Origin of the sequence: Muricoccus harenae, assembly GCF_009848505.1 — a bacterium.
Taxonomy (GTDB): Bacteria; Pseudomonadota; Alphaproteobacteria; order Acetobacterales; family Acetobacteraceae; genus Roseomonas; species Roseomonas harenae.
Map to the genome: position 1 here is coordinate 1 of NZ_WWDL01000002.1, position 110,888 is coordinate 110,888.

Sequence of the window (110,888 nt, forward strand, 5' to 3'; positions counted from 1 at the left end):
CAGGCTCGATCCGGGCCGCCATGGGCTCCACGCTCTTGCGGGCGCCCGGCAGCAGCAGCCCCGTACAGTACGCACGCGCCGCCGCAGCCCGGCTGGCATGACGCAACACCGCCGAGATCTCACCCAAGTAGGCTGCAAACCGCGCCTCGCCGCGCCGAAGGCCCGCAGCCCCTTCCATCTCTCTCGTCATGACCCATATATAGGAAGGACCGAGTAAAATGACACAGTAAGACTAGGCGCCGATCACTTGCTCCATCAGGCGCAGCACGTTGCCGCCGAGGATTCCCCTTACCTCAGTATCCGAAAAGCCGTGGTCCCGCAGGGCCTGGGTGACAACGGCAAATTTTGAGCAGTTCTCGAAGCCCGGCACGTCGTAGCGCACTGCCCCATGGTCGCTGCCGAGGCACACCCGGTCCGCCCCGATCAGCTCGGCCACATGCGCGACATGGGCGATGATGGTATCCACGTCCGGCATGGGCAGGTCGCCTGTCATCAGCACGTTGTACTTGGCATGCATGTCTGACCCGCAGCTGCGCATCAATGTGGCTATGGCCGGCATGCTGTCGCTGCCAGGATCTAACCCCATGGCGCGTAGGTCGATCGCCCGCGCCTTCTCCTCGAGCGCGGCCTGGAAGGGGGCGGAGACGTATTCCGGGAACCAGGTGATCCCCACCACGCCATTGTCCTGGCCTATCTCGCGGATCATGTCGTCCGTTAGGTTCCGCGGGTGGTCGTGCAGCGCCCGCGCAGCCGAGTGGGAGGCAAAGATCGGTGCCGTGGAAGCCTGCGCCACCTGCCAGAAGGCGTCGTCCGATAGGTGTGACACATCTACGATCATGCCAAGCCGATTCAACTCGGCGACACCTTGGCGGCCGAGATCGGAGAGGCCGCCATGGCGCGCGACATCCGCGGAGGAATCGGCCCAGCCATTTGAGGTGAAATGCGCCGGTGCCATGGAACGCACTCCGGCGTCCCACAGCGTCTGCAGCATTTCGAGGCGATCCTCCACCGCCTGGGCACCCTCCACGGAGAGGATGGCTGACAGCTTACCCTCGGCAGCAAGGCGGCGCACTTCGGAAGCTGAGCGTGCGAGCCCGATCCGGTCCGCATTGTCGCGGCAGAAGTCCAGCACGGCCTGCAGCAGCCGATCCTGCCGCTGCAGGCCCGTTCCGCGGCGGATATTGTTGTAGTCCACGCAGACCGCGAAGAAGGCTGCGGTCATGTTCCCCTGCTTCATCCGCTCCAGGTCCATGAACCCGTCCGGATTGGCATGGACCAGGTCCTGGCCAAGATCGACCTGCCGCTGGATCGTGTCCACATGCGTGTCGATGATGATGGAGGCGTGGTGCAGCGCCAGCGTCTCCGCGGTAGGCTGTTTCACGTTTGTGGCCATGCCATGCTTCCCCTCAGCTTACGGATCTTGGCTGTGACGAGCCGCCCAAAATGCGGCGATAGCGCAGGCATTGCCGAAGGAAGCCTTGTCTGCGGGCGGATTCCGGACGGTGATCTTGACCGCATGCCCGTCCCGCAGCAGCGGAAGGTGCGGTTTAGCCCCACGATGCCGGCACCAACCGTAGTGATCCGTACAGCCCGTCAGTCCAGCTTCGCGCCGGATTGTTGGACCAGGTCGGCCCAGAAGGAGACCTGGCGCGTCACGAAGGCGTCGCCCTCCACTGCTGTCATGGGTGGAACGGGATCGAAGCCGGCGGCGGAGAGACGGTCCCGCAGCGTCGGGGCGGTGACGATGGCCTGCAGCGCCTCTCGCAGGGTCGTGCGCACGGTCTCGGGAATGCCCTTAGGGGCGGCGATGCCGTACCAGACGTCCGTATCCGCGAAGCTGCCATAGCCAAGCGCGACGAGCGTCGGCACACCCGGCAGCGCCGAGGGGCGTGGCCCGGTCGTACCCAGTGCGCGGAGCCGGCCATCACGCACCAGCCCGACGACGGAAGGCACGGAGGCGAAGCCGAAAGCCGTTTCCCCGGCCATCATGCCGGTTATGGCCTCGCCAGGTCCGCGATAGGGGATGTGCTCCATCTCCGCGCCGACCAGCTTCTGGAACTGCACGCAGGACAGGTGCTGGGACGTGCCGTTGCCCGGGGAGAAGTAGCGCAGGGGCGGCGCGCCCGGCTGCTTCGCCAGGGCTACGAGGTCGGCCAGGCTCTTCGCGGGATGGTCAGCCGAGACAATGAGTGCGTTGGGCGTTGAGTTGGTGATGCTGACCAGCGCCAGGTCTCGCGCCGGATCGAAAGGGATGGAGCGGTAGAGCGCGCGATTGATAGGGATGGAGCTGGCCGAGACGAGGGCGAGGGTGTGCCCGTCCGGCTGGCTACGTACGACTTGGCCGATTCCCAGCGTGCCACCGGCGCCGACGCGGTTGTCCACCACGACCGGCTGGCCGAGCTTCGCGCCCAGGTTGGTGGCCAGTAGACGCGCCAAGATGTCATTGGTGGAGCCGGCTCCGTAGGGCACCACGATGGTCAGGGGATGGGCTGGGAAGCTGCCCTGGGCAAGTGCCATGCCCGGCAGCAGGGCCGCCACGCCCAACCCGAGTAGGGGCCGGCGAGTGACCCGCAGGGGACGGTGAGGTCGATCCATTCGCATCTCCAAAGCCGATGTTCGTGTGTTTGCCAAGGTGCAGGTCGGGCCCCCACGCTCCCAATTGCGATCCTAGTGGCCTCCAGCAGGGAAGGCTGCGGCATGATGGGCTTGCCAGGACAGGCGAACGGCGTCTCCAGGGTGCAGCCCGCTTTCTTCGGCGGCATCGGCCTGCATCAGGGCAGTCCACTCCTCCCCACCGGCCAGGCGCAGGACGAAGCGGCGCGCATTGCCGAGGTAGATTAAGTCCACCAGCTCCGCAGGGACGCCTTCGCCATCCCGGCGGAGCTGTATCCGCTCGGGCCGCACGGCGATCATGGCGGTGGAGCCCGGCGCAGTCACGAAGCGGGCGGACACTGCCATCGGCGCCCCGGCCACCGAAACTCGGTAAGTGTTATCCTCCTGTCCCAGCACCACCGCGGACACAAAGTTCGTCTCCCCCACGAAGCCCGCGACGAAGCGTGTGGCTGGCCGCTCATAGAGGTCGGAGGGCGTGCCGATCTGCTCAATCCGTCCCTCGTTGAACACGGCGATCCGGTCGCTCATCGTCAATGCTTCGGACTGGTCATGCGTGACGTATAGCACCGACATACGCTGCTCCCGGTGCAGCCGTTTGATCTCCATCTGGAGCTGCTCCCGGAGCGATTTGTCCAGCGCGCCCAGGGGCTCGTCCATCAGCAGCAGTGCCGGGCGGTAGACCATGGCGCGGGCCAGCGCCACCCGTTGCTGCTGCCCGCCGGAGAGCTGCCGCGGCATCCGGTCCCCGTGGTCCGGTAGCCCCACCATGGCGAGTGCGGCGCTCACCAGTCGCTCGGCCTCTGCCTTCGGAGTGCTGCGCATCTCCAGCGGGAAGGCGACGTTTCGTCGCACTGTCATATGCGGGAATAGCGCGTAGTGCTGAAACACCATGCCGATGTCGCGGCGGTAGGGCGGCACCCGGTCCACCGACCTGCCAGCCAGAATGATGGCGCCATCATCTGGTTGCTGCAGTCCGGCCACCATCATCAGCGTCGTCGTTTTGCCCGAGCCGGAAGGCCCGAGGAAGGTGAGGAACTCCCCCTGCCGTAACTCGAGGCTCACATCATCCACCGCGGCGTGGCGGCCGTATTGCTTGCGGATGCCGCGCAGCTCCAGCAGCGTGCCCGGATTGGGCGTGGTCATTCACGGTCTCCATTGCGGCGACGCAGCAGCGCCTCCAGGGCGAGGGCGGTCAGGGCGACCAAGAAGCAGAGGGAGGCAATGGCCGCGACCGTCGGGTCGAAGTCGCCGCGGATGTTGGACCAAATCTGCACAGGTACGGTGCGCAATCGCGCGGAGCCGACGAAAAGCGAGATGATCAACTCGTCGAAGGAGAGCACCATCGCGAAGAGCAGGGAGGAGAGCACGGCTGGTGCCAGGAGCGGTAGGGTGATCCTTCGGAAGGCCGTCACCGGGCTGGCACCAAGGGTTGCCGCCGCTGCCTCTAGCCGGGGATCGAGCGAGCGCAGGGCGGAGGCGACGGTCGCGAACACGTAGGGGAGAGTGATGATGATATGGCCGATCACCATTCCCGTCAGCGTGCCGTTGAGGCCGAGGCCGCGATAGATGATATAGAGCCCCGCGGCAGTAATGATGCTAGGCACCACCATCGGCGCCATCAGGAAGGCACCGATCACGCCTGCGCCCAGCATACGGCCGCGAACCAGGGCGACCGCCGACGCCGTCCCGAGAGCGGTGGACGCGAGGGCTGCCGGCACCAGCACGCGCAGGCTGACGCCGACGGCATCCATCCAGGCCGGATCATTCAAGAGATTGGCGTACCAGCGCCAGGAATAGCCAGGCGGCGGGAAGCGCAGGAAGGCAGCGGAGCTGAAGGAGATGATCAGCACAACCACGAGCGGCGCCAGGAGGTAGATGGCGACCAGCGTGCAGACAAGGACGCGGAGGGCACGCCAGGGCCTCATCCCGTCGCCCCTCACCGCGCCACCGCCTTCAATCCAACCAACTTGTTGAGCACGCTAAGCAGGATCGCCGTGATAGCGAGAAGGATAAAGGAGAGTGCCCCCGCAACGCCCCAGCTGCCGAGCTGCGAGATCTGGTCCTGGATGAGCTGACCCACCATGGTCTGGCGTGGCCCGCCCAGAAGCGCGGGGATGACGAAGTAGCCCAGCATGCTGATGAAGACGAAGGTCGCGCCGGCCATCAATCCGGGCAGGCTGAGTGGCAGGTAGACACGCAGGAAGGCTCGTACCGGTCCTGCTCCCATGGTCAGGGCTGCCGGCACCAGGCTCGGATCGATCCGCTTCATGGAGCTGTAGAGCGGGAAGATCACGAAGGGCAGCAACGTCTGCACCGCGCCAAGCAGCACGCCGGTGAGATTGTAGATCAGCGGCAGCGGTGCATCGATCAACCCGATATTCATCAGCAGCGTATTCAGCGGCCCACGCCGCTGCAGCAGGATGACTGTCGCGAAGCTGCGCACCAGGAGGCTGGTCCAGAAGGGCACCAGCACCAGGAAAGTCAACAGCCGGCGCGTCCGCGCCGAGCCATGCGCCATGGCGTGGGCCACCGGATAGCCGAGGAGCAGTGCGACAGGCGTGGCTGCCGCACTGATCAGTACAGTGTTCCACAGCACCTGGAGGTAGACCGGCCTCTCCCAAAGCAAGACGAAGTTCTGCCAGCCCGGTTCCGGCTGTGTGAAGGCGCGTGCCAGCAACATGCCCACAGGCAGGACGAAGGCGACGAGCATTACCAACAGGGATGGAAGCAGCAGCGCCCAGGGTGCCCAATCTGGCGCCCTGCTGTGGGAGGGGCGCGCCTCCATCAGGCGAGCTTCCAGGCGGCCCAGCGCTCCATCATCCGCCGCTCATTCTGGCGCCACCATTCGGCGTTGATGACGAAGCCGCGGCTGGAATTCTCAGGGGAGGTTGAGAGCCAGGGGGCCAGCGCCGGGTCGATGTTTGCGAAGGCGGCCGGATTGGTCGGCGCATAGGCGATCATGTTCGCCAGCTTCGATTGGTTCTCGGCCTTGGTCATCGTGTTGATCAGCTGCATGGCCGCGTTCTTGTGGCGGCTGCCGCGCGGCACGACAAGGTAGTCCACCGACTGGATGTTCCCATCCCAGGCAATGCCGATATCGGCACCCTTCTTAGAGGCGTCATAGGCGCGGCCGTTCAGTATGATGCCGACGCTCACCTCCTCATCCACGAAGAGCTGCTGGGACTGCGAGTTCGTGGTCCAGAAGATCGTCTGGGGCTTGATGCTGTCGATCTTCTTCAGCGCGCGCTCGACATCCAGCGGGTAGAGGTCGGCGGGCTTGACCCCATCGGCCATCAGCGCGGCCTCCAGGTTCGCCACCGGCTGATTCAGCATGGTGCGCTTGCCCGGGAACTTGCGCGTATCGAACAGATCCGCCCAGCCTGTGGGGCGGCGACCAGCCGGGAAGGTCTTCGTGTTGAAGGCCAGGTTGTAGGACCAGGCGATGCAGCCGATTCCGTATTCATGCACGAATTGCGGCGCGATGCGGCTGGTATCAACGATGGAGGTATCGATCTTCTCGAACATGTTCTCCTGCGCCCCGGAGAACAGGGTATTGATGGTAATGTCGGCCACGTCCCAATCCGGCGTGCCGCTTTCGATCATGGTGCGGAAGCGCGCCGTGTTCATCGGGCCGTCCTGCACCACCCGCGCGCCGGTCTCGGCGGAGAAGGGGTCGCAGTAGCAGATCTTCTGCGCCTCCTGGTAGGCGCCGCCCCAGCTGGCGAAGACCAGGGTCGTGCCGCGCAAGCTCTGGGTCCGGGAAGGTTGGGCCAAGGAAGGTTGGGGTAGCGTCGCGGCGCCCAGCGCAGCCGCGGTGCCTAGAAGCCTGCGGCGCGTCGGGCGGGTAAGGGAACCGGTCATGGTAGCGCTCTCCTTCTTGCTGTCGGGGGCATGCTGTCGGTGGGGTCAGGCGGCGCGCAGGTTCTCGCGCAGCGTACGGCCGTCATATTGCGTGCGGAACAGTCCCCGGCGCTGCAATTCCGGTACTACGGCGCGGCAGAATTGCTCGAACATGCCCGGGAACATGGTGGGGGCAAGGACGAAGCCGTCGCAGGCATCGGCGGTGAACATGGCCTCCAGCCGGTCTGCGACCATCTCGGGCGTGCCGACGATCTCGCGGCCCTTGCCACGCTTGGTCGCGGCCTCCTTCAGAGACAGGCCCTCGGCCTTCATCGCCTGGGCGAGCAGGTCCGCGGTGCCCTGCATACCCTGGTTGCCCTGCGGCAGCTCCGCCAACGTCTTGCTCTCGCTGAGCTTGGACAGATCTGCCCCCAGCCCGGAGGAGGAGGCGGCGAGGCTCAACTCGGGGTCGATCAGGCTGTTCAGGTACTCCGCGCGCTCCCGCGCGATGCTCTCCGTCTCGCCGATCACCACGGAGATGCCGGGTAGAATGGCGCAATCCTCCGGTGCACGGCCATGCGCAGCCATGCGGGCGTGGATATCCTCGCGGAAGGTGCGCATGTCCTCCACGCCGCGCTGTGTGGTGAAGATTGCTTCCGCCCAGCGCGCCGCGAACTCCCTCCCCCGATCGGAGCTGCCAGCCTGCATGATGACGGGCCGCCCTTGCGGGCTGCGGGGAATGGAAAGCGGCCCGCGGGACTTGATCCAGCGCCCCTCATAATTGGCGTAGCGGACCTTAGACGGGTCGGCGAGCACGCCAGCCTTCTTGTCCAAAACCATCGCGTCCGGATCCCAGCCTTCCCAAAGGGCGAAACAGGCTTCCAGCACCTCATCTGCGCGGTCATAGCGCAGGTCCTTGGGCGGCAGCTCGTCCATCCCCGCATTCTGCGCCTCCAGATCCGTGGCAGAGGTGACGACGTTCCAGGCCACCCGCCCGCCGCTCATCGCATCCAGCGAGCCCAACCAGCGTGCCAGATGGTAAGCGGTATGGAAGGAGGTGGAGAGGGTGGCGCCGAGGCCTAGGTGCCGCGTGGCGGCCGCCATCACCGGCAGCACGACCGTCGGGTCCAGGAAGCTGATCTGCCCGCCGCGGCGAAGATAGGCGTCGTAGCTGCCGCCATGCACGTCATAGAGGCCGAAGAGGTCGGCAAAGAAGCAGGCGTCGAAGCAGGCATCCTCCAGCACCCGCGCGATGTGTTCATAGCGGGAGGGGCGGAGGATATCGTCCAGGGTGGATTCCGGGTGGCGCCAGCCGCCCACATGCATGGCCGTGGGGCCGGTCTTCAAATAGGCGACGAGGTGCATCCGGCGTTGCTGCATGGCTGTATCCTCTTCAGGCCTCGCCGGCCGCGGACTTCCGATAGCACGAAGGGCCGGGCGGAACCTGTTGCATGGATGAAGCCTGCCATGGGCCCGAAGTGCGCCGCATCATCGCTTTGATAGGAGGGAATGGCGTGTCCCTCCTAGGATTCAGCGGAAGGCTGTGGCGACCCGATCGCCGTCAGTCGGGTGGCGAGGGAGAGGCGGAACCGGGTTTCCGCATCATTCAGGTCCAGCCCGAACAACTCTTCCAGACGCCGCAGCCGATAGCGCAGGGTGGAGACATGGATGCCCAGCCGCTCGGCCGTGGCCTGGTAACGGCAGGCCTCGTCGATGAAGGCGGTTGCCGTCTCCAACAGCCCGCCGGCCGCCTCCGCGTCATGTTGCCGCAGCGGGCCCAGCGTTCCTTCCACGAAGGCGCGCACCAGCGCTCCGTCCAAGGCGGAGAGCAGCAAGGCGGAGGGGCCGAAATCATCCTGTCGGACTATCCCATCCCGACCGAAAATCCGGGCTAGGTCGAGCACCCGAGCGCATTCTGTCCAGGCCGGTCCGTAATGTACGGGCCTCGTACAGGCTGGCCCGCAGGCGATCACCGGCCGGAGCCCCCAGCGCGCTCGCACGGGCTGCACTACCAAGCGGTCCAACAGTGCATCTGAAAGGGGTTGGATCGAATCCGGCACCGGGAGCAGGATCGCCACCGCCTCCCGTTGCTCGATCGCCGCAGCGCCGGGCGCCGCGCGGGCCAAGCTCGAGGCCAGCAGCCGTCGCAACTCGGCAAGTGTGGCCGCCGGCTGTGGAAGGGAGACGGAAAGCAGCCGCATCGGCTTCCCAAGATCGAGGCCCAGCCTCGCCGCCCGCACCTGAGCCCTCGCGGGATCGGTCGCCCCGGTTCGGCAGAGCTGGTCCAGGAATTCGGAGAGGTCGCGCGCCTCCCGCTTCGCCTCGGCGTGGTGGCGCATGATCTGGGCGCCGAGGGCGAAGCGCACCTCCTGCGTCACCACCCGGTCCAGGCTGTCCAGCGCCCGGTCTCGCGGGAAGACGAGGAGAACGCCGGCTGTTTCGCCCTCGACCCGCAGCGGCTCCACCAGCACGGGAAGATCCGACAATCCATGAGCCGAGAGGTCCAGCCGCGCCGTCTCGCCTCCGCCAGGGCGATCAGCCAGGGCGGCCAGAAGGGGTGCCGCCGTGCCCTGCACCAACTCCCGCCAGGCCCGCTCCGCGATCCGTTCGGGCAGTGGCGTTCCGCGGGCGAGAGTGGTGGCCGTGACGAAATCCAGCACCACGAAAGGATGCGGTAGAATGGCACCGATGACACCGGCCGTCAGCGCCAGAGGCGCGCCTTCCAGAACCAACTCCATGAGGTTGGCGCCGGCCTCCAGCACGCGCCGCAGACGCTCACTCTGCCGCTGCTCACGCTGCAGGTGCTTTACCTTTTCCACGGCGATGGCAACGAGGTGCGCGACGGTCGTGAGGAAATCCAGTTCCTCCTCCGTAACTTCGATCCGCTCGCGGGTATGAAGGGAAAGCACCATCTCGTGCTCTTCGGAATTGCTGCATCCCAAGGGCAGCAGGACCACCGTCCGGTAGCCCCGTGCCCGCGCGTCCTCCTGGTACCCTGGGAACTCGGAGGATCTCTGCGCATCGGCGATGACCAGCGGCCGCCTTGTCTCCGACACTCGTGGCACTGGGCTGGTGGCCAGGTCCCAGCGCCGCGGCCGTCCGGGCAGCGGGCCGCCCGGGTCATAGCCCGTGACCATCTCTGAATACCCGCTCTGTCGGTTGATGGCCATGATCCCGCCCCGAGGCCAAGGCTCCCCGCGGCAGACCGCCAACAGCACCCGATCCAGGATGGTCTCGATGTCGCCGCCCGCATTGATGGCGCTCGCGATGGCGCGCAATCGGGCCAGTCGATGCGCAGCGGTCACACGATAGATAGGCGCGCGAGCATCGCTTGAGTCTAGGCCGCCGGTCGCCAAGGGGACAATGCTCGTTGGTGTGTTCGCCCCGGCTGTCACTCGAACAGGTTCGCTGGACCACCGAGTTGCCGCGTCAACTCGATGGCAGCCTCCCGCACTCGCTCTCCATAATCCGGGCGGCAGCGGGCCACCGGCATGATCAGCGTAACGGCACCGGCGAGGTGCCCCCCGGCTTCGAAGACCGGCGCGGAGGCACCGGCCAGATCCGGCACGCGATCGGCCGCCAGCACGACGAGTTTGTCCCGCCGGATACGCTCGTAGATTTCGCCCTCCGCGCCACTGAAGGCCAGCAGGACACGTCCGCCTGAGCCCCGGTCCAGCGGGAACAGGTCGCCGGCTCGCCCGTGGTCACGCAAGGGCTGGGGAGAGTCAACGCGGTATAGGCACAGGCGCTGGTCACCTTGCCGGACATAGAAGGTGGCACTTTCCTGCGTTGTGGCGGATAGCCTGCGCAGCACCGGCATCACGATCTCACCGATGGTGAAGGAGGCTGCGTGTACGCTCTGGAGTCGGCTGATCTCCGGGCCGAGCGCGTAGCGATCCCCGCGTCGTTGCACGAAGCCGAAATGCTGGAGGGAGGTCAGGAGACGGATGGCGGTGCTCTTCACCAGCCCGGCGCGCTCGGCCAGTTCCGTGAGGGAGAGCGGCCCGTCACCCTCCTGAAAGGACGTAAGCAGCAGCAGCGCCCGATCTACCGCGGCAACACCACCATCTGCCGTTGAGGATTGCGGCAGAGGCCGCGGTTGATAGCGAGCCATCTTGGTCTCCGGAATTCGTTTGACAGCGTCCTGGCCCTACATCTACCACTAAATGGAAACTTGGTTCTATCTGATAAAAATATGGGAGGGGGCATGCGTATCCTGGTGAGCGAGGTGGGCCCGCGGGACGGCCTGCAGAGCATCCGCGAGACCATGGCGACCGACGCGAAGGGCCGTTGGATCCGTGCGCTGGCGGATGCCGGGCTGCGCGAGATCGAGGTCGGCTCCTTTGTGCATCCCAGGCTCCTGCCGCAGATGGCCGATGCGGAGCAGGTGGTGCGGGATGCCCTGACCATTCCCGGTCTCTCAGTGGCGGCCTTGGCGCCAAATCTGAAAGGTGCGCGGCGGGCGATTGAGGCAGGCACCCACAAGATCACCATGCCTGTCTCGGCCTCTCGCCTGCACAGCCTCGCGAATATCCGCATGACCTGTGAGCAGGCCATCGAGGAGGTCGGCAGGGTCTGCGCATTGCGTGACGGTCTGCCTGCGGGGCAGCGCCCCGAAATCGAGGTGGGCATCTCCACCGCCTTCGGTTGCACCATCCAGGGCGAGGTGGCGGAGGATTGGGTCATCGAGATGGCGGAGCGCCTGGCGCGGGCTGGTGCCGATTCCATCGGCCTGTCGGATGGGGTAGGCTATGCCAATCCGGCGCAGGTGAAACGGATGTTCACGCGCCTGCGCTCTCTGCTGGGTGACCGCGCGGGCGCCGCGCATTTCCACAACACCCGGGGGCAGGGCCTGGCCAATGTCGTGGCAGCGTTGGAGGCTGGGGTGACCACCTTCGATGCATCCCAGGGCGGCATCGGCGGCTGCCCCTACTCCCCGGGCGCCACCGGCAACATCGTCACCGAGGACTTGGTCTGGATGCTGGAGGCCATGGGCCTCGATACTGGCGTTGACCTCAATGGGCTGGCCGAGGCCCGGCGCGTGCTGACAGAAAGCCTGCCGGGTGAGATGGTCTATGGCTACCTGCCCGAAGTGGGGGTGGAAAAAGGCTTCCGCTACGCTGCTCGCGGCACGGCACCGGAAGGCACCGGCAAGGCCCGGCCTGGGGCGCCGTCCTGCCAGCCGGCGAGGGAGGCGGCGGAGTAGGAGGCGCTGCCATCCGCTTCCAGAACGTCCGGGTGTCGCCGGCACGGGGCGGCAAAGCCGAATCATAAAGAACGGGAGGACGTCCGATGAGGCTTCGGATTGCTTACGCCGTGCGGTGCCTGGGCGTGCTTGCGTCGCTCAGCGCCGCGCCGGCCGCATGGGCGCAGACGGCGGAATGGCCAACGCGGCCCGTGCGCGTGCTGGTGATCGCCTCGGCCGGCGGCCCTACCGACCTCGTGGCGCGGCTGATCAGCGACGGTCTTTCCAAGCGCATGCCGCAGCGCTTCGTGGTGGAGAACCGCACGGGCGCCGGAGGTAATATCGCTGCCTCGGCCGTTGCCCATGCCACTGACGGGCATACGCTGCTCTTTACCAACACCAGCCATTCGGTGAACCGCGCCCTCTACGCTCGGCTCGACTATGACCCGGTGAAGGACCTCGTTCCCGTCACCGTGGTGGCGGAAAGCCCGATGGTACTTCTGGTGCCGCCGAACTCGCCGGACCGCACAGTGCAGGATCTCGTGGCCCGGGCCCGCCAGGCCCCGGGGCGCCTGCGCTATGCCACCGCCGGCAATGGCGGCGCACTGCAACTGGTCAGCCTGCTCTTCATCCATGCCGCCGGGCTGAAGATGGAGGAGGTGGCCTATCGCGGCAGCGCCCCCGCCGTGCTCGACATCGCGGCAGGGCGGCTCGACATGCTGTATGATGCCGGCATCACGGGCTTCGCCACGGCGCAAGGCGGCCAAGCTCGTGCCCTGGCGGTGTCGGCTGCACAGCGCAGCCCCGTCATGCCCGATGTGCCAACCATTGGAGAGGCAGGATTTCCGGGCGCTACCTTCAGCGTCTGGCAGGTGATGATGGCGCCTTCCGCCACGCCGGATGCCGTGCTGCGGAAGTTGCATGCCGAAACCGCGGCCGTTCTCGGTGAGGAGGCAACGCGCGCGCAGCTGCGGACGCTCGGTGTGGACCGCATCCTCGCCAACCCGCCCGATGAGGCGAGGAACTACGTCGCGGCCGAGGTAACCCGCTGGGGAAGCATCCTGCGAGACGCCGGGATCAACCCGCAATGAGTGCCTGGGCCTTCATCTCACCCGCCAGGAGAAGTGCGTGAGCCTCTTCCCGCCGCCACGGATCATTGAAACCACCGTATTGACGGAGATGCCGGCGGAGCTTCGGCGCCCGGTTGTCTCGGAGTGGTCGCGCGCCAATAAGCGCGGTCAGGTGGTGGACAGCTTCATCGAAGGGCCGTGCTTTGATGCCCAGGGCAACCTCTTCGTTACGGACATCCCGCATGGACGCATCTTCCGCATCGCGTCTAACGGCGACTGGACGATGGTGGCCGACTATGATGGCGAGCCCAACGGGCTGGCGTTGCATGCCGACGGGCGGCTCTTCATCACGGACTACAAGAACGGCATCCTGGCATTGGACCCGGCGACGGGCCGCATCGAACCGGTGCTGACACGCTGCAACAGTGAGCGCTTCAAGGGCGTCAACGACCTGACCTTCGCGCGGAATGGCGATCTCTACTTTACCGACCAGGGGCAGACTGGTCTGCACGACCCCACTGGCCGGGTGTACCGTCTGCGCACGAATGGCCAACTGGACTGCCTGATCCAGAATGGGCCCAGTCCCAATGGCTTGGCGCTGACGCCCGAGGAGGACGTGCTCTTCGTTGCCATGACGCGGGACAATGCCATCTGGCGCGTGCCGCTATTGCCGCAGGGGGGCACGGCGAAGGTTCACCGCTTCGCTTCCTTCCACGGCGCCACCGGCCCGGACGGAATGGCCGTCGATGCAGAGGGCAATGCCTTGGTCGCCCATGCGGGGCTCGGTCATGTGATCATTCTTGGCCATCAGGGGCAGATGATCGCCGCCCTGAAATCATGCTGTGGCAGCTTTACCACCAACGTCGCCTTTTGCCCGGACGGCAGTGGCGTCGTCATCACGGACTCCACGACGGGCACGCTGCTGCAGGCTCCCTGGGACATCCCTGGCTCCCATGCCAGCCATCCCGAAACCACACAGGACACCGCACCATGAGTGATCTGCCGAAAGCCGTCGACATCGCGGAGGAGGGGCCGCGCGAGGCCTTTCAGATCGAGCCGGGCCCCATCCCGACGGCACGCAAGATTGCGCTGATCGACGCACTCTCCGCCACCGGTTTGAAGCGCATCCAGGTGGCGTCCTTCGTCAACCCGAAGATGGTGCCGGGCTGGGCGGATGCGGAGGAGGTTGTCGCCGGCTTCACGCCGCGTGCGGGGGTCGATTACAACGCCCTCTGGTTCAATCCGGCGGGTCTGCAACGCGCGCTGGCCTTCCGCGACCGGCTGAGCATCATGGGCTCGATCACCGTCACCGGGTCCGAGGCCTTCGCTCGGAAGAACCTCAACCGCGATCACGCGGGGCAACTGGAAGCCATGCGCAAGCATGTTGCCGCCCATCGCGCGGCTGGTGTTCCTGTCACCCGCGTCAGCCTGCAGGCAGCCTTCGGCTGCAACTTCTCGGGCGATGTACCTGCCTCCCAGGCTCTGGCCGCGCTGGATGACGCAATGGCGCTTGCCAAGGAACTGGGCCTGACGATCGAGAAGATCTCGCTCGCCGACTCCATGGGCTGGGCCACGCCGCCAAGGGTGGAGCGCCTGGTCGGGGAGGTTCTTGCCCGTTACCCGGAACCACGCCTCAGCCTGCATCTGCATGACACGCGCGGTATGGCCGTCTCCTGCGCCCATGCCGGGCTGCGCATGGGCGTCAGCGCTTTCGACGCCGCGGTCGGCGGCCTCGGCGGCTGTCCCTTTGCGGCCCATCCCGGCGCGGCAGGCAACATCGCCACCGAGGAACTGGTCTTCCTCTGCGAAGAGATCGGCATCAGCACCGGCGTGGATCTGGAGGCGCTGCTGGAGGCGGCGGCACTTGCCCAGGACATCGTGGGCCATCCACTACCCAGCGCCATGATCCGCGGCGGCGGTCTCTCCTCATACCGGATGGGCGCGAAGGCAGCATGAGCATGGACCCCACAACCCTGCCGCTGGCCGGCATTCGCGTCGTTGAGTTCTCCCACATGGTCATGGGGCCGACCTGCGGCCTCGTCCTGGCTGATCTCGGCGCCGAGGTCATCAAGATCGAGCCGCCGGGAGAGGGGGACCGCACGCGACTCCTGACCAATTCCGGCACCGGCTTCTTCGCGGCCTTCTCGCGCAACAAGAAGAGCGTCCAGGTCGATACGGCGGATCCCGCGGAACTCGATGCGCTGATTCGTCTGATCGACACGGCCGATGTCGTCATCGAGAATTTCCGCCCCGGCGGGCTAGAGGGGAAAGGCCTTGGCTATGAGGCGCTCTCGGCGCGCAATGCACGCCTGATCTATTGCTCGCTGAAGGGCTTCCTCTCCGGCCCTTACGAGAAGCGCACAGCGCTGGATGAAGTCGTGCAAATGATGACCGGCCTCGCCTACATGACTGGGCCGCCGGGCCGGCCGCTCCGCGCTGGTGCACCGGTGAACGATATGATGGGCGGTATGTTCGGCGCGATCGCCGTGCTCGGCGCCCTCCGCCAGCGGGAGCTCACCGGCAAGGGCCAGCATGTGCAGTCCGGCCTCTTCGAGAATTCAGCCTTCCTGGTCTCCACGCACATGCTGCAACAGTCCATCTCGGGCAAGGAGCCGCCTCCCATGCCGGCCGGAAAGCGGGCCTGGGGCGTCTATGACGTGTTTGAATCCTCCGATGGCGTTCAGATCTTCATCGGTGTCGTCACGGACCGGCAGTGGCAGATCTTCACCGACAGGCTGCAGGAGCCTGAACTGCTGGATCCTGCATGGGCGACGAACACTCTGCGGGCGCAGGGTCGCGAGACTTTGATTCCGCTGGTCGCTCGCTTGGTGAAGAAACACAGCATCGCCGAGCTGGAAGTGCTGTGTGAGCGGGCCGGGCTGCCCTTCGCGCGCATCACCAAGCCTTGGGATTTGTTTGAAGACCCGCATCTGAACCATGCTGGCGGCATGCTGCCACTGACGCTGACGGATGGCCGGGAGACCGCGGTTCCTGCACTGCCAATCCAATTCGGCGCCGAGCGCTTCGGCCTTCGCAGCGGACTTCCGATGCCAGGGCAGCACACGGCGGAGATTTTGGACCCATTCCGCGCCGCGCTGCCCGACGCAGCTGAATAGGCTTGGGGGAGGCCGGATCAACCGGCCCGCAAGCCATGTGAACGATATGGAGGACGTCATGGATAGTATTATCGGCAGGCGTAGACTGCTCGGGGCAGGGCTGGCGGCGACCGCCCTGCCTCGGCTTGCCGCTGCTCAAGGGGCGGTGGATTGGCCGACCCGGCCTATCCGGTTGATCGTGCCCTATCCGCCGGCCGGCGGCACGGATGTCATTTCGCGGGAAGTGGGGCACCGCATCGCGAGCGCCACGGGCTGGACCATCGTTATCGAGAACCGGCCGGGTGCGGGGGGTAACATCGGACTGGACGTCGTCGCCAAGTCGGATCCAGACGGCCACACGATCGGCATGGGGCAGGCGGCCAACCTCGCCATCAATCCCTCCCTCTATCGACGGATGCCCTTCGATCCGCTGACGGATCTGGCACCGGTTTCCACCGTCGCGCAGCAGCCCAACGTCCTCGTCGTGCGCAAGGATGCGCCGTGGGCGGACCTGAACGCCTTGGTGGAAGATGCCAAGCGCCGCCCGGGGGCGCTGACTGTTGGCCATTCCGGCGCCGGCACCACCGGCCATCTCTCCGGTGAGATGTTCGCGCTGCGGGCCAGCATAAATCTGGTCGTGGTTCCCTATGTCGGCGCGGCGCCGGTGCTGACGGACATGCTGGGCGGCCGGATCGACATGTTCTTCGCCAATCCGTTGGCTGCTCGGGGCACGCTGGAATCCGGTGCCGTCCGGCCCCTTGCTGTGACCTCCCCTGCAAGGATGCGTGCCATGCCGGATGTGCCGACCGTCGCCGAATTGGGTTATCCCGGCTATGAGGCCGTCAACTGGACCGGGCTGGTGGTGCCTGCGCGCACGCCCATGCCCGTGATCATGCGCATCAACCAGGTGGTTCGAGGCGTGCTGGAGCACCCGGCAGTCGTGGCGCGGTTGGCTGCCGAGGGGAGCGAGCCAATGGGATCCTCGCCGGAGGAGTTCCACGCCTTCCTGCGCACGGAGCACAAGAAATGGGGTGATGTGGTCCGGGAGTCCAAGATCCAACTCGGCTGAGGGTTTCCTTCCTTTCACGTCGCGGTAGCGGGACCGGCTGCGCGCCGATAAGGCGCGTGGTCACCGCCCGTGCGTCTGCTCCTCAGGCAGTGGGAGGCGAGTGCCGGTGTTGTGCCGGCAACCCCGCTCGGCTTTCCTTTCGCGATCAGCCGGCGCTAACGTGATAGTGCCGATTCGAAGTCGCCGCCAGTCGGAGGCCTGATCGAACGGGAGAGGCCGCCAAGATGACACATCGCCGGGGTCTTTTGCTGGCTGGAGCCGCTACGGCGCTTCCTCTACCCGCTCTCGCCCAGGTATGGCCCTCGCGGCCGATCAGCATCATCGTTCCCTTCCCGCCGGGTGGATCGAACGACCTTTTGGCGCGACCCTTGGCGCAGAAGCTGCAACAGGCGCTCGGCGGCCACCCAGTGGTGGTGGATAATCGCGGCGGTGCAGGCGGCACGGTGGGCGCCGCACAGGTGGCGCGCGCCACCCCGGACGGACATACGCTGATGTGGGGCCATGTCGGCACCCTCGCCGTGAACCCCTGGATTTATCCGAACATTCCCTATGATCCACTGAAGGATTTTGCGCCGGTAGCGCTGGTTGCCACTTTGCCATCGGTGCTGGTGGTGCATCCTTCGGTGCCGGCGCGCTCCGCAGAAGAGTTCGTGGCGCTGGCGAAGGCGAAACCCGGCACGATCGATTACGGCAGCGCCGGAAATGGCGCGGCGTCGCATATCACCATGGCCGCATTCTGCGACGCGGCAGGGATTGAACTTGTGCACGTGCCTTATCGCGGCAACGGGCAGATGTTAGCCGACCTGCTGGCTGGCCGCGTGAAGTGCAGCTTTGCCGGCGCGCCGGTGGTGCTGCCTGCGGCACGGGAGGGTCGGCTGCTGGCACTCGGCATGAGTGCGCGCGAGCCCTCACCGGTAATTCCGCATGTGATGCCGATGGCTGCGCGCGCAGTGCCCGGGTTCGAGGTGCTGCAGTGGCATGGGCTCGTCGCGCCGGCCGCGACGCCGCCGGAGGTGGTGGCGCGGATCAACACAGCGGTGAACAGTGTACTCGGCGGCTCTGAGATGAAGGAGCGACTGGAAATTGAGGGCGCCGATGCGGCACCACGGACGCCGGACGCCTTCCGGCAGCTCATCGCTGCCGATCTGGAGCGCTTCCGGGTGCTTGTGCAGCGCGCCGGCCTCCGGGCTGATTGATGCTGACCCTCACTGTCGCCTGTGGCCCCTATGATCGCGTGCGTCCTCTCTTCGATGGGCGCGTACAGGTCGATGGCGTACGAGTGGTGCCGGTGCCCCTGGCTTCGGAGCAGAGCTTCCCGCGTGCGGTGACGCGCGCGGAATTCGACGTGACGGAGCTCTCGCTTTCCTCGCAGCTTGTGCAGCTCTCTCGCGGGGAGGCAGCCTATGTGGCACTGCCCGTGCCGGTGGCGCGCGCCTTTCGGCATGGTTGCATCTATCTGCGGCGCGATGCGGGCATCTCGTCGCCAAAGGATCTCGAGGGGCGCCGCGTCGGAGTGCCGGAGTACGGCATGACGCTCGCACTCTGGTTGCGCGGCATCCTTACCGAAGAGCATGGCGTGGTGGTCGACAGGGTGGCGTGGCGAACGGCGGGGACCAATGTGGCCGGACGCAAGGAAAGATTGGCGCTGGAGTTACCGCCTGGAATGGATGTGCGACCGCTGCCGGAGGGCGCGACACTGGACGGGGCGCTGCTGGCGGCGGAACTGGATGCAGTGCTCTCGCCGACGCCGCCTTCGGCCTTCACGGCGGGCGATCCGCGTGTGCTGCGCCTCTTCCCCAATCCGCGCGCGGCGGCAGAAGCATATCACCGGCACACCGGATTTTTCCCGACGATGCACCTGATCGGCGTGCGGCGCGATGTGCTGGCACGCGCGCCGGGGGTCGGACGCGCGCTGTACGACGCCTTCTGTGCGGCGAAATCCGCGGCGGAGACCGAATGGGAGGCAACTCTGGCGTCGAGCTCGCCGGCCACGATGTTCCCCTTCCTTGCGGAAGAATGGGCGGCGATGCGTGCCGTTCTTGGGCAAGATCCGTGGCGCTACGGCGTGGCGGCTAACCGCACGGAGTTCGAGGCGCTGTGTCGTTGGTCGCATGCCCAACATCTCGCACGGCGCGTCCTGCAGGTGGAGGAGCTGTTCGATCCGGCGACCTTGGACACCTGACGGTGTTATCCCCGCGTCGGTGGCTGTTGCTCTGGTGGCGCATCTGGTCGAGCGTGCCTGTCTTACTTGCGCCGTGAACGAGGCCATTCCGGGGCCGGCGCGAGCAGACGCGTTGCATACTTGCCTCCGCTGCGGACTAGGAAGCCGACCGCCTCTGGGCGCTACGGGCGACTGCCCGGGCGCGGAAGTGGGGGAGTTGTATGAGCGGAGCCGGAGGAACATGTCATGACCAAGCGACTTGAAGGAAAGCGCGCCTTCATCACTGCGGCGGGGCAGGGAATTGGCCAGGCAATCGCGCTGGCCTTTGTCCGCGAGGGCGCGCGGGTGGTGGCTACCGATCGGGAAGCGGCCAAGCTCGCCGCTCTAGACGGCTGCGAGACCCAGATCCTGGACGTGCTCGACGACACCGCCTTCGCAGGGGCGGTTGCCGCGGCGGGGCCGCTTGATGTGATGGTGAACTGCGCCGGCGTAGTTCACCAGAACACCGCGCTGACCTGCACGGATGCCGAATGGGACGCCGCCTTCGCCCTGAACTGCCGGGCAACATGGAAGGGGATGGCTGCGGCATTGCCGGCGATGCTTGAGCGCGGCCGTGGCACGGTGGTGAATATTGCCAGCGCTGCGGGCTATGCCAAGGCACCACCGAACCGCTTCGCCTATGCGGCCACCAAGGCTGCCGTGGTGGGCATGACGAAGGCGACGGCCTTGGACGTCGTGACGCGGGGGGTGCGCGTGAACTGCATCTGTCCTGGCACGGTGGACACGCCTTCGCTTGGCGAGCGCATCGCCGCCAATGCTGCGGCCGCCGGCGGAACGGAGGCGGCGCGTGCCGCATTCGTGGCTCGCCAGGCAATGGGCCGTTTGGGCAACGCGGAGGAGATTGCAATGCTTGCCGTGTATCTTGCCTCCGATGAGAGTGCCTTCATCACGGGCCAGGCAGTCGTGATCGACGGCGGTTGGACCTTGTAGGCCGACCACCTGAAGCGCCTCGACTCCGGGGGCAGGATCGTGTGCAGGATCCGCTCGCTGACGTTGCGCGTACGCGTGCGGTTATCCTCCACGGAGCCCCGGCGGTGTCTCACCGCACCGACGGGCCGTTCTACTGGAGGCAGGTCAATCCGCAGGGACGAAGTCGCCCCAAGCTAGCATTCAGTGGCTCAGGATAGGCGGTCTTCAACCTCCTCCAATAGTTGCTCGAGCTTTCGCAGACGCACCGGTCCAATTGGGCGGCCAGCATCGTGCTCCTGCGGCGTCGCCCGTTGCTGGGAGCCATGCTCGTCCTGGCGCTCGCTGTTCGGCAAGCGGCTGAGTGGCCGAATCGGCCGCTGCGGATAATTGCCGCCTTCGCGGCGAGTTTCTCGCCGACGTGACCGGACGTGACCGGGCGGCGCGTGGCGGAGCATTACTGCTCGACTGGATTCGCCGCGCGAGTCGGCATCCGCGGACGCGGCGCGTGCGCGGCCGCGTGGTGGTGACGGAGGCGGATCTGCGCGGCGGTCACCGCTTTGAGGACACAATTGCGATCGGCGCCTTTCCGATCGATGTGCACGAGAGACGTGGCACAGCCACACGCCTGGAGCGCATGGGTGGGCCGGACCATCACCACGCCATTCCTCTCGGCTCCCTGATCCCGGTGGCGCTGGATAACGTCCTAGTCGCCGGCCGCGGCATTTCCGCGACACATACGGACTTCGGCGCCCTTCGGATCATGCCTCAGGCCATGGCCATGGGGCAGTCAGCAGGCGTCGCTGCCGCCCTGCCTGCGACGCGGAATAGCCCGGTCCATGAGTTGCGCTTTTCAGATGTGGAAGATGGCCTGTTGAGGCAGGGTGCCGTCTTGCAGGCGGCCTGAGCCGCCACCGGAGGAAACGATGATCTGTGTTGTTCTCCAGCGGGTAGCAGTGACCCTGCTGCTCGCCGTCCTCGCCGCTGCAGGGACCGCAAGCGCCCAGGAGCCCCGAAGCATTGCGGAGCTGTTCAGCCGCGGGCACACGCAGGCCCTGCTGATGCGGATCGAGGTCGGGCTGGCCCGGGTACAGGCACGGCGCGGGATCATCCCCAACGAGGCGGCGGAGGAGATCGCGCGGACCGCGACCATTGAGGCCGTGCCGCCAGCGACTGTCGCGGAGGAGCAGCGTCGGGTAGGGCACCCGCTTGTCGCCCTGCTGAACGCCTGGGCACGTGTGACGCGGAACGGGGCGGTTGAGTGGATCCACTACGGCGCCACCACGCAAGACATCTACGACACCGCGCAGGTCATCCAGACACGGGAGGCCATGCGTCGGATGATTGCGGCCATGGAGCGGGCCGAGAATGCCATGCTGCGGCTGGCTGAGGAGCATCGGGCAACGCTAATGATCGGCCGTACCGTCGGGCGGCATGCTCTGCCCATCACATTCGGCCTCAAGGTTGCGAGCTGGATGGCTGAGAACCGGCGCAACATAGACCGGATGAATGGATGGCTGGCGCGCACGAATACGGGGATGCTCTCCGGTGCGGTGGGCAGCTACGCGGCGCTTGGACCCGACGCGCTGGCCCTGGAGGCGGAGCTGATGCAGGAGATCGGCCTGGGCGAGCCCTGGCCGGTCGATTGGAAAGGCGCCAAGGACATGTTCGCCGAATACGGGGCGCTGCTCGGCATCGCCGCCCGCAGCTGGGCCCGCGTGGCGCAGGAGATCTTCCTGATGCAGGGGGATGACCTGCGCGAGGTCGGCGATCCAGGCTCGGAAGTCGGTTCCTCGACGATGCCGCACAAGGTGAACCCGGGGCGGTCCCGCACCGTTGTCGCGCTGGCTCGCGTGGTGCCGCACCAGGCGGAGGTGCTGCAGGAATGGCAGGTGTCCATCAGGGAGCGCGACCAGATCAGCAATGCCGACACCCTAGGCGAGGTGAGCACCACGATGGACCGGCTTCTGACTGCCGCTGCCGGCATGATGGAGGGGCTTCAGGTCTATCCGGAGAACATGTGCCGCAATCTTGGCCGGACGAACGGCCTGATCATGGCTGAACATGCCATGTTCCTGCTTGGAGAACGCATCGGAGAGCACACCGCGCATGAGGAGGTGCGCCTCGCCGCCCGTGCCGCCTGGGAGCGTGGGACATCGCTGGTCGAGAAGATCGCCGCGAGACCTGGGCTTGCTTCGCTGGTGGTCGAGCTCGACCTTGCTAACCAGCTCAATGCCACGCGCTACATCGGGCTGGCACCTGCAGCCGTGGATCGGACCATCGCGGCCGTTCGCACCGCGCGTGGGGCTGCGCGCCACTGACTAAGTGAGAGCGCCCCAACCTGTGGCCGGAGCTGATCGCGTGGAGTCGCGCGGGATCGTCTTCGGCTGGACCTGCCACGAAAAGGCGGTGAAGGTTGCGGTGTGTGATGCATCCGGAGTCACCTCGGGCGACAGCTTGCGCCGGGGAGCCGGGATTCTCCACCGATGAGGGAAGGCAGAATGCACCAGCTCAATTTGAACGACCGTGTCGCAGTCATCACGGGCGGCGCCCGCGGCATTGGCCTTGCAATTGCCGAACGCTGCGCTGCCAGCGGCGCCAAGGTGGCGATCTGGGACGTCGACCTCGACGAGGCGCTGCGCGTAGCAGGGCGGCTGGACGGCTTCGCCGCTCGCGTGGACGTGACGGATTACGATGCAATCGACGCTGCGGCCATCGAAGTGGAAAGGGCCCTCGGCCCGGTGGACATTCTGGTGAACAATGCTGGCATCACCGGGCCGAACATGCCGGTCGATGAATACGGCATAGCCGATTGGCGGAGGGTGATCGATGTCGACCTGAACGGTGTCTTCCTGTGCTCCCGGGCCCTGGTGCCCCGTATGCGGGTGCGGAACTACGGTCGCATCGTCAACATTGCTTCGATCGCCGGTAAGGAGGGCAATCCGAATGCCGCAGCCTATTCCGCAGCCAAGGCCGGCGTCATTGGCCTCACCAAGTCCTTGGGTAAGGAACTGGCGGCTACCGGCATTCGGGTGAACTGCATCACCCCGTCCGCGGCAGAGACCGACATTTTCAAGCAGATGACTGAACAGCAGATTAGCTACATGCTGAGCAAGATCCCAATGGGCCGCTTTGTTCAGGTGGAGGAGATCGCTGCCCTGGCTTGCTGGCTTGCTTCCGAAGAATGCAGCTTCTCCACAGGTGCCGTGTTCGACATCAGCGGCGGCCGTGCCACTTACTGAAGCGACATGCGCGGCGTGCCAAGACATGGAATATCGTGGAGAGGCGGCTAGCTGTGCTGCGTTGGCGCCGTTCCTCCTAGGCGCAGATATTGTCCCGAGGATGCAGCACTTGCTTGCCTATGTGCTTATTGTACCCAACGGCCAGTTGCTTCGCCCGCGTTGATATGGCGCGGTTGCCACGCTGCTTCCGATCTGCATTCCTGGCCTTCGCCCGCCCCTCCGGGCGAGGGTTCGGGATCAGCCTTTGTCATCAGGTTCCAGAATGCGGAGCCAGCCTGAAGCTGTGCGGCCGACAGAGGCCGCCTACCAATGCCGATCTGACATTCATTGCGGCCCAACTTCCCCTGGCGGATACCGCTACCAATCCGATACGAGTTGGGTGACCCGACTTGCCCCTCAGGTTGGATAAAAGCCGTCAGCGCCCTGGAGGATCCCCTCGAGAGGTGTTGGCGGTTTTTGCGTGCCAGTGCCTCCACCCGCTCTCGCAGATGCCCGTGGCGGCCTTCCCCGGCGAGGGGTGCGGCCACAGAAAGCCCAGGGCTGGCCCTCGCCGGAACAAGGCCGCGGCGTTCCCTATGGCAACCGCTCCGACATCCGCGGCAGGCGGACTGCTTACACTGCGGTCACCATGGCCTGGGCTAGGAACTCCGAGGTGCCCCGAAGAAGAGCGCGGAGGTCGAGCGGCAGCTGCTCAATCTACGAGGCTGCCGCCCACGTCGTATGGCCGTTACTCTGCTGCGCGGAGTTGCGTGAAGCGGTTGGCGGGGCGGGGTAGCCCAAGGTGGTCGCGCAGTGTCGTCCCCTCATAGCGTTCACGGAAAAGGCCGCGCCGGCGCAGGATGGGGACGACCAGATCGACGAAATCATCGAACTGGCCAGGGAAGAACGGTGGCATGATGTTGAAGCCATCCGCAGCGCCCCCGACGAACCACTCCTCCAACGCGTCGGCGATTTGCTCCGGAGTTCCCCAGACGATCCGGTGCCCGCGGGCGCCGGCCACCAGGTAGTAGAGGTCTCGCAACGTCAGGTTCTCGCGCCGTGCCAGATCCGTGAGCAGCTTCGCACGCGAGCGGAGCTGATCGGATTCGGGCAACTCCGGCAGCGGCTCATCCAGCGGGTAGCCCGACACATCATGCCCGAGACGGTCGGAAAGGAGGGCAATGGCCTTGGCCGGATCGATCCAACCCTGCAACTGCCCATAAAGTGCCCGCGCCTCATCTTCCGTGCGACCGATCACTGGGCAGACACCGGGCATGATATGCAGGTGGCGCGGATCACGCCCATGCCGCGCCATGCGCCCCTTCAAGCTCTGGTAAAAGGCGCGCCCTTCCTCGACTGTCTGCTGAGCGGTGAAGACGACGTCGGCCGTACGCGCAGCCAAGTCTTGTCCCGGCTCTGACGACCCGGCTTGGATGATCACTGGATGACCTTGTGGCGGGCGGGACACGTTCAGCGGGCCCTTCACGGAGAAGTAGCGGCCCTTGTGGTCCAGGGTGTGGAGGCGTGCGGGATCGACATAGACATTGGCAGCCTTGTCCTTGAGCACCGCACCGTCCTCAAAGCTGTCCCAGAGGCCGCGCACCACATCGAGATATTCCTCCGCGATGGCATAGCGCTCGTCGTGGCTGGGGTGCTCGCCACGAGTGAAGTTCGAGGCGGAACGGGCGTAAGAGGTCGTCACCGCATTCCAGGCGGCCCGCCCGCCGCTGACGTGGTCCAGGGAAGCGAAGACCCGCGCCGTGTGAAAGGGTTCGCCATAAGTGGTTGAGGCGGTGGCGGCGAGCCCGACGTGGGAAGTCACCATTGCCACGGCCGCGAGTAGCGTCAGGGGCTCCAACCGCGCCACAGTGGATGGATGGGCGTCCGCCCCGCTGGTCAGGCCGTCGGCGAGGAAGAAAAGGTCAAAGGTGCCGCGTTCAGCGGTGCGGGCGACATGCTGGATCAGCGGGAGGTTTTCACCGCCCGCCTGGGCATCCGGATGCCGCCAGCCAGCGACGTGATGCCCTGCCATCTGGGCGAAGAGGCCGAGGCTCATCCGGCGGCCCCCTGAAGTGCGATCCGCTTCAGCGCTCCGGTCGATCACCATGGCCGCCCATCCCTTCATTAGCCCTGTCGGGCGCTTGCGGAAAACACGATGAAAGATCGGGCGTCAAGCCGCGATGCGAGATACGCGATGATCCGCCGACCACCCGATCTGCCTACCAACCGGCAGCCAATTCCGGTATCGATCCGTGCCCCAGACTTCGACAGGTAAGACATTCTATATCCCGCTTTGCCTTTGGAATGTTGTGCCATTTCAAATCGCGGAAACCAGCAATATACGGGCTGTCCGTGTTGAATAGGGTTCTGGCCAGGCCAGGGACGGGGGAGCGAATGGCGCAGGCGCTTATGCCCAACATCGGCCGGCGTGGTCTGACATCTTCACTTCTGGCCGGGCTGGCGGTCGGGGGCAGAGCAAATGCGGAGGAGGTTTGGCCGCAACGTCCCCTGCGCGTCGTTATTCCCTGGCCGCCGGGTGGCCAGGTGGACAAATATGGACGTCCGTTGTTGGACGCGATGAGCCGTATCCTGGGACAGCCCATCGTCATCGAGAACAAGGGCGGAGCAGGGGGGCTGATCGGCGCCGAACATGTGAGCCGGGCACGCCCTGACGGCTACACGCTGCTGCTGACCAACAACACCGCCATCATCGGTAGCGTCGCCAGCAACCCGACCAACGCGCGCTTCGACACAACCGAGGATTTCACCCCGATCGGCATTGTCCAGGAGAGTGCCGGGCTCTTCGTCGCGCATCCCTCTCTCGGCGCCGCGAATTTTGACGAATTCGTCAAGGTCGCCCGGAAGAGCCCGAACCCAATCCCCTTTGCGTCCTCCGGCCCGGGCGCGGCGGCTTCGATGGCGGCGGAGGCGATGCGGCGACACTATGGGCTGGAGTTCCTGGAGGTCGTCTACCAAGGTGGCGGGCCGCGCCTGGCGGCAGTTCTTTCGGGCGAAGTGAAGTTCACCATGTTTGACGTCACCCTCGTGCGCGAACATCTTCAGGCCGGCGCGTTACGGGCCCTGATCGGAACAGGCCCCACCCCCTTCCGCGAGCTTCCGAACGTGCCGAGCTTCGGCGACATCGGCCTCACCGAGTTCGATTTCCGGAATTGGCAGGGCCTGTTAGCTCCCTCCGGTGTGCCGCAGCCCATTCTCACTCGCCTCCAAGAAGCCCTGGGCGAGGCCGCGCGGTCGCCAGCCTTCCTTCAAGCGGCGGAGGACGGTGGCACCGTGATCTTCCAGACGGGGGCGGAAGCCCAGGCGCGGATCGAGCGTGGCTTCCGCGACATACGCCAGTTGCAAGGACGGGGCTGAAGGCCGCACGTACTTCCCTGCGCGCTCAGCGACGGATTGGGTCGAGCCCTGTCTCCGCGATAACCGTTGATGCCTCGGGCGAGCCCAGGAACGCGATGAGCTGGCGGGCTGCCGCCGGCTGACGCGCCTGTGTGGCCACCGCGGCCGAGGCGAAGGAGACGCGCTGCACCTCCTCCGGGATGCGGATGATCTCAATACCCTGGATCGGCAGCAACTCCGAGACCTGCTGCAACCCTAACTCCGCATCACCACGGGCCACCACCGTTCCAATCCGGTCGGGGAACCAGCGCCGGGACTTCGGCAGCACCTGATTCGCGATGCCCAGCCGTTGCACCAGCTCCCGCTCGAAGTAGAGGCCTGATCCGCTCGGCGAATAGGCGATGCTCGGCGCCGCGAGCAGGGCGGCGCGGAGTGCGTCCACGTTGGACATGCCCGGCCGTGGCGTACTGGATCGGACGGCGAAGGCCACGCGGGTTTCAGCGAGGTTTGTGCGACTGGTGGGATCCACGTGGCCAGCCTGCGCCAGTGCCTCAAGAGCCTCACTGAGCGCGAGCACGACATCAGCGGGTTCACCGCGCCCGAGGCGCTGCGGCAGCGCGTCCGCGGCCGGGCCGAAGGAGGCGCCGAAGGCGCTGACCAGCCGGTGACCGGTCCGTCGCTCGAATTCCGGGCGGAGGCGCTGATAGGCCGCTGTGAAGCTGCCGGAGGACAGGACGTGGATCTCCACCCCCTCGGCGCGCGCCACTGGGAGGATGGTCGGCGCGGCCAGTGCACTCAGCAACAGGCGGCGGGAAAGCGGCGTCATTGGTTAGGTCATCCAGTTGGAAGGGATGAAGCGGTATCCCGTGCCGCCGTTCCGGGCGATGAAGCCATGCGCCGGGAAAGGGAAATGATAGCCGGTCACGCGAACGCGGTCTGCGGCGGCACGGTCCAGCATGCGACGCCGGGTGGCCTCGGCCACGGCTGGGTCGAAATCGAACATGACGTGATAATCCGGGCGGCGGACGAACAATTCTGGCCGGTGGGCTACGTCGCCCAGGATCAAAAGCTGGTCCGCGCCGTCAGCCACCAGCCAGCTCACATGCGCTGGCGTATGCCCTGGTGTCGCCACGGACCGGATGCCCGGAGCGACCTCCTGCCCCTCGGCCACTTGGCGGGTGCGTGCCGCATAGGGCCCGAAGCGGCGCGCAACGACGCCGACATGCGTGCGTTGCCGGGCTGGCGCGCCATTCTCGTTGCTGCGGTCAGTCCAGTACCGCCACTCCCCCTCCGGCACGATCAGCTCGGCATTCGGGAAGGCAGCGACGTCCTGAGCCGTGGTCAGACCGACGATGTGATCGGCATGGCAATGCGTCAGCACGACCGCATCGATCTCCTGCGGATCGATCCCCGCAGCCCGCATGTTTGCCATCAGGCTGCCGGCTGTCGGCGCGAGCTGCCCGCCCGTTCCCGCGTCAAAGAGCAGCTTCCGCCGGCCGGTATCGACGAGCACGGCCGTGTAAGTACCAAGGAAGTGGTCCGTGGGCATGAAGCTCTCGGAGAGCAGGCCGCGGACCTCCTCGATCGGCTGGTTCGCGACCACGCCCTCGAGCGGGGCGCGCGCGATGCCATCGAACAGGAAGGTCACCGTGTAGCCACCCACCTGGATGCGATGGAACCCCGGGTTGGAGAGCGCCGGACCGTCAGGTGGAACCCGGGCGGCTGCTACTGCCGGGAGGAATGGGATGGCGGCGGTACCGGTCAGAACAGCACGACGCCGGACGGACAAAGCCATGGAACGCGCTCCTCTCGCCGATTTTGATGGGTCGGCCAGCGCAGGAGGATAGGGACGGGGAGAGCGGACGTCCTATCCCTATCTCACCGAAGCTATAACCCGGCGGCATGGGAAGTCGGAGGCGGGATGCAGGGCCGGTGTCCTCCGGTGGCGTACTGCGATTGGCCACGCCCGGGATACAGGGGCGGTATAATCGGGGCTCATACCTCAGCCAGGGATTTTCATAAGACCGACGCCCCCGCCGCGCATAGCTTGCTCGACCGCCGCGGCGGATCGGGAGGAAACAATGCAGGCGCATGAGCCGGTCATGGACATCGCGCATCTCGGCCATGTCGAGTTGCTTACGCCGAAGCCGGACGAAAGCCTCCGCTTCTTCACCGACGTCATGGGCATGACGATCAGCGGCAGGAAGGGTGACAGCGTCTTCCTTCGCGGCTGGGACGACTACGAACGTTACTCGCTCCAACTGACGGCGTCCCACACCTCCGGCCTAGGACATGCCGCCTTCCGGACCCGCAGCGCGGCCGCGCTCGAGCGGCGTATCGCTGCGCTCCGCGCTGACGGCGTGGAACTGACACCCCACGAGGACAATCTGGGTCACGGCACGGGCTGGCGGTTCCGCGATCCTGACGAGCACATCTTCGAACTCTACTGGGACACGGAATGGTATGAGGGCCCGCCGGACCGTCGCCCCTCCCTCAAGAATCAGGCCGAACGCTACCCCGCCCGTGGTGTGAACGTCCGCCGGATCGATCACTTCAACTGCCTCGCTGTCGACGTTCGTAGCTGCCGCACCTTCTTCGAGCGGAATCTCGGTTTCCGCTGCACGGAGCGGATCGAGTTGGATACCGGCCAGGAAGCGGGGATGTGGCTGACGGCGACCAACAAATCGTATGATTTCGCCTTCACCAAGGAGGCTCATGGCGTCCCCGGCCGCTTCCACCATGTGACCTTCGCTCTCGACAGTCGCGAGGCGGTGCTGCAGGCCGCGGATACCTTTCTCGAGGCTGGCGTCCATATCGAAACCGGTCCCCACAAGCACGCTGTCCAGCAGACCTTCTTCCTCTACGTGTGGGAGCCCGGCGGCAACCGGGTGGAAGTGGCCCATGCCGGGGCACGGCTCATCCTGGCGCCAGACTGGCGGACAATCACCTGGACGGAGGGCGACCGGAGGAAGGGGCAGGCCTGGGGCCTGCAGACTATTGCAAGCTTCCATACCCATGGCACGCCGCCGCTTCCGGAAGGGACATGATGCGCGTGTCCGCGACGTGGATGTACCGTGATGCCGCCGATGCTGCTTCGGCTGAAGCGGGAAGCTACCATCGCCGTAGGCACGGTGCCGACGTGTCGAGGCTTCGCGAACTTCCCTAGCTTCCCTTCCGGCCGTTCGTCCTATCGCTTTTCCCGCGGCTCCTATCAGTGCTGGAGACAGCGGTGAGGCCGCGCTCCTCGAACTCAGCCAGGTGAGCGCGCAGGCAGGCTACGAAGGCGTGGCCTGCAGGCGGCAACGGCCTGTCCCGCGGCAGGATCAGCCCCGCCGGGCGGGGTGGCGCCGGGATGGGAAGTGGCACCACCTTCAGCGTGCCCCGCAGCAGGTCGCCCGCCATCATCAGCCGGGGCATCACCGAGATCAGGTCGGTCGCGTGCAGCATCTCCCGGATGAAACCGTAGGAACTGGAGCGCAGGGAGGCGGCGGGCTGGAGCGCCAGCATCTCGAGCAGGATCTCGATTTCCTGCCCCACGCGCTGACTGACCGTCGGCAGAATCAGGTCGTAGCAGCGCAATTTGTCCAAGGTTGGCGAAGGGTTGGCGAAGACCGGATGCTCGGCGCGGGCGAGAATGGAAATCGGTTCTTCCCAAAGCGGCTCACGCGAGAAGCCGTCGGGGATGGCCGGTTCGTAGAGGCGGCCCACGATCAGGTCGATTTCGCCTGCCGCCAGCTTGGGCAGCAACTCCTCCGTGCGCCCCTGGTCCAGCCGAACCGCGATGCCTGGATGCGCTGCTTTCAACCGGGTGAGCGCGCCGGGCAAGACCCCCGTGGCTGCCACGGGCAGGGTGCCCAGCGCCACCGTGCCGCCTTCGGGATCGGCAACATGGTCAAGCGCCTCGTCCAGCCGGCGCAGCTCGGCGAGGATGCGCCGCGCTGATTGCGCCAGCAGGGTCCCGGCCTCGGTCGGCCGTACGCCGCGGGGCAGGCGGTCGAACAGGCGCTGCTGCAGCATGTCCTCGAGCTCGCGCAACGTCTTGGTCAGGGCTGGCTGGCTGACGCCGATCACCGCCGCGGCCTTCAGGATGCTGCGCTGGGCGACGATCGCCTCCACCGCCCGGAGGTGATGCAGCTTCAAGCGCTGGTCGAGGTAACGGCGGACCGACATGGGCGCTCCCGGCGCAGCTATTCCGGTACCTTATAGCTCGGACGGAAGAAGGAATGGGATGCCCGACCTCCTTCGCGCTTAGGTTGGCGACGGCCCGGCCAAGAACGGGCGGGAGGAAGCGCTATGCACGGGCCCAAGTCCCCAATGGTGCGGGGATGACCGCATCCTTGTCGCGCCGCATCACCCTGGCCTGCCTGCTCGCCACGCCCGGGCTGGTCTCCAGACCTCATCTGGCGCGGGCGCAGCGCGCCTGGCCGGACCGCCCGGTCCGCATCGTCGTGCCCTTCACCCCGGGCGGGTCCAGCGACATTCTTGCCCGCGCCCTGGCGGCGGAGCTGCAGACCGAGTTTGCCCAGCCCTTCGTGATCGAGAACCGCGGCGGCGCCGGCGGCACGATCGGGACGGAAGTCGCGGCCCATGCGGCGCCAGATGGCTACACACTCTTCTTCGGGCATATCGGTACGCTTGCCGTGAACCCCGCCCTCTACCGCAAGCTGTCCTTCGATACGGTGGAGTCCTTCGCACCCATCACCCTGGTCGCCGTCGTGCCGAATGTGATGGTGTTGAATCCGCGAAGGGTGGCCGCCGGTAGCATCGCGGAGCTGATCGCCCTGGCCAAGCAGCGGCCCCGTTCGCTCACTTACGGCACGGGCGGCAACGGCTCGGCGGCACATATCGCGATGGCGGCCTTCAACCTGGCCACCGGCACGGTGATGGAGCACGTGCCCTATCGCGGCACAGCGCCGATGATGAATGACCTGATCGGCGGTACCATCGACCTGACCTTCACCGGCGGCCCGCCCGCCCTGCCGCCGGTGCGTGCCGGCATGCTGCGCGCCCTCGGCGTATCCTCGCTGAAACGTCTCCCCGCGGCGCGGGATATTCCGACAATCGCGGAGCAGGGTGTCGCCGATTTCGAGGCGACCCAGTGGTACGGCCTGCTGGCGACTGCGGGAACGCCAACGGACATTGTCGACCGCCTGAACGCCGCCTCTGCCCGTGCCCTTCGCGGCGAAACGTTGCGGACCCGCCTGGAAGCCGAAGGGGCGGAGGCGGCGCCCGGCACGCCGGAAGAGTTCCGCGGCTTTATTCTCGCGGAGCGCACGCGCTGGGCCGATGTGGTCCGCCGTGCCGAGTTACGCCTCGAATAGGTAGGAAGACGGTTGATGATCATGGCTGATGGCGCCCTGACGACGCATCGGAACACTATCGCTGGCGGCCGCAGCCCAGAATTCGGGCGCCGCGCCGCGCCGCGCTTGGCTTGCTGGGCGCAGTCGCGCTGCCCTCTGTCGCACGGGCGGCATTCCCGGATCACGACGTCCGGCTGCTGGTCGGTTTTTCCGCCGGCGGCGCAGTGGATCTGGTGGCGCGGCTGATCGCTGACTCGCTGCGCCCTGTCCTCGGGCAGAACGTCGTGGTGGAGAACCGTTCCGGGGCGTCCGGACTTATCGCGGCCGAGGCGGCCGCGAAATCAGCGCCTGATGGCCACACGCTCTATGTGGCGGCGATGAGTGCCGTTGCAGTGCTGCCGCAGCTCCCCGGACAGCCCATGCCGCTCAACATGGAGCGGGACCTGACGCCGGTGACCAATGTCGCGGGCGTGCTAAACGCCCTGGTGGTCTCGCCACGCGCGACTTTCCGGACGGTGCCGGAACTGATCGCCTGTGCGAGGGCCAATCCCGACAAGCTGACCTATGCCTCCACCGGCAATGGCACCAGCCAACACTTGGCAGGCGAGCTTTTCACCCGCCAAGCGGGCATCCGCATGATCCACGTGCCCTATCGCGGCGGATCCAACGCCATCGTGGATACCGCAGCCGGCCGCGTGGACATGATGTTCGGCAATTTCCCCGAGTTCATCGGCCAGATCCGCGACGGAGGGCTTCGACTTCTCGCCTTCGGCAGCCGGCAGGCCTCCCCGCTCTTTCCCGGCACGCCCCTGATCCGGGAAACCCTGCCTGAGTTCGAGGTGACTAGCTGGATCGGCCTGGCTGGCCCCGCGGGCTTGCCCGATGCCGCGGTCGCGGCCTGGAACGCGGCTCTTGCGCGCGCCACTGCGTCGCCCGAGTTCCAGCGGCGCATCACGGAGAACGGGATGGAGGTTCTGGGCCAGGAGCAGCCGACCTTCCGCGCCACCATCGCGGCCGACAGCAAGCGCTGGGGTGATGTGATCCGAAGCGCCGCCATCCGCGCCGAGTGAGACTGAAGGGCGGCCATGGCTGGAGCCTTGGTGAAGCCACTGCTCCTGGAAACCTCGCTTCGACCTGCGGGAGGCCTGGACCTGATCCGCTTGCGGCCGCGCTACTCGGGCCGCACGCCAGTGGCAGCGACAACGTCGCGCCATTTCTTCAGCTCCCCCGCCACATAGGCACCGAAGGCTTGCGGCGTTTCCTGCCCCGGCTTTGCGCCAAGCTCGCGGAAGCGCCTGACCACGGATTCCGAGCGAAGCGCGGCATTCAGTATGCCATTCACCTGCGTGACGATCTCGGGCGGCAGGTTCTTGGGGCCGAAGACGCCGAACCAGGCGGTCGCCTCGTAGCCGCGCACGGCCTCGCCCACCGTCGGCACCTGCGGCAGGATTTCGTCACGCCCCCGCGTCGTCACGGCGAGGGCCTTGATGCGGCCATCCTTGACATGCGGAAACGAAGTGGTCGTGGCGTCCACCATGACCGGGATGTGCCCCGCCAACAGGTCGTTCATCGCCGGGCCGCCGCCTCGATAGGGGACGTGGATCAGATTGGCGCCGGTCATCATCTTCAGCAGCTCGGCACTCATGTGCGTGGTGGTGCCGACGCCCGCCGTGCCATAGGTCAGCGGTCCCTTCCTGGCCTGTTCCAGCAGTCCGGCGATATCGTTCACGGGGAAGCTGGGATGGGCGACGAAGATGTTCGCCGTGGTGCAGGCCAGGGCCAGCGGCGTGAAGTCGTTGGCCGCGTCATAGCCGGGGTTCGGATAGAGGGCTGCGTGGATGCCGTTCGTGCCGCCCGAGCCAAAGAACCAGGTGTAGCCATCGGAGGCCGCGCGGGCCGCCGCGGCAGTGCCCACCGTGCCGCCACCACCGGTCAGGTTCTCGATCACAATGGTCCAGCCGGCCGTGGAGCGGATCTCCGCCGCCAGGATTCGAGCCAGCACGTCGGTGGGGCCACCGGCGGCGAAGGGGATGATCAGCCGGATGGGCCTGCCAGGATAGCTGCCCTGGGCCCATCCCCGCCCGGGGATGGATAGCAACGGCGCCACAAGCGTTCTGCGCAGCAGGCTACGACGCGGCATGGTCAGCATGATCGCTTCCTTCCCTTCGGGCACTTCAGCAATTCGCGCCGGCCTGGCCCTGGGCCTGCGCTTCGGGTCAGGCGGTGGTGCCGCCATCCACCGGCAGGGCGGCGCCGGTTATGAAGGAGGCTTCGTCCGAGAGCAGGAAGAGCGCGGCGTTGGCGATCTCCTCCGGACGTGCTGGGCGGCCCATCGGATTGACGGCGCCGCGCTTCTTCACCAGTTCCTCGACGTCCAGCCCTGCGGTGGCCGCCTGGTCGGGACGGGCGACGAAGACACGCAGCATCGGCGTGTCCACGCTGCCCGGGCAGATCGCGTTGCAGCGGATCCCCTCCGGCGCCAGCCTCTTCGCGAGTGCCCGCGTGAAGCCCACCACGCCGAACTTCATCGCCGAATAGACTGGGCTGAACACCGAGCCCTGCAGGCCCGAGGTGGAGGCGGTGAAAAGCAGGCTGCCGGCGCCCCGCGCGCGCAGATGCGGGATGGCCGCATCCGTCGTTGCCATCACCGTGCGCAGGTTGAGGTCGATGGCGAGGTCCAGGTCGTCCCGCTGCAGCCCCTCCACTACGGATGGGCCGGGATGGCCGACATGATTCCATACGAAATCCAGCCCGCCGAAGGCCTTCACCGTCTCGGACACGAGCCATCGGGAGAAGCCTTCATCCCGCAGGTCGCCGGGCAGGCCGAGGGCACGGCCACCCTCAGCCTCGATCTCCGCGACGGCCGAGGCCACGCCCTCGGCATCCCGGTCCACGATCGCCACCGCAGCACCTTCGCGCGCAAAGCGCAGCACACCCGCGCGCCCCATGCCGGAAGCGGCGGCCGTCACCAGCCCGACCTTTCCTTGAAGTCTCATTCTCTCTGTTTCTCTCCCTGGCGCTCTTACGGCACCACCTCGTGTCAGCCGCCGCTACGTATGCGTTCCAGCACCGGGCGCAGGAATTCGGCGAAATGCGCGTAGTTCTCGCTCATTGGGAAATGCCCGAGACGCGTCATGATTGACGCCTCGCTGCCGGGGATGGCCCGCGCCGTCTCGAGAGTGGCCTCGGGCGAGCAGGAGTAGTCGTATTCACCGGTCAGCAGCCACACGGGGCACTGCGCGGTGTCGATCATCGCCAGCCGGTCGCGCAGGTCGCCCTCGGCCTTGTAGAAATGCAGGTCTCCGCGGAAGACGCCTGGGCCGCCCTGCATATAGTGCCACAGCGTTTCCCAGCGTTCCGCTTCCGGGGATTGCGGCGCCATGAGGCCGGAGACGATGCCGGCGCAGACCTCGCCGCCATGTACATCAGGGCGGTGCGTCCATGTGGTGTCGTAATAGGGTTCCACATGGGCGGAAGATTGCAGCCCGATCACCCCACCCAGCTTCGCGCCATGCGCCGCCGCCAGCTCAAGCACCACGCGCCCGCCGATGGAGCAGCCCATCACCAGCGGTTTCTCCAATCCCAGCGCATCGGAGACGCCAAGGATCGCCTCCACATAGGCGGCGGTGGTGAGCTGGTATTCCTCTTTCCACCAGCCATCGGGCGGAGAGGACTTGCCGTGCCAGGGCAGGTCGAAGGTGATGCAGCGGAAATGCTTGGTCACGCTCTCGTCGTTCAGCAGCCCGCGCCACTGGCGCGTATCGGATCCGGCCGTGTGCAGGCAGAGCAAGGGGATGCCCTCTCCAGCCTCCTCTACGTAGACGCGATGCGGGGCGCCGCCGAGGGCTACGTGCAGGTAGCCGCCGCGGATCGGCTCCATCATGGCATGGCCTCCACAGGGGTCGCGCGCAGCGTGGCGAGCGCGGCCTTGAACCAAAGCAGATGGCTCATGAAGGGGTGCAGGTTCCCCTCGATCCGCAGCTTGCCGTGCCGCAGCAGGGCCAACAGGTCGTGGCGGCCCGGCGGCGGCTCCGGTTGGAGGAAATCACGCCAGGCTTCGGGATCGACACGCAACGCCAGCGTCCAGGACGGCATCAGGAACGGCCCGCGCCGCACCCATTCCACCGCGCCGTCATGCAGGCGCAGCAGCCATTCGTCCGGGCCAATCGCCAGCAGCACATCGGCCTCAAGAAAGCGGCCCCAGCGCCGAAGCACGGGATCGCCGTTCACCTTTGCGGGAAGCGCTTCCGGGGTCATGCCGGCACCAGCGCGCAGCCGCCGCCCTCCATCGGACGGAAGGCCTGCTCCGGCGGGATGGTGCGGACCGGTGCGTAATAGTCCCAGGGATGCTTGCTCTCATCCGGAGACTTCACGCGGAAGAGATACATGTCATGCACTTTTCTTCCATCGGCGCGCACGGTGCCGCGGCCGAACAGCGGGTCCTCCGTGCCGTTCGCCTTCATCCAGTTCACTGCCGCGAGGCCGCTGGCATTGTCTCCCAGGGCGGCCCGCGCCTTTAGGTAGTGCAGCACGGCGGAATAGCCGCCCGCATGGATCATGCCGGGTTTGAAGCCGTTCATCTGCGGCGCGAAGCGTGCGGAGAAGGCGCGGGTGCCCTCGTTCATATCCCAATAGAAGGCTTCGGTCAGCGCCAGTCCCTGTGCTGCCTGCAGGCCCAGCGCGTGAACATCGGTGATCTGGAACAGTAACCCGGCCAGTCGCGTGCCGCGCCGTGTGATCCCGAACTCGGCAGCCTGCTTCAGGCAAGTGACGGTGTCGCTGCCGGCATTCGCCAGGCCGATCACCTTCGCCCGGCTCGCCTGCGCCTGCACAAGATAGGAGGAGAAATCCGTCGTGCCCGGGAAGGGCGTGCGGACGCTACCGAGCACGCGGCCGCCGGCTTCCTTCACAAAGCCTGCCGTATCGTTCTCCAGCGCATGGCCGAAAGCGTAATCAGCGGTGATGAAGAACCAGGTATCGGCGCCATCCGCCACCAGGGCGCGTCCGGTACCGGCCGCAAGGGACCAGGTGTCATAAGTCCAGTGCACATGGTTCGGACCGCAATTCGCGCCTGTCAGTGCGGCCGTGGCTGGACCGGTGAAAAGAGCGACCTTGTCCTTTTCCTTTGTGAGCCCGCCTATGGCGAGAGCGACGGACGAGACAGGAACGTCCAGGATGGCGTCCACGCCCTGCCGATCCAGCCATTCGCGTGCGGTGGCGAGACCAATGTCGGGCTTGTTCTGGAAGTCGGCCTGGATGACCTCGACCCTGAAGCCAGGATTGGCAGCCATGAAGTCCTCGGCGGCTAACTTCGCGCCGACCACCGAGCCCATGCCCGTATTGCCAGCATAAGGGCCGGCCATGTCGGTCAGCACGCCGATGCGCACGGTCCGCACCGGCTGTGCGACCACGGTTGGCGCAGCGAGCGCCGAAACGGCGATGGCGCCGCCGCCAATCAGCAGGCCACGCCGGTTAGTATGGATGAGCATATTGGTTCTTCCCTCCCGTTTTCCGCGCCTTGTCAGGCCGGTGGCGCGCGTTTTACCGATCGGATCTCGCCGGAACCCTCTGCCCTGCGACATGGCACGGTTGTCCCCGGGCGCCGGTCACGTAATGTCTCCGGCCAGACGGATGACCGCATCCACGGCCATGACGCCGCGCCCCTCGTTCAGGACCATGAGCGGGTTGATTTCGCATTCCGCGACATCACCCCGCTCCGCCAGGCAGGAGACGGCAACGATGGCTGCGGCCAGCGCCTCCATGTCTCCGCGCGGTTTGCCACGGTACCCTTCCAGCGCGCGCAGGGCGCGCACTTCGGCGATCATCTCCCGCGCCGCGTCGTGACTGATTGGGGCGAGGCGGACGCTACGGTCACGGTAGATCTCGGTCATGACGCCGCCAGCGGCGAGCAGGATGATGGGGCCGACCTGGGGGTCACGGCGATAGCCGACCAGCACCTCTCCTAGCGACCGCGTCATCGCCTGCACGAGCACGCGGTCGGCACCGAGTGCCGGGCGATGCTTCGCGACGCTCGCGACGATCCGCGTTGCCGCTTCTCGCAGCGCCGCGTCGGATTCGACGCCCAGCGCCACGCCGCCCAGGTCCGTCTTGTGCAGGATGTCGCGGTGCAGAACCTTCACCGCGACAGGATAGGGAAAGGGCAGTCGTTCCTGTCCCGCCTGGGCCGCCGACAGCGCCACGCAGGGGGCATGCGGCACGCCAAGATCGGCGAGCAGCGCGTAAGCCTCTGCTTCGTCCAGCATCCGCTCGTCCCCGCAGGCCAGGACACGGTTGGAAACCGCGGCGCGCGGCTCGCGGCGAGCGAAGGCGGCGGCCACGGCATCGGCGCAGGCCTCAGGCGTGCGGAAGGCGGGGACACCGGCTGCGGCGAGCATGGCGAGGGCCTGCGGTGCCTCGGGCACGCAGAAGGCGGCCAGATGTGCGCCACTCGCGGCGGCCTCCACCACCGGCTGCACCGCCAGTTCCGGCTGAAAGCGCGCGGAGGATCCGGCCACCGCGATCACGAGGTCGAATTCCGGTGCCTGGAGCAGCGCATCGAGTGCCGGTCCCATGACCTCGGGACGCGTGCCGGCAAGCGTCAAATCCAGGATGCGGCCATGGCCGGGGTCGATCCCAGCTTCCGTCAGGCGCTGCCGCGTCGCCTCGCCCGGCGCTTCCACGGTAACACCGCGGATGCCCAGCTGGTCCACCACCATGGCCGCGCCGCCACCAGTTGTGGTGACCACGCCGATGACAGGCTTGCGCGCACTGCGCGGGCGGATGGGGAGGCGGTGCAGCAGGGCAGGGGCCTCGAACAGCCCTTCCAGCGTATCCACGCGCGCAATGCCGCAATCCCGCAGGAAGGCATCGGCCACGTCGTCTTCGCCAGCCAGTGCTCCCGTATGGGATACGGCCAGTTCCGCCGCCGCCTGCGAACGGCCGAGCTTGTAGGCAATGACAGGTTTGCCACGCACCGCGGCACCGGCCGCGAATTCACGTAGCGCGCCGGCACCGCGCAGCGTCTCGAGAAAGAGCAGATAGGAAGTCACCTGCGGATCATCGAGGGTGGAGGCGCAGATTGAGCCGACATCAAGGTCGACCTCCGCGCCAACCGAGACGAGTCCAGCGAAGCCAAGGCCGCGTTGCCGCCCGCGCGAGAGGATAGCGCCGATCATGCTGCCGCTCTGGGACGCGACGAAGACGCCGCCGCGCGGCAGGTCCGGCTCCGCGAAGGCGGCATTGGCCGTCAGCACCATGCGGTGGTGCAGGTTCGCCAGCCCGATGCTGTTGGGCCCCAGTAGCCGCGTGTCGCTGCCGCGAAGGGAATGCCGCAGTGCTGCCTCCCGCGCCACCCCATCAGGTCCGGCTTCTGAGAAGCCGCCTGCCAGCACGGTGACGGCCGGAATGCCGAGCTTCCCGCATTCCGCCACGGCCGCCATGGCGCCTTCGGTGGGCAGAAGGACGAAGGCATGGTCGGGCCGCTCAGGCAGGGCCGCTAGCGAGGGCCAAGCGCGCTCCCCCAGTACCGCCTCGCGCCGGGCGATCGGGTAGACAGTACCCTCATATCCACCGCCGCGCAGGAAGCGAAGCGGGCGCGACGCGGTCTTCGACAGATCGTCGGAGGCACCGATGATGGCGATGCTTCGCGGCGACAGCAGGGCGCTCGGCGCTGGGCGCATGGGGCTACTCCGCCGCCGGCGGTGCGGCACGCGGCGGGCGCTGGGGAAAGCGGCGGCCGAACACCTCCTCCGCCAGCCGGTTCTTCATCATCTCGATCGAGCCGCCCGCTATCATCCAGCCACGACAACGGCGCATGCAGTATTCCACCAGGGATTCCTCGGAGAAGCCGGTCCCGCCCATGATCTGGATCGCCTCGTTCGCTGCGTCGAAACCCGCTTGGTTACAGGCAAGCTTCGCGAGCGTCGTCTCATAGGCCGAGGGCAGCCCCCGATCGGCATTCACCGCCGCGCGATAAAGCAGCAGCTGCGCCGCCTCCAGCTTCAGCGTGATGTCGGCGAACTTCCACTGGAGCCCCTGGAATTCGTTCAGCGTGCGCCCGAACTGCTTACGCGTCGCCGCATGCTCCTTCGCTCGCTCGAAGGCATAGCGACCTACCGCGAGCGACCGCGCGGTGTTGCCCACCCGCTCGGCATTGAAGGCGGCGATCTGCTTTTTGAAGCCGCCCGGGCCGAGCAGAAGGTTCTCCTTCGGCACGCGGCATTCCTCGAAATACAGCGCGCTCCATTCCTCACCGTTCAGGAAGCGGGAGGGTTGACCGATGATGAAGCCGGGGGTGCCGCGCTCGATCAGAATGGAGCCGATCCCGTCGATGCCCGGCCCGAAACGGCAATAGATGAGATAGAGCGAGGCCTCGGCGCTATGCGTGCCAAAGACCTTTGAACCGTTGACAATGTAGTGGCCGCCATCAAGGCGCGCCGTCGTCTTCAGCTCCGTCGCGGCCGACCCAGCCTCTGGCTCGCTCATGCCGAGAGAGATCGCATTCTTGCCTGCCAGCAGATCTGGCAGCCAGCGCTCCTTCTGGTAGGGCGTGGCGTATTCGGCAAAGGTGCGGATGGGGCCGAAATTGCCGGCCTGAATCACATCGGCGCTGCGTGGGCAGACCAGCGCCACCTGCTCGATAGCGAGTACCGCATCCATCAGCGTGCCGCCCTGTCCGCCATCGGCCTCGGGGATGGTGATGCCGAGCAGACCCTGCGCTGCCGCCAACTGCGCCACATCATAAGGGAAGCCGGGCGTATGGGCGCGCTTCAACGCGCCGGCCGCCAAGTTCTCCTCGGCGAAGCGACGCACGGAGTCGGCAAAGATCCGCTGATCCTCGGTGAGGCTGAAATCCATCGACCCTGCGTTTCCTCATGCATTCTTCGGTGGAACGGGCGCAGTCTGCCTTGCTGCAATGGGCGCGGGGACCCGACCGCTCTTTATGCTAACACAAGTTTTTGTTATGCCTCTTCCTGATAACTCAAGGAGAAGCGCTGCTTGAACGCACCGGTGCCGCCGTTTAACCCACTGCACGTGTTCACCGTCGCCGCGCGGCTTGGCAGCTTCACCCGCGCCGCCGAGCTGCTGGGCGTGTCGCAGGCGGCGGTCAGCCGGCAGGTCGCGGTGCTCGAAGGCTATGTGGGGACGCGGCTTTTCCACCGTGAGCGTTACGGCGCCACGCTCACGCCGGAGGGGGAAGCGCTCCGCGACGAGGTCGGGCCGGCCTTCGAGCGTATCACGGCTGCGACAGAGCGGCTGCGCAAGGAATCTCGCACAGCGCCGCTGCGCCTGCGTGTCTACAGCACCTTCGCTGCAAAATGGCTCCTGCCACGGCTGCATCGCTTCGAGGCGGCCAATCCAGGCATCGCTGTGCGACTGAGCCACAGCGTCGCCCCGGTGGATTTCCGCCGTGAGCCGGTGGATCTCGCCATCCAGCTCGGGCGCGGCAGCACGCCCGGACTCGAGGTATTGCGGCTGATGCCGGACATCCTGCAGCCCGTCTGTAGTTCTCGCCTGTTGGAAGCAGGGCCGCCGCTGCGGACGCCTGATGACTTGCGGCGGCACCGCATGCTCGTCTCCCGGTACCGGCGCAATGATTGGTGCGACTGGCTGGCAGGAATCGGCCGGCTGGACCTGCTGCAGGAAGGCATGGAGTTCACCAGCTCCGTGCTTACCTACCAGGCGGCCATGGAGGGGCTGGGGGTTGCCATCGGTCAGATGCGGCTGATGGAGCATGACTTCCAGGAAGGGCGGCTTGTGCCGCTCTTCAACCTGCCGGTGGAACGGCCCGTGGGCTACCATGTGGTCTGGCCTACTGACCGACCGCCGGACCGCAAGGCGAGAGCTTTTCTGGACTGGTTGCAGGTGGAGGCGGCTGGTTAGGCGATGTCGACGAGGGTGGAGCCTGAATGCACCTGAGGCCGGAGAGACTCAGGCAACCCAGAACGTCCGGGATGCCGCGATCGAAGATTACAGCTCCTGTCAAGGACTGAGCCTCGCGATCGGACCGCATCTCCCATCCCAGCATCGATTCGGCAAAGGCAAGACGGTTCCCCCATGGCAGCGCATCGCCGCCAATGGCGACCTGATCTTGGATAATCGCTCTACCAGCTTCGGGCATGGTCTGGACGTCTTGCGCGCGCAAGACATCGATCAGCGTGCTTTTGCCGGAGCCGGGGCCTCCCGTGACGACGAAGAATCTGTCCAACTTGTACGGTCCTGCTGATCCCTGATCGGCCAGTTCGTCCGGCCTCGATGGCGGGCTGCTTACAGAGCCGCCGAGCGGCCAGTCTGAGAAGCAATGCATGAGGCAATTAGGCCAAGGCTATCGGTCTCTTGGCCGGCGGCTTATCAGGACTGCGCCGGATTCGAGGCGTCCCGGCCGGACGTAAATGGTGGCAACATGCATCTCATACCGAGCCGGGCGCCAGCAAGGTGCACCTGCGCAAGCCCGAAACCTGGCCAGCTGCAAGCGGAGTATTGCGTCTCGGTTGTAATCGATCCAGCTGATATTGCTTGACGCGTGTCCGAGAAGCGCAATGCGCGCAGAAGTTGTTAATATCGGTAAGCAAAGCTGCACAAATCAGAGTTGTGGTATATGAAGTCTGCCGTTTCGGACGCAGTTGTGCTAGCGGTCCGATCTGCGAATGCGCACCATGACTCCAGGTGGTGCGGACGGCGTCAGCCGGTAAGCTCACATCATGGAGACGCGCCAAGAGCAAAAGCCGAACCCCATCAGGGAAGCTGGACCCCGGGGCTCTAACGGCAACAGTGAAACGGCGCTTCCATTTGCACCACCCATCCACCCTGCTGGCATGCCCGCCGCTTCTTCCGGGGCGGCGCACTCCAACTCTCTCGGCTCTCTCTGTTGCTCTGTTCAATCTAACCGCTGTTGTGCAAACCGCGGGGCCGGTGGCCAAGCGCCATCTGCAGACAATGGCTGAAAACTCGCTCATGCCTGTCTGCGCATCGCTCCCTCACATGCTGGAGCAACTGTTCAGACTGGAAATGGTGCAGGGCGCCGGGCAGCATACCGCCGCATCCTGTGTGGAGGACGCTGTCATGTTCTACGTCTTCAGCGATCATTGGTCCTGCGGTAAAGCAGTTGGGGCCGGACGCGGATCGGAACACCATCGTATGGCCAAAAAACCCGCATCAGCAGCCTGTTTCGATGATCATGCGAGCTCAGGGCGTAATCCGTCCGCGGTTAGCCCCGGCGGCAACGGCAGAGATTGACGGGATGGCTAAGCCAGCCGATGTGCCGGACTTCCTTCCGCAACTTCGGAGGGCAGTAGGATGAAGCGCACTGGCGGCTTCGGCACATGAACGTGATTGCTATCAGCCTCCTCGTTACGGCTTGCGTTTTCGTCGGTGGACTCTTCGGGATGCAGCTCCATCGTTGGCTGCCTGAGCACCACTTGACCAAGGAGACGCAGGACGTGGTCCGGCTTGGAACCGGGACGGTGTCGGTGCTGGCGTCGCTCGTGTTCGGCCTGCTGATTGCGACGGCAAAATCCGCTTCTGAGACGACAGACCGGGAGATGCGCTCCTATGCCGCGGACCTGATTCTGCTGGACAGGACGCTACGCAGCTATGGTGAAGGCGCTGCCGCGCCGCGGGTGCTGCTGCGCCGTTCCACCGCGCGAACAATACAGGATATCTGGCCGACGCCCGGCGGCCACTTCGTGGGTCTGGACGATGTCACGGCCGGCAGGATGTTGGAGCAGGTGCAGGAGGCAATTCGGGCCATGGATCCGGTCGGCGCCGAGCAACGTTCGATCCGGGATCAAGCATTGCTGGCTGCCACGTCCCTGGTGCGGCAGCGGTGGATTCTTATTGAGCAGGCGGGGCCCAGCGTAAGGCCCGTCGTCCTCTTCGTGCTGGTTTCCTGGACAGTCGCGATATTCATCAGCTTCGGCCTGAATGCGCCGCGGAATACCACGGTCGCGGGAGCCTTCCTGATGTGCTCGTTTGCAATCGGCGGAGCAGTCTTCCTGATTCTGGAGATGGACAGCCCTTTCCAAGGCATGCTGCGCCTTGCCGCCCAGCCGATGCTCAAGGCGCTGGCGGAGATGGGCCCTTGATTGCCTGGGGCCGAGGCGCGGATTGGGCCAGGGCAGCGCCTATCCGGCTGGTGTAGGGCGCCCATCAAGCTCTTCGCTCGGGCCCGGTCGGCAGGAAATCTGCAGTCGCCCGATCGGCTGGGCTGGCTCGGCGTTCCGCGGTTCAGGCATGGCAGCTTTACTTTCTACAGGGAGGCGGATCAGCTCGCCTTTGCTCTCCGGTTCCGCCGAGGCCGCGCGACTGCCACGAGAGCCGAGGCCGGCTCGGTGCCGACGCGGCGAATGCGGTGCGGCAGGTGACCAGGGAACTGCGCGCAGTCGCCCGCCTCCAGCACAAAGCTGCGGTCGGCAAAGCGCAGCTCCACCGTGCCGTGCAGCACGAAGAACAGTTCTTCCCCGGCGTGCTCGGCATGCCCCTCGGTGCTGAACTCGGCGGCGGGGTGCAGCACGAAGGCCTCCAGCGCCGAGCCGTCCCGGCTCAGCGCCTCGATGCCATGTGCCGTCGCACCGGTGGGCGAAACGGAAAGGCGGTCCCTGGCGCGGGTAACGCGCACGGCGTGCTCCGCCAGGCGCTCGCCGAACAACTCCGCCACCGGCACGTCCAGTGCTTCCGACAGGCGAAGCACGGTGGCGATGGAGGGGTTCTTCTGGCCGCGCTCCAGCCGTGAGAGGTAGCCCTTGTCGAGACTGGTTATCTCCGCCAGCGCGTCCAGCGTCAGCTCGCAGGTCTGGCGCAGCGCTCGCAGCCGAGCACCCATTTCGAGGCTTCGCTCGGCAGCACGAGCAGGGTCGCGCGTGACAGGGGATTTCCGGGCCGTCGCGCTCATGCTTCGAGGACCAGCCGCTCTGAAGCACAGCCGGCAACGCAGGCCATGAGATGCGTTTGGCGCTCCTCGGGAGTGAGGACGCGGTCGCGGTGGATGGGCTCGCCCTCCAGCCAGCGCATCTTGCAGGCGCCGCAGATGCCGCCCTCGCAGGAAGCCTCCACCTTGGTGCCAAGGGCACGCAGCGCCGCCAGCATGCTGCCGCCGGCCGCGACGTCAGCCGCCGCGCCGCTGCCGGCGAGGACGAGGGTGTAGGGGCGCGCTGAGGGATCAGGCGCCAGGATGGGCGGCACGAAATGTTCCGCCCGTGCGGTGCCCGATGGCCAAGCGGCGGTGGCCTGCTCGAAGGCATCGATCATTGCGAGTGGGCCGCAGCAATAAGCCTGAAGCCCCGGCTGCCAGGGACCGAGCAGGGCATCGAGGGAAGGGCGGGGCGTCACAGCCGTGTCATGCGCGACGGCACGGCCAGAGGCAAGCCAGCGGGCGAGCTCGTCCGGGCAGGGCAGGGCGCCCCGGTGGAGCAGGTGCAGGGTCCAGCCGGCACCGGCCCTTTCCAGGACAGGCGCCATGGCGAGGAAGGGGGTGACACCGATGCCTCCCGCGATCATCACGTGCCGCGCGGCCCCCTTAGCCAGGGGAAAGGTGCAGCGGGGCATGGAGGCGGCGACTGGATCACCCTCGCGCAGCCCGTGCACCCAGGTGCTGCCGCCACGCGATTCCGCCTCCAGCTTCACCGCCACGGTCCAGGCATCCTGCACGGACGGGTCGCCGCAAAGGCTGTAGGCGCGCGGCCCCACCCCCGGCACATGCAGGTCCAGATGCGCACCAGGCCGCACGCGGGGCAGGGGCCAGCCATCCGGGTCGCGCAAGGTAAGGCGGCGGATGCCGGGCCCGGCAGGACGGGCCTCGGCGACGCGCAGCTCGATGTGGCGGGCCATGGAAGCCTAGAGGGGCCGGATGGCGTCGCCCACGCGCAGCGTGCCGCCCTCCAGGATCTTGCAGTTGAGGCCGGAGCGGTGGACCAGCGGGTCGAAGACGGGCTTGCCCAGAATTTCCTCAATATGGCGGCAGGGGATGGAGAGGCGCGTCGCTTCCACCAGGCAGTCGCCGAGGCGGAAGCGCTGCCCGACCAGATGGTTCAGCGGTACGCCGGTGGTGGTGACGTTGCGGCGGTGTTCCTCCGGGAGGATCTCCATCTTGTAGTCACGCAGGATGGCCTCCAGAACCTCCGCTTCGAACAGCGTCACCTGACGGCCCTCCTCGGGCTTCTCCGAATAGAATCCTGTCTCGGTACCGATGCGGTAGCGGTCGCCGACGATGCCCTCGCCCGCCACCAATTCGATCGCCGCTTGCGCCTGCATGGGCAGGAAGGCGCGAGGGGTAATGTGGAGGTGGGAGACCACGCCGTTCCAGCCGAGGGACGCAATCATTCGTTTCTGCTCCGGTTTTGGGCAACTTGTTGCCCCGCGGTCTTAGATCTGGCCGAAAGTCGGGCTTCCGGCAAGTGTATGCTCGGCTTACCCGCCGGAAACCCGGGCAACAAGCCTGGCATTGGGGTTGCAATACCTGTGCCCGGACCAGCCAGGAAACCACCCGATGCGTCGTCGCCACCTCATGGCCGCGGGCTCCGCGGCGCCCGTACTCATGCTGCCCGCGCTCTCCAGCCCGGCCCTGGCGCAGGCTGCACCGGAGATCCGCTGGCGGATGACCAGCTCCTTCACCAAGGTGCTCGATGTCACCTATTCCACTGGCGAGTACTTCGCGCGCCTCGTCTCCGAAATGACGGATGGGAAGTTCCGCATTACGCCCTTCGCCGCCGGCGAGCTCGTGCCAGGCCTGCAGGCGCTGGATGCCGTGCAGCAGAACAGCGTGGAACTGGCCCATACCGGAGGCTTGTTCTTTACGGGCAAGGATCCGGCCTTCGCATTCACCACCACCGTGCCCTTCATGCTGAACCCGCGGCAGCAGGCGGCCTGGATGTACCATGGCGGCGGCAACGAGATGATCAACCGGCTGCTTGCCCCCTACAATGTCTACGGCCTGCCGCTCGGGAACACAGGCAACCAGATGGGCGGATGGTTCCGCAGGGAGATCAGGAGCGTCGCGGAGCTCAACGGGCTGAAGTTCCGCGTGGCGGGGCTAGCAGGCAACGTCATGTCCAGGCTCGGTGTTGTGCCGCAGCAGATCGCGCCCGGTGACATCTATCCCGCGCTGGAGCGAGGAACGATCGACGGGGTGGAGTACATCGGCCCGTATGATGACTCGAAGCTCGGCTTCGACAAGGTCGCAAAGAACTACTACTTCCCTGGATGGGGCGAGGGGGGCGCAGTCTTCCACGCCTTTATTAACCTCGATCGCTATAACGAGCTGCCGAAGCCCTACAAAGCTGTGCTCGAAGCGGCATCCGGGGCCGCAACACAGTGGATGCTCGCGCAGTACGACTGGAAGAATGTCGAGGCTCTGTACAAGCTGGTCGCCAACGGGGTGCAACTCCGTGCCTTCCCGAACGACGTGCTCGACGCCTTCTTTCGCGCGACCCAAGAGGTCTTTGCCGAGATGTCGGCCCAGAGTCCGCGCTTTAAGGAACTGCTGGAAAGCCAGGTGGCCTTCCGCGACCGCTCCTATGGTTATCACCAGGTGGCGGACTACTCCTTTGACAGCATGATGCTGCGCATCCGGCGGGCCGGGCGGTGAGGCGGCGCGGGATTCTCGCCGCGGCGACTGTCGCCGCGGTGCCCTGGAAGCGCACGGTGGCGCAGGACTTCCCGTCCCGCCCGGTGCGGATGCTCGTGCCATTCGGAGCGGGCGGAATCAGCGACCTCGTGGCCCGACTGGTGGCCGAGGTGGCGGGCCCGATCCTTGGTCAGCCGATTGTCGTGGAGAACCGCACCGGCGCCGGCGGCAACATCGCGGCCGAGGCGGCAGCTCGGGCTCAGCCGGACGGGCACACCGTCCTGTTCTGTAGTATCGGAATGCGGGCGGCAGCCCACTGTGCCCAGAGCGCCACCGGGCTGACTGCAGAGTTGGCGCTCAAGGCTTCTGAGGCCGGGAACTAGCTCGGGGTCGGCGCGTTGTCCGGCAGCAAGCGCTCGCGCTTCAGGTCGCCCCAGAACTCGGATGGGATGGGCTGGCTCATCAGCGCCAGGTTTTCACGCACCCGCTGGGGATTCTTCGTTCCGGGTATCACTGATGCCACCACGGGATGCGCCGAGCAGAACTGTAGGGCTGCAGCACGAAGATCCACGTGGTGCCCCGCCGCAATTGCTGCGAGCCGGTCGCGTGCTGCGATTCGGTCAGGCGGCGCCACTTGGTACTCGAAGGTCTTGCCGCCAGCGATGAGGCCAGAGTTGTAGGGGCCTCCCACGACCACGTGCACGCCGCGCTCAGCACAGCGGGGGAAGAGCTCGTCGAGTGCCGGCTGATTCAGCAAGCTGTACCGACCTGCCAGCAAGAAGACGTCGGGGTCGGCGCGGTCCAGCGCCATCACGCAGGGCTCTACTCGGTTCACCCCCAATCCCCATGCGCGGATCACGCCTTCGTTCCGCAATTCCGTAAGGGCCACGGCGGCTCCCTTCATTGCGGTGTCAAATACCTCTAACCATTGGTCGCCATGCGCATCCTCGGCGCAGTCATGGATGTAGACGACGTCGATCCGCGCGATACCCAGTCGCTGCAAACTGTCCTCTATGGAGCGTCGCACGCCATCTGCCGTGTAGTCGTAATCGACGCGGAACGGCAGGCCAGCGACGAAGGGGCCGTGCTTGCCACCCTTGCTGGCATCGGCACGCAGCAGCCGCCCGACCTTGGTGGAAAGCACATAGCTATCCCGGGGCTTGTTGCGCAGCACCTGGCCGAAGCGATGCTCGGAGATGCCGGGGCCGTACTCCGGCGCCGTGTCGAAGTAGCGAATGCCGGCGTCCCAGGCAGCCTCGAGCGTGGCACTGGCCTGGGCATCTGAAACCTGTTCGAACATGTTGCCCAGGGGTGCCCCGCCGAAGCCGAGGGGACCAGGCGGGGCGAAATGCGTGCTGCTGGCCATGAAGGTGCCTCTTCGTCGTGTGTGCGTGAACGCTTGGCAGTGCCGCATGTTCCAACCGCCTCCGACTCGATCCTTCGGAGGTACGAACCGAACGCTTGCGATGGGCCATCCATGCTTCGGGCTTAATCTGCCCTCGCGCGTGCCGGCTACCAAGGGACCGATCGCTGCCCTATGGCGCCTCCGCTGGAAAGGTGAGGTGCCGGTTCCAGGGTCCGGTGCATTGGCCGGACGCGGCCGATGCGGTCGCTGGACCGGGACGAGCAAGGCCATTCTTCGATGACTGACCACTGGAGATTGCGGGAGGTGGAAGCGCCCGGTCGGAGGAAGTACGATGGCCGCCGCAGGATCGAACCCGGCGCGCCCTCGGGTTCAGCCCACTGGCGTGGGGGGCAGGCGCCACAACCGGCAAGACAGGATGAACCGCCGCATTCCTCCCCTGAACGCCGTCCGCGCCTTCGAGGCCGCAGGACGGCATGCCAGCCTGACCAAGGCCGCTGCCGAATTGGGCGTGACCCACGGCGCGGTCAGCCGGCAGGTGGCGCAGCTGGAAGCATGGCTCGGGACGCCGCTGTTCCTGCGACGACCCGCCCAACTGGTGCTGACCGAAACCGGCCGCGGCTATTTGGCCGAGATGACCGCGGCGTTGGACCGTATTGCGCTGGCATCGCTGCATGTGATTGACCAAGCAGCACCCAGCACACTGCATGTGAATGCGCCGCCCACCTTCGCGATGCGCTGGCTCATTCCGCGCATGTCAGGCTTCCAGCAACGCCACCAGGGCGTGGAGGTGCGCATGACCACCTCCCTCGCGCCGGTGGAATTCGGTGGAGGTTACGACATCGCCATCCGCGGTGCCCAGGCGCCGCTGGCTGCCGCTGTTTCCGAGCCTTTCATGACCGAAGTGATCGTTCCAGTTTGCCATGCCGACTTGGCGGAGGGAGGGCGGCTGCGTGAGCCGGGCGACCTCGCCGCTTGCACCCTCATATCCTATGGTACGGAGCCCTATTCCTGGGCGGAATGGCTGCAGGCGGCAGGAGCGCCCGAGTTGCGCCCAGCTGGCACGCTCCGATTCGAGCAGATGTATTTCGCGCTGCAGGCCGCGGCGGAGGGGTTGGGCGTGGTTCTTGTTCCTGTTTTCCTCACGATCGATGACATTATTGCGGGCCGGCTTTGCGCGCCCTTCGGTACCCTCGCTGCCCGCCAGCGGCGCTACTACGCCAATGCCGCCGCTCGGACGCCGCTCACCGGTGCCTTCATTGACTGGCTGGTGGGTGAGGGCCGGGACACGGAGCAGTCCATGGCACTCTCGGCTGCAGGGACGGTATAGGCGCCCGAGGCCAGCCGAGTGCGACGCCACAGCGCCGCGCGACAATGGTGCGGGGAGGCGCTCGGCTGTGCCGAGGATCTCCCCGCCGGAGTCAGCGTCCGTCGAGCTCGGTCTCGCCGGTCGGCGGACCAGTTCGCTCAGTGCGCTGCGCGCTTCATCGCGGCAGCGGTGTTGACCACGGAGTGCAGGCTGCGCGCATAGTCGGTCGCGGCCTGGTTGTCCATGCGTGGTGCCACGCGCAGATATTCCTTCAGGCCAAGAATCGCGGGGCGCGGGCGGCCCAGCAGCACCTTGCAGAAGCGCTCCGCCTCGTCCTGGAGGGACGGAGCGGGCACCACTTGGCTGACCAGCCCATAGGTGAGGGCACGCTGAGCATCGATGAACTCGGCCGAATAGGCCATCCAGAGGATGGCGTTCCGGTTCATGCGATCCGAGATCGCGGACATCACCATGGTCGGCATCACGTTGTGCTCGATCTCGGGGATGTTGAAGCGCGCGGTCTCGCTGGCGAAGGAGACGTCGCAAAGGGCGATGACGGCCGTGCCATAGCCCATCGCGCGGCCCGCGATAGCGGCGACGACAGGAATCTGCGCGTTGCGGATGGCCGTATAGCTTCCGAAGACGCCGTCATATTCCGGGCGGCGAGAATAGGCCTCGGACGAGGGCGGGCCCCCGGCTTCGCGCACTCGGCCGGTGCAGAAATCCGGCCCGGCGGCCGTGAGCAGAACGGCATCCGAAGTCTCATGCGCGCGGAGCAGGGTCTCGCTCATCCGCGAGGCCATGCCGTCGGAGACGCCGCCATCCTCCCGCCCCGAAGGTGATGCGCAGCAGGCGCCCATCCTGGACGATCGAGAGGGATTCAGTCATCAGCGGTGCTCTCCTTGCATGGCCGGCGACAATTCGCGTCGCATCGGCGCGGAACGAACGGGATCCGCCGCGGCAGCACGCAGAGTGCGCCAGATGGCGGGAGGCGTCATGGGCAGAGCGTCAATGGAGGCCCCCCGGACCGACAGCGCATCGTTGATGGCGCCGGCAATGGCAGCGGGGCCGCCGAGATAGCCCGCCTCGCCCGAACCCTTCTGCCCGAAACTGGTGAGGGGAGAGGGCGTGCAGTGATCTGCGATGGTGAGGGCGGGTACCTCATGCGCGCTAGGGATAAGGTAATCGACGAAGCTGCCCGAGAGAAACTGGCCGTCTTCGGAGAAGGCAAAGCGCTCCATCAGTGCCGCGTTGAGCCCATGCGCAACCCCGCCAAAGGTCATGCCGTGCACGACGTCCGGGCTGATCATCACGCCGCAGTCATGGCCGACCGCGTAGCGGTGCAGCGTCACCTTGCCGGTTTCCGGATCGACGCTCGCCAGAACGACATGGGACTCGAAGGAGTGGCAGGGATACATTTGTATGCGGCCATCCTCGGTCGGCAGCATGCCGCCGGTTGGCACCTCCCAGACGAACTTCTCCTGAAGGCCGGGCTCCATGCCCTTGGGCATCTGGTGGTACTTGCGGTGGGCAATCTCCACCAACGCGTCCCAGCGCAGGCGGCGTGAGGGGTCGTCCCGCAGGACGGCATCTCCACCGTCCCAGAGGATCGCCTCCTCAGGCACCTCCAGGTTATGGGCTGCGATGCGGATCATCTTGTCGCACAGCTTGCGCGCAGCACCTGCCGCAGCTCCGCCCAGCATGATGGCCATGCGGCTGCCGACGGGACTGTTGGAGGGAAGCGCGCCTAGCGAGTCCGCATGAATTACGCGGATGCTGTCCGGTTCGCGGTGCAGCACCTCGCCCACCACGGTCGATACCAGAGTCTCATGCGCCTGCCCGGAGGTGGAAGTGCCCATCAGCGCCGTCACTGCGCCGTTCAGGTCGACCCGCACGAGGCAGGAGTCCATCCAAGTCGTCGTGGTGTTCTTCGGATTGAAGAGCGGCTCGAAGGCGGAGTTGCCGCCAGAGGGTTCAAGGCAAATCGAGACGCCGATGCCAGCCAAAAGGCCCTTGGCACGCAGCGCGTCGCGCTCACGCAGCAACTCGTCGTAGGAGGCTGCCGTCAGGGCCTTGTCGAGTACCGCCTCGTAGTCGCCGGAATCATAGGTGGTACCGCTCGGAATGAGGTAAGGGAACTCGTCCCGTCCCATCAGATTCCGCCGCCGCAGCTCGACGCGATCCAGGCTCAGAAAGCGCGCGACGCGGTCCATTCCGCTTTCGAGTGCGTAGTTGGTGGGAGACTGGCCGAAACCGCGCACGGCTTCCTGCGGGGTCTTGTTGGTCATCACCGAGATCGCGTCGTATTCGACGCTGCGGATGCGGTAGGGACCGACGATTGCGCCCTCGGGCTTGCCGAGCTGCAGGGGGGAGCGGCCCGAATAGGCACCAATATCATCCACCGCGCGCATCCGCATGGAACGGACGATGCCATCAGCATCGAAGGCAAGGGTGACGTCGAAGATGCGGTCGGGGCCTTGCATGTCGCCGCCGCGCATGTTCTCCAGACGGTCCTCGAGGAAGCGGACCGGGCGGCCCAGCATCCGTGACAGGTAGCCGACGAGGATCGAGTGCTTCAGGCCGCGCTTGACGCCATAGCTGCCACCCACATCGACGTCGAAATGCACGCGCACGGCATTGCCCGGGAGGCGCAGGCAGCGCGCGAGCAGATCCGGATATTTCGGCATCTGGATGGAGGCCCAGACGTCGAGCAGCTGCGTCGAGTCATTCCAGTCGCAGGTGACGACAAAGGTCTCGATCGGAACCGGGGAGGAGCGGCCCCAGCGGACGCGATAGGAGAGCTGGTGGTCGGCCGCGGCGCAATCCTGCTCGACCGGTCCCCAGGTAAAGACCCGGCGGAAACTAACATTCGACCCGTGAGCAGGGTGCACGAGCGGTGCGCCCTCCTCCATGGCCTTTTCTGGGTCGACGATATGCGGCGTCGCCTCATACTTGTTGCCGCCCTACCTGCTTCCACCGGTGCCCGACATTCTTTGGCGCACGCTCGAAATCTTAACAACATGGGAAATGTTCGGGCAGGTGCTGACGACTGTGGCGCGGACACTCGGCGGGCTGGCCGGCGCCTTCGTGGTCGGTGCCATCCTCGCGGCGCTGATGGGACGCTCGGCGCTCGTGGCGCGGCTGCTGTCGCCGATGCTGACCTTTCTGCAGGGCATTCCTGCTTTGTCCTGGGTGGTCTTCGCAGTGATCTGGTTCCGTGGGGTGGAGACGCGGATCTTCTTCATCATGCTCTTCACCACCCTGCCGGCTTTCGCGTTCCAGCTGTTGGATTCCTACCGCTCGATCTCGAAGGATTTGGCGGAGATGGTGGTCTCCTTCCGACCGCGCCGCTGGCAGATGCTGCGCGTGCTGGTCTGGCCCGCGGTGCTCCCGGGCGTCCTGACCTCTTGGAAGGCCAATCTGGGTAATGCGTCGCGTGTGGTCGTCGTTGCCGAGCTGGTCGGTGCCACCGGAGGCGTGGGCTACGAGTTGCTGCAGCAGCAGCTGTTCGACATGGCGGGCGCCATGGCCTGGACGCTCCAGCTCGTGCTCTTCGTGCTGGTCGTGCAGTGGGTGATCAGCGCGATCGAGACCTTCTCCCTCCGCTACCGTGGCATGTCGGAGCGTTCGCTGTGACCGCAGGAAACGATGCGATGACGGCCGACAGACCCCTGGTCATGGACGGAGCAGCCCATGACGCCGCTTCCCTCCCGGTCGAGATCCGCTTCGACAAGGTCTCGAAGCACTTCCGGCGCCCGGACGGAGAGGGCACCTTCGTCGCGGTCGAGGATGTCAATCTCGACATCCACCAGGGCGAGCTGGTGGCGCTGCTGGGCAAGGCAGGCTGCGGCAAGTCCACCCTGTTCAACATGATTGCCGGCCTTCAGGCGCCCTCCAGCGGCGCAGTCCACGTGCAGCAGCACGACCCGTTCAAGGAGTTTGCGGCATTGCGGGGCCGCATTGCCATCGTGTTCCAGAACGACCGCCTGCTGCCCTGGCGCAGTGCGTTGGACAATGCTGCTTTCGGTCTGGAGATGATGGACGTGCCGCTGGCTCGGCGGCACGAGGCCGCGCGGCACTGGCTGGCACGGCTTGGGCTGCAAGGGCATGAAAACGACTACCCGCACGCCCTCTCCGGCGGCATGCGGCAGCGCGTGGCTATTGCCCGTGCCTTTGCCACCGATGCGCCGATCATGCTTTGCGACGAACCTCTCTCGGCCCTCGATGAGATCACGGCGGCGCGGCTGCGGCTCGAATTTGCTGAACTCTTGCGGGAGGCTGGCCGGACCGCCGCGTTCATCACGCATTCGATTGGCGAGGCCCTGGATATCGGCACGCGCGTCGTCGTGCTGCAGCGTCCGGCACGCATCGCCTACGACGTCCGCCTGGGCGCGACGCCTGCGGAGGCCGAGCGGACCGAGGTGCGTCGCCGCATCATGGATGTTCTGACGATGTAGGCGGAATGGACTCCAGCCATCGTTTCCGCATTCCAGAGAGATTCCATGTTTCGGCGCCTTCGCGATCTTGATGTGCATGTACAGATTGCCGGACCCCAGGAGGCCGAGCTTCTGCTCTTTCTGCACTCGCTCGACACCAACTTGCATGTCCGGGACGCGCAGGCGGAATCCCTGTCCGCACATTTCCGAGTGGTGCGTCCCGACCTGCGTGGGCACGGCCTGACGTCCGTGCCAGCGGGGCCGTACAGCATTGATGAGATGGCGCGCGACGCGCTCGCCCTGCTGGACGAGCTGGGCGTCAGCCAAGCTCATGTGGCGGGCCTGTCAATCGGCGGCCTCATTGCTCAGTCCTTGGCGGTGCAGGCCCCTGCGCGCGTGTCGAGCCTGATCCTGTGCGATACTGCGATGGTTATTCCCCCAGCAGAGCTCTGGCATCAGCGCGCCGCCATTGCGCGGCGCGAAGGGCTCGAGAGCCTTGTGGAAGCCGTACTGTCGCGCTGGGTGACGGCTTCCTTCCAGGGAACGCCAGAGGCTGCGGGATTACGGGCGATGTTGCACAGGACCGCACCGGATGGATATGCCGGGGCAGCAGAAGCCATCGCGGCCGCAGACCTCACGCAGTCCACGTCTGGCCTATCAGTTCCGACACTGATTCTCGTCGGGGACCAGGATCTTGCCACGCCGGTGGCTGCGGCCGAGGCCATGCGCGATGCCATCCCGGGAGCTCAGCTGAAGCAGCTATCCGGTCTGGCGCATATCCCCACGATTGAGGGGCTGGAGGCAGTGACAGAGGCAATGCGGCGCTTCTTGCTCCATAGGCTTTAGGATCTGTGACTGGACTGGGCGATGCGTAGGTTGATCATCGTGGCGGCGAGGTGGGCGAAGCCCATCCAGCTGCGGCGCGTCTTGGCACGCCAAGGGCGATGCGATCCCAGTCTTTGACGCTGGAGAACAGGTTCTCGGCACGGTGACATCGGGCGTACAGCTTGGGATCTTGGGGAGGCGGATCGACCATGCCTCGCTTGGGCGTCGTCCAGGCTCATCCCGGTCATGACTGGTCCACCCTGAAAGCCCCAAGGATTTCCAAGGTGGCGCGCCCAAAGACTGTATCTGCGCCCAAAGGGCCAATCAGTCAGCGCAATTACAGACCCTAAGGGAAACTTCTTGGTAGAATTTTCCGATGAGCGAAACGCGCAGTGTTGCCTTGGCGAAGTCCCTCATTGCGCAGGAAGGCGCATGGGATTGAACAACAACGGCGGAAGAGAGAATCGGCGGAAATGATCGGTGCGGTGCATCGCTGCGGCTGGGCGGAGGGTAATCCGCTGATGAGCGCCTACCATGACACCGAATGGGGTATGCCCGTCCATGATCCGCGCATGCTCTAGGAAACCTTGATGCTGGAGAGCTTTCAGGCAGGGCTGGCCTGGATCACCGTGCTGCGCAAACGCGACGCCTTCCGGCAGGGCTTCGCCGGCTTTGATCCGTTCGTGGTTGCAGACTTTGGAGAGGAGGACATCCTGCGCCTGCTCGACAACCCTGGGATCATCCGCTCGCGCGCCAAGATCGAGGCGACCATCGAGGGGGCGCAAATCTACTGCGGCATGGCCGAACGCGGGGAAGACTTCGGCACCTTCACCTGGTCCTTCACCGGCGGCAAGGTGTTGATGGGGGACGGCGAGAGTCGGGTCACGACGCCGCCGCTTTCGGAGAAGATATCGAAGGAGTTGAAGCGACGCGGCTTCAAATTCGTCGGGCCGTCGATCACCTATGCCTGGATGCAAGCCGTAGGAATCGTGAACGACCATGCGTCGGATTGCTTCCGCCGCCGAGAGGTCACGCGCGCCCATTCGCTTGCTGGTTGATCTGCGGCATCGGGCTTTGAGCGAGTGGCTCAGGAACTGGCGGAGCCCAGGGCTTCACGCAACCAGGCTACTCCCGCATCCGCCAAGGCTGCTTCCGGGATGACGGCTCGGATCTGAAACCGGGGCAACTCCAGAGGCGCCTCCCTCACGACCACCCCGGATGGTGGTGCAAACGCCAGCGCAAAGCTCCGCGGCACCGCGGCGAGCAGATCTGTCGTCGCGATGAGCGCTATGGCCATGAAGAAGCTTGGCACCGTCAGTGCCACACGTCGTGCCAGCCCAAGACGGGTGAGCGCATCATCCACGAAGCCATGAGCATCGCCAGAGAGGGACACGACCATGTGGCCGGCGGCGCAATAGTGCTCCAGGCTCGGTGTTCGGGCGAGGGGGTGCCCTGACCGCGTGACGATGACGAAATCGTCCTCTTGGAGGGTCTTGGCATCGCAGCGTGCGGGAATCGCGTTAAAGGGACCGATGGCGATATCCATGGCGCCAGATTCCAGATTTGCGAAGACCGGCTCCCAGGCCAGCTCAGTCGGCCTGCCGCCTTCGGGCGGCAGGAGTTGGCGTAGGCGGATATCAATCCGCAGAGCGCTCTGCCGGAGCCTGGCAAGGAGAGGTGGCAGGAACACGGCCAGCACCCCATCGGGAGCGCCGATGGTGAAATGTCGGGTGGAGGTTGCCGGATCGAAGGGTGCCGCGGTGGCGATGACGTTTCTGATCTCGGACAGCACCATACCGATCGGCCCGGCGAGTTCGATTGCCCGCGCGGTCGGCACCACGCCCTTGGGGGTCCTCAGAAAAACGGGATCGTTCAGCAGGCGTCGCAGCCGTCCTAGCCCATGGCTGACAGCGGAGGCTGAGAGATTCAGGCGGCTGGCTGCGCGCCCAACATGCCGCTCCCGCATCACCGCCTCGAAGAGGACGAGGAGGTTCAGGTCGGCGCGGGAGAGGTCAATTTCCTTCAGCATGTTGCTGAATTCGTATCACTGGATACAGCAAGGGGCAGATGAAATTCTCCTGCGCGGTCGCGCTTCCTACAGCCAAACCGCTGAAATATCGGGAGGAGAAAGTGTCCCCTACGGAAGCCTGGAATGCTCAACAAAGCGGAGGCTGGTTGCTGGCGAGCGATGCCGCGGCGGTGGTCGCCTTCTGGCGCGAGGCCGGCCCCGGGCTGTGGTTTGCCAAGGATACCCGCTTCGATGACCAATTTCGTGGCCGTTTCCTGGCCCTGCATGAAGCTGCATCGCGCGGGGAATGCGCGGGCTGGGTCGCTACTCCCGAGGGCGCATTGGCACTGCTTCTTCTCCTAGACCAATTCCCGCGCAACGCCTTTCGTGGCACTCCGCGGATGTATGCGACGGATGGGATGGCGCGCGCCATCGCGGCGAAGGCGATCGATGCAGGCCATGACGGCAGTATCGACCAGCCGCTGAGGCTCTTCTTGTATCTGCCCTTTGCCCATTCGGAAGATCTGGCCGATCAGAATCGGTCGGTCGATCTGGCGGAACGCCTCGGCGAACCGGACCACTCACACGCGAGGCGGCATCGCTCGATCATCCAGCGCTTCGGCCGCTTTCCGCATCGCAACCCGATCCTTGGCCGGTACATGACGCCGGAGGAGCAGCATTTTCTCGATGGGGGCGGCTATTCCGGTTGAAGCCGCAAGTGACATGAACGCGCTTCCCGGGCCTGCCGGCAGGTGGTCGCACGGCTCAACAGCGCCGTACTCCATGGAGGGGATGAGCGGACGCCGCAGTTACGCCCGTCTGCCCAGTCAAATTGAGATTACAAGGAAGCCGCCATGCTGCTCGGTCAAGTCGCTCTTCTTACGGCCGCTGTTTTCGCGGGCGCTGCCCTCTATATTACACTTGTCGAGCAGCCCGCGCGGCTGGGGCTGGACGATTGGTCCCAACTAGCAGAGTGGAAGCCTTCATACAGGCGTGGTGCAGCGATGCAGGGGCCCCTTGCCGCAGCGGGATGCCTTCTGGGGCTCCTGGCGTGGTGGCAGACCGGCCATGTCGGCTGGACTCTCGGGGCGCTGCTTATGGTGGCCAACTGGCCCTTCACCTTCCTTGCCATCATGCCAACCAACACCAGGCTCATGATGACTGAGCCGGCAATGGCCGGAGCCGAGAGCCGGGCCATGCTCGAGCGGTGGGGCTCACTCCATGCCGTGCGGACGGCGCTGGGCCTTGCCGCGTCCCTCGCTTTCCTCTGGGCCTCCGTCTCCTGAGCAGGCGCACCCCGGGGCGAAGTGCCTGAACTGGCAGGCGGGAAGGACGCGGCAGGCCCGCCCGGGCGGGTTGTTGAGGGCTGAGCTGCGGTAAAACCGCGCCCAGCCCCTCGTAAACTCGGCTTGGCACGAAGGTGGCAACCGGCGCTTCAGCCCTGGGAAAGTGCCGGAACAGGCTGGCGATGCCGGACACGCAGGGCGGCAATGTCGCATAGTCGGCAACAAGTTCCATATTGGCTCTATGCGGGGAGCCGCTAAATCCCCAAATGGGCGGCTCCGGACGGGTCCCAATCCCGTGAGGAGGCGGCCGCGGGGCCGGACGCGCGGGTAGCAGGACGAAGAGGAGCGGGCATGGCGGCGATGGAAACGGTCGGCGAGTTGGTTCTGGACGAGCGGGAGGAGGCACTTCTCTCGTCGCTCCCCGAGGCGGAAGGCCAGGCCCTGCGGCGCCTGACCGAGATCGCCCGCAGCCGGGGCCATGTCACCCACGCAGAGGTCTCCGCCGCGCTTCCATCCGACCAGCTCTCCTCCGACCGGATCGAGGATGCACTTGGCGTGCTCTCCGCCATGGGCATCGAGGTGGCCGAGGAGGACGAGGCGGAAGAGGGCGACGCTGCCGAGGGGCCGCGGGCCGTCACCGAGGGTGACGAGGAGAGCGTCGGGAACGTCAAGGAGGACGCCGGGCGCACGGCGGACCCGGTCCGCATGTACCTGCGGGACATGGGTACGGTGATGCTGCTGAGCCGCGAGGGCGAGATCGCCATCGCGAAGCGCATCGAGGCCGGGCGGAACATGATGATCGAGGGGCTCTGCGAGGCCCCTCTGGTGCTGGATGCAATCCTCGGCTGGTCCAGGGCGGTGCAGGACGGGAGCATGCTCCTCCGGGACGTCCTCGACCTTGACGCGACGGCGGGCGCCGGCGAGGGCCCTCCCGACGACGTCTCGGAGCAGGATGACGAGGAGACGGGCGAAGCGAGCGAGGCGGGCACGATGGTGTCGCCTTCCGTCCTGGAGCAGCAGCTCAAGCCGGAGGCCATGGCGGCCTTCAAGGCGATCGAAGCGGCCTGGGAGCAGATGCGTGGCCTGCAGGCGCGCCGTATGGCGGCCTATGCGGACGGTGATGCCCTCGCGGCAGAGGACGAGGCGGAGTTCGCACGCCTGCGTGGCGAGCTGGTTGCGCTCGTCGGCAAGGTCCACCTGCACGCGAACCGTGTCGCGGAGCTTGTGGAGCGCATGCGTGAGGTGAACAAGCGCCTGACGGGAGCCGAGGGACGCCTTCTCCGCATTGCCGAGATGGCCGGCGTGAAGCGCGACGACTTTCTGGCTGTCTACCGGGCCGCGGGCTCTGCGCCGGACTGGGTGGCGAGCCTTGCCTCGCGCAAGGGGAAGGGCTGGCTGGCGCTGGCGACCCGCCATGCGGCCGAGGCCGAAGAGGCGCGCTCCGCGATCTTCGCCATCGCCGGCGAGGCTGGGCTGCCCGTTGCCGAGTTCCGCCGCGTGCAGGCCGTGGTCGCCAAGGGCGAGCGCGACATGAACCGGGCGAAGAAGGAGATGATCGAGGCCAATCTCCGCCTCGTGATCTCCATCGCCAAGAAGTACACGAACCGCGGCCTGCAGTTCCTGGACCTGATCCAGGAGGGCAATATCGGCCTGATGAAGGCTGTGGATAAGTTTGAGTACCGCCGCGGCTTCAAGTTCTCGACCTATGCCACCTGGTGGATTCGGCAGTCGGTCACCCGCGCCATCGCGGACCAGGCCCGCACGATCCGCGTCCCGGTCCACATGACCGAGACGGTCAACAAGCTGAACCGTACCTCGCGGCAGATGATGCATGAGCTGGGGCGCGAGCCGACCCCGGCCGAGCTTGCGACGAAGATGGGCATGCCCGTCGAGAAGGTGGTCAAGGCCCAGAAGATCGCGCGCGAGCCAATCAGCCTTGAGACGCCCGTGGGCGACGAGGAGGACAGCCACCTCGGCGACTTCATCCGGGATGAGAACGCTGTCATGCCGCTCGATGTCGCGCTGCATGCCGGCCTTCGCGACGCGGCGAGCAAGGCGCTCTCCGGCCTGACGCCGCGCGAGGAGCGCGTGCTGCGGATGCGGTTCGGCATTGGCATGAACTCCGACCATACGCTGGAAGAGGTCGGGCAGCAGTTCAACGTGACTCGTGAGCGCATCCGCCAGATCGAGGCAAAGGCGCTGCGGAAGATGAAGCACCCGACCCGCGCCAAGCAGCTTCGCAGCTTCCTGGACGAGGCGTAACGGAAGGGCGGCCGCCCGGTTCCGGGCGGCCGCCACAATCGGCGGTTGCGAAAGCCGCTCGGGCTCCGCCGCTCACAGCGCTTGTCGAGTTCTGACGGCGCGACCCGGGCAATTTGCGAAAACTTGCCACGAAAGCGGAGGGTGTCTGATAGCCGACCGCCGGTGCGATTTCGGTGATCGGCAGGTTAGGCGCAGCCAGCAGTTGGCGGGCGCGGCCAGTGCGCAGGGCGGTCGGCCACTGGTGGGGTGATTGCCCGGTGGCCAGGCGGAAGGCCGTACAGAAATGGATGCGGCTAAGCCCGACGAGCGCCGCCACTTCCGCAAGACTGATTTCCTGGTCCAGGTGGTCCTGCATATAGCCGGTCACTTGCCGGACCTGCCAATCGGCGAGACCCCGGCGCGGGGACAGTTCCACGAGTGTCCCTATGGTCGAATGACCGCGCATCAGTTGAATGCACAGAAGGTCGACGACCTGCTCGACGAAGAGGCGGGACGCTGAATTGTTCAAGGCCGCCTTGTGGCCGAGCAGTTCCAGCAGCCGCCTCGCGGTCGGATACTAGAAGCCTACCCGCCCGATAAGCTCGATCTGCCTGCCATGGGCGAGGATTTTGGCGCAGGACTGCAGGCGCTGATTGGTCAAGTAGACATGCGACACCCCGATGGGCCCATTGATGTCCCAGCGGCTTGGCATCGCTGTGAATGCCAATCCCCCGCACAGTTGGGTTCCGGCGATAGGCGCTTTACAGCGCCATGTAGGCGCGCCTGCCAGAGCGCGCTCTCCGGCCGGAGAGCCCGGCCAGGCGTGGTTCCCACAAGATCGGAACAATCTCCGCAATCCCCGGGAGGCGGCTCACCGCGGCCGGTCAGAGGGTTCGCCGGTCAGCAAGGAAGACCAACCCTCTGACCGAGCCACCGGAGGAACTCTCACCCGGCTGCGATGGACAGCACCGAAAGCGAGAACTTCCAGGCCGAGTAGCTGAACGGTCGCGCTGAAACCGATCCTCAACCCGCCAGATCAGGAGATATTCCCATGCGCAAGATCCTCGGCGTTGCCGTCCTCGCCACCGCTCTGATCGGTGGTATCGCTGGTCCTTACCTTCGTGGAAGGCGATTACATCCTGGGATCCACCGCCATCCCAACATGGATGCAGGCAAATGGCCGCACGCCGCTTGCCAGCAATTCCGGCCGGTCCGTTCTTGAGCAGTCGGGCGCGACAGGCGGCGGGCAGCACCGCTGATCAGCCGCCTTCCAGGGTCTGTGAGGGCCCGACTTGATGGTGCAGGGAGGGCTGCAGGCGTGGCCGGCGGACCTTTCGCGTGTTTGCCGAAGCGCGGAACTGTAGCTGGCACCCGCTGTGGCGGTGGTCCGCCGCCGAGTTGACCTCTGCGCGACAGGCGGCGCAACCTGCAGGGCGCTGGAGGAAGCGGAAACGTCGCCCGGATGGCCCAGGCCATGCGGGCCCGCGCCGGCATGATCCCGGCCCGGGAGGCATAATGAACGACGCCGGCCTATCCGACATCCATTTGGCGCTGCGTGATGCCGCGCGCCGCTTTGCGGAGGCCAAGATCGCTCCCCTGGCGGCCACGCTGGATGAGGAGGAGCGCTATCCCTCCGATCTGTACCGCGAGCTCGCCTCCCTCGGCCTTTTCGGCATCACTGTGCCCGAGGCACTGGGCGGCGCCGGTGCCGATGCCCTGGCCTATGCGCTGGTCATGGAGGAAATGTCGCGCGGCTATGCCTCGGTCGCCGATCAGGTGGGGCTGGTAGAACTGCTCGGGACGCTGCTGACGCAGCACGGCACGCCCGCGCAGCAGGAGACATACCTTCGTCCCCTTTTGCGTGCAGAGCGCCGCTGTGCCTACGCCTTGACCGAGGCTGAAGCCGGCTCGGACCTGGCGGGGCTGAAGACCACGGCGCGGCGGGACGGGGATAGCTGGGTGCTGAATGGGGCCAAGCTGTGGATCCACAATGCGCCCGTGGCCGATTTCGCCGCCGTGCTGGCACGTACGGATCCGGATGCGGGTCATCGCGGCATGTCCATCCTTCTGGTGGACCTCAACAGCCCTGGCGTCACGCGGGACCGAAAGGAGCACAAGATGGGGCAGCGCGCCTCCCCTGTCGGGGGGCTGCGCTTCGATGAGGTACGACTAGCGGCGGATGCACTGCTGGGACCGGAAGGCCGCGGCTTTCACATGATGATGTCCGTGCTGGACAAGGGACGCATCGGCATCGCTGCACTCGCCGTCGGCATCCTGGCGGCCGCACTGGAGGAAAGCATCGCCTATGCCAAGCAGCGGCGGCAGTTCGGTCAGCCGATCGCGGAATTCCAGGCGGTGCAATGGATGATTGCCGATATGGCGAAGGATGCGCATGCCGCGCGGCTCATGGTGCAACACGCCGCCCGCATCCTGGATTCCGGTGGCCGGGCGACACTCGAGGCCAGCATGGCGAAATGCTTCGCGTCCGACGCCGCCGTGGCGCGCACGGCAGATGCGGTGCAGATCCACGGCGGCAGCGGCTACATCCGGGGCGTTCGCGTCGAGCGCCTGTTCCGAGACGCCAAGATCACGCAGATTTATGAGGGAACGAACCAGGTGCAGCGCATGATCATGGCCCGGACGCTTCTCGCATGAACATGCGTCCGGCGGCCCTTGTCACCGGCGCGCGACGTGGCATCGGCCGCGCGACCTGTATCGCCCTGGCGGCGAGAGGCTTCGACGTGGTCGGCGCCGATGTTTTCGAGGAAGGCGCAGCGGAAACGGCGGCCGAGGTGCAAGCGGCCGGGGGCCGCTTCACCTTCCTGCAGTCCGACATCGCCGCGCAGGATGCGCATGGAGCGCTGCTGGATGCGGCCTGGGAGGCATTCGGCGGGCTGGAATGCCTGGTGAACAATGCCGGGGTCGGCGCCATGCGGCGTGGCGACCTGCTGGAGGTGACACCGGAATCCTGGGACCGTGCTTTCGATGTGAATGTCCGCGGTGGGTTCTTCCTTACCCAGACCGTGGCGAGGCGGATGCTGGCACCAGGGGCGCCGCGCCGCGGTGGACGCAGCATGGTCTTCGTCTCCTCGGCGAACGCCACCTTGGCTTCACCGGAACGGAGCGAGTATGCGGCGTCAAAGGCGGCGGTTTCGATGGTGGCCCGCGTCTTCGCATTACGGCTCGCGGAGGAGGGGATCGCGGTGCACGAGATCCGTCCTGGCGTGATCCGCACAGACATGACCGCTCCGGTCGCTGCCGCCTATGAGGAACGCATCGCCGCCGGCCTCTCTCCCATTCGCCGTTGGGGCGAAGCCGAGGATGTGGGCCGCACCATCGCCCTGCTGGCAGCCGGCGACCTGCCCTTCAGCACCGGCGACGCCTTCCATGTGGACGGCGGTCTGCATCTGGGCCGCCTGTGATGCCAGATGACCGCCTGCATTACGAGGAAATCGCCGAGGGCCTGAGTTGGGAGACCGGCGGGATCACCGTGACGGAGTCCCACATCCTCGCCTTCGCCGGCCTGACAGGGGATTTTTACGATCTCCATGTGGATGACGACTATGCGCGCGCGCTCGGCTTCCCTGGGAAGGTGGCCCATGGGCTACTGGGCCTGGCGCTGGCGGATGGTTTGAAGAACCGTTCATCCGTCCGGCTCGCCGCCATCGTCTCCCTGGGATGGCGCTGGAGCTTTACGGGGCCGATCCTGCCTGGGGATCGGATCAGTGCCGCGATCAAGGTGATCTCCAGGCGCGAGACGCGTCGCCCGGAGCGCGGCATCGTCACGTTGGCATTCGACCTGCGGAATCAGCGGGGAGAAACAGTGCAGCGGGGGGAGAATGACATGATGGTGCATCGGCGCGCCGGCTGACCTTGGTGATGCCCTGGAAGCAGGTCAGCCCTCCCATCCCACAACTCCCAGATACGCAGCCGCCAGCCGCGCCTGGCCCTCATGCATGGCGCGGCCGGTGACGGTGGCGCAGCCCGCCGCGCGGGCAGCAGCGATCAGAGGTGTCACCTCGGGGTTGGGGATGACATCGGCCACGACCTGAGGCGGGCGCAGACGGGATGCGTCGAAGGGCAGCGGATCGCCCTCGCGCAGCCCAAGTGGCGTGGCGTTCACCACGATGTCCTGGCCGCTGGTGTCCGGCGCGCCTTCCATCGCGGAAAGCCCCGGATAAGCAGCGGAAAGCGCCTGGGCCAGAGCCGTGGCGCGGCCCGGCGCCGCATCGTGCAGCACCAGCCGCGCGGCTCCGGCGCGGGCAAGGGCATGGGCGATGGCCCGCCCGGCGGCGCCGCAGCCGACCTGCAGGATGGCGGCGCCTCGTACGGCATGCCCGGCACGCTCCAGCCCGTCCCGGAAGCCTTCGCCATCGAACATTTCGCCCTCCCATCCGCCCTCGGCGCGGCGGCGGATGGTGTTGACGGTGCCGGTGCGCTGCGCGGTCGGACCCAGCGCGTCCAGCAGCGGAAGCACGGCCTCCTTGTGCGGCATGGTCATCACCAGACCATCGAGGTTCCGCAGCCGGGTCAGCCCGGCCCATGCGGCGGGCAACTCGCCTTCCGGAACCTCAAAGGCGACGAAGACCACATCCATGCCAAGCCTTGTGAAGGCCTGGTTGAACAGCGTCGGGGAGCGCAGCGGCGCCACCGGGTCGCCGACGATCCCCATCAGGCGTGTGCGTCCGGTGATCGTCATGCGTGGCGTCCTGCGTCGGTCAGTACCGCCTCGATCAAGCGCTGGACGGGCAGGGCGGAGCGGGCGCTGTTGGAGGGCTCGCGCCCCTGCTCGATGGCGTCCAGCAACTCGGTTATGAGGGCGCGGTGCGGGCCGTGGTCAAAGGCCATGGGATCGGCGCCGCCACCTCCCGGGGCATCCTCTCCGGCCAGCTCCGGCGGACCACCTTGCGTGCCGTGCAGTTCCAGCCGGTTGGCTATCAAGGCAGCGGAGCCCTCGGTGCCGGCGATCTCGATGCGCTCGGGAAAGCCCGGGCGGGCAACACTGGTGGCGTCGAGCACGCCGATTGCGCCGTTCTCGAAGCGCAGCGCTGCCGCGGTGACATCTTCGGTGTCGATTTGCCGCAGCGGGGAAGTGAAGGCAAAGCCGGCCGCATCCCGCACCGGCCCCATCAGGTGCAGTAGCAGGTCGATCGTATGGATGGCCTGCGTCAGCAGCACACCGCCACCGTCCCGAGCCATGGTGCCGCGCCCCGGCTGGGCGAAATAGGCTTCGTCCCGCCACCAGCGGATGGAAGCCGAAGCGGAAAGAGGCGTGCCCAATTCGCCGGACTCAAGTGCCGTCTTCAGCCGCAGCGCGGCCGGCCGGAAGCGGTGCTGCAAACAGACGCCGCAACGGAGGCCCGCGGCATCGGCCGCGTCCGCCAGCGCCTCGCCGCGCATAACGGTGAGTTCAAGCGGCTTCTCAACGAGGAGGTGCTTCCCACGCGCGATGGCCGCCTGCGCGACGGAAAGATGCGATCCGGGTGGGGTGAGCACGAACACAAGATCCAGCCCTGGCGCTTCCAGCAGCGCCGAAAGCTCCGCGAAGACAGGCGCTCCCCAGCGTGCTGTGAAGGCATCCCGCCGCGGAGGGGAGGGGGCGTAACCCCCGATGACCCGGACCCGTCCGGCTTCCTCCAATTCCCGCAGGCTCAGCATATGCGGCGTGATTGCCATGCCGAGGCCGACGAGGCCCACCCCGATCGGCATCTTCTTCATTTCCCCCTCGGACGTAGCTTCCCGCTTCACAGGCCCGGTTTCCGCGACCTATCGTGCCAGGGCGCGGCTTAGTCCCCCGCGTCCGCAATGATCCGGCGAAACTGTCGGACGGCCCTGAGGAAATGTCCATGACCGTGATGTCCCTCTCCCGCCGCGATCTCTCGCGGTTGCTCGGCGCCTCGGCGGCGCTGCTTCCCCTCCTGCCGGGCGGACGCGCACTGGCGCAGGGGCGGCGCGACACGCTGGTGATCGGCATCGACATCAGCGACACCATCACCTTGGATCCGGTCCGCCAGGCGCAATACACGCCGCCGATGACGCTGGCTGCCTGCTACGACAGCCTGATGACGCTGGATGCCGATGACCTGGTGAATCCCAAGCCCTCGCTCGCCACGAAGTGGGAGCGGCGGCCGGGCGGCAATGGCTGGCGCTTCACGCTCCGCCAGGGCGTCAAATTCGCCTCCGGCGCGACGATGACGGCGGAGGATGTGAAGTTCTCCTTCGACCGTCTCATCAACATGAAGGAACAGACGCAGCAATACATCAAGGCGGTAGACCGGGTGGAGGTGGTGGACGCCAACACGGTCGACTTCATCCTGAACTCGCCCAATGCGCCCGTCCTGTCGATCCTCTGCAACCCGGGATGCGCCATTCTGGAGAAGGCCGTGCTGCTTCAGCACGGCGCGGTGCAGGGCGTGGAAGCGAAGGACCAGGACAAAGCGACCGATTGGCTGAACAGCAACTCCGCCGGCACCGGCCCCTACCGCTTGGTCCGTTGGGAACGAAATGGCCAGATCCTGCTGCAGCGAAACCCGAACCACTGGCGTGGCGCGCCTGCCTTCGAAAGGGTGGTGATCCGCCATTTATCCGATAGTGCGGCGCAGCTCCTCGCCGTGCGCCGCGGGGATGTGCATGCCGCCTTCAACCTCATCCCAGAGCAGATCGCGACTCTGCGGAGCGACCCGAATGTCCGCGTCGACCGGCTCCCGAGCCTCGACTTCGTCTACATGGCGCTCACCGGCAACCCGGCGGCTAACCCGGCGCTCGCGAAGAAGGAAGCGCGGCAGGCGATTGGCCACGCCATCGACTACGACGGCATCCTGGGCAGCCTGTTGGGCGGCGCCGCGCTGCGCCCGGCTCATTTCCTGCCGATTGGCGTGAATGGCAGTACGGAGCAGATCGCGCGTGAGATCGGCTTTCGCCAGGATCTGGACAAGGCGAAGCAGCTTCTTCAAGCCGCCAGCGTACCGGACGGCTTCGAGATGGAGATTGCCTATGGCCAGGCAGCAGTGGCCGGCATTTCGTACCAGGTCCTCGGGCAAAAGCTGCAATCGGATCTGGCGCGCATAGGCATCCGTGTACGGCTGAATCCGATGGATCAGGTGAATCTGCGCACCGTGTACACCCAGGGGCGCGAGGCGGGCGGCGTGCTGACCTTCTGGAACCCTCCGGCCGTTTCCAACGATCTTTGGGCCAGTGCAGTCGTGGAACGGGTGGCGCGGCGGGTCCACTGGGACGTGCCGGCCGAGATGACGGAACTGGTCAAGCGCGCTTCGGAGGAACAAGACCTCGCCAAGGCCGCAGAGCTCTGGGTGGAGTGGCAGCGGAAGGTGGTGGATCAGGCGAATCATTTCATCCTGTTCCAACCGATTTACCAGATCGCAGTTCGAAACAGTGTGAAGGACTTTCCGCTCACCGCCGCGGGGTGGCAGCTCGATACCGGAAAGGTGACGCTGGCCTGAGGACAGCCGGAGGCGGGTCTTCACCGCCTCCGCCACTGTCCACTTCTGGTGCGAGAGCAGAGAGGAGAGGAAGACGTCCTCGCCTGCTCACTTCGGCAGCCGAGCCAACCGGTGCGCCGCATCCGCATTCACGGCGCCCTCGGGCAACCGCCCTGCCGCCAATGCGGCCACCTGCCGCACCGTGTCCATCGCCTGGTGCTCTGCTGCCTGCGGGGTCAGCCCAGCCAGATGAGGTGTGGCAATCACGTCCGAGCGGCGGGCAAGGCGAGGGGAGGGCATTTGATCCGCTGCGCGGCCCACATCCATGGCCGCACCGACGATATGACCGGACTCCAGGGCTGCCTCGAGCGCCGCCTCGTCCACCAGCTCCCCGCGTGACAGGTTGATGAAGAAGGCACCCGGGCGCATTGCCGCGAAGGCCTGGGCATTCATGAGGTTCTCGGTTTCGGGCGAGGCGATGGCAAGGCAGACGACGAAGTCCGCCGACAGGGCCTCGCGGAATCCGACGGACTGCACGCCGGGATCCTCCGGAGGCGTGTAGGGGTCATAGGCCAGAACACGCATGCCGAAAGCGACCGCTATCGAAGCCATGCGCCGCGCTATGCGTCCGTAGCCGATCAGGCCCAGCGAGGATGCGGAAAGCTGCACGCCGGTGCTGGGCAGCGGGATCTCGCCACGGTGGTAGGCACTGGCGGCGCGGGTAACGCCGCGCGCCAGGTCCACCAGCATCCCGATGCCCAGCTCCGCCACCGAATCGGTGAAGCCCGGTGTCGCGCGCGTCACCAGGATGCCATGGGCCGATGCGGCGGGCACGTCGATCGTGCTGATGTCCACCGCGCAACGCAGGAAGGCGACGAGGTCCGGCGCGGCCGCGAAGGTCTCTGCCGTGCCTGGACTTCCACGATAGGCAATGATGGCTTCGCAGCCGGCCGCGGCCTCGGCCAGTTCGGCATCCCGCAACTCGCGATCGGTGATGTTGCGAACCACCTCAGCATGCTCCTGGAGCGCGGCCAGGGCGTGGTCGCCAAAATAGCCGGGGAAGGTTGCCGTGGAATGGGAAAGGAAGACCTTCATCGGGCGAACTCCGCAGGGCGCTTCTCGTTGAAGGCGCGGATGCCCTCAAGGTGGTCCCCGGCCGAGAAGCAGAGCACGTTCATCTCGTTCTCATAAGCCAGACCCGCGGAGAGCGGAGCTTCCAGCGCCATCCGCATCGCCGCCTTCACGGATTGTACGGCGACGGGAGAAAGCGCGGCGAGCTTCCGCGCGATCTCCCACGCCCGCTCGAGCAGTGCGGTTTGGGGAACCACCTCCTCCACGATGCCTAGCCGGAGCGCCTCGGCGGCACCGATAGGGTCGCCTAGCATCAGCAGCCGCGCGGACTGGCCCGGACCGATCAACCGGGGCAGGAGCTGAGAGGCGCCGCCGCCGCCCACCCATCCCCGCTGCACCTCCGGGAAGCCCAGGCGCATCGTCTCGGAGGCCACTCGCAGGTCGGCAGAGAGCGCTGTCTCCGCCCCTCCGCCAAGAGTCCAGCCCTGCAGGGCCGCCACGATCGGCTTGCGAATGTTCCTCACGGCAGTGGCGTATTCCACCCGGTTCCGGAAATGCCAGGCGGAGGGATAGGCGGCGAGGGCGTTGAGATCGCTCCCGGCGCAGAAGGCGCGCTCCCCCTCGCCGCGGAGCAGGACGGCCCGGACGTCGTCGTTTGTATCGACCGCAAGGGCATGTTCCCGCAGGCGCGAAGCCATCTCCGGGGTCACCGCATTGTGTTTGGCCGGGCGGTCCAGCACCAATTCTGCCACTCCGTCCCGGATGATCAAACGCACGTCGCCATTCATGACGCGTCCTCCTTGCTTGATTGCATCTGTCCAGCAGGCGCAGACTAAGCGCAACAAGGAGGATTCATCCGCGTGCCGCGTTACATCGCCACGCGACTGCTCGCGGCCGCCGCGATGGCGGTGCTCGCGAGCCTGGTCGTGTTCCTCATTTCCGCGCTGGTTCCCGGCGATCCGGTGCTGGCACAGCTGGGCGACATCGCGGCGAGCAATCCTGCGACCGTCCTCGAATGGCGAGCGAAATGGGGCCTCGACTTGCCCCTGTGGGAACGCTACGGCATTTTCCTGAACGGGCTGGTGCATGGCGATCTCGGCATCTCCATCGCCACACGGCGGCCCGTGCTGGAGGATATCCTCCAATACGCGCCGGCCACGGTGGAGCTTGCGACGGTCTCGTTTCTACTCACGCTGATCGTCGGCATCCCGCTCGGCATCGCGGCGGCAGTGTGGCGGGACAGTTGGGTGGACTCGCTCGCTCGCGCGATTTCGCTGCTGGGCGTCTCTGCTCCAACCTTCTGGCTCGCCTTCATCATGCTCGCCGTTTTCTATGGAGGGCTGGAATGGGCGCCCGGCCCAGGGCGTGTGGACCCCATCGCCTTTCCGCCCGAAGGGCCGACGGGACTGTTCCTGCTGGACAGCCTGTTGCAACGGGATTGGGAGACCTTCTGGGACAGCGCAGCCCATCTGGTACTCCCCTCTATCGTGCTGGCGGCGGCCACGATCGGGCTGATCACCCGGACGACGCGCGCCGCAATGCTGGACAGCCTGGGGCAGGACTATGTGCGGGTGTCACGTGCGAAGGGGTTGAAGGAGAGTGTGATTGTCCTGCGGCACGCCCTGCCCAATGCGCTTGTGCCTGTGGTGACGCTCGGTGGCCTCGCCTTCGCCAACCTGCTGGCAGGGGCGGTGATGACGGAGACGGTCTTCGCCTGGCCTGGTCTCGGCCGCTACACCTTCCGCTCGGCGGCCGCGTTAGATTTTCCGGCGATCATGGGGATCACATTGGTGGTCTCCGCCACCTACCTGCTGGTGAACCTGCTGGTTGATCTGTCCTACGCGGCGCTCGATCCCAGGGTCCGGCGATGAGCGCGAGCACGATCCCCCCTGCCGCTCTGCCGCCTGCCATGCCGCTCCCTCGCGCACCCTGGCGCCGCCGGCTGCGCCGCTATGGGCCAGCATGGGCGGGGGGCGCCATTGTCCTCCTCTGGATGCTGGTCGCGATCCTTGCGCCCTGGATATCTCCTTATCCGCCGGATGCGCAGGATCTTGTGGAGCGGCTGCAGCCACCCAGCGCAGCGCATTGGCTCGGTACCGATGTGCTGGGGCGCGACGTCTTCTCACGGCTTCTGCACGGCGCGCGGCTATCGCTGCTGGCCGGCTTCACCGTGGTGCTGCTGGGCGCAGCCATCGGCACCACGGTTGGCATCGTCGCCGCCTGGGCGCGTGGCATCTGGGACGAGGCTTTGATGCGCCTGACGGACCTCGTGCTCTGCTTCCCGCCCATCATCCTGGCCCTGGCCATTGCCGCCGCGCTGGGCATCGGAACACAGAACACCATTCTCGCCATGCTGGTGGTGTGGTGGCCGAAATTCGCGCGGCTGGGGCGCGCGCTGGCGCTGGTGCAGCGGGGGCAGGAGTATGTTGAGGCTGCGACGGTGCTGGGCTTGAGGCCTCGCCGCATCCTCGGCCGCCACATCCTGCCGAACACGCTCGGCCCGCTAGCGGTCTTGGTCACGCTTGATCTCGGCAACGCCATCCTCACCTTCGCCGGCCTGTCATTCCTGGGACTCGGCGTCGTGCCGCCTACGCCGGAATGGGGCTCGATGGTCGCCGAGGGGCGCGAGCTGGTGGAACAATGGTGGGTCGCCGCCTTTCCCGGCTTCGCCATCCTCACGGTCGTCGTGGGCTTCAACTTCTGTGGCGACGGGCTGCGGGACTGGCTGGATCCGAAGGCGAGGTCGCGCTGATGGACGGATCGCTGCCGAAACGCGACGACGCAACACGAACAGACGTTCCGGTCCTTGAGGTGGAAGACCTCCGCACCGTCTTCCTGACGGATGCGGGCGCGGTGCGAGCGGTGGATGGCGTTTCCTTCAGCGTGGGACCCGGCGAAACGCTGGGAATCGTCGGCGAGAGCGGTTCCGGCAAGAGCGTGACGGCCTTGTCGCTCATGCGGTTGCTCGAAGAGCCGGCTCGCATCATCGGCGGCGCGATCCGCTTTCAGGGCCGCGACGTGCTCGCAATGCGAGGCGCCGAGCTGCGCGACTGGCGCGGCGACCGCGCGGCCATGGTGTTCCAGGATCCGATGACCGGCCTGAACCCGGTGATCCGCATCCTGCGCCAGGTGACAGAGCACATGATCTCCCACGGCCGCCAGACTCCCGCGAGCGCACGGGTTCGGGCGGTGGAGCTGCTGCGCCGCATGGGGGTCGCGGCGCCCGAGCGTGCGGCGGCGTCCTTCCCGCACCAGTTCTCGGGCGGCATGCGGCAGCGGGTAATGCTTGCGATCGGCGTCGCGAACGACCCGGCGCTGCTGATCGCGGATGAGCCCACCACGGCCCTTGACGTAACCATCCAGGCTCAGATCCTGGATCTGCTGCGCAACCTGAACGCCGAGTTCGGCACGGCGATCATCCTGATCAGCCATGACCTCGGCGTGATCGGCACGGTCTGCCGCCGCGTCGCCGTCATGTATGCCGGCGAGGTGGTCGAGGAGGCCGAGACCGCAGCCGTCCTCGCCGATCCCCGCCACCCGTATTCCTGGGCCCTGGTCAATGCCGTTCCACGGCTGGACAGCCCACCAGGCACGCGGCTCACCAGCATTGAGGGGTCGCCACCGGATGCGCTGAACCCGCCGCGGGCCTGCCGCTTCCTGGCGCGTTGCCCCTTCGCCATCTCCCGCTGCGGGCAGGAGCACCCGCCGCTGATGGAGGTGGCACCTGGCCGCCGCGCCCGCTGCTGGGTGACAGCCGATGGCCGCAGCCTGCCGTCCCCGCCGGTCGCCGCGGAGGCCGCCAAGCGTGAACTATCGGAGGACAAGCGGCCCCTGCTACAGGCTACCGGCCTGGTGAAGCACTTTCCCGGTGCGCGCAGCTCCTTCCTTGGTCGCCGCACGGTCGTGCATGCGGTGAATGGCGTCGACCTGCATTTGGCGCGCGGTGAGAGCCTCGGTATCGTCGGCGAGAGTGGCTGCGGAAAATCAACCCTCGCGCGGCTGGTCACCCGTTTGCATGAACCCACTGCGGGGAGCCTGCATTTCGAAGGCCAGGACATCACTCATGCATCCGCCTCCGAAATGCGGCCTCTGCGGCCGCGACTGCAAATGGTGTTCCAGGATCCCTATGCCTCCCTCAACCCCAGGATGCGCGTTTCTGACATCCTCGCGGAGCCGCTGATGGCCCATGGCCGCGCCGCGAGCCGCGCGGAGGCCGACCGCCGCGTGCTGGACCTTATGGGAACGGTCGGGCTGAAGCCCGAATGGGCGACTCGCTTCCCACATGAATTTTCCGGTGGGCAGCGCCAGCGCGTCTCCATTGCGCGGGCCCTTGCGCTGGACCCGGCGCTGGTGGTGGCGGATGAGCCGGTCTCGGCGTTGGATGTGAATGTGCAGGCGCAGGTGCTGAACCTGATGCTCGACCTGCGGCAGCGCCTGGGCCTGTCCTACCTCTTCATCGCGCATGACCTGGCCGTGGTGCGCGCCTTCTGCGATCGGGTGGCCGTGATGTATCTTGGGCGCATCGTCGAGGAAGGGCCGGCGATCGCACTCTTCGCGCGGCCACTGCATCCCTACACCGTCGCCCTGACCAGCGCGGTGCCGGAGCCTGGGCGGGAGCGGGTGATCCTGGCCGGTGAGCCGCCCTCCACCCTGAGGCTTCCGACCGGCTGCGTCTTCCGCGCCCGTTGCCCGATGGCCCAGGCCGCCTGCGAGGCACCGCCGCCGCTGGCGGAAGTTGAGTCCGGCCGCCGCGTCGCCTGCCATTTCCCCGGGTCCTTCACCCGCCCCGGGCATCTCGTTTGATGCCGGGAAGCGGGACCGTGCCGGCCATTTTTCCACCCGCCGAGAGCACCTTTCCATGAGACAGATCACCGCCGCCCAGGCCGCCGCGCTGTTGCAGGACGGGGACACGCTGCTGATCGGTGGCTCGGGGGGCGGCCATGCGGTGCCGGATGCGTTGCTGGCGGCCGTGGGCGAACGCTTCCGTGCCACGGGCGCGCCGCGCGCCATCACGGCGGTGCATCCGGTGGGGTTGGGAGACGGCAAAACCCGCGGTGCAGGCCATCTGGCGCAGAAAGGCCTGCTGAAGCGCGTCGTGTCCGGCACCTTCGTGAATTCGCCAGGCATTGCACGGCTGGCCCTGGACGAGGAGGTGGAGGCCTACACCCTGCCGCAGGGCGCCATGTCCCAGCTGATGCGGGAGATGGCGGCAGGGAGACCAGGGTTGCTGACGAAAACCGGACTGCACACCTTCGTGGACCCGCGACAGGGCGGCGGGCGCCAGAGCCGCCGCGCAACCGAGGACCTGATCGACGTCGTGGAGTTCCGCGGCGACGAGTATCTCTTCTATAAGCCTTATTCGGTGAACGTCGCCTTCCTGCGTGGATCGGCGGCGGACGAGGACGGCAATATTTCCATGGAGCATGAGGCGGTTACGCTGGAGATGCTCAGCATGGCGCAGGCCACACGCCGCGCAGGCGGAATCGTCATCGCGCAGGTGAAGCGTATCGTGCCGTCCGGCTCCATCCACCCGAAGATGGTGAAGGTTCCCGGCATCCTGTTGGATGCGGTCGTGGTTGAGCCCGACCAATGGCAGACTTACGAGACACAGGAAAGCTTGGCCTATTCCGGCCATCTGCGAGTGGCGCTCGAGGATATTCCCCGCCTTCCGCCAAGTCCCCGCCGCATCGTCGCCCGGCGCGGGGCCCTTGAATTGTTCGAGGCCGCCATCTGCAATCTTGGTTCCGGCATCTCGACCGGAATCGCCAATGTGGCGGCGGAGGAGGGAATCCTGCGCCGGATCTGCCTGACGAACGAGCAAGGGAATATTGGAGGCGCACCGGCAAGCGGCAACGAGGCAGGCGCTGCCATGAGCCCGGACGCACAGGTGGACCAGCCCTACCAATTCGACTTCTACGATGGCGGCGGCCTCGATCTTGCCTTCCTCTCCTTCGCCGAGTTCGATGCCGAGGGCAATGTGAACGTCTCCCGCTTCGGCGGGCGCATTGTCGGGCCTGGTGGCTTCATCAACATAAGCCAAGGTGCGGGTTCCGTGGTGTTTGGCGGTACGCTGACGGCCGGCGGCGCCCCGAAGGCGGTTCAGCGTGTCGAGCAGGTGACCTTCTCTGGCCCGTATGCACGCAGCCGCGGCCAGCGCGTCACCTATGTGACGGAACGTGCCGTGTTCCGGCTCGGAGAGGGCGGGCCGGAGGTGATCGAGATCGCGCCAGGAGCCGATCTGGAGGTCGATGTGATTGCAGCCATGGGCTTCCGGCCCCGTGTCTCGCCGGCACTGCGACGCATGGAGGCCGGGCTGTTCGCGGACGGGCCCATGGGGCTGGCATCCTGTCTGCCGGGGCGCCCGCCCCGCCCGGCACTGAACCGCTTCGCCATGGGGCAGGCTGCGGAATGACCGGCTGCCCGACATTCCTCTCGGCAGGGGAGGCGGCGGAGTTCCAGAAGACAATTTCCGCCGCCGACATCGCAGCCTTTGCCGAGATCAGCGGAGACCATGACCCCGTGCATGTCGACGCGGACTTCGCCGCGCGGACGGCGTTCGGCCGCATCATCGCGCATGGCGCATTGGTGATGGGGCTGCTTTCCACCACTGCATCGATGATATCCCGGCGCTCCGTCGAGCGCGGTAGCCCTGGCACGCCGGTTTCGGCCGGCTATGACCGTGTCCGCTTCACGCGCCCGGTCTTCGCCGGCGATGCGCTGACGGCCCGCTACTTGGTCGAGGATGTGGACGATGCTCGTGGCCGGACCCGCGCAAGAGTGGAGGTTGTGAATGCAGAGGGCGAGACGTGCCTTGTCGGGACCCACATTCTCTCCTGGGTCAGGGCGCCCGAGTGACCGGCTGCTGCCCGTCCAGCATCGGCGGCTGGACCGGTTCGCGAGCCTCCGATGACCAAGATCCTCACGGCTCAACGCCGGAAGGGTCCTCCGACGGCCTAGTCGGTGTCGGAGGAACATATGAAGCCGGTGGAGGCGGAGCCAATGCGGCAGGAGGCAGAATGCGGCTCCTGCCTGCTTCAGCGCCGCGCCGCCCTTCAAAATCTTACCGCATCTATTTGAAGGAATAGCGCCATGCGCCGGACCGCCGTTGCCGTCCTTGCCGCCCTCGGCGCCACGCCGCTTGCCGCGATCGCCCAGACGCCGGGATCATTGCCAGCGCAGCAGGTGGAATTTTGTTCGATCATCAAGGAGGCCTGGAAGGCCTATTGGCCGGTCCTGCGGCGGGCTCGTAACGAACGAGACGCCACCGCCCGTGATCGCCTCCGCCGCGAGCTGGAGGTGCTGCTACGTCAAAGAGAGCAGAGAACCGACGCTTTGTTGCGCCAGTCTGACTACCGCTTCTCGGAATGGCGGCTGGGGATTCAAAGTGTTGGCATCTCCGGCCAGATCGGCAGCGGAAAAATCCTTCTGGCTGCGCAGATTCCCTGCCTTTCGGATTCAGCCATTACTCTCGAGATGCCTTACACAAAGGTCTTTGAGGAACATATCGCAGCGCGTGGCCCAGACAATGCAATCATCGTTTCCGGGACCTTTATCCGTCCGCCGGAGGGGCAAATTGACGCTGGGCTCAGGCTGGCTGGAGGGCGGGACCCGGATCGCACCATGTCGAATCCCGAATACAGGGCAACCGTGGATGCAGTAGGGGGTAAGTCGCCATAACTCCTCTTTACTCCTCGTTTAGGAGGAGGGAGGCGTCACACCCTACTTTCTGGCCCTCCAAGGTCGCGTCACTCCGCTCTTGCGAGGCAGTTGACCCGATTAGCGGCTGAGGGCTGAGGGCTATGAAGTAACGTCGTTACTGCCGCAGGTCGGGCGGCGCGCAGTGTAGCACGAATGCGGGCTGGCCGCTTGTTGTCGTCAGATCGATGTTGTCCGGGTTCTTCCAATTTGCAGTCCGCATGCCGATCACCGGCAGGCCACCTTCGGAGGCGGGTGGGCCATAATGGCGCACGAGCCAGCTGCGCAGTAGCTCATTCTGCGCTTCGCTCGGCACCGCATAGGATATGCAGGCGAGCCTTCCTGTCCCTGTGTCGAAGGAAAAGCGGACTTGCAGGCGCAGCGGCCCGTCCGTGAAGGCGCCTTCGGCGGCATACTCCAGCTTGGCTTCCTCGAGGCGCCGTCTTTCCGCCTGCGGCAACATCCTCGCAGAGCCGCCGGACGCTCGCACGACCTCTGCCGGCGTCATGGTCCAGCGCGTGTATTCCCAATCCGATCGGGCACTCGCCGGTAGAAGCACACCGAGCAGAGCCAATGCTCCAAGCGTTGCTGACCACGCCATGGTCACTTCTGCCTCATTCCCGAGAGGGTATGAGAGCACCAACCACTTGGCGACGGCAAGCTGAAACCGGGGTGCGCCCCCAGGAGAGTGTCCGGGTGTTGCGGGCTGCCCCCGGCGATGCGGGCCGAGGCGTCGAGCTAGGTCGACGCGTCGAGCAGCACTCTCGGGTAGAGGTTGGCGAAGGAGGCGCGGGTGGACAGGTTGAAAGGCGATCGGGCTGCCAACCCCCGTCCGCTGCCGCAGGGTCTCAGCGCCTGTCTCGGCGTTCGGAAGGATGCACGAAGTCTCGTGGGGTGGACACCTCGGCGGAACCGGTTTCAGGTTGCAACGACGGAGCAAGGCGCGGGCTCTCGCTGGCGCTCCTGGCAGGCATTGCTGTGCCGGCTGTGCTGGATGCGAGATCCAGAGCGCAACGGAAGAACCGCCACTGAAGCGGGAAGAGGGAGATACGCCATGCTGTGCCGCCGTTCGATGCTGGCTGCCGCCATCGCCGCGGTATCGATGCCTGCAAGCGCCCAGACTTGGCCCACCAGGCCAGTGCGCATCATTGTTCCCTATCCGCCGGGGTCCGGCACGGATATCATCGGCCGTGTCGTGGCTGAGCAACTGCAGGCCAGTTGGGGGCAGCCGGTGGTGGTGGAGAACCGGCCCGGCGCCGGCGGCACGATCGGAACGGATGCCGGCGCAAAGGCCGCGCCGGATGGATACAGCTTCCTGGTCTCGGATGTCGGGCCGCTTGCGATGGCGCCAAGCCTCTATGCGAGCCTGCCTTACGACCCCGTCCGGGATTTCGGGCCAGTGAGCCTCATCGCGCGACTTCCGTTCGTGCTTGTGGTGCATCCCGCCGTGCCGGCACGCACTGTCGCCGAACTGGTCGCGCTGGCGAAGGCGCGCCCAGGCGAAGTCACCTATGCCTCGGTGGGAAACGGCAGCGCCACCCATCTTGCAATGGAGCTGTTCCGCACGGCCGAGGGCATACAGTTGACGCATGTGCCCTATCGCGGCAGTGCTCCGGCCCTCAACGATGTAGTGGGCGGGCAGGTCTCGGCGATGTTCGTCAACACGGCCTCCTCCGCCGACCTGATCCGCGAGGGGCGGTTACGGGGCCTGGCCATTGGCTCGCGTGAGCCATCGCCGATCCTGCCGGACGTGCCCGCCTTGTCGAAGGCCTTGGGCAAGGACATGGAAGCAGGCGTCTGGTTCGGGTTGCTCGCACCGAAGGGCACCGAGGAGGCGTTGGTCCGCCGTGTGTCGGCGGATGTCGTGCGCGTCCTCGCTAACCAGGGCGTGCGCGCCAAGCTGGAGGGGTTAGGAGCCGAGATAGCGACGAGCCAGCCTGCCGAGTTCGCGGCGTTGATTGCAGCCGAGCGCGATCGTTGGGCGCCAGTGGTGCGTGCCTCGGGTGCGCGGATCGAGTGAGGAGAGTGCGGATGACCGACGGAGCAACCCAGGCGCTTGCGGCGCTGGTCGCTGAGACGGAGTGGAGCAGCCTGCCGGAGGAGGTGCGGCACGAAGGGCTCCGCTCCTTCGTGAACTGGCTCGGTTGTGCCATCGGCGGGGCGCCGCACCCAGGCGTCCTGGCCGCCGCCCGCGCCGCGACGGCTTTCGGCGGACGGCCCGAGGCCACGCTGCTCGGTATGCGGCGGCGCGCCGATCCCATGGCTGCGGCGCTCGTGAACGGTGTCTCCTCCCATGTCGCGGACTTCGACGACACGCATGAAGGGACGCTGATCCATCCGAGCTCACCGGTGCTCTCCGCCGCGCTGGCCCTTGCGGAGGCGCGAGGCGCAAGCGGCGAGGCCTTGCTCACCGCCTTCATCCTGGGGGTGGAGGCGGCCTGCCGGGTCGGCATGGCCGTCTCGCCCACCCATTACGATGCCGGGTTTCACATCACGGGCACGGCGGGTTCGATCGGCGCGGCCGCTGCTGCTGCCAGGTTGCTCGGCCTTGACGCCGAGCGGACCGCCTGGGCGATCGGCATCGGCGCCACGCAGCCGGTCGGCCTGCGCGTGCATTTCGGCACCATGACCAAGAGCTTCCATCCCGGACGTGCGGCGCAGAATGGTATCCTCGCCGGGCTGCTGGCGGCGGAGGGCTTCGGCGCGGCGCCGGATGCCATCGAGGGGCGCCGCGGCTTTGCCGAGGTGCTTTCCAGCGACTTTGCCCCGGAGCGGATCAGCGATGGCCTGGGTGGGCGATGGGAAATCATGCGCAACACCTACAAGCCCTTCGCCTGCGGGCTGGTGGTGCATCCGGCCATCGATCTCTGCATTCGGCTGAGGGGCGAGCCGGGTTTCTCCGTCGATAATGTCGAGCGGATCCAGATGCGTGTTCATCCGCTCGTGCTGGATCTTACCGGCAAAAGGGAGCCCAGGAGCGGGCTGGAGGGTAAGTTTAGCGTATTCCACGCGGCCGCGGTGGCATTAGTGGATGGCGCTGGCGGCGAGGCCGAGTTCTCCGACGAGCGCGTGCTGGCACCGGAGGTTGTGGCGCTGCGTCGGCGGATCGAGGCCGTCGTGGACGAGACTTGCGGCCGGACCGAGACACATGTTGTCATCACCTTGCGGGACGGCAGCGAACTTCGGGCATCGACGGCAGCACCGCTCGGGAGCCTTGCAAATCCGACGCCCGATGCGGCGCTCGGCACCAAGTTCCTTTCCCTCGTCAGGCCGGTTCTTGGGGGAGAGGTCGGGGAGAGGCTGCTCAGCCATGCCTGGCGGCTGGCAGACCAGGACAGGTTGGACTGGCTTGCCAGCGATGCGTGACTGCCACACGCCGCAAGGCTGATGCTCGCTGCCACGCGACCGGTAGCACTTCAGACCTGGACATGGCTCATCGTCCCGGAGCCATGCCCAAGTGACGTGACCATGCCCCGAAGCATCGTGCCGAATTCCTCCGCCAGCCGGTTAGCCACCTCCCCACGGAGCTTCAGGAGGCGATAGTCGAAGGCGACGTCCGGCACGAAGCGCTTGGCAAGGATGGGCAACCCGCCATGGTCCTCGGCCACCAGCGGATTCACCAACGCCACCCCGAGCCCGGCGGCGGCAAGGGCGCAAAGCGTCGCGCTGTTCGCTGTCTCGACGCGAACGCGCGGCTCGACACCGGCACTGCGGAATGCGGCCTCGGCCGCGTGACGTGCGCCCTCGTTCTGCGCAAGGGCCAGGAATGGCTCGTCCACCAGATCCGCTGGCGTGATGGGCCGCCGGAGCCGGGCGAGCCGGTGACCGCGCGTGACGAGAAGAACACCCGTCAACCGTAGCAGCGGCTCATCCTCGACGGCGGAAAAGCCGGTGCGCGGCGTGGCAATGCCCAGGTCAACCTGCCGGGAGGCCACCCACTCATGCACCGTGCTCGAGGGGCGCACCTGCAGCGAAACGGTCACGGCAGGATGGCGGTCCATGAAGCGGCGTAGTGCGTCGGCCATGAAGCGGCCGGACAGGGCGGGCGCACAGGCGAGCCGCAGGCGCCCGGTGCCGAAGCTGCGGATGTCCTGGGCTGCTGCGCGGAGGCGCTCCAGGCCGCTGAAGCTGTGCTCGACCTCCCGCAGGAAGGCCTCGCCCTCTGGCGTCAGCCGCGCCGCGCCCTGGCCGCGCGAGAAGAGCTGAAAGCCGAGCGCGCCTTCCAGCCGCGCGACGGATCGCGTCACCGAGGGTTGCCCCACCCGCAGCACCCGCGCCGCCCGGGAGAATCCGCCAGCGCGTGCCACAGCGCGGAACGCTTCGACCTGACGGATGTCCATGCCCACTCCCCATGCCTCTTAAGAATGGAAGCTGCCTCATCGAGCATTTGACGGCATAGGGCAGCGTCCGCGTCAATGCAGCTATGCGCGGTAATGGCCTCTGGCGTCGAAATCCCGAGCTGACAGGCTTCCGATCCTTGGCGGGCGGCCCGGCGCTGCCGATCGGTGACTGGTACGAAGGCTGCCCCAAGGCACGAGCCGAAGGGGCACCGACGAGCGTTGTTGCCCTTTATGCGAACAGTCCGGCCATGGCGCCGGGCACGGGCCGGATGGCCGATGCTGCCGGCTGGATGCCCTATCTGGATTGGCCGTCCCTCGGCGAGGGTGGCACGCCGCTGATCCCGCTGCCGGCACCGGGACCGCTCCGGTCGCTTTCGATCAAAGCTGAGTGGATGAATCCGACCGGGAGCCACAAGGACCGCATGTCGCCGCTCGTCGTTGCGCGCGCGGCGGAACTGGGCGCGCCGGGCGTCATCTGCGCCTCCTCCGGCAATGCGGGGATTTCGCTTGCGGCCTATGCGGCGCGGGGTGGCTTGCGCTGCCGCGTCGTCATCACCCCCGCCGTTCCGGACGCCGTCCGCCGCACGCTGCTGGCCCATGGGGCGGAACTGGTCGGTGCGGCGGATGGACTAGCGCGCTGGAAGCTGGCGCGGCGGCTGGTGCGGCAAGAGGGCTGGTACCCGGCTACCAACCACAGCCTGCCGGCTGTCGGGAGCAATCCTTGGGGTGTGGAGGGCTACCGAAGCCTCGCCTTCGAACTGGCGGCGGTCATGCCGGCAGGCTTTGATGCTATCATTCTTCCAACGGCGCGTGGTGACCTCGCCTGGGGCGTCGCCGCCGGCTTCATCGCATTACGGGATGCTGGGTTCTGGCCCACGGCCATTCCGCGCATCGTTGCCGTGGAGCCATTCCCACGCCTGTCTGCCGTGCTGGCGGGCCGGGCGCGCGTCACGGACCGTTTCGAGGGCGGCACCCGGCAAACCTCCACGGCGGGCGCCACAGCGACGGACCAGGCGCTACGGGCGGTGCGGGACAGCGGCGGCACGGCGCTGACGATCGATGATCCTTCGGCAGAGGCCGCGCAGGCCACGCTCGCAGCCCGGCACGGCCTGCTTCTTGAACGCTGCGCGGCAGCACCCTTCGCGGCCCTCGGAACCCTCGTGGAATCGGGATGGCTGCAAGCCGGAGCGCGCGTCGTGCTGGTCGCGACGGCGGCAGGGCAGCGCGACACGGAGTGGGCGCCTCCCCCGGCGCTGGAGATGGCGGCATGACGGGCGAGACAATCTTCCATCCCGATTTCCGCGCTGAACCGTATTGGTGGGATGCCGCGCCGCCCGAGGAGGCGAGGGACGAGCCGCTGCCCGCCTCCGTGGACCTGCTGATCATCGGCAGCGGCTTCGCGGGCCTGTCGGCTGCCCTGGAGGCGGCGCGTGGCGGCGCCCGGGCTGCGGTGCTGGATGCGGGCCCGCTCGGCGGCGGCGCCTCGTCGCGCTCCGGCGGCATGGTGAGTTCTGGCCAGAAGCTGGTGCTGACTGCCGCCCTGGACGGGCTGCCGGCGGCCGAGCGCGAGGCAGCCCTGGAGGACAGCCAGGCGACGTTCGACTTCCTGAAGGACCTGGTCGCGCGGGAGGCGCTGGACGCCGACCTTCAACTCTGCGGCCGCTTCTTCGGCGCCTTCGCCCCGGCCCATCTCGCGACCCTGCGGCGCAATGCGGAGACGCTGCACTGCCGCACCGGCGTCACCATTCGGGTGCTTTCCCGTGCGGAGCAGCGGGAGGAGATCGGCTCCGACTACTTCCATGGCGGCTTCGTCGTGGAGGATTACGGCGGCGTTCATCCGGCCAAGCTGAACCGCGCCCTGCGGCACGCCGCCCGCGCTGCCGGGGCGACGTTGCACAGCCATGCCCGCGTGCTCGGCACCGGGCGCGACGGCGCGGGCCATCTGGTGCGAACCGAGCGTGGCGACGTGCATGCCGCCCATGTCCTCTATGCCACCAATGGCTACACGGATCGCGCCAGCCCCTGGCTGCACCGGCGGGTGATCCCGGTGATGAGCTACCAGATCGCCACGGAGCCGCTGCCGCCCGGCATGATGGACCGGCTCATCCCGAAGCGCCGCATGGTGACGGACAGCCGCAAGGAGCTGACCTATCTGCGCCCCTCGCCAGATGGCACGCGGCTGCTGCTCGGCTGCCGCCCGCGCGCGCTTGGCGCATCGCCGGAGGTCCAGACGCGGCGGATGCGGGACCGGATGCTCCGGATCTTCCCAGAACTTGCGCCGATCCGCATCACCCATTCCTGGAGCGGCTATGTCGGCATGACCGCGGACCGCCTGCCGCATATCGCAGAGAAGGACGGGGTGATGCATGCCGTGGGCTGCAACGGCAACGGCGTCGCGCTGATGACCTATCTCGGCTGGCATGCGGCGCAGCTTGTCCTCGGGCGCGCCAATCGCCCGGCCTTCTTCGCACGCCCGGGCTTCCCCGCCGTCCCATTCCCCGCGCGCGGCCCCTGGACCGCGCCGATCGCGAGCGCTGCCTATCACCTGCGCGACTTCACCGCGAACCCAGCCGAGGTGCTGGCGGAGCGAGCGGGACGCGTTCCCTCATCCTCGACCCAATCCAAGGAGAGCTGACCATGCGCGTGCTTCGCCGGGGCCTCGCTGCCGCCATCCTCGCCGCCACTTGCCTGGCCGGCCTGTCGGCAGCCTCCGCCCAGACCCTGCCACCTCTTCCGCAGGGAATCCGCGAGGGGGGCGTGCTGCGCGCCGGCGTGCGCTGCGACCAGCCGCCCTATGGCTTCCGCGGCGCCGATGGTGGCTTCGCCGGCATCGAGACCGAGATGGCCCGCCAGATGGCGGCCTGGGCCTTCGGCTCGGCCGACAAGATCGACCTGCAATGCGTCACCGCCTCCAACCGCATCCCGCAGCTCAACGCACGCCGCGTCGACCTGCTGATCGCAACGCTCGGCATCACGCCCGAGCGCGCGCAGGTCATCGATTTCTCCAACTCCTACCGCTGGGGCGGCTCGGGGCTGCTGGTGAAGAAGGACAGCCCGATCCGTGCCTTGGATGACGTACGCAGCCGCAGCGTGGTCATGTTGCGCGGCACCACTCAGGCCCAGTGGTTCGATGCGAACATGCCCGGGCTGAACGCGCTCCGGCTCAACACCGCCTCGGATGCGCTGCAGGCGCTGCAGCAGGGTCGGGCCGAGGCCTATGCGCATGACGCCGCGACGCTGGTGGTGATCGCCGCCCGCGATTCCTCCCTCCGCGTTGTCGAGGAGCCCTTTGCGGTAACCGAGGCGGCCGTTGGCCTCCGCAAGAACGAGCCAGAGTGGCAGGCCTGGATCAACGCGGCGCTGGACCGCATGAAGGCCGAGGGTCTGTACAACAAGTGGGTCGAGTCAGTGGTCTCCGCCGAGATCCGCCCCTTCTACCTCTCGGCCTTTAACGATCCGAAGCCCGACGCGCGCTGATGGATTTCGATCTCGACTACCTCACCCGCCAGCTGCCGGCCCTGTGGCAGGGCATGCGGCTGACGGTGGAGGCCAGCAGCCTCGCCATGCTGCTGTCCTTCGCGGTCGGGTTGCTGGGGGCGAGCCTGCGGATGATGCGCATGCCCGTGCTGTCGCCGCTGGTGGCTGCCTATGTCGAGTTCATCCGCAACACGCCAATCCTGGTTCAGCTCTTCTTCCTGTTCTTCGGGCTACCGGCCATCGGCCTGACGCTCTCGCTATTCTGGACCGGCGTGCTGGCTCTCACGCTCTGGGCCGGCGCCTTCCAGGTGGAGAACGTGCGCGGTGGCCTGGCCGCTGTTGCGCCCGGCCTGCGCGAGGCCGCGAGCGCGCTAGGGCTGACCCGCGTGCAGTATCTGCGCCTCGTCGGCTTGCCACTCGCGATTCGCACGGGGCTGCCTTCGATGCTGAACACGGCGGTCTCCCTCGTGAAAAACTCGGCCTATCTCTCTGCCATCGGGGTGCAGGAGCTGAGCGGTGTCGCCTTCGACCGCATCGCGAACGACTTCCGCGCCTTCGAGATGCTGGCCGTGCTGCTCGTGGGCTACCTGGCCGTCGTCCTCACCCTCAGCGCTGCCGTGCGCGCGCTGGACCACCGCCTCTCCGCGCCGTTCAGGGCCGCCTGATGCAGACCCTGGCCCTCGTCCGCGAGAACATGCCGCTGCTGCTCATCGGGCTGCGCGCGACGCTGCTGCTCGCCCTGGTAACCCTGCTCGTCTCGACGATCATCGGTATCGTGCTCGGTACGCTGGCAACCTTGCGGCCCCCATTGGTCCGTATCCTCGCGGCCTTCTATGTCGAGGTGTTTCGCGACATCCCGCTGATCGTCACCATCTTCACCATCTTCTTCGGTGCGCCTCTCCTCGGCATGCCGCTCGAGCCTTTTCCCGCCACGGCGATAGGGCTGTCCCTCTGGGGTGGGGCGAATGGCGCCGAAATCGTGCGCGGCGGCATCCGCTCCGTTTCGAAAGGGCAGCGGGAAGCGGCGACGGCACTCGGGCTCCGCCTGTGGCAGACCTATCTGCTGGTGCTCTGGCCGCAGGCACTCCGCGCCGTGCTGCCCGCCTATACCGGGCTGCTGGCGCTCATCATCCAGTCCACCTCGCTCGGTGCCCTGGTCGGCGTCACCGAGTTCCTCAAGGCCGGCGGCCTCATCATCGAGCGCAGCACCGTGATGCTGGGGATCAACCCGGCCTTCGGCATCTACTCGGTCGTCCTCCTCACCTACTTCGCCATCTGTTCCATCCTGACTGCCCTGTCCCGCCGGCTGGAGCGCCGGCTCGCTGTCGGCCATGACCGGCGCGCTCCGGCCATGCCCGATGCCAGCGCGGTCTGAAGAACCCCACAGGACCCATCATGTCGCATCCATCTGCCGTACCTGCCTCCAAGGTCAGTCGCCGGCTGACCCAGGGCATCGCCCCCGAGGTCATCGAGCATATCTACCTCCCACGCTTAGCCGGTGAGCTGGAGGCGACCTTTCCCTATCTCTCCGCGCTGAACGAGGCGCATCTCGTGATGCTCGCGCGCCAGGGCATTGTCACGCCACAGGTGGCCGCCACCCTCGCCGGCGCGCTGCGCCGCGTGGCCGAGGAGGGACCAGGGGCGATCGAGGCCGATCCGATGCTGGAGGACGCCTATTTCAACGTCGAGGCACGGATCATCGCACTCGCCGGCGCCGATGCCGGCGGGCGGCTGCATATTGGGCGAAGCCGCAACGACCTGTCCGCCGCGCTCGACCGGCTGCGCATGCGCGGCATCCTGCTCGACCTGCTGGAGGCTGCCGCCGCGCTGCGCGGTTCCCTTCTGGACCGCGCGGATATCTTCGCCGAGGTGGTGGTGCCCGGCTACACCCACCTTCAGCCCGCACAGCCCATCACCTTCGGCTATTATCTCTCCGGCATCGCCTCCGCTCTGGAGCGTGACGCGGCGAGGCTGCAGGAGGCTTGGGGGCGGCTCAACCTCTCGCCCATGGGTGCGGCGGCGCTGGCCACCACCTCCTTCCCAGTGGATCGTGCCCTGGTCGCGAGGTTGCTGGGTTTCGATGCGGTGCTGGAGCACGGGCTGGACTGCGTTGCCAGCCGTGACTTCTCCTTTGAAGTGGTCTCGGCCGCCGCGCAGCTTGCGTTGACGCTGTCCCGCTTCGCGGAGGACATGCATGTCTCTGTCACACATGAGTTCTCGGCGGTGGAGTTCCCGGATTCCGTCTGCGGCACCTCCTCGATCATGCCGCAGAAGAAGAATCCGGTGGTGCTCGAGCATCTGAAGGCCAAGGCCTCGCATGTTCTCGCCGCCGTGATGTCCATGGGGGCCTGCGTGCGCGCGAGCCACTTCACCAATACCCTCGACGCGCATCGGGAGGGACAGGCCATGGTCTGGACGGGGCTGACGGAAACCCGTCGCGCCATCGAGCTGGCTCGCATTGCCGCCAGCTCCGTACGCCCCAATGCCGACCTGCTCCTGAAGCGGGCGCGCGCGAACCATTCGACCGCGACGGAGTTAGCCGACCTGCTGGTACGCCAGGCCGGAATGGACTTCCGCACGGCCCACCACGTGGCTGGCGCGGTGGTGCGACGCCTGATGGATGCCGGGCTGGGTGCGCATGAGGCAACGCTGGCGATGGTGGACGATGCGGCCCGGCAAGTGGCCGGACGTCTTTCGGGCCTGGAGGCGTCGGCCGTGGAGGCGGCTCTCGATCCCGTTCGTGCCGTCGCCTCCCGCAACGTGACCGGCGGCACCGCGCCGGTCGAGGTGCGGCGGATGGTGCAGCGGATGCGCGATAGGCTCGCGGAGGATGAGGCGCTGGGCCTGACGCGCAGGCGGCAGGTGGGGCAGGCCCAGTCGGAGCGGCAGGCTGCGGTCGCTGCCCTGCTTTAACCTGCGATTGCCGCCTCGCGGCTTGCCGTGAGCCGGGCCGCGCACCCCGGGTGCGCGATGGGCTGAAGTTGCGGGTGCGGAAAGGGGTTGCCGCGGCAACGCGCTCTTCACCGTGACGCGCTAAACCGCCTGGATGCTCCGCGTCCTCCTCCTTATCCTGCTGACCACCACTTCCGCCTGGGGCGCTGAATTGCGCGGCCGGGTGGTGGGCATCACGGATGGCGACACCCTCACTCTACTGACCCATGAGCGTAGGCAGGTGAAGATTCGCCTGGGGGAGATCGACACGCCGGAGAGCCGCCAACCTTATGGCAGCCGGGCGCGGCAGGTGTTGGCCTCGATGGTCTTCCAGCAGCGGGCGCGCGTCGTGGTGCAGGATGTCGACCGCTACGGCCGGACCGTAGGCCGGGTGTATGCGGGCTCGCTCGACGTGAACGCGGAGATGGTGCGGCGCGGCGCAGCCTGGGTGTATCGCCGCTACAGCCACGATCCCTCACTGCTGGTCCTGGAGAAGGAGGCCCGACGTGCTCAGGCCGGGCTTTGGGCGCTACCCGAAAGCCAGAGGACACCGCCTTGGGAATGGCGGGAAGAGGATCGATAGGACCCACGGCTGCTCCCTGCCATGCCGATGGCGGCAGCGGGATGCTCGCGGCGCTTCGGACCGGCCTGATTGCTATAACCGGCGGTGATGGCACGTCGAGGGAAAGCGATAGGACAGAGCCACGGAAGCCGGGCTAGGACCTTCCCGAGGCCCGGCGGCGAGCGATGCGCGATGACTGGGCGGGAGGACGATGCCTATGTCGGCAGTAGGGAGCCGGGCACCGCGTGCCCAGCCCGGGGACTAGGCCGATGGCTCCGGATTCGCCGCAGGCAGTGACGGTGCTGCAGGCCGCCATGGGAAGCTATCCCCGCACGCGGGCACTGAAGGAGGGCTCGATCACCTCTCCGCTGCTGCGCTTGAACTTCGCAGATATCCCGGTGATCAGCCGCGCATTCGCACCGATGGTCCGGGACATGCGCTTCGACGTCTCGGAAATGGCGATCGCGACCTTCCTGCAGGCCAAGGCCATGGGTCGGCCGCTGGTGCTGCTGCCGGTGGTGCTCGCCGCGCGCTTTCAGCAATCAGCCCTGCTTTGCCGTGCCGAGGGCCCGGTGCGGGGCCCGGCGGATCTCGCCGGGCGGCGGATCGGCGTGCGGGCCTATAGCCAGACCACGGGCATGTGGCTGCGGGGCATCATCGCCGGGGAGGGCGGCCCACGCCCAGCCGAGTGCCGCTGGATCACCTTCGAGGACGCGCATACCGCCGGCATTGCCGATCCGCCCTGGGCCGAGCGCGCCGCACCCGGCGAGGACATGCTGGCGATGCTGCAGGCGGGCGAGTTGGACGCGGTAATCGTCGGCAACGATGCTCCGGATGATCCCGGCCTACGTACCGTCTTTCCTGATCCGGCCGCCGCGGCCGATACCTTCTGGTCGCGCCACCACATCGTGCCAGTCAACCACATGCTGACCGTCACGGCGGAGTTGGCGGCGCGCCGGCCCGACCTTGTGGCGGAGCTCCTGCGGATGGCCCGTGCCGCTGCCGCCTTGGTGCCCCCAGGCGAGCGTGGCCCACCACCCGGCAACCGCGCGGAACTGCGCCCCGTGCTGGAGCTCGCCCTTCGGTACATGGCCGAGCAGGACATGCTGCCGCGGCCGCTGAGCATCGAGGAAATCTGGGGCGGCCTTCCGGCCGAGGCGGAGTGAAGGAAGGGCCATGACAAGCTTCGCGATCATCGGCTTCGGCGAAGTGGGCAGCATCTTCGCCCGCGACCTGCAGGAGGGCGGGGCAGGGGTGCTGCACGCCTTCGACATCGCGGCACCAGCGCGGGACCGCGCGGCCGCCGCCGGCGTTACCCTGCACGCGACGGCCGTTGAGGCCGCGGCGCAGGCCGAGGTGATCTTCGTCTCGGTGACCGCCGGCTCCGCGGCGGCAGCGGTGCAGTCGCTGGCGGGAGGGCTCGGGCATGCGCCCTTTGTCGTCGATGTGAACTCCATCTCGCCCGCGGCCAAGCAGGCAAATGCGCGCGCCACCTCCCTGGCCGGCGGACGCTATGTGGAGGCGGCGGTGATGAGCAGCGTTCCACCCCGCGGCCTGCGCTCCCCGATGCTGCTGGGCGGTGGAGATGCGCCCGACTTCATGGCCCTGATGGCACCCTTCGGCATGGACCTGACGGCCTTCTCGAAGGAGATCGGCAAGGCCTCCTCCGTGAAGATGTGTCGCAGCGTCATGGTGAAGGGGCTGGAGGCACTGACCACCGAATGCATGCTCGCCGCCCGCCATTATGGGGTGGAAAAGGAGGTGCTGCGTTCCCTCTCCGATACGCTGCAGCATGAGGATTGGCGCGGGCTGGCCCGTTACGTGATCAGCCGCGCGCTGATCCATGGCAAGCGCCGGGCGGAGGAGATGCGCGAGGTGGCCCGCACCGTGCAGGAGGCCGGCGTGGAACCGCTCCTGAGCGCCCCGATCGCTGAGCGCCAGGACTGGGCGGCGGCGCGAGGGCGCGAGATGGGGCCGGCGGCGCTCGCCACGACCGATCTGGAGGCGCTGCTCGACGCAGTGGCGGCAACGGTGCCGCGCAAGGCTGCCGCCGAGTAGCGGGCTTCCTGCCAGTGAAAGCGCCAGCACCACGCTGCGGAAGGTGCGGAAGATGAGGAGACGCCCGTGAACATCCAACGCCGTGATGCCCTGCGTCTGGTTGGATTGGCCGCTGCGGTCTGGGCTGGCCCGGCCGCCGCCCAGGCGACGCTCCCGGACAAGCCCATCCGCCTGATCGTGCCCAACGCCGCCGGAGGCGTGGCGGACCTGACCGCCCGCACCGTCGGCGCCGCCCTGTCCGAGCGGCTGAAGCAGCCGGTGGTGATCGAGAATCGCCCCGGCGCGGGCGGCATCGTCGCAGGCCAAGTCCTGGTTGCGGCCCCGGCCGACGGCGCCACGCTGATGGTCGCGACCAATGCCAATGCCATCAGCAAGTCGCTCTTCCGCTCTCTACCTTTCGACCCGATCCGCCATTTTGCGCCAGTCGGGCTGATGGGCACCTTCGCCATCGCTATCCTGGTTGCGCCTGGCTCGCCGATCCGCACGGTGCAGGAATTGCTCACGCGGCTGAGGAATGACCCGCGCAACAGCAACATCGGCACGATCAGCGTCGGCAGCACGCAAAACCTGTCCGCCGAGCTGTTCAAGACTTCCGCCAATGTGGAGGCGACCATCGTTCCATTCTCCGGCACGCCCGCACTGCTCACCAGCCTGTTGCGCAATGACGTGACCGCGGCCTTCGAGATCGTGGCGCCGCTGATGGGCCAGATACGGGACGGCTCGCTTCGCGCCGTCGCCGTGACTTCGGCCCAGCGTGCGGCCAACTTGCCGGATGTGCCGACCTTACAAGAGGGCGGGTTGTCCGGCTTCGACGTGACCTCCTGGAACGCCGTGGTTGCCCCGGCGCGCACGCCAGTGCCGGTGATCGCCCTTCTGAACCGGGAGCTGAATGCCACCCTGGCGGATCCGGCCATCCGCGCGAAGCTGCTGGATGCGGGTGTGGAGGCCAAGGGTGACGAACCTGCCGCCCTGGGCCGGCTGATGGAGACGGAAGCTGAGAAGTGGCGCCGCGTGATCGAACGCGCTGGCATTGAGCGGCAGTGATCGAGAGGCGATGAGCATGAAGACCTGCAAGGCCCCGGATCCGAATCCCAGGACGCCTGCCTGCAAGCTGCCGGCGGGCGCCTGCGACGCGCATTGCCATGTCTTCGGTCCGGCGGACAGGTTCCCCTATGCGCCTGACCGATCCTACACGCCGCCCGATGCACCAGTGGAGGACCTGCGCCGGGTCCACGCCGCCATCGGCGTGGAGCGCGCGGTGATCGTGCAAGCGAGCTGCCACGGCACCGACAACACGGCGATGGTCGATGCGATCGGCCGTAGTGGGGGCGCCTATCGCGGTATCGCGATCGTTGGCGGCAGCATCACGGATGCAGGACTGGAGGAACTGGACCGCGGTGGGGTGCGCGGCGTGCGCTTCAACTTCGTGAAGCACCTCGGCGGGACACCGGATCTGGAGGCCTTCGATCGCGTGCTGGACAGAATCCGGCCGCTCGGCTGGCACGTCGTGCTGCATCTGGATGCTGGGGACATCCTGGAGCATGCGGAGCGCATCGGCCGCATCAAGGTGCCCTTTGTCATTGACCATATGGGCCGCGTGCAGGCGAAGAATGGGCTGGAGCAGGAGCCATTCCGCCGCCTGCTCGAACTGATGCGCAACGAGTTGGCATGGGTGAAGATCTGCGGCCCGGAGCGTGTCTCCAGCGCCGGGGCCCCCTTCCACGATGCAGTGCCCTTCGCCCGCCGGCTGGCCGAGGCGGCGCCTGATCGGACTCTGTGGGGCACAGACTTCCCGCATCCGAACATCGCCGGCGACATGCCGAATGATGGCGACCTCGTGGACCTCCTGGCCCTGGCCGTGGAGGACGAGACGGCCCGCCGCAAGATCCTGATCGACAATCCCGACCGCCTCTACTGGGCGCGCTAGGAGGATAGCCCACCATGTCAGCCACCCAGAAGTCCGGCCTTGTCGTCACCGCCCATCCCGGTGACTTCGTCTGGCGCGCGGGCGGCGCCATCGCGCTGCATGCGAAGATAGGCTACCGCGTGAAGATCGTCTGCCTCTCCTACGGGGAGCGCGGCGAGAGCCAGGGGGCCTGGAAACAGCCCGGCATGACGCTGGAGGCCTGCAAGGCCGGCCGCCGCGCCGAGGCCGAGGCGGCCGCTCAGGTGCTCGGCGCCGAGATCGAGTTCTTCGATGCCGGCGATTATCCGCTCCGCCTGACGGAGGCCATGCTGGACCGCCTGATCGACATCTACCGGGAGGTCCGCCCGTCCTTCGTGCTCACCCATGCGGTGGCCGATCCCTACAATGTCGATCACCCGGAGGCATCCCGTTTCGCGCAGGAGGCGCGGATCATCGCCCAGGCCGCGGGCCATAAGCCCGGCCGTGGCGGGGTCGCCTACTCCGCCCCACAGGTCTTCCAGTTCGAACCGCACCAGCCTGAGCAATGCGGCTTCAAGCCGAACCGTATCCTCAACATCACCGAGGTGTGGGGGACGAAGTGGAAAGCCTTCGAGCAGCTTCCCGCCCAGCGCCACCTCTGGGACTACTACGAGCGCGTCGCACTGAACCGCGGCATGCAGGGCGGGCGCAATTCGGGCAAAGCCATGACCTACGGGGAAGCCTATCAGACCATCTTCCCTGATGCCGTGGAGGTGCTGGCATGAACCCCGTCGTCGTCCGCCACAACCCGCGCGCCGATCTTGCCACGATCAGCCGATTCATACCCCTTGGCGTCTCGACGACGCATGAGGCTTCGGGGCGGGCGCCGAACCTGATGAAGCCCTATATGCGCCCGGCCTGGGCTGGCGCGGCAGCGGCTGGCAGTGTCGTCACCGTGCTGGCACAGCCCGGCGACAACTGGATGATCCATGTTGCCGTGGAGCAGTGCCAGGAGGGGGACATCCTCGTCGTCGCCTGCACAACCGACAACACGGACGGCATGTTCGGCGACCTGCTCGCAACCTCCCTGAAGGCGCGCGGCGCGCGCGGCCTCGTCATCGATGCCGGCGTGCGTGACGTGGCGGTGCTTCGGGAGATGGGCTTTCCCGTCTGGTCCCGGGCCATATCCGCGCGCGGGACGGTGAAGGCGACGCTCGGCTCGGTGAATGTTCCGGTGGTCTGCGCGGGCGTCTCCGTGCGGCCGGGCGACATTGTTGTGGCGGATGATGACGGCGTGGTCGTCGTTCCTGCTGCGGAGATCGAGGCGACCCTCGCGGCTGCCGAGAAGCGGCAAGCGAATGAGGAAGGTAAGCGCAGCAAGCTGGCTTCGGGTGTTCTAGGGCTGGATCTTTACGGGATGCGACCCGCTTTGGAACAGGCGGGGCTCCGCTATGTGGACCGGATCGAGGATGCCTAGCGCAGATCGCTGCAGGGAGGGACCGCCCGAAAGCATGATTCCGCTCTTCAAACAAAGAGCTACAGCATTCTAAGTGAACGCATGTGAACGGAAGATCCTTCAAAGTGTCAGCGGCGTAGCCTCCGCCGCACCGTCTCAGTCGCTTTCGGGCCGCCACTCCGGCCGAATCGACAGCGGAGGCCGGAGGAAAGATCCTTCGGTCTCCGCCACGGCTGTTCCGTCAACTGGCTGGCGACACGATGTGCGTGCGCAGTTCCATCACGCCTTCCAGCCTAGCCACGCACAGATTACCCGGCTTCAGGTAAAGTTCGGCTGTATTTGCCTGGGAAATAGCGGTGCCGAGAGGCGCGCTGGTGGCAATAGGGATGTGACACGGCGAGATACGCCGGCGCTGCGGCCAGGGTGATGGGCGCCAACTCCTGCCGCATCGAGAAGGGCTTGTCCTTCCCGGCCACCGTCATCGAAGCGCCGGTCCAGGCCATCAGCAGCATGTAGCCATCGGGCGTCGCGCGCAGGAGCAACTTGGTCCCCAGCTTTCCGGATGCACCTGGACGGTTGTCCACCACAACAGGGTGCCGTCAGGTGACACCCATGTATTTGGCGGTGAACCGGGCCAGCGCATTCGTGCCGCCGCCGGGCACGAAGGGGACGACGATGCTGAATCTACGGCTGGGATAGTCGGCTGCCTACCTCAGTACGTGGACCGGTCTCCGGCACGGCTTAGCGGGCCCTGTTCGCTCTCGTTTCCGTGTGGGCCTGCGGCATCTGACGTAGTGGTGAGCGCCGGTCCCTTGCCGTGGTGTGGCCAGCGTCTATGGGTGAGCGAAGCGCGTTATACCCGGCACAAGACATCCATCCGAAGGTAAGCCTTTTCGATGCCTCCGCTGATCACCACGCTCACCCTGAACCCAACGATCGACCTGGCCAGCGAGGCCAAGGCCGTGCAGCCGATACGGAAGGTCCGGACCTTCAACGAGCGGCAGGACCCCGGCGGAGGCGGCGTGAATGTCTCACGCGTGGTGCGTGAGCTGGGTGGCGAAACGCTGGCGATGATACTGGCAGGCGGAGTCACCGGCCGCTTCCTCGAGGAGCTGCTCGACGAGGCCGAGGTGCCACGGCGCAGCATCCCGATCCAGGGACGCACGCGTATCAGCCAGACGATCCATGATCAGAGCAGCGATCTGGAATACCGCTTCGTCCCTGAGGGGCCGACTGTCACCGGACCCGAATGGGCAGCGACTTTGAGAGCCCTTGAGGAGATCAAGGGGGGATGGCTCGTCGCCAGCGGCAGCCTGCCAGCTGGCGTGCCCCCGGATTTCTACGCACGCATCGGCGCCATCGCGGAGCAGCGCGGTACGCGCTTCGTGCTCGACACCTCCGGCGAGGCACTCCACCTCGCCCTCGAGAAGGGTGGAGTGGAGCTGGTGAAGCCAAGCCTCGGCGAGTTTGAGGCGCTGATCGGGCGTGAACTGCGCGAGCAGGTGCTGCTGGAGCAGGCGGCGGTGGAGCTGGTCCGCTCCGGGCGCGTTCGTCTGGTCGCCGTCACCCTGGGCCGGGATGGAGCCCTGCTGGCCACAGCCGAGGGCACGCTGCGCCTGCCCGCGCTGGATGTGGTCGTGCGCGGCGCGGTTGGGGCCGGGGACAGCTTCCTGGCGGCCATGACGCTCGCGCTCGCCCGCGGGCAGAGCGCACAGGATGCCTTCGCCTGGGGCGTCGCGGCCGGAGCCGCCGCGGTGTCCAATGCCGGCACCGCGCATCCGCGACGTTCGGAGGTGGAGGAGCTGCGCCAACGGATCCACGGAGTGCCAATAGGCGGGGTGAAGGAGGGGGAATGAGCATGCGGCTCATCGGCGATATTGGCGGCACGAATGCGCGTTTCGCGCTCTGCGAACCGGGCGGCGTTCCGCAGGACGAGCGCAAACTGCCGGTCACCCAGTACCCCGGGCTGATCGAAGCGGCTCAGACCTACCTCGCCGGACGCGCAGTGGATGAGGCGGTCTTCGCCGTTGCCACCCCCGTCCTCGGTGATGAGGTGGCCTTCACCAACAGCCCATGGCGCTTCACTATCCCAGATGCGCGGGATCGCCTCGGCCTTCGCCGGCTGACGATCATCAACGACTTCGTGGCGCAAGCTGCCGCAATCCGTGGCCTTGGTCAGGAGGATATTCGCCTGCTGAAGCCCGGCACGCCCCGCGCAGGCCGGCCGCGCGTAGTCATTGGCCCGGGCACGGGCCTGGGTGTGGCCTTCCTGCTGGAGGACGGCGCGAAGGCGCGGGTGCTCTCCAGCGAGGCAGGTCACGCGTCCTTTTCGCCCCAGGACGACCAGCAAGCCGAAATCCTCCGCCACCTACGGGGCGAATTCGGCCATGTCTCCACGGAGCGCCTGCTCTCCGGGCCCGGCCTGCTGCGGCTCGCCAATGGTCTGGCGAAAATCAAGGGGGTGCCGGAGCGCTTTGGGATTCCGACCGAGATTTCGGACGGGGCTGCGGCCGGAAATTGCCCCATCTGCCTCGACGCCTTGCGGATGTTTTCCGCAATCCTGGGTGCGGCAGCAGGTGACCTGGCCTTGACCCTCCTGGCCGATGGCGGCGTCTACATCACTGGTGGCCTATGCCGGAACCTAGGTCCGCTGCTCGACGTCTCTGCGCTGACGGAGGGTTTCACTGCCAAAGGGCGCTTCTCGGGTTATCTCGGGACCTTGCCGATCAATCAGGTGATGCGGCCACATACAGGGCTGCTGGGTGCTGCAATCTATCAGGAGGAGTAAGGCGAGCAGCGCTGATGCGCCGCTGCTAGGCTGCGGGCTGCCGCCTTCACTCTGGCCGGATCAGTGCGCGTGCGAGGCCCATTTCCTGAACCGCCTGCCTGTATTCGTCTCTTAGCCGGGAGATCAGGGCGGCGGCGGGTTCGACCTCCCGTACCGCTCCGATGCCTTGGCCCGAGCCCCAGATGTCCTTCCAGGCCCTTTTCCGGTCGGATGAGAAGTCGATCTTGGAACGGTCCGGGGCAGGAAGGGCGTCGGGGTCTAGCCCCGCATTGCTAATGGAGCCGCGCAGGTAGTTGCCCAGGACGCCTGAGAAGAGGTCGCTGTACACGATGTCCGCAGCCTTGCTGTCGACAATCATGCGCTTGTACGCCTCGGCGGCACGTGCCTCCTCGGTCGCGATGAAGGCGCTGCCGATATAGGCGAAGTCAGCGCCCATCACCTGCGCTGCCAGGATGGAACGGCCGCTCGCAATGGCGCCGGAGAGGGCAATCGGCCCGTCGAACCAAGCGCGGGTCTCCTGCATCAAGGCAAAGGGGGAGAGGCTTCCAGCATGCCCGCCGGCACCGGCGGCGACCAGGATCAACCCGTCGGCGCCCTTCTCGACGGCCTTGTGGGCGAAGGTCTGGTTGATCACATCGTGCATCACGAAACCGCCATAGGCATGCACCGCGTCATTCACCTCCGGGCGCGCACCGAGCGAGGTGATAACCAAGGGAACGCGATGCTTCGCGCAGAGTGCCAAGTCGTGTTCCAGCCGGTCATTGGAGCGATGCACGATCAGGTTCACCGCGAAAGGGGCCGAAGGTGCTTCCGGATGGCGTGCATCATGCGCATCGAGCCGCTCCCGGATCTCGGCCAACCAGTCCTCGAGCTGCGATGCAGGGCGTGCGTTGAGCGAAGGCATGCTCCCGATGACCCCGGCCGTGCATTGCGCCACCACCAGGTCTGGAACGGAGATGATGAACAAGGGTGAACCGATCACCGGCAGCGACAGCCGGCCCTTGAGCGAAGCGAGGAGTGTCATGCGCTGCCGTTCCTGCGGTGGCGGCGGAGGCCGCCGCGACTGGGCGATCTTGCCGGCTGCTGAAAGGAACGTCTAGCGAGTGCGACGCAAGCTGCAGGTCCGCCCGGTGGACTGAAGACCTTGACCGGAGGCCAAGCTGCTGTTCCGCTTACCGCAGGTCCGGCACAGGACAGCAGCAGCGGCGACGCGCCGAGAGGGCGCGATCACCGCGGAGAGGAGACGCCTTGGCCCGCATCGCCTATGCCGATCCGGCAAAACCAGACACGTCCTTGTTGGTGGAGCGCATCATCCGCGAACGTGGAAGCCTTCTTCACCTCTATGCCATGCTGCTCCATAGCGGCCCAGTGGCAGAAGGCTGGCTGCGCTTCCTGACTGCGATCCGCCATGAGTGCATGCTTCCGGGTGGGTTGCGGGAGTTGGTCATCATGCGCATCGCGCATTTGAATGGCGCGCCCTATGAGGCCGCGCAACACGCGCCAATTGCCCTGAGCGAGGGGCTCACTGAGGCCCAGGTTGCCGCGCTCGGCGAATGGCGACAGTCGGGCCTTTTCGACGAGGTCCAAACTGCCGTGCTTGGCTATTGCGACGCGATGACGCGTGAAATCCGCGTGCCGGACGAGATCTTTGCCGGCGTGCGTCGTGTCCTGGACGACCGTTGCCTGGTGGAGCTGACCGCGACCATCGGCGCCTACAACATGGTCTCGAGGTTCCTGGAAGCGCTGAAGATCGACCACCATGACGATATGAGGGCGCCTGCCCATGGCCGCTCTTGAGAACCGCGTGGCAATCGTCACCGGCTGCGGGTCGCAGGGCCCGGGCTGGGGCAATGGTAAGGCCATTGCCGTCACCTTCGCCCGCGCGGGCGCCACGATCTACGGCATCGACCGGAACCGCGAGGCCGGGGAGGAGACGCGGCGCATCGTGGAGGGGGAGGGCGGGCGTTTCGTGCTCGGCACCGGAGACGTCACAGATAAGGCCGTGGTGGATACGCTGGTCGCTGAATGCCTGCAGAAGTTCGGCCGCATCGACATTCTGGTGAACAATGTCGGCCTGTCGCTGCCCGGCGACCCCGCAACCATGGATGAGGAAGTCTGGGACAGCCAGATCGACATCAATCTGAAATCCGCCTTCCTGTGCTGCAAGGCCGTGCTGCCAGTGATGGAGCAGCAGCGAAAGGGCGCCATCGTCTCCATCGCTTCCACGGCCGCCATCCGCTACACGGGCAAGCCGCAGGCGGGCTACGCTGCTGCTAAGGCGGGCTTGGTGCAGTTCAGCCGCGTGGTCGCGGTCGATTACGCGCGGCGCGGTGTGCGGCTGAACTGCGTCCTGCCTGGCCTGATCGAAACGCCATTGGTCGAGAAGCTCGCGGAACAGTTCGCGAGCCGCGAAACCGGTCTGGATCGCGAGGCCTTCTACCGCCGTCGCCACGAACAGGTCCCGATGGGCCATATGGGGCAGGCCTTCGATGTGGCCGAAGCGGCGCTGTTCCTGGCCTCCGATGCCGCGAAATATATCACGGGTACCGAGATCCTGGTGGATGGCGGGCTTTGCGCGGCCGTCCGGAACTGAACCGGGGACGCGAATGCTGGGTTGCTCCCAGCGGGCATGACAGGGGAGTATGGGATGCTGCGGCTGGACGGTAAGATCGCCTTCGTCACAGGTGCCGGCTCGGTCGGCACTGGTTGGGGCAATGGCAAGGCGACGGCGGTTCTGATGGCGCGGCAGGGCGCCACTGTCTTCGCGCTGGACAACCGGCAGGAGGCGGTCGACGAGACGCTTGCCCTTATTCAGGGGGAAGGGGGCTCGGCGACAGCCCATGTCGCGGACGTCACGAATTCAGATGAGTTCCGCGCCGCCTTTGACCGCTGCGTTGCCCTGCATGGCGGGCTCGACATCCTGGTCAACAATGTCGGCGGATCCTTCCCCGGCGGGGCCGAGAGCATGGCGGAGGCAGATTGGGAGCGGCAGATCGACCTCAATCTGCGCAGCGCCTTCCTCGGCTGCAAGCACGCGCTGCCGCATCTGAAGCGGCGTGGGCGCGGCGCCATCGTCAATCTCTCCTCGATCGCCGCTCTCCGGATGAGCGCCGACCGTCCGCATGTCGCCTACAGCGCCTCGAAATACGGGATCTTGGCGCTGTCGAAATCAGTGGCCATGGAGCATGCGGCGCTCGGTATCCGCTGCAACACGGTTATCCCGGGCCTCGTGCATACGCCGCTGGTCGAGCACCGGCTCGTTCGGCAACTCGGCGCCAACGATGCTGCGGCGCTGATCGCCCGGCGCAATGCGCAGGTACCGATGGGGCGGATGGGCGATGCCTGGGACATCGCGCATGCCGTGCTGTTCCTCGCCTCGGACGAGGCGAAGCACATCACCGGAACGGAACTTGTCGTGGATGGCGGGATATCCGCTGCTATGCCGTAGCGGCCCCGCCGCGAGGCAGCCCGGGCCTAAGCTGTGAGCGCCAGACCTGGTTCTTCCCAAGGCACGACTAGCAAGCGTCCCGTGTTGGACAGCGTGATGTATGCGGTTTGCAAGTCGGGACCGCCGAAGCATATATTGGTCGGCATTCTCTCGCCGCAGCGGACCACGTCGAGGATCTCCCCCTCCGGAGAGACGGTCGTGATCTCGCCCGCCACCAGCGTCGCCACGCAGACATTGCCGGCGGCCGTGACCGCAAGGCTGTCGAGCCTCCGGAAGCCAGGCATCTGGCAGAGCAGCGTGCCGCCATGCGGGCTGGGCCAAGGCGCCTTCCGCAGCTCACCGGGACCGAGGATCTCGAACTGCCAGAGCCGGCCGGTCTCCGTTTCGGCGACGTACAATATACGCCCGTCGGGTGACAGGCCGAGGCCATTGGCGCCGCCGGGAACAGGATGGGCTGCCTCGACAATCCGGCTGCCATCGAGTGCAGCCCAGTACACCGCTCCATGCTCCCGGTCGCGGGCACGCACCTTGCCGAGATCGGTGAACCAGAAGCCACCCTTGTCGTCGAGCACGATGTCATTCGGCCCGCGCAGACGCCTGCCGTCACATTCTCCATAGAGGAGCGTCACGGCGCCGCTGGCTGGATCAATCCGCTCTATCCGGCCGCCGGCATAGTCCGCCGGTTGGCCGTGGGGGCGGAGGACACCCTCCCCCTCGATCCACTCAAAGCCGCCGTTGTTGCAGCAGTAAAGCATCCCGTCCGGCCCGAGCGCGAGCCCGTTCGGCCCGCCGCCTGGCGTGGCTAGCACGGACTTGCTGCCATCCGGGCCGATAGCGGTGATGCGGCCGGCAGCAATTTCCACCAGAGCAACTCGGCCATCGGGCAGCACCACGGGACCTTCGGGGAAGCGCAGCCCGTCCGCAAGGATGCGGGCTCCGGGCACTGCCAGCGCATCACGCCCGGCTGGATTCATCCGTGTCATTCCGTGACTGCTCCCCCTTGTTTTCGATTCACGCGCCAAGCCGCCGAGCGATGTCCCAGGCGGCCTCGGCCATGCCGCGATAGCGATCGCGATAGCCGATGGCTCGCGGATCGGAAGCGTTTCCGTCCAGCGCACGCCGCCAGACGCCCGCGACGATGGAAGCGAGGCGGAACATCGAGAAGACGACGAAAACATCCAGATCCGCCGGGACGGGCCGCCCGGCTGCCTGGCAGTAGGTGGCGACGAACTCCTCCTGGGTTGGAATGCCCAGCCCCTGGTAATCCGTGCCGAGCACGCCGGTCAGGCCGGTCGGCCCGGGCGGGAGGTGGTAGGTCAGGCAGGCATAGGCGAGGTCTGCCAATGGATGGCCGAGTGTCGCAAGCTCCCAATCAAGCACGGCGACGACGCGGGGTTCTTCCGGATGCAGGATGACGTTGCCGAGCCGGTAGTCACCATGCGCGATGGCCGTTTCATCATCAGCCGGCAGATGCGCGGCAAGCCAAGCGGCCACTTGGTCCATGGCCGGCATCTCCTCGACCTTCGAGGCCTCCCATTGCCGGGTCCAGCGCTGAACCTGCCGCTCCATGTAGCGCTCAGCCCTGCCGAAATCGGCCAACCCCACCGCACGCCAGTCGACGCGGTGCAGCGCAGCTAGAACCCGGGCGAGGTCGTCATAGACGGCCCGGCGTTCCTTAGATGTACCGCTGCGCATCACGCGGTCAGCGAAGATGCGGCCGGGCACGTGGTCCATGACGAAGAAGGGCGTGCCGATGACCGCCGGATCCTCGCAGAGCAGGCGCGTCGCCGGCACTGGAACATCGCTGCCTGCGAGGGCCTGCATGACGCGGAACTCACGCTCCACCGCATGGGCGGAGGGCAGCAACTTCCCCGGTGGCTTTTTGCGCAACACATAGGCGCAGCCGGGCGTCTGCAGGTGGAAGGTCGGGTTCGACTGGCCGCCCTGGAACTGGCGCACTGTCAGCCCGGTGCCGCCGAAGTCGGGAAGGTGCTCCGCCAGATAACGAGCCAGAGCGCCCTCGTCGAAGCGGTGGTTCTCAAGGACCGGCACCAGCAGGGGCGCGCCCGCTGGCGGGAGAGCCTCGGCGGCCATCGCTTCAGTCCTCTCCGACCGCCGGTGACCCGGCCATCACGCCACCATCGATCACGATGGTCTGCCCCGTCATGAAGCTGCCGGCGGAGGAGGCCAGGAACACGGCGGCGCCGGCGATCTCGTCCGGCTCGCCAATGCGCTTCAGCGGCGTGTCTCGGGTACGCTTGCGGTAGATATCGGGGTTCTCCCAGAGCGCCCGGGCGAAATCCGTGCGCACGAGCCCGGGGGCGATGCAATTCGCGCGGATATTGCGCGGGCCCCATTCCACCGCGATGTTGCGCGCGAGCTGCATGTCGGCGGCCTTGGAGATGCCATAGGCGCCGAGCACGGGCGAGCCGCGCAAGCCGCCAATCGAAGAGATGACGATCACCGCGCCGCCGCCGCGCTCTGCCATGCCCGGCATGACCATATGTGCGAGCCACAGGTTCGAGCGGATGTTGGACGCCATGATCTTGTCGAAGATCTCGTCCGGCATGTCGATCGAGGGGCCGAAATGTGGGTTCACGGCCGCGTTACAGACCACCGTGTCGATCCGGCCCCAGCGTGCCGTGGCGGCATCGACCAGCGCCTGCAGATCCTCCTTCCGGCCGATGTTGCAGGCCTGGGCGAAGGCTTCGCCGCCACGTGCGGCAATGGCGTCGACCACCACCTGGCACGCCTCCACCTTGCGCGAGGACACGACCACCCTGGCGCCGTGCTGGGCCAGCCGCTCAGCAATGGCGCGCCCGATCCCGCGCGATGCACCGGTGACGATTGCAACCTGACCCGTCAGGTCGAACAACGAGCGGCTCATGTCACCGCTCATGCCGCGGCTCCTGCCTGCGAATTGCGCGGCGGCCGGTACTTGTTCAACTCCATCCGCCCCAGCTGGAAGCGGTGCACCTCGTCCGGGCCGTCCACGATGCGCAGCGTGCGGGCGATCTTGAACATGTAGGAGAGGGCGAAATCCTCCGTCACGCCGGCACCGCCATGGGCCTGGATCGCCCAGTCGATCACCTGGCAGGCCATCTCGCCGGCCGTAACCTTGATCTCGGCGATGTCGGCGCGTGCCTCCTTGTTGCCGACGGTGTCCATGCGCCAGGCCGCATGCAAGGTCAGCAGGCGCGCCTGATCGATCAGGATGCGCGATTGCGCGATACGCTCGATGATGACGCCCTGGTCAGCCAGGGGCTTGCCGAAGGGCCGGCGCTCAAGCGAGCGCCGGCACATCATTTCGAGCGCCCGTTCCGCGAGCCCGATGGCCCGCATGCAGTGATGGATCCGTCCCGGCCCCAGACGGCCCTGCGCAATCTCGAAGCCGCGGCCCTCGCCAAGCAGGATGTTCCCAACGGGGACGCGGACATTCTCGAACAGCAACTCCGCATGGCCATGCGGCGCGTCGTCGAAGCCAAAGACGGGCAGCATCCGCTTGATCGTCAGGCCCGGCGTGTCGCGCGGAACCAGGATCATGGACTGCTGGCGGTGCTTGTCCGGGTTGTCGGGCGCAGTCTTGCCCATCACGATGAAGATCGCACAGCGCGGATCGCCGGCACCCGAGGACCACCATTTGCGGCCGTTGATGACGTAATGGTCGCCCTGCCGCTCGATGCGCGTCTGGATATTCGTCGCGTCGGAGGAGGCGACATCCGGCTCGGTCATGGCGAAGCAGGAACGGATCTCGCCGGCAAGCAGAGGCTTCAGCCACCGGTCCTTGTGCTCCTGCGTACCGTAGCGCTCGATCGTCTCCATGTTGCCCGTATCGGGCGCGGAGCAGTTGAACACCTCACTCGACCAGGGAATGCGCCCCATGATCTCGGCCAGCGGAGCATATTCAAGGTTGGTGAGGCCGGCTCCATGCTCGGAGGCCGGTAGGAACAGGTTCCACAGCCCCGCCTCGCGCGCCTTGGGCTTCAACGCTTCAGTGATCGGCACGGGCTGCCAGCGATCACTCGCCGTCGCCAGCTGCTCGTGATGCAGATGGTCATTGGGGATGACATGTTCGTCCATGAAGGTCTGCAGCCTTGACCGCAGCTCCTGGACCTTCGGCGAAAAGCTGAAATCCATCAGGCGTCTCCGTTCAGTCTTTCGCGTAGACTTGTGCCGCAGCGCGGCCGTGTCCAGTCTGGGGCGGGAAGCGGGTGAGGGAGGATGCCGGTATGAAGGCTGTGCTGTGTCGCGAATATGGTCCGCCTTCGGCCTTGCGCGTGGAGGATCTCACCGATCCGGTTCCCGGCCCGGGCCAGCTCCTGGTGCGCGTCGAGGCCTGCGGCGTGAACTTTCCGGACACGCTCATCATCCAGGGCAAGTATCAACAGAAGCCGTCCATGCCCTTCGCGCCTGGGGGCGAAATCTGCGGCATCGTCCAGGCGCTGGGCCAGGGGGTTTCTGAGCCCGCTATCGGCACACGCATCGCGGCCGTCATCACCTATGGCGGCTTCGCCGAGCTGGCGGTGGTCGAGGCCGTCAAGGCGGTGCCGGTTCCGGCAGGGGTCGAGCCTGAGGCGGCTGCCACACTTTGCCTTGCCTATGGCACAGTCCTGCATGCGCTGGAGGATCGCGGCGCGCTGCGGCCGGAAGAGGTGCTGCTGGTGCTCGGTGCCTCCGGCGGTGTCGGCATCGCGGCGATCCAGATCGGCAAGCTGCTGGGCGCGCGGGTCATCGCAGCGGCCTCCTCGGACGAGAAGCTGCAAGCCTGCCGGGCGGCAGGCGCCGATGCGTTGATCGACTATTCGGCCGAAGGCTGGCGGGAACAGCTGCGCGGGCTGACTGACGGCCGAGGGGCTGACGTGGTGTTCGACCCTGTCGGAGGCGGCTATACCGAGCCGGCGCTGCGCTCTATCGCCTGGCGCGGGCGCTACCTTGTCGTGGGCTTCGCAGCCGGCGAGATACCCCGCATCCCGCTGAACCTCGTGCTGCTGAAGAACTGCGCCGTCACCGGCGTGTTCTACGGCGACTTCGCGCGCCGTGAGGCAGACAACAACCGTGCCATGCTCGCGCGCCTTTTCGAATGGGTGGCCGAGGGCAAGCTGCAGCCCGTCATTTCCCAGCGCTTCCCGCTGGAATGTGCGTCCGAGGCACTCGAGATGCTGGCGGGGCGGCGAGCGACCGGCAAGCTGGTGCTTGTCAACCATGCGGCGGCCTCTCCGCGCCCCTGAGGGCAATCAAGCCGTCGACGGCGACCAGCCGCACCCCGGCGCAGATCACCGGATTGACGTCGATCTCAGCAATGCGATCGCCGTGGTCGGCGGCAAGCTCGGAGACGCGCTGCACGATACCCGCAAGCTGGTCGAGATCGACCGCCGGCAGGTTGCGGAAGCCCGACAGCAGCTTCGCGCCCTTGAGGCGCCCGAGCATCGCATGGGCTTCGTCATGGCCGATCGGGGCCAGAGCCACCACGCTGTCCCGCAGCAACTCGACCAATATGCCACCAAGCCCGACCAGGACAGTCGGGCCGAAGAGGGGATCAAGCCTTGCGCCGACGACGATCTCGATGCCGGCCGGCACCATCGGCTGCACCAGCACGCCATTGATCGGTGCCCCGGGGGCGGCACGGACGGCGTTCGCCATGATCTCGGCAAAGGCCGCACGCACCGCCTTCGCATCGGGAAGGCTCAGCCGGATGACGCCAGCCTCGGTCTTGTGCGGAAGGGCCGGGCTCTCGACCTTGAGCACGACCGGATAGCCGGCCTGCTCGGCGGCCGCCATGGCGGCTTCGGCATCCTCCGCCAGAACCTCCTGCACGACGGGGATGCCATAGGCGGAGAGCACCGCCTTGGCTTCGCGCTCAGTGAGAACCGGGCCGGTCGCCTGATCCAGCAGCCGTGCCGCAGCGTCCTTGGCTGCGGCTGGTGCAAGCCGGGTCCTGACGATCGTGCCGGCCTGTCGCCTGGCCGCCCGTGCCTGCCAGGCGGCGATCGCCGTCATGCACCGGTCCATCGAGCGAAAAAGCGCGATATGCTCTTCGCCCTCTGCCTCACGGGCGCCAGGGCCCTCCAGCCACTGTGTCGTCCATACGACGCAGCCGGGCTTACCGTGCCGGGCCGCAAGTTCACCCATCAGGCGGAAGCGGGGGGTCGCAACGTCATAGGCAAAGCCGTTGGGCAGGACCACCGCGCCATAGGCCGCATCCTCGAACAGGGCACCGAGGCAATCCCGCAGCGAGCCGGGATCGTTCAGCACCTGGGCGGTGACATCGCAGGGATTGCGCGCGGATCCGAACTCCGGCACGCGCGCTGCAAGCACCGCCTGCGCCTGTGGGCCTGGCTGCGGCAATTCCACGCCGCGCGCCTCGGCCCGGTCGGCGGCCATGATTGCCGCTCCGCCGGAGGTGGAGACCACCGCAACGCCGGTGGCACGCGGAGGTGGCGCCTTGCCGAGGAAGCTGGCCAGTTCCATCAGCCCCTCGAAGTTCTCGCAGGGCACCATCCCGGCGCGTTCGAAGGCGGCGCGATACACCACCTCTGAGCCCGCGAGGGAGCCGGTATGGGACATCGCCGCCTCGGCGCCCTGGGCGCCGGTGCCGAGCTTATGGACGATGACTGGCTTGTCATGGCGCCAAGCGATCTCCGCCGCCTCGATCAGCCGCGTAGGATCGGCCATGCCCTCGAACAGGAGGGCGATGGCGGAGCAGCCGGGGTCCTCGGACAGGGCGGCAACGAAATCGGCGACATCCACATCGCCAGAATTGCCGCAGGTCAGGACACGGCGGACCTGCGTGCCGGATTCCACCGCCTGTGCGAGGGCAAATCCGAGATTGCCCGACTGGCTGATGATGCCGATGGCCGGACGCGTCGGTGGCGCCGGGGGCCGTGGAATGGCGACGAAGCTGATCTCTGCGCCGCGCGCATAATCGGCAAGCCCGATGCAATTCGGTCCGACCAGGCGCACCCCGCCCTCCCGCGCCATGGCCACGAGCCGGCGCTGAAGGGCCACTCGCTCCGGCTTGCCGGTTTCGGCGAAGCCCGCCGCATAGAGCACAAGCGCGCCCACCCCGGCGGCGACGCAGTCCCGGACCACGCCCTCGCAGGCCTCCATCGGCGTGGCGGCGACGACCATGTCGGGCACCTCCGGCAGCGCGGCGATGGAGGAATGGCAGGGCTGGTCACCCAGCCTGTCATAGCGCGGATTCACCAGATGCAGCCGCCCGGCGAAGCGCGCCAGGTTGCGAGCTGTTCGCTCGCCGAAGGACCCGGCGCGGGATGAGGCACCAACGATAGCGATGCTCTCCGGCTCGAGCAGCCTGAGGAGATCCGCGCGGCGGTAGACGGGGCGGGGCGCCAGGATGGCCGCCGGTCCGGCGGAAAGGGCGGAATGGTCTGGGATCATGGTTGGGGTACGGGCCTGGTCTCTGGGGCGCGGGCAGCGGGGTTGGGGCGGGCGAGGAGGCGGCGCAGCACGGCATCGAACCCGCCGGGCAGGATGGCGAGGGCCGTGACCAGGGCCCCACCCAGGATGATGGCGTTGATTTCGCCACCGAAGGACAGGAAGCGTTCCTGCCCGACGACGAGCGCCGTGCCGATCAGCGGTGCGAGAAGCCGGCGGCGGCCGACAAGCACCACGGCCGTCAGCATCAGCACGAGGAAGTAGGTCTCGAACAGATCGGGCCCGATATAGGCCCGCTGGTAGGCGTAGAGCCATCCGGCCGCCGAGCTGAAGACGGCCGAGAGCACGAAGACGCCAAGCCGAACCCGTCGCACGTCGATGCCGGACATGGTGGCGAGCCGCGGATTCAGATGGACCATCATCGCCATGGCGCCGAGGCGAGAGCGACGGAATTGCCGCACCGCATAGAGGGTGATCAGCAGCAGCACGAAGGCGTAGGGCCAGAGCATGGCATCGTTTGCCGCGGCAAGTCGCAGCGGGCCGATGGAAAGATCGAGTGTCGGAATGCCCGACACGCCGTCCGAGCCGCCCAGAAGGTCCCAATTATGCGCAACGGCCGCGGCGACCACTGTGGCGGCATAGGTGACGAGCGAGAAGACGAACTCCCGCAACTGCAAGGTCAGCAGCCCGAGCACGAGTGCGATGAGCATGCCGGCGGCAAGCGCGGCACCAAGCGTCAGCCAGGAACCGGCCCCCAGCCGCGTTGCAAGGAGACCGGTTGCATAGGCACCGGCGGCGAAGAACACCGTATGCGCCAGGCTCACCTCGCCGAGATCCGAGACGACGATGTCCAACCCATATGCGGCGGTCGCCATGATGGCGATGACGACGAAGGCGCCGTGCACGCCGACCAAACCCGGAAGCAGGAAGATTCCGGCTGCGGCCAGTGCCAGAAGAGCAGGGCGAAGGACGGGGCTCATCGGCCACCCTTTCCGGCGCCGAGGGCGAGGCCGCTCGGGCGCAGCACCAGCACGACGATCAGCACGCCGAAGGCCGCTGTGGTGGCATAGGCTGGCGAGACGAAACCGCCGAACAGCGCCGTGAAGATGCCAAGCCCAATCCCAGCCACATAGCTGCCGGCCACGGAACCGATCCCCCCGAGCACCACCACGACGAAGGTCACGATCACCTCCTCGAAGCCGATATTGGTCAGGATGGGCGTGCGCGGCGCGACGAGTGCCGCCGCCAGGGCGACGGCTGCACCCTCGAAGGCAAAGACCGCGAAATAGACCCGCCGCACATCGATCCCGGCGAGCTGCGCAAGCTTCGGATCCTCCGCGACCATACGTGCGGTGCGGCCGAGCGCACCGCGCTCCAGCGTCAGGTGCAGGAGGAGGAAGAACAGGATCGTGACCAGGATGATGGCGAGATCCTGTGCCGTCACCCAGGCGCCCGCCAACTCGAAGTCGATCCAGCTGAGCGGCGTCTCCAGCACCTGCGGATTGCCCCCGAAGACGAGCCCCGCGATCCCGCGCATCATATGCCCGAAGCCGAGCGTCACGATCATGATCGAGACCAGATCCTGGGTGAAGGTGAGGCGCAGCATCGCGGCCTGCATGACGAGGCCGATCAGGACTCCCGCCAGCATGGCGACGAGAATGGCAAGCGGGTAGGGCAGGCCGAGCCCGACCGTCGCCCACCAGGTGACGAAGGCGGCCAGCATGTAGATCTGGCCATGGCCGAAGTTCACCAACCGCGCCACGCCGAGCAGGACGGTCCAGCCGATCGCGATCAGCGCATAGGCATGGCCCAGCACGATGCCGTTGATGAGCTGCTGCACCAGATTCATGCGACCGCCTCGCCGAGATAGGCCGCCAGGATGCGCGGATCGTCCCGCATCTCGGCGGCCGGCCCCTCCGCCAGAATCCGGCCGCGCTCCAGCAGGATCATCCGGTCGACCACCTCGATCGCTGCGCGGACATTCTGCTCGACGAGCAGGACTGACAGGTTCTCGCCCACCAGCCCGCGCACTGTCCGCAGCACATCCACCACCAGCCGCGGCGCCAAGCCGATCGAAGGCTCGTCCAGCAACAGGGCACGGGGCCCGAGGCGAAGGGCGCGGGCGATCGCCAGCATCTGCCGCTCGCCGCCGGAGAGGGCGGAGGCGGTGTGGTGCAGCCGCTCGCGCAGGCGCGGGAACAGCGCGTAGATCTCTTCCTCGTCATGGCCGCGACGGCCGCTGCCGGCCGGGGCGCTCGCGGCCGCGATGTTGCCGGCGACGGTGAGCCGCATGAACACGGCGCCACCTTCCGGCACGAGCGTCAGGCCGCGCCGGACGCGGGCATGCGGTGGCAGGGATCCGATTTGCTCCCCATCGAGCAGGACGCTGCCGGCAACCGTGGGGGTACCTCGTGACCATCCAAGCAGGGCGTTCACCAGGGTCGACTTGCCCGCGCCATTCGCGCCGACCACCCCGACTAACTCACCGGGGGCTATGGCCAGATGCGGGATGTCCAGGGCGATATTGCCGCCATAGGCGACACGCAGGTCCCGCGCCTCCAGCACCGGCCGCCTCATGCGGCCTGTCCCAGATAGGCCTCGAGCACGCGGGGGTCCTTCTGGATCTGCTGCGGTGTGCCGGTCGCGAGGCAGCGCCCCTGTTCCAGCACGACGATCCGGTCGGCGACCGACATAATCAGGTCCATGTGGTGCTCGATGACCACGATCGCGACACCCTCGGCGCGGAGCCCGCGCAGCAGTTCCGCGAGCCGTGCCATGTCGACGCCACCCAACCCTGCCGCCGGCTCGTCCAACATCAGCACGCGCGCGCCGCGCCCGAAAGCCAGGGCGATCGACAGCATGCGCTGGCTGCCATAGGGGATGTTGCCGGGCCGCAGGGCGTGCATCGCGCGCGGCACGCCGAAGCGTTCGAGAAGGTTAGCCGCCTCATGCTCCAGCGCACGACGTTGTGCTGCCTCACGCCAGGGCAACAGCAGGCTCGGCAGCAGTCCGGTACCTGCTTCCCGGGCCAGCACGGCCACCATATTGTCCAGGACGGTCAGCGTGGCGAAGAAGGCATTCTGCTGGAAGGCTCGCTTGAGCCCAAGCGCGGCGAGGCCGAAAGGCGGCTCCGCCGTCACATCCCGGCTGCCGAGCCAGACGCGGCCAGTGCGCGTCGCCATATGGGTTGTCGCATCGTAGCAAGAGCTTTTGCCGGCGCCATTGGGCCCGATGATCCCCAGGATCTCCCCGGCATGAACTTCCCAGCTCACGTCATCGAGCGCGACGAGGGCGCCATAGCGGACGCCGAGCCCTTCCACCCGAAGGAGCGGCGCGGGCCCGGGCACCGGCGATGTCATGCGCGCACCTCGATCTTGCCGTCCTTGACGGTGAAGAGGCGGTGGCTGGATCCGAGCTGGCCGTCAGGGCTGAAGGTGATGTC

The 110,888-nt window shown here is 66.7% G+C and carries 109 protein-coding genes and 1 pseudogene (1 of these 110 running past the window's edge); 61 read left to right on the forward strand and 49 right to left on the reverse strand.

Annotated features, from left to right (window positions below; translation table 11 throughout):
- The 10 genes from GSE44_RS02185 to GSE44_RS02230 all read right to left on the reverse strand — a co-directional run.
- Window positions 1–178, reverse strand: a 178-nt coding sequence (locus GSE44_RS02185) for a transposase (protein WP_235924529.1), incomplete at its 3' end; no start/stop codon positions are given.
- A gap of 54 nt (window positions 179–232) precedes the next feature.
- The gene (locus GSE44_RS02190) at window positions 233–1,381 is read right to left on the reverse strand and encodes a dipeptidase (RefSeq protein ID WP_159346886.1); all 1,149 of its coding nucleotides are present in this window, start codon (window positions 1,379–1,381) and stop codon (window positions 233–235) included.
- Window positions 1,382–1,593: 212 nt separating this feature from the next.
- The gene (locus GSE44_RS02195; RefSeq protein WP_159346888.1) at window positions 1,594–2,595 is read right to left on the reverse strand and encodes a Bug family tripartite tricarboxylate transporter substrate binding protein; all 1,002 of its coding nucleotides are present in this window, start codon (window positions 2,593–2,595) and stop codon (window positions 1,594–1,596) included.
- Between the two features lie 72 nt (window positions 2,596–2,667).
- The gene (locus tag GSE44_RS02200) at window positions 2,668–3,756 is read right to left on the reverse strand and encodes an ABC transporter ATP-binding protein (RefSeq protein ID WP_159346890.1); all 1,089 of its coding nucleotides are present in this window, start codon (window positions 3,754–3,756) and stop codon (window positions 2,668–2,670) included.
- A complete protein-coding gene (locus GSE44_RS02205; RefSeq protein WP_159346892.1) occupies window positions 3,753–4,538 on the reverse strand; it encodes an ABC transporter permease in 786 nt (261 codons plus the stop codon). Before GSE44_RS02205 ends, GSE44_RS02200 begins: the two co-directional genes overlap by 4 nt.
- Window positions 4,539–4,549: 11 nt before the next feature.
- Window positions 4,550–5,398 (reverse strand): ABC transporter permease, encoded by an 849-nt coding sequence (locus GSE44_RS02210; protein WP_159346894.1) that lies wholly within the window; start codon window positions 5,396–5,398, stop codon window positions 4,550–4,552.
- Window positions 5,398–6,360: an ABC transporter substrate-binding protein gene (locus tag GSE44_RS02215; RefSeq protein WP_159346895.1), complete on the reverse strand. Its 963-nt coding sequence runs from the start codon at window positions 6,358–6,360 to the stop codon at window positions 5,398–5,400. Before GSE44_RS02215 ends, GSE44_RS02210 begins: the two co-directional genes overlap by 1 nt.
- A gap of 159 nt (window positions 6,361–6,519) precedes the next feature.
- Window positions 6,520–7,833, reverse strand: coding sequence for an LLM class flavin-dependent oxidoreductase (locus GSE44_RS02220; RefSeq protein ID WP_159346897.1), 1,314 nt, complete (start codon window positions 7,831–7,833; stop codon window positions 6,520–6,522).
- 143 nt (window positions 7,834–7,976) lie between these two features.
- Window positions 7,977–9,731 (reverse strand): helix-turn-helix domain-containing protein, encoded by a 1,755-nt coding sequence (locus tag GSE44_RS02225; protein WP_159346899.1) that lies wholly within the window; start codon window positions 9,729–9,731, stop codon window positions 7,977–7,979.
- Window positions 9,732–9,844: 113 nt separating this feature from the next.
- Complete coding sequence (locus tag GSE44_RS02230; protein WP_159346901.1) at window positions 9,845–10,567, reverse strand: IclR family transcriptional regulator; 723 nt, start codon at window positions 10,565–10,567, stop codon at window positions 9,845–9,847.
- Between the two features lie 93 nt (window positions 10,568–10,660).
- On the opposite strand from GSE44_RS02230, the gene GSE44_RS02235 reads away from it, so the two are divergent.
- The 12 genes from GSE44_RS02235 (at window position 10,661) to GSE44_RS02290 (ending at window position 23,241) form a co-directional block, all read left to right on the forward strand.
- A complete protein-coding gene (locus GSE44_RS02235; protein WP_159346903.1) occupies window positions 10,661–11,659 on the forward strand; it encodes a hydroxymethylglutaryl-CoA lyase in 999 nt (332 codons plus the stop codon).
- Window positions 11,660–11,745: 86 nt separating this feature from the next.
- Window positions 11,746–12,729, forward strand: a complete 984-nt coding sequence (locus tag GSE44_RS02240; RefSeq protein ID WP_159346905.1) for a Bug family tripartite tricarboxylate transporter substrate binding protein — start codon at window positions 11,746–11,748, stop codon at window positions 12,727–12,729.
- Window positions 12,730–12,883: 154 nt separating this feature from the next.
- Complete coding sequence (locus GSE44_RS02245) at window positions 12,884–13,702, forward strand: SMP-30/gluconolactonase/LRE family protein (RefSeq protein WP_235924510.1); 819 nt, start codon at window positions 12,884–12,886, stop codon at window positions 13,700–13,702.
- Window positions 13,699–14,664 (forward strand): hydroxymethylglutaryl-CoA lyase, encoded by a 966-nt coding sequence (locus GSE44_RS02250; RefSeq protein WP_159346909.1) that lies wholly within the window; start codon window positions 13,699–13,701, stop codon window positions 14,662–14,664. Before GSE44_RS02245 ends, GSE44_RS02250 begins: the two co-directional genes overlap by 4 nt.
- Window positions 14,665–14,666: 2 nt before the next feature.
- Window positions 14,667–15,824, forward strand: coding sequence for a CaiB/BaiF CoA transferase family protein (locus tag GSE44_RS02255; RefSeq protein ID WP_201305900.1), 1,158 nt, complete (start codon window positions 14,667–14,669; stop codon window positions 15,822–15,824).
- Between the two features lie 58 nt (window positions 15,825–15,882).
- Window positions 15,883–16,872, forward strand: a complete 990-nt coding sequence (locus GSE44_RS02260; RefSeq protein ID WP_159346913.1) for a Bug family tripartite tricarboxylate transporter substrate binding protein — start codon at window positions 15,883–15,885, stop codon at window positions 16,870–16,872.
- A gap of 356 nt (window positions 16,873–17,228) precedes the next feature.
- Entirely contained in the window at window positions 17,229–18,068 is an 840-nt protein-coding gene (locus GSE44_RS02265) for a Bug family tripartite tricarboxylate transporter substrate binding protein (protein WP_235924511.1), read from the forward strand.
- Window positions 18,068–19,054, forward strand: coding sequence for an ABC transporter substrate-binding protein (locus GSE44_RS02270; RefSeq protein WP_159346917.1), 987 nt, complete (start codon window positions 18,068–18,070; stop codon window positions 19,052–19,054). The genes GSE44_RS02265 and GSE44_RS02270 overlap by 1 nt, the downstream gene beginning before the upstream one ends.
- Before the next feature lie 225 nt (window positions 19,055–19,279).
- The gene (locus GSE44_RS02275; protein ID WP_159346919.1) at window positions 19,280–20,023 is read left to right on the forward strand and encodes an SDR family oxidoreductase; all 744 of its coding nucleotides are present in this window, start codon (window positions 19,280–19,282) and stop codon (window positions 20,021–20,023) included.
- A 340-nt stretch (window positions 20,024–20,363) separates the two neighbouring features.
- A complete protein-coding gene (locus GSE44_RS02280; protein ID WP_159346921.1) occupies window positions 20,364–20,906 on the forward strand; it encodes an FAD-dependent oxidoreductase in 543 nt (180 codons plus the stop codon).
- A 19-nt stretch (window positions 20,907–20,925) separates the two neighbouring features.
- The gene (locus GSE44_RS02285; protein ID WP_159346923.1) at window positions 20,926–22,320 is read left to right on the forward strand and encodes a lyase family protein; all 1,395 of its coding nucleotides are present in this window, start codon (window positions 20,926–20,928) and stop codon (window positions 22,318–22,320) included.
- A 180-nt stretch (window positions 22,321–22,500) separates the two neighbouring features.
- Complete coding sequence (locus tag GSE44_RS02290; protein ID WP_159346924.1) at window positions 22,501–23,241, forward strand: SDR family NAD(P)-dependent oxidoreductase; 741 nt, start codon at window positions 22,501–22,503, stop codon at window positions 23,239–23,241.
- A gap of 727 nt (window positions 23,242–23,968) precedes the next feature.
- Here the strand turns inward: GSE44_RS02290 and GSE44_RS02295 are convergent.
- Window positions 23,969–25,276: an LLM class flavin-dependent oxidoreductase gene (locus GSE44_RS02295; protein WP_201305901.1), complete on the reverse strand. Its 1,308-nt coding sequence runs from the start codon at window positions 25,274–25,276 to the stop codon at window positions 23,969–23,971.
- 353 nt (window positions 25,277–25,629) lie between these two features.
- Between GSE44_RS02295 and GSE44_RS02300 the strand changes: the two genes are divergently transcribed.
- Window positions 25,630–26,595 (forward strand): Bug family tripartite tricarboxylate transporter substrate binding protein, encoded by a 966-nt coding sequence (locus GSE44_RS02300; RefSeq protein ID WP_268893619.1) that lies wholly within the window; start codon window positions 25,630–25,632, stop codon window positions 26,593–26,595.
- Between the two features lie 25 nt (window positions 26,596–26,620).
- Here the strand turns inward: GSE44_RS02300 and GSE44_RS02305 are convergent, their stop codons facing one another.
- Complete coding sequence (locus tag GSE44_RS02305; RefSeq protein WP_159346930.1) at window positions 26,621–27,400, reverse strand: substrate-binding domain-containing protein; 780 nt, start codon at window positions 27,398–27,400, stop codon at window positions 26,621–26,623.
- A gap of 3 nt (window positions 27,401–27,403) precedes the next feature.
- A complete protein-coding gene (locus tag GSE44_RS02310) occupies window positions 27,404–28,369 on the reverse strand; it encodes an MBL fold metallo-hydrolase (protein WP_159346932.1) in 966 nt (321 codons plus the stop codon).
- A 286-nt stretch (window positions 28,370–28,655) separates the two neighbouring features.
- Between GSE44_RS02310 and GSE44_RS02315 the strand changes: the two genes are divergently transcribed.
- A complete protein-coding gene (locus GSE44_RS02315) occupies window positions 28,656–29,621 on the forward strand; it encodes a catechol 2,3-dioxygenase (protein ID WP_159346934.1) in 966 nt (321 codons plus the stop codon).
- Window positions 29,622–29,736: 115 nt separating this feature from the next.
- On the opposite strand, the gene GSE44_RS02320 is transcribed toward GSE44_RS02315, so the two are convergent.
- Window positions 29,737–30,744 carry a LysR family transcriptional regulator gene (locus tag GSE44_RS02320; protein ID WP_159346936.1) on the reverse strand — a complete coding sequence of 336 codons (1,008 nt, stop codon included), beginning with the start codon at window positions 30,742–30,744 and terminating at the stop codon, window positions 29,737–29,739.
- 167 nt (window positions 30,745–30,911) lie between these two features.
- Here GSE44_RS02320 and GSE44_RS02325 point away from each other — a divergent pair, with 167 nt between their 5' ends.
- Complete coding sequence (locus GSE44_RS02325) at window positions 30,912–31,895, forward strand: Bug family tripartite tricarboxylate transporter substrate binding protein (protein WP_235924512.1); 984 nt, start codon at window positions 30,912–30,914, stop codon at window positions 31,893–31,895.
- A gap of 110 nt (window positions 31,896–32,005) precedes the next feature.
- Complete coding sequence (locus GSE44_RS02330) at window positions 32,006–32,944, forward strand: Bug family tripartite tricarboxylate transporter substrate binding protein (RefSeq protein ID WP_159346940.1); 939 nt, start codon at window positions 32,006–32,008, stop codon at window positions 32,942–32,944.
- 101 nt (window positions 32,945–33,045) lie between these two features.
- Here GSE44_RS02330 and GSE44_RS02335 read toward each other — a convergent pair whose 3' ends face one another.
- The 7 genes from GSE44_RS02335 to GSE44_RS02365 form a co-directional block, all read right to left on the reverse strand.
- Window positions 33,046–34,023: a Bug family tripartite tricarboxylate transporter substrate binding protein gene (locus GSE44_RS02335; protein WP_159346942.1), complete on the reverse strand. Its 978-nt coding sequence runs from the start codon at window positions 34,021–34,023 to the stop codon at window positions 33,046–33,048.
- Between the two features lie 67 nt (window positions 34,024–34,090).
- Window positions 34,091–34,870 (reverse strand): SDR family NAD(P)-dependent oxidoreductase, encoded by a 780-nt coding sequence (locus GSE44_RS02340; protein WP_159346944.1) that lies wholly within the window; start codon window positions 34,868–34,870, stop codon window positions 34,091–34,093.
- 44 nt (window positions 34,871–34,914) lie between these two features.
- Window positions 34,915–35,757, reverse strand: coding sequence for an alpha/beta fold hydrolase (locus GSE44_RS02345; RefSeq protein WP_159346946.1), 843 nt, complete (start codon window positions 35,755–35,757; stop codon window positions 34,915–34,917).
- A complete protein-coding gene (locus tag GSE44_RS02350) occupies window positions 35,754–36,131 on the reverse strand; it encodes a hypothetical protein (RefSeq protein ID WP_159346948.1) in 378 nt (125 codons plus the stop codon). The genes GSE44_RS02345 and GSE44_RS02350 overlap by 4 nt, the downstream gene beginning before the upstream one ends.
- Complete coding sequence (locus GSE44_RS02355) at window positions 36,128–37,363, reverse strand: ABC transporter substrate-binding protein (protein ID WP_159346950.1); 1,236 nt, start codon at window positions 37,361–37,363, stop codon at window positions 36,128–36,130. The genes GSE44_RS02350 and GSE44_RS02355 overlap by 4 nt, the downstream gene beginning before the upstream one ends.
- A 117-nt stretch (window positions 37,364–37,480) precedes the next feature.
- Window positions 37,481–39,553: an acetate--CoA ligase family protein gene (locus tag GSE44_RS02360; protein ID WP_159346952.1), complete on the reverse strand. Its 2,073-nt coding sequence runs from the start codon at window positions 39,551–39,553 to the stop codon at window positions 37,481–37,483.
- Between the two features lie 4 nt (window positions 39,554–39,557).
- Window positions 39,558–40,730 (reverse strand): acyl-CoA dehydrogenase family protein, encoded by a 1,173-nt coding sequence (locus GSE44_RS02365; RefSeq protein WP_159346954.1) that lies wholly within the window; start codon window positions 40,728–40,730, stop codon window positions 39,558–39,560.
- A 141-nt stretch (window positions 40,731–40,871) separates the two neighbouring features.
- On the opposite strand from GSE44_RS02365, the gene GSE44_RS02370 reads away from it, so the two are divergent.
- Window positions 40,872–41,756, forward strand: a complete 885-nt coding sequence (locus GSE44_RS02370; RefSeq protein ID WP_159346956.1) for a LysR substrate-binding domain-containing protein — start codon at window positions 40,872–40,874, stop codon at window positions 41,754–41,756.
- Here GSE44_RS02370 and GSE44_RS02375 read toward each other — a convergent pair.
- Window positions 41,686–42,180 (reverse strand): AAA family ATPase, encoded by a 495-nt coding sequence (locus GSE44_RS02375; protein ID WP_159346958.1) that lies wholly within the window; start codon window positions 42,178–42,180, stop codon window positions 41,686–41,688. The two genes, GSE44_RS02370 and GSE44_RS02375, sit on opposite strands and share 71 nt — an antisense overlap.
- A gap of 1,015 nt (window positions 42,181–43,195) precedes the next feature.
- Here GSE44_RS02375 and GSE44_RS02380 point away from each other — a divergent pair.
- Complete coding sequence (locus GSE44_RS02380; RefSeq protein WP_457852152.1) at window positions 43,196–43,957, forward strand: bestrophin-like domain; 762 nt, start codon at window positions 43,196–43,198, stop codon at window positions 43,955–43,957.
- Window positions 43,958–44,136: 179 nt separating this feature from the next.
- Here the strand turns inward: GSE44_RS02380 and GSE44_RS02385 are convergent, their stop codons facing one another.
- Genes GSE44_RS02385 through GSE44_RS02395 form a run of 3 tightly spaced genes read right to left on the reverse strand, consistent with a single transcriptional unit; the run spans window position 44,137 to window position 46,190 of the window.
- A complete protein-coding gene (locus GSE44_RS02385) occupies window positions 44,137–44,763 on the reverse strand; it encodes a helix-turn-helix domain-containing protein (RefSeq protein ID WP_159346962.1) in 627 nt (208 codons plus the stop codon).
- The gene (locus GSE44_RS02390; RefSeq protein ID WP_159346964.1) at window positions 44,760–45,698 is read right to left on the reverse strand and encodes a PDR/VanB family oxidoreductase; all 939 of its coding nucleotides are present in this window, start codon (window positions 45,696–45,698) and stop codon (window positions 44,760–44,762) included. Before GSE44_RS02390 ends, GSE44_RS02385 begins: the two co-directional genes overlap by 4 nt.
- A 6-nt stretch (window positions 45,699–45,704) precedes the next feature.
- Window positions 45,705–46,190 (reverse strand): MOSC domain-containing protein, encoded by a 486-nt coding sequence (locus tag GSE44_RS02395; RefSeq protein ID WP_159346966.1) that lies wholly within the window; start codon window positions 46,188–46,190, stop codon window positions 45,705–45,707.
- A gap of 166 nt (window positions 46,191–46,356) precedes the next feature.
- On the opposite strand from GSE44_RS02395, the gene GSE44_RS02400 reads away from it, so the two are divergent.
- Window positions 46,357–47,454: a TRAP transporter substrate-binding protein gene (locus GSE44_RS02400; protein ID WP_159346968.1), complete on the forward strand. Its 1,098-nt coding sequence runs from the start codon at window positions 46,357–46,359 to the stop codon at window positions 47,452–47,454.
- Entirely contained in the window at window positions 47,451–47,816 is a 366-nt protein-coding gene (locus GSE44_RS02405) for a Bug family tripartite tricarboxylate transporter substrate binding protein (RefSeq protein WP_235924513.1), read from the forward strand. Before GSE44_RS02400 ends, GSE44_RS02405 begins: the two co-directional genes overlap by 4 nt.
- Here the strand turns inward: GSE44_RS02405 and GSE44_RS02410 are convergent.
- Window positions 47,813–48,799 (reverse strand): aldo/keto reductase, encoded by a 987-nt coding sequence (locus tag GSE44_RS02410; RefSeq protein ID WP_159346970.1) that lies wholly within the window; start codon window positions 48,797–48,799, stop codon window positions 47,813–47,815. The genes GSE44_RS02405 and GSE44_RS02410 overlap by 4 nt on opposite strands.
- 415 nt (window positions 48,800–49,214) lie before the next feature.
- On the opposite strand from GSE44_RS02410, the gene GSE44_RS02415 reads away from it, so the two are divergent.
- On the forward strand, window positions 49,215–50,126 hold the full coding sequence (locus GSE44_RS02415) for a LysR substrate-binding domain-containing protein (RefSeq protein ID WP_159346971.1): 912 nt from the start codon (window positions 49,215–49,217) through the stop codon (window positions 50,124–50,126).
- A gap of 137 nt (window positions 50,127–50,263) precedes the next feature.
- On the opposite strand, the gene GSE44_RS02420 is transcribed toward GSE44_RS02415, so the two are convergent.
- The 3 genes from GSE44_RS02420 to GSE44_RS02425 are packed head-to-tail and all read right to left on the reverse strand — an operon-like array spanning window position 50,264 to window position 53,017.
- On the reverse strand, window positions 50,264–50,896 hold the full coding sequence (locus GSE44_RS02420) for an enoyl-CoA hydratase/isomerase family protein (RefSeq protein WP_159346973.1): 633 nt from the start codon (window positions 50,894–50,896) through the stop codon (window positions 50,264–50,266).
- Window positions 50,868–50,993, reverse strand: coding sequence for a hypothetical protein (locus GSE44_RS26130; protein WP_268893616.1), 126 nt, complete (start codon window positions 50,991–50,993; stop codon window positions 50,868–50,870). Before GSE44_RS26130 ends, GSE44_RS02420 begins: the two co-directional genes overlap by 29 nt.
- Window positions 50,993–53,017 (reverse strand): xanthine dehydrogenase family protein molybdopterin-binding subunit, encoded by a 2,025-nt coding sequence (locus tag GSE44_RS02425; protein ID WP_159346976.1) that lies wholly within the window; start codon window positions 53,015–53,017, stop codon window positions 50,993–50,995. Before GSE44_RS02425 ends, GSE44_RS26130 begins: the two co-directional genes overlap by 1 nt.
- Window positions 53,018–53,084: 67 nt before the next feature.
- On the opposite strand from GSE44_RS02425, the gene GSE44_RS02430 reads away from it, so the two are divergent.
- The 4 genes and pseudogenes from GSE44_RS02430 (at window position 53,085) to GSE44_RS02445 (ending at window position 56,424) form a co-directional block, all read left to right on the forward strand.
- Window positions 53,085–53,741, forward strand: a complete 657-nt coding sequence (locus GSE44_RS02430; protein ID WP_159346978.1) for an ABC transporter permease — start codon at window positions 53,085–53,087, stop codon at window positions 53,739–53,741.
- A 17-nt stretch (window positions 53,742–53,758) separates the two neighbouring features.
- Window positions 53,759–54,562, forward strand: a complete 804-nt coding sequence (locus GSE44_RS02435; RefSeq protein WP_159346979.1) for an ABC transporter ATP-binding protein — start codon at window positions 53,759–53,761, stop codon at window positions 54,560–54,562.
- A gap of 45 nt (window positions 54,563–54,607) precedes the next feature.
- The gene (pcaD, locus tag GSE44_RS02440; RefSeq protein ID WP_159346981.1) at window positions 54,608–55,387 is read left to right on the forward strand and encodes a 3-oxoadipate enol-lactonase; all 780 of its coding nucleotides are present in this window, start codon (window positions 54,608–54,610) and stop codon (window positions 55,385–55,387) included.
- Between the two features lie 500 nt (window positions 55,388–55,887).
- Window positions 55,888–56,424 (forward strand): annotated as a pseudogene (locus tag GSE44_RS02445) (DNA-3-methyladenine glycosylase I).
- A gap of 29 nt (window positions 56,425–56,453) precedes the next feature.
- On the opposite strand, the gene GSE44_RS02450 reads toward GSE44_RS02445, so the two are convergent.
- Window positions 56,454–57,395 (reverse strand): LysR family transcriptional regulator, encoded by a 942-nt coding sequence (locus tag GSE44_RS02450; protein WP_159346983.1) that lies wholly within the window; start codon window positions 57,393–57,395, stop codon window positions 56,454–56,456.
- A gap of 38 nt (window positions 57,396–57,433) precedes the next feature.
- Between GSE44_RS02450 and GSE44_RS02455 the strand changes: the two genes are divergently transcribed.
- From GSE44_RS02455 to rpoD, 3 genes are all read left to right on the forward strand, one after another.
- Window positions 57,434–58,084: a DUF924 family protein gene (locus GSE44_RS02455; RefSeq protein ID WP_159346985.1), complete on the forward strand. Its 651-nt coding sequence runs from the start codon at window positions 57,434–57,436 to the stop codon at window positions 58,082–58,084.
- A gap of 144 nt (window positions 58,085–58,228) precedes the next feature.
- A complete protein-coding gene (locus GSE44_RS02460; RefSeq protein WP_159346987.1) occupies window positions 58,229–58,660 on the forward strand; it encodes a DUF1772 domain-containing protein in 432 nt (143 codons plus the stop codon).
- Between the two features lie 351 nt (window positions 58,661–59,011).
- Window positions 59,012–60,922, forward strand: coding sequence for an RNA polymerase sigma factor RpoD (rpoD, locus tag GSE44_RS02465; protein ID WP_408015085.1), 1,911 nt, complete (start codon window positions 59,012–59,014; stop codon window positions 60,920–60,922).
- Here the strand turns inward: rpoD and GSE44_RS26435 are convergent.
- Complete coding sequence (locus GSE44_RS26435; protein WP_408015086.1) at window positions 60,816–61,277, reverse strand: helix-turn-helix transcriptional regulator; 462 nt, start codon at window positions 61,275–61,277, stop codon at window positions 60,816–60,818. The genes rpoD and GSE44_RS26435 overlap by 107 nt on opposite strands.
- Between GSE44_RS26435 and GSE44_RS25495 the strand changes: the two genes are divergently transcribed.
- The 5 genes from GSE44_RS25495 to GSE44_RS02490 all read left to right on the forward strand — a co-directional run bounded on the left by GSE44_RS25495 (window position 61,206) and on the right by GSE44_RS02490 (window position 64,772).
- The gene (locus GSE44_RS25495) at window positions 61,206–61,421 is read left to right on the forward strand and encodes a hypothetical protein (protein ID WP_235924514.1); all 216 of its coding nucleotides are present in this window, start codon (window positions 61,206–61,208) and stop codon (window positions 61,419–61,421) included. The genes GSE44_RS26435 and GSE44_RS25495 overlap by 72 nt on opposite strands.
- Window positions 61,422–61,952: 531 nt before the next feature.
- A complete protein-coding gene (locus GSE44_RS02475) occupies window positions 61,953–62,123 on the forward strand; it encodes a hypothetical protein (protein WP_159346989.1) in 171 nt (56 codons plus the stop codon).
- Between the two features lie 293 nt (window positions 62,124–62,416).
- A complete protein-coding gene (locus GSE44_RS02480) occupies window positions 62,417–63,556 on the forward strand; it encodes an acyl-CoA dehydrogenase family protein (protein ID WP_159346990.1) in 1,140 nt (379 codons plus the stop codon).
- Entirely contained in the window at window positions 63,553–64,323 is a 771-nt protein-coding gene (locus tag GSE44_RS02485; protein ID WP_235924515.1) for a 3-ketoacyl-ACP reductase, read from the forward strand. The genes GSE44_RS02480 and GSE44_RS02485 overlap by 4 nt, the downstream gene beginning before the upstream one ends.
- Window positions 64,323–64,772: a MaoC family dehydratase gene (locus GSE44_RS02490; RefSeq protein ID WP_159346992.1), complete on the forward strand. Its 450-nt coding sequence runs from the start codon at window positions 64,323–64,325 to the stop codon at window positions 64,770–64,772. The genes GSE44_RS02485 and GSE44_RS02490 overlap by 1 nt, the downstream gene beginning before the upstream one ends.
- 24 nt (window positions 64,773–64,796) lie before the next feature.
- On the opposite strand, the gene GSE44_RS02495 is transcribed toward GSE44_RS02490, so the two are convergent.
- Both GSE44_RS02495 and GSE44_RS02500 read right to left on the reverse strand, forming a co-directional pair.
- A complete protein-coding gene (locus GSE44_RS02495; RefSeq protein ID WP_159346994.1) occupies window positions 64,797–65,600 on the reverse strand; it encodes a shikimate dehydrogenase family protein in 804 nt (267 codons plus the stop codon).
- Complete coding sequence (locus tag GSE44_RS02500) at window positions 65,597–66,610, reverse strand: Gfo/Idh/MocA family protein (protein WP_159346996.1); 1,014 nt, start codon at window positions 66,608–66,610, stop codon at window positions 65,597–65,599. Before GSE44_RS02500 ends, GSE44_RS02495 begins: the two co-directional genes overlap by 4 nt.
- 137 nt (window positions 66,611–66,747) lie before the next feature.
- Here GSE44_RS02500 and GSE44_RS02505 point away from each other — a divergent pair, with 137 nt between their 5' ends.
- Window positions 66,748–68,361 carry an ABC transporter substrate-binding protein gene (locus tag GSE44_RS02505; protein WP_159346999.1) on the forward strand — a complete coding sequence of 538 codons (1,614 nt, stop codon included), beginning with the start codon at window positions 66,748–66,750 and terminating at the stop codon, window positions 68,359–68,361.
- Window positions 68,362–68,448: 87 nt separating this feature from the next.
- Here the strand turns inward: GSE44_RS02505 and GSE44_RS02510 are convergent, their stop codons facing one another.
- Together GSE44_RS02510 and GSE44_RS02515 are read right to left on the reverse strand one after the other, a co-directional pair.
- Entirely contained in the window at window positions 68,449–69,435 is a 987-nt protein-coding gene (locus tag GSE44_RS02510; RefSeq protein WP_159347001.1) for an NAD(P)-dependent oxidoreductase, read from the reverse strand.
- Window positions 69,432–70,199: an enoyl-CoA hydratase/isomerase family protein gene (locus GSE44_RS02515; protein WP_159347003.1), complete on the reverse strand. Its 768-nt coding sequence runs from the start codon at window positions 70,197–70,199 to the stop codon at window positions 69,432–69,434. The genes GSE44_RS02510 and GSE44_RS02515 overlap by 4 nt, the downstream gene beginning before the upstream one ends.
- Before the next feature lie 72 nt (window positions 70,200–70,271).
- Here GSE44_RS02515 and GSE44_RS02520 point away from each other — a divergent pair, with 72 nt between their 5' ends.
- From GSE44_RS02520 to GSE44_RS02545, 6 genes are all read left to right on the forward strand, one after another.
- Window positions 70,272–71,282 (forward strand): ABC transporter permease, encoded by a 1,011-nt coding sequence (locus tag GSE44_RS02520; RefSeq protein WP_159347005.1) that lies wholly within the window; start codon window positions 70,272–70,274, stop codon window positions 71,280–71,282.
- A complete protein-coding gene (locus tag GSE44_RS02525) occupies window positions 71,279–72,163 on the forward strand; it encodes an ABC transporter permease (protein ID WP_159347007.1) in 885 nt (294 codons plus the stop codon). Before GSE44_RS02520 ends, GSE44_RS02525 begins: the two co-directional genes overlap by 4 nt.
- Entirely contained in the window at window positions 72,163–74,214 is a 2,052-nt protein-coding gene (locus GSE44_RS25500) for an ABC transporter ATP-binding protein (RefSeq protein WP_159347009.1), read from the forward strand. The genes GSE44_RS02525 and GSE44_RS25500 overlap by 1 nt, the downstream gene beginning before the upstream one ends.
- Window positions 74,215–74,269: 55 nt before the next feature.
- Window positions 74,270–75,823, forward strand: a complete 1,554-nt coding sequence (locus tag GSE44_RS02535; RefSeq protein ID WP_159347011.1) for an acyl CoA:acetate/3-ketoacid CoA transferase — start codon at window positions 74,270–74,272, stop codon at window positions 75,821–75,823.
- Window positions 75,820–76,266 (forward strand): MaoC family dehydratase, encoded by a 447-nt coding sequence (locus tag GSE44_RS02540; protein ID WP_159347013.1) that lies wholly within the window; start codon window positions 75,820–75,822, stop codon window positions 76,264–76,266. The genes GSE44_RS02535 and GSE44_RS02540 overlap by 4 nt, the downstream gene beginning before the upstream one ends.
- A 234-nt stretch (window positions 76,267–76,500) precedes the next feature.
- Entirely contained in the window at window positions 76,501–77,088 is a 588-nt protein-coding gene (locus GSE44_RS02545; protein WP_159347014.1) for a hypothetical protein, read from the forward strand.
- Window positions 77,089–77,224: 136 nt separating this feature from the next.
- On the opposite strand, the gene GSE44_RS02550 is transcribed toward GSE44_RS02545, so the two are convergent.
- Window positions 77,225–77,707: a hypothetical protein gene (locus tag GSE44_RS02550; protein WP_235924516.1), complete on the reverse strand. Its 483-nt coding sequence runs from the start codon at window positions 77,705–77,707 to the stop codon at window positions 77,225–77,227.
- Window positions 77,708–78,160: 453 nt separating this feature from the next.
- On the opposite strand from GSE44_RS02550, the gene GSE44_RS02555 reads away from it, so the two are divergent.
- Window positions 78,161–79,126 carry a Bug family tripartite tricarboxylate transporter substrate binding protein gene (locus GSE44_RS02555; protein WP_159347018.1) on the forward strand — a complete coding sequence of 322 codons (966 nt, stop codon included), beginning with the start codon at window positions 78,161–78,163 and terminating at the stop codon, window positions 79,124–79,126.
- Between the two features lie 11 nt (window positions 79,127–79,137).
- Entirely contained in the window at window positions 79,138–80,472 is a 1,335-nt protein-coding gene (locus GSE44_RS02560) for an MmgE/PrpD family protein (protein ID WP_159347020.1), read from the forward strand.
- Window positions 80,473–80,522: 50 nt separating this feature from the next.
- Here GSE44_RS02560 and GSE44_RS02565 read toward each other — a convergent pair whose 3' ends face one another.
- Window positions 80,523–81,446, reverse strand: coding sequence for a LysR substrate-binding domain-containing protein (locus tag GSE44_RS02565; RefSeq protein WP_159347022.1), 924 nt, complete (start codon window positions 81,444–81,446; stop codon window positions 80,523–80,525).
- A gap of 137 nt (window positions 81,447–81,583) precedes the next feature.
- Here GSE44_RS02565 and GSE44_RS02570 point away from each other — a divergent pair, with 137 nt between their 5' ends.
- The 13 genes from GSE44_RS02570 (at window position 81,584) to GSE44_RS02630 (ending at window position 93,836) form a co-directional block, all read left to right on the forward strand.
- Window positions 81,584–82,717: a threonine synthase gene (locus GSE44_RS02570; protein ID WP_159347024.1), complete on the forward strand. Its 1,134-nt coding sequence runs from the start codon at window positions 81,584–81,586 to the stop codon at window positions 82,715–82,717.
- Window positions 82,714–84,081 (forward strand): NAD(P)/FAD-dependent oxidoreductase, encoded by a 1,368-nt coding sequence (locus GSE44_RS02575; protein WP_159347026.1) that lies wholly within the window; start codon window positions 82,714–82,716, stop codon window positions 84,079–84,081. Before GSE44_RS02570 ends, GSE44_RS02575 begins: the two co-directional genes overlap by 4 nt.
- A gap of 2 nt (window positions 84,082–84,083) precedes the next feature.
- Window positions 84,084–84,923: a transporter substrate-binding domain-containing protein gene (locus GSE44_RS02580; protein WP_159347028.1), complete on the forward strand. Its 840-nt coding sequence runs from the start codon at window positions 84,084–84,086 to the stop codon at window positions 84,921–84,923.
- Entirely contained in the window at window positions 84,923–85,588 is a 666-nt protein-coding gene (locus GSE44_RS02585; RefSeq protein WP_159347030.1) for an amino acid ABC transporter permease, read from the forward strand. The genes GSE44_RS02580 and GSE44_RS02585 overlap by 1 nt, the downstream gene beginning before the upstream one ends.
- A complete protein-coding gene (locus GSE44_RS02590; RefSeq protein WP_201305903.1) occupies window positions 85,588–86,298 on the forward strand; it encodes an amino acid ABC transporter permease in 711 nt (236 codons plus the stop codon). Before GSE44_RS02585 ends, GSE44_RS02590 begins: the two co-directional genes overlap by 1 nt.
- 20 nt (window positions 86,299–86,318) lie before the next feature.
- Complete coding sequence (gene argH / locus GSE44_RS02595; RefSeq protein WP_159347032.1) at window positions 86,319–87,836, forward strand: argininosuccinate lyase; 1,518 nt, start codon at window positions 86,319–86,321, stop codon at window positions 87,834–87,836.
- A 133-nt stretch (window positions 87,837–87,969) separates the two neighbouring features.
- Window positions 87,970–88,437, forward strand: coding sequence for a thermonuclease family protein (locus GSE44_RS02600; protein ID WP_159347034.1), 468 nt, complete (start codon window positions 87,970–87,972; stop codon window positions 88,435–88,437).
- A gap of 248 nt (window positions 88,438–88,685) precedes the next feature.
- Complete coding sequence (locus GSE44_RS02605) at window positions 88,686–89,582, forward strand: substrate-binding domain-containing protein (protein ID WP_159347036.1); 897 nt, start codon at window positions 88,686–88,688, stop codon at window positions 89,580–89,582.
- A gap of 10 nt (window positions 89,583–89,592) precedes the next feature.
- Window positions 89,593–90,474 carry an NAD(P)-dependent oxidoreductase gene (locus tag GSE44_RS02610; protein ID WP_159347038.1) on the forward strand — a complete coding sequence of 294 codons (882 nt, stop codon included), beginning with the start codon at window positions 89,593–89,595 and terminating at the stop codon, window positions 90,472–90,474.
- 66 nt (window positions 90,475–90,540) lie between these two features.
- Window positions 90,541–91,518 carry a Bug family tripartite tricarboxylate transporter substrate binding protein gene (locus tag GSE44_RS02615; protein WP_235924517.1) on the forward strand — a complete coding sequence of 326 codons (978 nt, stop codon included), beginning with the start codon at window positions 90,541–90,543 and terminating at the stop codon, window positions 91,516–91,518.
- A gap of 16 nt (window positions 91,519–91,534) precedes the next feature.
- Window positions 91,535–92,401 carry an amidohydrolase family protein gene (locus GSE44_RS02620; protein WP_159347040.1) on the forward strand — a complete coding sequence of 289 codons (867 nt, stop codon included), beginning with the start codon at window positions 91,535–91,537 and terminating at the stop codon, window positions 92,399–92,401.
- 14 nt (window positions 92,402–92,415) lie between these two features.
- Entirely contained in the window at window positions 92,416–93,144 is a 729-nt protein-coding gene (locus GSE44_RS02625; protein ID WP_159347042.1) for a PIG-L deacetylase family protein, read from the forward strand.
- Window positions 93,141–93,836 (forward strand): 4-carboxy-4-hydroxy-2-oxoadipate aldolase/oxaloacetate decarboxylase, encoded by a 696-nt coding sequence (locus tag GSE44_RS02630; RefSeq protein ID WP_159347044.1) that lies wholly within the window; start codon window positions 93,141–93,143, stop codon window positions 93,834–93,836. Before GSE44_RS02625 ends, GSE44_RS02630 begins: the two co-directional genes overlap by 4 nt.
- 287 nt (window positions 93,837–94,123) lie before the next feature.
- On the opposite strand, the gene GSE44_RS02635 is transcribed toward GSE44_RS02630, so the two are convergent.
- Entirely contained in the window at window positions 94,124–94,402 is a 279-nt protein-coding gene (locus GSE44_RS02635) for a tripartite tricarboxylate transporter substrate-binding protein (RefSeq protein ID WP_328799050.1), read from the reverse strand.
- Window positions 94,403–94,711: 309 nt separating this feature from the next.
- Between GSE44_RS02635 and GSE44_RS02640 the strand changes: the two genes are divergently transcribed.
- Complete coding sequence (locus GSE44_RS02640) at window positions 94,712–95,671, forward strand: 1-phosphofructokinase family hexose kinase (RefSeq protein ID WP_159347048.1); 960 nt, start codon at window positions 94,712–94,714, stop codon at window positions 95,669–95,671.
- The gene (gene glk / locus GSE44_RS02645) at window positions 95,668–96,603 is read left to right on the forward strand and encodes a glucokinase (RefSeq protein ID WP_159347050.1); all 936 of its coding nucleotides are present in this window, start codon (window positions 95,668–95,670) and stop codon (window positions 96,601–96,603) included. Before GSE44_RS02640 ends, glk begins: the two co-directional genes overlap by 4 nt.
- Before the next feature lie 46 nt (window positions 96,604–96,649).
- Here the strand turns inward: glk and GSE44_RS02650 are convergent, their stop codons facing one another.
- On the reverse strand, window positions 96,650–97,627 hold the full coding sequence (locus GSE44_RS02650) for an NAD(P)H-dependent flavin oxidoreductase (protein WP_159347052.1): 978 nt from the start codon (window positions 97,625–97,627) through the stop codon (window positions 96,650–96,652).
- A 224-nt stretch (window positions 97,628–97,851) separates the two neighbouring features.
- On the opposite strand from GSE44_RS02650, the gene GSE44_RS02655 reads away from it, so the two are divergent.
- The 3 genes from GSE44_RS02655 to GSE44_RS02665 are packed head-to-tail and all read left to right on the forward strand — an operon-like array spanning window position 97,852 to window position 100,051.
- Complete coding sequence (locus GSE44_RS02655) at window positions 97,852–98,400, forward strand: carboxymuconolactone decarboxylase family protein (RefSeq protein ID WP_159347054.1); 549 nt, start codon at window positions 97,852–97,854, stop codon at window positions 98,398–98,400.
- Window positions 98,387–99,196 carry an SDR family NAD(P)-dependent oxidoreductase gene (locus GSE44_RS02660; protein WP_159347056.1) on the forward strand — a complete coding sequence of 270 codons (810 nt, stop codon included), beginning with the start codon at window positions 98,387–98,389 and terminating at the stop codon, window positions 99,194–99,196. The genes GSE44_RS02655 and GSE44_RS02660 overlap by 14 nt, the downstream gene beginning before the upstream one ends.
- 54 nt (window positions 99,197–99,250) lie before the next feature.
- Entirely contained in the window at window positions 99,251–100,051 is an 801-nt protein-coding gene (locus GSE44_RS02665; protein ID WP_201305904.1) for an SDR family NAD(P)-dependent oxidoreductase, read from the forward strand.
- 26 nt (window positions 100,052–100,077) lie between these two features.
- On the opposite strand, the gene GSE44_RS02670 is transcribed toward GSE44_RS02665, so the two are convergent.
- Genes GSE44_RS02670 through GSE44_RS02685 form a run of 4 tightly spaced genes read right to left on the reverse strand, consistent with a single transcriptional unit; the run spans window position 100,078 to window position 104,188 of the window.
- Window positions 100,078–101,034 (reverse strand): SMP-30/gluconolactonase/LRE family protein, encoded by a 957-nt coding sequence (locus GSE44_RS02670; protein ID WP_235924519.1) that lies wholly within the window; start codon window positions 101,032–101,034, stop codon window positions 100,078–100,080.
- Between the two features lie 28 nt (window positions 101,035–101,062).
- Window positions 101,063–102,145, reverse strand: a complete 1,083-nt coding sequence (locus tag GSE44_RS02675) for a phosphotransferase (protein WP_159347060.1) — start codon at window positions 102,143–102,145, stop codon at window positions 101,063–101,065.
- Between the two features lie 4 nt (window positions 102,146–102,149).
- A complete protein-coding gene (locus tag GSE44_RS02680; RefSeq protein WP_159347062.1) occupies window positions 102,150–102,950 on the reverse strand; it encodes an SDR family NAD(P)-dependent oxidoreductase in 801 nt (266 codons plus the stop codon).
- Complete coding sequence (locus GSE44_RS02685; RefSeq protein ID WP_159347064.1) at window positions 102,947–104,188, reverse strand: acyl-CoA dehydrogenase family protein; 1,242 nt, start codon at window positions 104,186–104,188, stop codon at window positions 102,947–102,949. Before GSE44_RS02685 ends, GSE44_RS02680 begins: the two co-directional genes overlap by 4 nt.
- Before the next feature lie 92 nt (window positions 104,189–104,280).
- Between GSE44_RS02685 and GSE44_RS02690 the strand changes: the two genes are divergently transcribed.
- Complete coding sequence (locus tag GSE44_RS02690) at window positions 104,281–105,279, forward strand: NADPH:quinone oxidoreductase family protein (protein ID WP_159347066.1); 999 nt, start codon at window positions 104,281–104,283, stop codon at window positions 105,277–105,279.
- On the opposite strand, the gene GSE44_RS02695 is transcribed toward GSE44_RS02690, so the two are convergent.
- The 6 genes in view from GSE44_RS02695 to GSE44_RS02720 are tightly spaced (each overlapping or abutting the next) and all read right to left on the reverse strand, a layout consistent with a single transcriptional unit that may run on beyond the window.
- Window positions 105,248–107,449 (reverse strand): acetate--CoA ligase family protein, encoded by a 2,202-nt coding sequence (locus GSE44_RS02695; protein ID WP_159347068.1) that lies wholly within the window; start codon window positions 107,447–107,449, stop codon window positions 105,248–105,250. The two genes, GSE44_RS02690 and GSE44_RS02695, sit on opposite strands and share 32 nt — an antisense overlap.
- The gene (locus GSE44_RS02700; protein WP_159347069.1) at window positions 107,446–108,426 is read right to left on the reverse strand and encodes a branched-chain amino acid ABC transporter permease; all 981 of its coding nucleotides are present in this window, start codon (window positions 108,424–108,426) and stop codon (window positions 107,446–107,448) included. The genes GSE44_RS02695 and GSE44_RS02700 overlap by 4 nt, the downstream gene beginning before the upstream one ends.
- A complete protein-coding gene (locus GSE44_RS02705) occupies window positions 108,423–109,295 on the reverse strand; it encodes a branched-chain amino acid ABC transporter permease (protein WP_159347071.1) in 873 nt (290 codons plus the stop codon). The genes GSE44_RS02700 and GSE44_RS02705 overlap by 4 nt, the downstream gene beginning before the upstream one ends.
- Window positions 109,292–110,023, reverse strand: coding sequence for an ABC transporter ATP-binding protein (locus GSE44_RS02710; RefSeq protein ID WP_159347073.1), 732 nt, complete (start codon window positions 110,021–110,023; stop codon window positions 109,292–109,294). The genes GSE44_RS02705 and GSE44_RS02710 overlap by 4 nt, the downstream gene beginning before the upstream one ends.
- Entirely contained in the window at window positions 110,020–110,805 is a 786-nt protein-coding gene (locus tag GSE44_RS02715) for an ABC transporter ATP-binding protein (RefSeq protein WP_159347075.1), read from the reverse strand. Before GSE44_RS02715 ends, GSE44_RS02710 begins: the two co-directional genes overlap by 4 nt.
- On the reverse strand, window positions 110,802–110,888 hold the end of the coding sequence (locus tag GSE44_RS02720; protein ID WP_201305905.1) for an ABC transporter substrate-binding protein. 1,062 nt of this gene lie beyond the right edge of the window; 87 of the gene's 1,149 nt are visible here — the last part of the coding sequence; its start codon lies off the right edge, out of view; it ends in the stop codon at window positions 110,802–110,804. Before GSE44_RS02720 ends, GSE44_RS02715 begins: the two co-directional genes overlap by 4 nt.

What these genes read in the sequence shown, in the direction of transcription:
- GSE44_RS02455 (WP_159346985.1), top strand. Translation starts at nt 57,434, where the DNA reads ATGAAATTCTCCTGCGCGGTCGCGCTTCCTACAGCCAAACCGCTGAAA.
- GSE44_RS02350 (WP_159346948.1), bottom strand. Translation starts at nt 36,131, where the DNA reads ATGACCCCGGAAGCGCTTCCCGCAAAGGTGAACGGCGATCCCGTGCTT.
- GSE44_RS02240 (WP_159346905.1), top strand. Translation starts at nt 11,746, where the DNA reads ATGAGGCTTCGGATTGCTTACGCCGTGCGGTGCCTGGGCGTGCTTGCG.
- GSE44_RS02590 (WP_201305903.1), top strand. Translation starts at nt 85,588, where the DNA reads ATGCAGACCCTGGCCCTCGTCCGCGAGAACATGCCGCTGCTGCTCATC.
- GSE44_RS02460 (WP_159346987.1), top strand. Translation starts at nt 58,229, where the DNA reads ATGCTGCTCGGTCAAGTCGCTCTTCTTACGGCCGCTGTTTTCGCGGGC.
- GSE44_RS02710 (WP_159347073.1), bottom strand. Translation starts at nt 110,023, where the DNA reads ATGAGGCGGCCGGTGCTGGAGGCGCGGGACCTGCGTGTCGCCTATGGC.
- GSE44_RS02230 (WP_159346901.1), bottom strand. Translation starts at nt 10,567, where the DNA reads ATGGCTCGCTATCAACCGCGGCCTCTGCCGCAATCCTCAACGGCAGAT.
- glk (WP_159347050.1), top strand. Translation starts at nt 95,668, where the DNA reads ATGAGCATGCGGCTCATCGGCGATATTGGCGGCACGAATGCGCGTTTC.
- GSE44_RS02545 (WP_159347014.1), top strand. Translation starts at nt 76,501, where the DNA reads ATGCGCCGGACCGCCGTTGCCGTCCTTGCCGCCCTCGGCGCCACGCCG.
- GSE44_RS02525 (WP_159347007.1), top strand. Translation starts at nt 71,279, where the DNA reads ATGAGCGCGAGCACGATCCCCCCTGCCGCTCTGCCGCCTGCCATGCCG.
- GSE44_RS02285 (WP_159346923.1), top strand. Translation starts at nt 20,926, where the DNA reads ATGATCTGTGTTGTTCTCCAGCGGGTAGCAGTGACCCTGCTGCTCGCC.
- GSE44_RS02500 (WP_159346996.1), bottom strand. Translation starts at nt 66,610, where the DNA reads ATGCCGATCGGGGTGGGCCTCGTCGGCCTCGGCATGGCAATCACGCCG.
- GSE44_RS02715 (WP_159347075.1), bottom strand. Translation starts at nt 110,805, where the DNA reads ATGACATCGCCGGTGCCCGGGCCCGCGCCGCTCCTTCGGGTGGAAGGG.
- GSE44_RS02640 (WP_159347048.1), top strand. Translation starts at nt 94,712, where the DNA reads ATGCCTCCGCTGATCACCACGCTCACCCTGAACCCAACGATCGACCTG.
- GSE44_RS02510 (WP_159347001.1), bottom strand. Translation starts at nt 69,435, where the DNA reads ATGAAGGTCTTCCTTTCCCATTCCACGGCAACCTTCCCCGGCTATTTT.
- GSE44_RS02665 (WP_201305904.1), top strand. Translation starts at nt 99,251, where the DNA reads ATGCTGCGGCTGGACGGTAAGATCGCCTTCGTCACAGGTGCCGGCTCG.
- GSE44_RS02365 (WP_159346954.1), bottom strand. Translation starts at nt 40,730, where the DNA reads ATGGATTTCAGCCTCACCGAGGATCAGCGGATCTTTGCCGACTCCGTG.
- GSE44_RS02495 (WP_159346994.1), bottom strand. Translation starts at nt 65,600, where the DNA reads ATGACGATCACCGGACGCACACGCCTGATGGGGATCGTCGGCGACCCG.
- GSE44_RS02315 (WP_159346934.1), top strand. Translation starts at nt 28,656, where the DNA reads ATGCAGGCGCATGAGCCGGTCATGGACATCGCGCATCTCGGCCATGTC.
- GSE44_RS02680 (WP_159347062.1), bottom strand. Translation starts at nt 102,950, where the DNA reads ATGAGCGGTGACATGAGCCGCTCGTTGTTCGACCTGACGGGTCAGGTT.
- GSE44_RS02675 (WP_159347060.1), bottom strand. Translation starts at nt 102,145, where the DNA reads ATGGCCGCCGAGGCTCTCCCGCCAGCGGGCGCGCCCCTGCTGGTGCCG.
- GSE44_RS26435 (WP_408015086.1), bottom strand. Translation starts at nt 61,277, where the DNA reads ATGCAGGACCACCTGGACCAGGAAATCAGTCTTGCGGAAGTGGCGGCG.
- GSE44_RS02575 (WP_159347026.1), top strand. Translation starts at nt 82,714, where the DNA reads ATGACGGGCGAGACAATCTTCCATCCCGATTTCCGCGCTGAACCGTAT.
- GSE44_RS25495 (WP_235924514.1), top strand. Translation starts at nt 61,206, where the DNA reads ATGGATGCGGCTAAGCCCGACGAGCGCCGCCACTTCCGCAAGACTGAT.
- GSE44_RS02650 (WP_159347052.1), bottom strand. Translation starts at nt 97,627, where the DNA reads ATGACACTCCTCGCTTCGCTCAAGGGCCGGCTGTCGCTGCCGGTGATC.
- GSE44_RS02335 (WP_159346942.1), bottom strand. Translation starts at nt 34,023, where the DNA reads ATGCTGACCATGCCGCGTCGTAGCCTGCTGCGCAGAACGCTTGTGGCG.
- GSE44_RS02390 (WP_159346964.1), bottom strand. Translation starts at nt 45,698, where the DNA reads ATGGCCCGCCACATCGAGCTGCGCGTCGCCGAGGCCCGTCCTGCCGGG.
- GSE44_RS02400 (WP_159346968.1), top strand. Translation starts at nt 46,357, where the DNA reads ATGCGTCGTCGCCACCTCATGGCCGCGGGCTCCGCGGCGCCCGTACTC.
- GSE44_RS26130 (WP_268893616.1), bottom strand. Translation starts at nt 50,993, where the DNA reads ATGACTGAATCCCTCTCGATCGTCCAGGATGGGCGCCTGCTGCGCATC.
- GSE44_RS02220 (WP_159346897.1), bottom strand. Translation starts at nt 7,833, where the DNA reads ATGCAGCAACGCCGGATGCACCTCGTCGCCTATTTGAAGACCGGCCCC.
- GSE44_RS02380 (WP_457852152.1), top strand. Translation starts at nt 43,196, where the DNA reads ATGAACGTGATTGCTATCAGCCTCCTCGTTACGGCTTGCGTTTTCGTC.
- GSE44_RS02305 (WP_159346930.1), bottom strand. Translation starts at nt 27,400, where the DNA reads ATGACGCCGCTTTCCCGCCGCCTGTTGCTGAGTGCACTGGCCGCGCCG.
- GSE44_RS02450 (WP_159346983.1), bottom strand. Translation starts at nt 57,395, where the DNA reads ATGCTGAAGGAAATTGACCTCTCCCGCGCCGACCTGAACCTCCTCGTC.
- GSE44_RS02600 (WP_159347034.1), top strand. Translation starts at nt 87,970, where the DNA reads ATGCTCCGCGTCCTCCTCCTTATCCTGCTGACCACCACTTCCGCCTGG.
- GSE44_RS02580 (WP_159347028.1), top strand. Translation starts at nt 84,084, where the DNA reads ATGCGCGTGCTTCGCCGGGGCCTCGCTGCCGCCATCCTCGCCGCCACT.
- GSE44_RS02685 (WP_159347064.1), bottom strand. Translation starts at nt 104,188, where the DNA reads ATGGATTTCAGCTTTTCGCCGAAGGTCCAGGAGCTGCGGTCAAGGCTG.
- GSE44_RS02250 (WP_159346909.1), top strand. Translation starts at nt 13,699, where the DNA reads ATGAGTGATCTGCCGAAAGCCGTCGACATCGCGGAGGAGGGGCCGCGC.
- GSE44_RS02205 (WP_159346892.1), bottom strand. Translation starts at nt 4,538, where the DNA reads ATGAGGCCCTGGCGTGCCCTCCGCGTCCTTGTCTGCACGCTGGTCGCC.
- GSE44_RS02630 (WP_159347044.1), top strand. Translation starts at nt 93,141, where the DNA reads ATGAACCCCGTCGTCGTCCGCCACAACCCGCGCGCCGATCTTGCCACG.
- GSE44_RS02385 (WP_159346962.1), bottom strand. Translation starts at nt 44,763, where the DNA reads ATGAGCGCGACGGCCCGGAAATCCCCTGTCACGCGCGACCCTGCTCGT.
- GSE44_RS02235 (WP_159346903.1), top strand. Translation starts at nt 10,661, where the DNA reads ATGCGTATCCTGGTGAGCGAGGTGGGCCCGCGGGACGGCCTGCAGAGC.
- GSE44_RS02345 (WP_159346946.1), bottom strand. Translation starts at nt 35,757, where the DNA reads ATGATGGAGCCGATCCGCGGCGGCTACCTGCACGTAGCCCTCGGCGGC.
- GSE44_RS02535 (WP_159347011.1), top strand. Translation starts at nt 74,270, where the DNA reads ATGAGACAGATCACCGCCGCCCAGGCCGCCGCGCTGTTGCAGGACGGG.
- GSE44_RS02435 (WP_159346979.1), top strand. Translation starts at nt 53,759, where the DNA reads ATGACGGCCGACAGACCCCTGGTCATGGACGGAGCAGCCCATGACGCC.
- GSE44_RS02255 (WP_201305900.1), top strand. Translation starts at nt 14,667, where the DNA reads ATGGACCCCACAACCCTGCCGCTGGCCGGCATTCGCGTCGTTGAGTTC.
- GSE44_RS02585 (WP_159347030.1), top strand. Translation starts at nt 84,923, where the DNA reads ATGGATTTCGATCTCGACTACCTCACCCGCCAGCTGCCGGCCCTGTGG.
- GSE44_RS02670 (WP_235924519.1), bottom strand. Translation starts at nt 101,034, where the DNA reads ATGACACGGATGAATCCAGCCGGGCGTGATGCGCTGGCAGTGCCCGGA.
- GSE44_RS02200 (WP_159346890.1), bottom strand. Translation starts at nt 3,756, where the DNA reads ATGACCACGCCCAATCCGGGCACGCTGCTGGAGCTGCGCGGCATCCGC.
- GSE44_RS02375 (WP_159346958.1), bottom strand. Translation starts at nt 42,180, where the DNA reads ATGCATTGCTTCTCAGACTGGCCGCTCGGCGGCTCTGTAAGCAGCCCG.
- GSE44_RS02540 (WP_159347013.1), top strand. Translation starts at nt 75,820, where the DNA reads ATGACCGGCTGCCCGACATTCCTCTCGGCAGGGGAGGCGGCGGAGTTC.
- GSE44_RS02290 (WP_159346924.1), top strand. Translation starts at nt 22,501, where the DNA reads ATGCACCAGCTCAATTTGAACGACCGTGTCGCAGTCATCACGGGCGGC.
- GSE44_RS02605 (WP_159347036.1), top strand. Translation starts at nt 88,686, where the DNA reads ATGGCTCCGGATTCGCCGCAGGCAGTGACGGTGCTGCAGGCCGCCATG.
- GSE44_RS02550 (WP_235924516.1), bottom strand. Translation starts at nt 77,707, where the DNA reads ATGGCGTGGTCAGCAACGCTTGGAGCATTGGCTCTGCTCGGTGTGCTT.
- GSE44_RS02295 (WP_201305901.1), bottom strand. Translation starts at nt 25,276, where the DNA reads ATGAGCCTCGGCCTCTTCGCCCAGATGGCAGGGCATCACGTCGCTGGC.
- pcaD (WP_159346981.1), top strand. Translation starts at nt 54,608, where the DNA reads ATGTTTCGGCGCCTTCGCGATCTTGATGTGCATGTACAGATTGCCGGA.
- GSE44_RS02310 (WP_159346932.1), bottom strand. Translation starts at nt 28,369, where the DNA reads ATGGCTTTGTCCGTCCGGCGTCGTGCTGTTCTGACCGGTACCGCCGCC.
- GSE44_RS25500 (WP_159347009.1), top strand. Translation starts at nt 72,163, where the DNA reads ATGGACGGATCGCTGCCGAAACGCGACGACGCAACACGAACAGACGTT.
- GSE44_RS02320 (WP_159346936.1), bottom strand. Translation starts at nt 30,744, where the DNA reads ATGTCGGTCCGCCGTTACCTCGACCAGCGCTTGAAGCTGCATCACCTC.
- GSE44_RS02360 (WP_159346952.1), bottom strand. Translation starts at nt 39,553, where the DNA reads ATGCGCCCAGCGCCGAGCGCCCTGCTGTCGCCGCGAAGCATCGCCATC.
- GSE44_RS02415 (WP_159346971.1), top strand. Translation starts at nt 49,215, where the DNA reads ATGAACCGCCGCATTCCTCCCCTGAACGCCGTCCGCGCCTTCGAGGCC.
- GSE44_RS02610 (WP_159347038.1), top strand. Translation starts at nt 89,593, where the DNA reads ATGACAAGCTTCGCGATCATCGGCTTCGGCGAAGTGGGCAGCATCTTC.
- GSE44_RS02560 (WP_159347020.1), top strand. Translation starts at nt 79,138, where the DNA reads ATGACCGACGGAGCAACCCAGGCGCTTGCGGCGCTGGTCGCTGAGACG.
- GSE44_RS02555 (WP_159347018.1), top strand. Translation starts at nt 78,161, where the DNA reads ATGCTGTGCCGCCGTTCGATGCTGGCTGCCGCCATCGCCGCGGTATCG.
- GSE44_RS02625 (WP_159347042.1), top strand. Translation starts at nt 92,416, where the DNA reads ATGTCAGCCACCCAGAAGTCCGGCCTTGTCGTCACCGCCCATCCCGGT.
- GSE44_RS02515 (WP_159347003.1), bottom strand. Translation starts at nt 70,199, where the DNA reads ATGAATGGCGACGTGCGTTTGATCATCCGGGACGGAGTGGCAGAATTG.
- GSE44_RS02705 (WP_159347071.1), bottom strand. Translation starts at nt 109,295, where the DNA reads ATGAATCTGGTGCAGCAGCTCATCAACGGCATCGTGCTGGGCCATGCC.
- GSE44_RS02340 (WP_159346944.1), bottom strand. Translation starts at nt 34,870, where the DNA reads ATGAGACTTCAAGGAAAGGTCGGGCTGGTGACGGCCGCCGCTTCCGGC.
- GSE44_RS02425 (WP_159346976.1), bottom strand. Translation starts at nt 53,017, where the DNA reads ATGGAGGAGGGCGCACCGCTCGTGCACCCTGCTCACGGGTCGAATGTT.
- GSE44_RS02355 (WP_159346950.1), bottom strand. Translation starts at nt 37,363, where the DNA reads ATGCTCATCCATACTAACCGGCGTGGCCTGCTGATTGGCGGCGGCGCC.
- GSE44_RS02695 (WP_159347068.1), bottom strand. Translation starts at nt 107,449, where the DNA reads ATGATCCCAGACCATTCCGCCCTTTCCGCCGGACCGGCGGCCATCCTG.
- GSE44_RS02210 (WP_159346894.1), bottom strand. Translation starts at nt 5,398, where the DNA reads ATGGAGGCGCGCCCCTCCCACAGCAGGGCGCCAGATTGGGCACCCTGG.
- GSE44_RS02620 (WP_159347040.1), top strand. Translation starts at nt 91,535, where the DNA reads ATGAAGACCTGCAAGGCCCCGGATCCGAATCCCAGGACGCCTGCCTGC.
- GSE44_RS02270 (WP_159346917.1), top strand. Translation starts at nt 18,068, where the DNA reads ATGCTGACCCTCACTGTCGCCTGTGGCCCCTATGATCGCGTGCGTCCT.
- GSE44_RS02260 (WP_159346913.1), top strand. Translation starts at nt 15,883, where the DNA reads ATGGATAGTATTATCGGCAGGCGTAGACTGCTCGGGGCAGGGCTGGCG.
- GSE44_RS02480 (WP_159346990.1), top strand. Translation starts at nt 62,417, where the DNA reads ATGAACGACGCCGGCCTATCCGACATCCATTTGGCGCTGCGTGATGCC.
- GSE44_RS02490 (WP_159346992.1), top strand. Translation starts at nt 64,323, where the DNA reads ATGCCAGATGACCGCCTGCATTACGAGGAAATCGCCGAGGGCCTGAGT.
- argH (WP_159347032.1), top strand. Translation starts at nt 86,319, where the DNA reads ATGTCGCATCCATCTGCCGTACCTGCCTCCAAGGTCAGTCGCCGGCTG.
- GSE44_RS02485 (WP_235924515.1), top strand. Translation starts at nt 63,553, where the DNA reads ATGAACATGCGTCCGGCGGCCCTTGTCACCGGCGCGCGACGTGGCATC.
- GSE44_RS02700 (WP_159347069.1), bottom strand. Translation starts at nt 108,426, where the DNA reads ATGAGCCCCGTCCTTCGCCCTGCTCTTCTGGCACTGGCCGCAGCCGGA.
- GSE44_RS02420 (WP_159346973.1), bottom strand. Translation starts at nt 50,896, where the DNA reads ATGAGCGAGACCCTGCTCCGCGCGCATGAGACTTCGGATGCCGTTCTG.
- GSE44_RS02565 (WP_159347022.1), bottom strand. Translation starts at nt 81,446, where the DNA reads ATGGACATCCGTCAGGTCGAAGCGTTCCGCGCTGTGGCACGCGCTGGC.
- rpoD (WP_408015085.1), top strand. Translation starts at nt 59,012, where the DNA reads ATGGCGGCGATGGAAACGGTCGGCGAGTTGGTTCTGGACGAGCGGGAG.
- GSE44_RS02475 (WP_159346989.1), top strand. Translation starts at nt 61,953, where the DNA reads ATGCGCAAGATCCTCGGCGTTGCCGTCCTCGCCACCGCTCTGATCGGT.
- GSE44_RS02275 (WP_159346919.1), top strand. Translation starts at nt 19,280, where the DNA reads ATGACCAAGCGACTTGAAGGAAAGCGCGCCTTCATCACTGCGGCGGGG.
- GSE44_RS02300 (WP_268893619.1), top strand. Translation starts at nt 25,630, where the DNA reads ATGCCCAACATCGGCCGGCGTGGTCTGACATCTTCACTTCTGGCCGGG.
- GSE44_RS02505 (WP_159346999.1), top strand. Translation starts at nt 66,748, where the DNA reads ATGACCGTGATGTCCCTCTCCCGCCGCGATCTCTCGCGGTTGCTCGGC.
- GSE44_RS02410 (WP_159346970.1), bottom strand. Translation starts at nt 48,799, where the DNA reads ATGGCCAGCAGCACGCATTTCGCCCCGCCTGGTCCCCTCGGCTTCGGC.
- GSE44_RS02195 (WP_159346888.1), bottom strand. Translation starts at nt 2,595, where the DNA reads ATGGATCGACCTCACCGTCCCCTGCGGGTCACTCGCCGGCCCCTACTC.
- GSE44_RS02395 (WP_159346966.1), bottom strand. Translation starts at nt 46,190, where the DNA reads ATGATTGCGTCCCTCGGCTGGAACGGCGTGGTCTCCCACCTCCACATT.
- GSE44_RS02690 (WP_159347066.1), top strand. Translation starts at nt 104,281, where the DNA reads ATGAAGGCTGTGCTGTGTCGCGAATATGGTCCGCCTTCGGCCTTGCGC.
- GSE44_RS02660 (WP_159347056.1), top strand. Translation starts at nt 98,387, where the DNA reads ATGGCCGCTCTTGAGAACCGCGTGGCAATCGTCACCGGCTGCGGGTCG.